General features: G+C 73.5%; 86 protein-coding genes, 3 tRNA genes and 4 pseudogenes. 32 read left to right on the forward strand and 61 right to left on the reverse strand.

Going from position 1 to position 92164, the window contains the following annotated elements; translation table 11 throughout:
* Positions 1-162: 162 nt before the first annotated feature.
* Genes D7I43_RS26840 through D7I43_RS26855 form a run of 4 tightly spaced genes read right to left on the reverse strand, consistent with a single transcriptional unit; the run spans position 163 to position 3620 of the window.
* Positions 163-1407 carry a metallophosphoesterase gene (locus D7I43_RS26840; protein WP_120331367.1) on the reverse strand — a complete coding sequence of 415 codons (1245 nt, stop codon included), beginning with the start codon at positions 1405-1407 and terminating at the stop codon, positions 163-165.
* A gap of 10 nt (positions 1408-1417) precedes the next feature.
* Positions 1418-1693, reverse strand: a complete 276-nt coding sequence (locus D7I43_RS26845) for a MoaD/ThiS family protein (RefSeq protein ID WP_240033180.1) — start codon at positions 1691-1693, stop codon at positions 1418-1420.
* A 2-nt stretch (positions 1694-1695) separates the two neighbouring features.
* On the reverse strand, positions 1696-2709 hold the full coding sequence (gene moaA / locus D7I43_RS26850) for a GTP 3',8-cyclase MoaA (RefSeq protein ID WP_120331369.1): 1014 nt from the start codon (positions 2707-2709) through the stop codon (positions 1696-1698).
* Positions 2706-3620, reverse strand: a complete 915-nt coding sequence (locus tag D7I43_RS26855) for a fructosamine kinase family protein (protein WP_120331370.1) — start codon at positions 3618-3620, stop codon at positions 2706-2708. Before D7I43_RS26855 ends, moaA begins: the two co-directional genes overlap by 4 nt.
* Before the next feature lie 151 nt (positions 3621-3771).
* On the opposite strand from D7I43_RS26855, the gene D7I43_RS26860 reads away from it, so the two are divergent.
* Positions 3772-4815 carry a DUF4192 domain-containing protein gene (locus tag D7I43_RS26860; protein ID WP_120331371.1) on the forward strand — a complete coding sequence of 348 codons (1044 nt, stop codon included), beginning with the start codon at positions 3772-3774 and terminating at the stop codon, positions 4813-4815.
* Positions 4816-4983: 168 nt separating this feature from the next.
* Complete coding sequence (locus tag D7I43_RS26865) at positions 4984-5709, forward strand: GAP family protein (protein WP_120331372.1); 726 nt, start codon at positions 4984-4986, stop codon at positions 5707-5709.
* Between the two features lie 99 nt (positions 5710-5808).
* Here the strand turns inward: D7I43_RS26865 and fdhD are convergent, their stop codons facing one another.
* On the reverse strand, positions 5809-6663 hold the full coding sequence (gene fdhD, locus D7I43_RS26870; protein WP_120331373.1) for a formate dehydrogenase accessory sulfurtransferase FdhD: 855 nt from the start codon (positions 6661-6663) through the stop codon (positions 5809-5811).
* A gap of 52 nt (positions 6664-6715) precedes the next feature.
* On the opposite strand from fdhD, the gene mobA reads away from it, so the two are divergent.
* The 3 genes from mobA (at position 6716) to D7I43_RS26885 (ending at position 8978) form a co-directional block, all read left to right on the forward strand.
* The gene (gene mobA, locus D7I43_RS26875) at positions 6716-7330 is read left to right on the forward strand and encodes a molybdenum cofactor guanylyltransferase (RefSeq protein ID WP_120331374.1); all 615 of its coding nucleotides are present in this window, start codon (positions 6716-6718) and stop codon (positions 7328-7330) included.
* Positions 7327-7590 carry a DUF6457 domain-containing protein gene (locus D7I43_RS26880; protein WP_120331443.1) on the forward strand — a complete coding sequence of 88 codons (264 nt, stop codon included), beginning with the start codon at positions 7327-7329 and terminating at the stop codon, positions 7588-7590. Before mobA ends, D7I43_RS26880 begins: the two co-directional genes overlap by 4 nt.
* A 254-nt stretch (positions 7591-7844) precedes the next feature.
* Positions 7845-8978 (forward strand): T3SS (YopN, CesT) and YbjN peptide-binding chaperone 1, encoded by a 1134-nt coding sequence (locus D7I43_RS26885; RefSeq protein WP_120331375.1) that lies wholly within the window; start codon positions 7845-7847, stop codon positions 8976-8978.
* A gap of 7 nt (positions 8979-8985) precedes the next feature.
* Here D7I43_RS26885 and D7I43_RS26890 read toward each other — a convergent pair whose 3' ends face one another.
* The 3 genes from D7I43_RS26890 to D7I43_RS26900 form a co-directional block, all read right to left on the reverse strand.
* Positions 8986-9942 (reverse strand): zinc-binding dehydrogenase, encoded by a 957-nt coding sequence (locus tag D7I43_RS26890; RefSeq protein WP_120331376.1) that lies wholly within the window; start codon positions 9940-9942, stop codon positions 8986-8988.
* A 128-nt stretch (positions 9943-10070) separates the two neighbouring features.
* Positions 10071-11936: a beta-propeller domain-containing protein gene (locus D7I43_RS26895; RefSeq protein ID WP_120331377.1), complete on the reverse strand. Its 1866-nt coding sequence runs from the start codon at positions 11934-11936 to the stop codon at positions 10071-10073.
* Between the two features lie 57 nt (positions 11937-11993).
* A complete protein-coding gene (locus tag D7I43_RS26900) occupies positions 11994-12452 on the reverse strand; it encodes an Lrp/AsnC family transcriptional regulator (RefSeq protein ID WP_120331378.1) in 459 nt (152 codons plus the stop codon).
* A 59-nt stretch (positions 12453-12511) separates the two neighbouring features.
* On the opposite strand from D7I43_RS26900, the gene ddaH reads away from it, so the two are divergent.
* Positions 12512-13345 carry a dimethylargininase gene (gene ddaH, locus D7I43_RS26905; protein ID WP_338042008.1) on the forward strand — a complete coding sequence of 278 codons (834 nt, stop codon included), beginning with the start codon at positions 12512-12514 and terminating at the stop codon, positions 13343-13345.
* Between the two features lie 69 nt (positions 13346-13414).
* On the opposite strand, the gene D7I43_RS26910 is transcribed toward ddaH, so the two are convergent.
* Positions 13415-14608, reverse strand: a complete 1194-nt coding sequence (locus D7I43_RS26910; protein ID WP_120331380.1) for an ABC transporter substrate-binding protein — start codon at positions 14606-14608, stop codon at positions 13415-13417.
* 45 nt (positions 14609-14653) lie between these two features.
* On the reverse strand, positions 14654-15511 hold the full coding sequence (locus D7I43_RS26915; RefSeq protein WP_120331381.1) for an alpha/beta hydrolase family protein: 858 nt from the start codon (positions 15509-15511) through the stop codon (positions 14654-14656).
* Positions 15512-15595: 84 nt separating this feature from the next.
* On the opposite strand from D7I43_RS26915, the gene D7I43_RS26920 reads away from it, so the two are divergent.
* A complete protein-coding gene (locus tag D7I43_RS26920) occupies positions 15596-16195 on the forward strand; it encodes a bacterial proteasome activator family protein (RefSeq protein WP_120331382.1) in 600 nt (199 codons plus the stop codon).
* An 89-nt stretch (positions 16196-16284) separates the two neighbouring features.
* Here D7I43_RS26920 and D7I43_RS26925 read toward each other — a convergent pair whose 3' ends face one another.
* Complete coding sequence (locus D7I43_RS26925; protein ID WP_120331383.1) at positions 16285-17097, reverse strand: HAD family hydrolase; 813 nt, start codon at positions 17095-17097, stop codon at positions 16285-16287.
* On the reverse strand, positions 17097-17918 hold the full coding sequence (locus D7I43_RS26930) for an HAD family hydrolase (protein WP_120331384.1): 822 nt from the start codon (positions 17916-17918) through the stop codon (positions 17097-17099). The genes D7I43_RS26925 and D7I43_RS26930 overlap by 1 nt, the downstream gene beginning before the upstream one ends.
* Positions 17919-18195: 277 nt before the next feature.
* Here D7I43_RS26930 and D7I43_RS33810 point away from each other — a divergent pair.
* Positions 18196-18522, forward strand: a pseudogene (locus tag D7I43_RS33810) (GNAT family N-acetyltransferase); the annotation flags it as partial.
* 251 nt (positions 18523-18773) lie between these two features.
* On the opposite strand, the gene D7I43_RS26940 reads toward D7I43_RS33810, so the two are convergent.
* Complete coding sequence (locus D7I43_RS26940) at positions 18774-19484, reverse strand: hypothetical protein (RefSeq protein ID WP_120331385.1); 711 nt, start codon at positions 19482-19484, stop codon at positions 18774-18776.
* A gap of 127 nt (positions 19485-19611) precedes the next feature.
* On the opposite strand from D7I43_RS26940, the gene D7I43_RS26945 reads away from it, so the two are divergent.
* The 3 genes from D7I43_RS26945 to D7I43_RS26955 all read left to right on the forward strand — a co-directional run bounded on the left by D7I43_RS26945 (position 19612) and on the right by D7I43_RS26955 (position 21361).
* Positions 19612-20043: an OsmC family protein gene (locus D7I43_RS26945; protein ID WP_120331386.1), complete on the forward strand. Its 432-nt coding sequence runs from the start codon at positions 19612-19614 to the stop codon at positions 20041-20043.
* 124 nt (positions 20044-20167) lie between these two features.
* The gene (locus tag D7I43_RS26950; protein ID WP_120331387.1) at positions 20168-20515 is read left to right on the forward strand and encodes a metallopeptidase family protein; all 348 of its coding nucleotides are present in this window, start codon (positions 20168-20170) and stop codon (positions 20513-20515) included.
* 123 nt (positions 20516-20638) lie between these two features.
* A complete protein-coding gene (locus D7I43_RS26955) occupies positions 20639-21361 on the forward strand; it encodes an AIM24 family protein (protein WP_120331388.1) in 723 nt (240 codons plus the stop codon).
* 180 nt (positions 21362-21541) lie between these two features.
* Here the strand turns inward: D7I43_RS26955 and pheA are convergent, their stop codons facing one another.
* From pheA to D7I43_RS26980, 5 genes are all read right to left on the reverse strand, one after another.
* A complete protein-coding gene (gene pheA, locus D7I43_RS26960) occupies positions 21542-22498 on the reverse strand; it encodes a prephenate dehydratase (protein ID WP_120331444.1) in 957 nt (318 codons plus the stop codon).
* A gap of 10 nt (positions 22499-22508) precedes the next feature.
* Entirely contained in the window at positions 22509-23012 is a 504-nt protein-coding gene (locus D7I43_RS26965; protein ID WP_120331445.1) for a hypothetical protein, read from the reverse strand.
* A gap of 223 nt (positions 23013-23235) precedes the next feature.
* On the reverse strand, positions 23236-23625 hold the full coding sequence (locus D7I43_RS26970) for an ACT domain-containing protein (RefSeq protein WP_120331389.1): 390 nt from the start codon (positions 23623-23625) through the stop codon (positions 23236-23238).
* A 74-nt stretch (positions 23626-23699) separates the two neighbouring features.
* The gene (locus D7I43_RS26975) at positions 23700-24158 is read right to left on the reverse strand and encodes a hypothetical protein (RefSeq protein WP_120331390.1); all 459 of its coding nucleotides are present in this window, start codon (positions 24156-24158) and stop codon (positions 23700-23702) included.
* Between the two features lie 176 nt (positions 24159-24334).
* Positions 24335-25075, reverse strand: coding sequence for a hypothetical protein (locus tag D7I43_RS26980; protein WP_120331391.1), 741 nt, complete (start codon positions 25073-25075; stop codon positions 24335-24337).
* A gap of 163 nt (positions 25076-25238) precedes the next feature.
* Between D7I43_RS26980 and D7I43_RS26985 the strand changes: the two genes are divergently transcribed.
* Positions 25239-26444 (forward strand): arginine deiminase, encoded by a 1206-nt coding sequence (locus tag D7I43_RS26985; RefSeq protein ID WP_120331392.1) that lies wholly within the window; start codon positions 25239-25241, stop codon positions 26442-26444.
* A gap of 129 nt (positions 26445-26573) precedes the next feature.
* Here the strand turns inward: D7I43_RS26985 and D7I43_RS26990 are convergent, their stop codons facing one another.
* The 24 genes and pseudogenes from D7I43_RS26990 to D7I43_RS27105 all read right to left on the reverse strand — a co-directional run bounded on the left by D7I43_RS26990 (position 26574) and on the right by D7I43_RS27105 (position 53086).
* Positions 26574-27458: a DUF5926 family protein gene (locus D7I43_RS26990; protein ID WP_120331393.1), complete on the reverse strand. Its 885-nt coding sequence runs from the start codon at positions 27456-27458 to the stop codon at positions 26574-26576.
* A 104-nt stretch (positions 27459-27562) separates the two neighbouring features.
* Positions 27563-27979 carry an ATP-binding protein gene (locus D7I43_RS26995; RefSeq protein WP_240033181.1) on the reverse strand — a complete coding sequence of 139 codons (417 nt, stop codon included), beginning with the start codon at positions 27977-27979 and terminating at the stop codon, positions 27563-27565.
* 64 nt (positions 27980-28043) lie between these two features.
* On the reverse strand, positions 28044-29501 hold the full coding sequence (locus D7I43_RS27000; RefSeq protein WP_120331395.1) for a sensor histidine kinase: 1458 nt from the start codon (positions 29499-29501) through the stop codon (positions 28044-28046).
* A 196-nt stretch (positions 29502-29697) separates the two neighbouring features.
* Positions 29698-30492, reverse strand: a complete 795-nt coding sequence (locus tag D7I43_RS27005) for a glycerophosphodiester phosphodiesterase (protein WP_120331396.1) — start codon at positions 30490-30492, stop codon at positions 29698-29700.
* Between the two features lie 9 nt (positions 30493-30501).
* Positions 30502-30837 (reverse strand): rhodanese-like domain-containing protein, encoded by a 336-nt coding sequence (locus D7I43_RS27010; RefSeq protein ID WP_120331397.1) that lies wholly within the window; start codon positions 30835-30837, stop codon positions 30502-30504.
* 58 nt (positions 30838-30895) lie between these two features.
* Complete coding sequence (locus D7I43_RS27015) at positions 30896-31834, reverse strand: LCP family protein (protein ID WP_192902286.1); 939 nt, start codon at positions 31832-31834, stop codon at positions 30896-30898.
* A gap of 243 nt (positions 31835-32077) precedes the next feature.
* Positions 32078-33289, reverse strand: a complete 1212-nt coding sequence (locus D7I43_RS27020) for an LCP family protein (RefSeq protein ID WP_120331398.1) — start codon at positions 33287-33289, stop codon at positions 32078-32080.
* A 212-nt stretch (positions 33290-33501) separates the two neighbouring features.
* Positions 33502-34743, reverse strand: a complete 1242-nt coding sequence (locus D7I43_RS27025) for an LCP family protein (RefSeq protein WP_120331399.1) — start codon at positions 34741-34743, stop codon at positions 33502-33504.
* Positions 34744-34846: 103 nt separating this feature from the next.
* Positions 34847-35818, reverse strand: coding sequence for an NAD-dependent epimerase/dehydratase family protein (locus tag D7I43_RS27030; RefSeq protein ID WP_120331400.1), 972 nt, complete (start codon positions 35816-35818; stop codon positions 34847-34849).
* A gap of 139 nt (positions 35819-35957) precedes the next feature.
* On the reverse strand, positions 35958-37631 hold the full coding sequence (locus D7I43_RS27035) for a solute symporter family protein (protein ID WP_120331401.1): 1674 nt from the start codon (positions 37629-37631) through the stop codon (positions 35958-35960).
* The gene (locus D7I43_RS27040; RefSeq protein WP_120331402.1) at positions 37609-37971 is read right to left on the reverse strand and encodes a DUF485 domain-containing protein; all 363 of its coding nucleotides are present in this window, start codon (positions 37969-37971) and stop codon (positions 37609-37611) included. Before D7I43_RS27040 ends, D7I43_RS27035 begins: the two co-directional genes overlap by 23 nt.
* A gap of 162 nt (positions 37972-38133) precedes the next feature.
* Positions 38134-38670 (reverse strand): annotated as a pseudogene (locus D7I43_RS27045) (flavin reductase family protein); the annotation flags it as partial.
* Between the two features lie 51 nt (positions 38671-38721).
* The gene (locus tag D7I43_RS27050; RefSeq protein ID WP_120331403.1) at positions 38722-40416 is read right to left on the reverse strand and encodes an ABC transporter permease; all 1695 of its coding nucleotides are present in this window, start codon (positions 40414-40416) and stop codon (positions 38722-38724) included.
* Positions 40401-41165 carry an ABC transporter ATP-binding protein gene (locus D7I43_RS27055; protein ID WP_120331404.1) on the reverse strand — a complete coding sequence of 255 codons (765 nt, stop codon included), beginning with the start codon at positions 41163-41165 and terminating at the stop codon, positions 40401-40403. The genes D7I43_RS27050 and D7I43_RS27055 overlap by 16 nt, the downstream gene beginning before the upstream one ends.
* A gap of 121 nt (positions 41166-41286) precedes the next feature.
* The gene (locus D7I43_RS27060) at positions 41287-42927 is read right to left on the reverse strand and encodes a sodium/solute symporter (protein WP_120331405.1); all 1641 of its coding nucleotides are present in this window, start codon (positions 42925-42927) and stop codon (positions 41287-41289) included.
* A 1-nt stretch (position 42928) separates the two neighbouring features.
* Positions 42929-43300: a DUF485 domain-containing protein gene (locus D7I43_RS27065; RefSeq protein WP_120331448.1), complete on the reverse strand. Its 372-nt coding sequence runs from the start codon at positions 43298-43300 to the stop codon at positions 42929-42931.
* Between the two features lie 138 nt (positions 43301-43438).
* Entirely contained in the window at positions 43439-45685 is a 2247-nt protein-coding gene (locus D7I43_RS34180; RefSeq protein ID WP_275670859.1) for a DUF4153 domain-containing protein, read from the reverse strand.
* Complete coding sequence (locus tag D7I43_RS27075; protein WP_240033182.1) at positions 45682-46752, reverse strand: HAMP domain-containing sensor histidine kinase; 1071 nt, start codon at positions 46750-46752, stop codon at positions 45682-45684. Before D7I43_RS27075 ends, D7I43_RS34180 begins: the two co-directional genes overlap by 4 nt.
* Positions 46749-47429 carry a response regulator transcription factor gene (locus D7I43_RS27080; protein ID WP_120331406.1) on the reverse strand — a complete coding sequence of 227 codons (681 nt, stop codon included), beginning with the start codon at positions 47427-47429 and terminating at the stop codon, positions 46749-46751. The genes D7I43_RS27075 and D7I43_RS27080 overlap by 4 nt, the downstream gene beginning before the upstream one ends.
* A 163-nt stretch (positions 47430-47592) precedes the next feature.
* On the reverse strand, positions 47593-48261 hold the full coding sequence (locus D7I43_RS27085; protein ID WP_240033183.1) for a DUF5701 family protein: 669 nt from the start codon (positions 48259-48261) through the stop codon (positions 47593-47595).
* Positions 48262-48314: 53 nt separating this feature from the next.
* Positions 48315-49082: a LytR/AlgR family response regulator transcription factor gene (locus D7I43_RS27090; RefSeq protein WP_120331451.1), complete on the reverse strand. Its 768-nt coding sequence runs from the start codon at positions 49080-49082 to the stop codon at positions 48315-48317.
* 35 nt (positions 49083-49117) lie between these two features.
* The gene (locus D7I43_RS27095; RefSeq protein WP_120331408.1) at positions 49118-50344 is read right to left on the reverse strand and encodes a sensor histidine kinase; all 1227 of its coding nucleotides are present in this window, start codon (positions 50342-50344) and stop codon (positions 49118-49120) included.
* 43 nt (positions 50345-50387) lie between these two features.
* Positions 50388-51959 (reverse strand): sugar transferase, encoded by a 1572-nt coding sequence (locus D7I43_RS27100; RefSeq protein ID WP_120331409.1) that lies wholly within the window; start codon positions 51957-51959, stop codon positions 50388-50390.
* A 266-nt stretch (positions 51960-52225) separates the two neighbouring features.
* On the reverse strand, positions 52226-53086 hold the full coding sequence (locus tag D7I43_RS27105; protein WP_120331410.1) for an Fpg/Nei family DNA glycosylase: 861 nt from the start codon (positions 53084-53086) through the stop codon (positions 52226-52228).
* Between the two features lie 24 nt (positions 53087-53110).
* Between D7I43_RS27105 and D7I43_RS27110 the strand changes: the two genes are divergently transcribed.
* Positions 53111-54385: a glycosyltransferase gene (locus D7I43_RS27110; protein ID WP_120331411.1), complete on the forward strand. Its 1275-nt coding sequence runs from the start codon at positions 53111-53113 to the stop codon at positions 54383-54385.
* Between the two features lie 39 nt (positions 54386-54424).
* Here D7I43_RS27110 and D7I43_RS27115 read toward each other — a convergent pair whose 3' ends face one another.
* The 5 genes from D7I43_RS27115 to D7I43_RS27135 form a co-directional block, all read right to left on the reverse strand.
* On the reverse strand, positions 54425-55150 hold the full coding sequence (locus D7I43_RS27115; protein WP_120331412.1) for a CDP-alcohol phosphatidyltransferase family protein: 726 nt from the start codon (positions 55148-55150) through the stop codon (positions 54425-54427).
* Positions 55125-56192, reverse strand: coding sequence for an iron-containing alcohol dehydrogenase family protein (locus D7I43_RS27120; protein WP_120331413.1), 1068 nt, complete (start codon positions 56190-56192; stop codon positions 55125-55127). Before D7I43_RS27120 ends, D7I43_RS27115 begins: the two co-directional genes overlap by 26 nt.
* Positions 56180-56911 carry a phosphocholine cytidylyltransferase family protein gene (locus tag D7I43_RS27125; protein WP_120331414.1) on the reverse strand — a complete coding sequence of 244 codons (732 nt, stop codon included), beginning with the start codon at positions 56909-56911 and terminating at the stop codon, positions 56180-56182. The genes D7I43_RS27120 and D7I43_RS27125 overlap by 13 nt, the downstream gene beginning before the upstream one ends.
* Positions 56912-57004: 93 nt before the next feature.
* Entirely contained in the window at positions 57005-57775 is a 771-nt protein-coding gene (locus tag D7I43_RS27130; RefSeq protein ID WP_120331415.1) for a hypothetical protein, read from the reverse strand.
* The gene (locus tag D7I43_RS27135) at positions 57772-58221 is read right to left on the reverse strand and encodes an NUDIX domain-containing protein (protein ID WP_120331416.1); all 450 of its coding nucleotides are present in this window, start codon (positions 58219-58221) and stop codon (positions 57772-57774) included. The genes D7I43_RS27130 and D7I43_RS27135 overlap by 4 nt, the downstream gene beginning before the upstream one ends.
* A 113-nt stretch (positions 58222-58334) precedes the next feature.
* Between D7I43_RS27135 and D7I43_RS27140 the strand changes: the two genes are divergently transcribed.
* The 3 genes from D7I43_RS27140 (at position 58335) to corA (ending at position 61573) form a co-directional block, all read left to right on the forward strand.
* The gene (locus D7I43_RS27140) at positions 58335-58727 is read left to right on the forward strand and encodes a CBS domain-containing protein (RefSeq protein WP_120331417.1); all 393 of its coding nucleotides are present in this window, start codon (positions 58335-58337) and stop codon (positions 58725-58727) included.
* Positions 58728-58937: 210 nt separating this feature from the next.
* A complete protein-coding gene (locus D7I43_RS27145) occupies positions 58938-60032 on the forward strand; it encodes an aminotransferase-like domain-containing protein (RefSeq protein WP_120331418.1) in 1095 nt (364 codons plus the stop codon).
* 392 nt (positions 60033-60424) lie between these two features.
* Positions 60425-61573 (forward strand): magnesium/cobalt transporter CorA, encoded by a 1149-nt coding sequence (gene corA, locus D7I43_RS27150; RefSeq protein WP_120331419.1) that lies wholly within the window; start codon positions 60425-60427, stop codon positions 61571-61573.
* A gap of 129 nt (positions 61574-61702) precedes the next feature.
* On the opposite strand, the gene D7I43_RS27155 is transcribed toward corA, so the two are convergent.
* Entirely contained in the window at positions 61703-62497 is a 795-nt protein-coding gene (locus D7I43_RS27155) for a hypothetical protein (RefSeq protein WP_120331420.1), read from the reverse strand.
* Positions 62498-62581: 84 nt separating this feature from the next.
* Between D7I43_RS27155 and D7I43_RS27160 the strand changes: the two genes are divergently transcribed.
* Together D7I43_RS27160 and D7I43_RS27165 are read left to right on the forward strand one after the other, a co-directional pair.
* The gene (locus D7I43_RS27160) at positions 62582-63112 is read left to right on the forward strand and encodes a peptidylprolyl isomerase (protein WP_120331421.1); all 531 of its coding nucleotides are present in this window, start codon (positions 62582-62584) and stop codon (positions 63110-63112) included.
* A gap of 55 nt (positions 63113-63167) precedes the next feature.
* Entirely contained in the window at positions 63168-64082 is a 915-nt protein-coding gene (locus tag D7I43_RS27165) for a rhomboid family intramembrane serine protease (RefSeq protein WP_120331452.1), read from the forward strand.
* 44 nt (positions 64083-64126) lie between these two features.
* On the opposite strand, the gene D7I43_RS27170 is transcribed toward D7I43_RS27165, so the two are convergent.
* A complete protein-coding gene (locus tag D7I43_RS27170; RefSeq protein WP_120331422.1) occupies positions 64127-64597 on the reverse strand; it encodes a PH domain-containing protein in 471 nt (156 codons plus the stop codon).
* A gap of 119 nt (positions 64598-64716) precedes the next feature.
* Between D7I43_RS27170 and D7I43_RS27175 the strand changes: the two genes are divergently transcribed.
* The 4 genes from D7I43_RS27175 to D7I43_RS27190 all read left to right on the forward strand — a co-directional run bounded on the left by D7I43_RS27175 (position 64717) and on the right by D7I43_RS27190 (position 69337).
* The gene (locus D7I43_RS27175) at positions 64717-65889 is read left to right on the forward strand and encodes a thiolase family protein (protein ID WP_120331423.1); all 1173 of its coding nucleotides are present in this window, start codon (positions 64717-64719) and stop codon (positions 65887-65889) included.
* Between the two features lie 129 nt (positions 65890-66018).
* Positions 66019-67614: a glycoside hydrolase domain-containing protein gene (locus tag D7I43_RS27180; protein ID WP_147427303.1), complete on the forward strand. Its 1596-nt coding sequence runs from the start codon at positions 66019-66021 to the stop codon at positions 67612-67614.
* A 56-nt stretch (positions 67615-67670) separates the two neighbouring features.
* Positions 67671-68672: a phosphotransferase gene (locus D7I43_RS27185; protein WP_120331425.1), complete on the forward strand. Its 1002-nt coding sequence runs from the start codon at positions 67671-67673 to the stop codon at positions 68670-68672.
* 149 nt (positions 68673-68821) lie between these two features.
* Positions 68822-69337 (forward strand): hypothetical protein, encoded by a 516-nt coding sequence (locus tag D7I43_RS27190; RefSeq protein WP_120331426.1) that lies wholly within the window; start codon positions 68822-68824, stop codon positions 69335-69337.
* 129 nt (positions 69338-69466) lie between these two features.
* Here D7I43_RS27190 and D7I43_RS27195 read toward each other — a convergent pair whose 3' ends face one another.
* The gene (locus tag D7I43_RS27195; RefSeq protein WP_120331427.1) at positions 69467-71065 is read right to left on the reverse strand and encodes a ricin-type beta-trefoil lectin domain protein; all 1599 of its coding nucleotides are present in this window, start codon (positions 71063-71065) and stop codon (positions 69467-69469) included.
* A gap of 234 nt (positions 71066-71299) precedes the next feature.
* On the reverse strand, positions 71300-73579 hold the full coding sequence (locus tag D7I43_RS27200; RefSeq protein ID WP_120331428.1) for a hypothetical protein: 2280 nt from the start codon (positions 73577-73579) through the stop codon (positions 71300-71302).
* A gap of 123 nt (positions 73580-73702) precedes the next feature.
* Here D7I43_RS27200 and D7I43_RS27205 point away from each other — a divergent pair, with 123 nt between their 5' ends.
* A complete protein-coding gene (locus tag D7I43_RS27205) occupies positions 73703-74407 on the forward strand; it encodes a glycosyltransferase family 2 protein (RefSeq protein ID WP_120331429.1) in 705 nt (234 codons plus the stop codon).
* A 108-nt stretch (positions 74408-74515) separates the two neighbouring features.
* Here D7I43_RS27205 and D7I43_RS27210 read toward each other — a convergent pair.
* Together D7I43_RS27210 and D7I43_RS27215 are read right to left on the reverse strand one after the other, a co-directional pair.
* Positions 74516-75337, reverse strand: a pseudogene (locus tag D7I43_RS27210) (transketolase family protein); the annotation flags it as partial.
* A 3-nt stretch (positions 75338-75340) separates the two neighbouring features.
* Positions 75341-76132: a transketolase gene (locus tag D7I43_RS27215; protein ID WP_240033184.1), complete on the reverse strand. Its 792-nt coding sequence runs from the start codon at positions 76130-76132 to the stop codon at positions 75341-75343.
* A 19-nt stretch (positions 76133-76151) separates the two neighbouring features.
* Between D7I43_RS27215 and soxR the strand changes: the two genes are divergently transcribed.
* A complete protein-coding gene (gene soxR, locus D7I43_RS27220) occupies positions 76152-76625 on the forward strand; it encodes a redox-sensitive transcriptional activator SoxR (RefSeq protein WP_120331431.1) in 474 nt (157 codons plus the stop codon).
* On the opposite strand, the gene D7I43_RS27225 is transcribed toward soxR, so the two are convergent.
* Positions 76612-77589, reverse strand: a complete 978-nt coding sequence (locus D7I43_RS27225) for an NAD(P)H-quinone oxidoreductase (protein ID WP_120331432.1) — start codon at positions 77587-77589, stop codon at positions 76612-76614. The genes soxR and D7I43_RS27225 overlap by 14 nt on opposite strands.
* Before the next feature lie 166 nt (positions 77590-77755).
* Here D7I43_RS27225 and D7I43_RS27230 point away from each other — a divergent pair.
* Positions 77756-77842 (forward strand) — tRNA-Ser (locus D7I43_RS27230).
* Positions 77843-77887: 45 nt separating this feature from the next.
* On the opposite strand, the pseudogene D7I43_RS27235 reads toward D7I43_RS27230, so the two are convergent.
* The 3 genes and pseudogenes from D7I43_RS27235 to D7I43_RS32835 form a co-directional block, all read right to left on the reverse strand.
* Positions 77888-78625: pseudogene (locus D7I43_RS27235) on the reverse strand (class I SAM-dependent methyltransferase); the annotation flags it as partial.
* Between the two features lie 363 nt (positions 78626-78988).
* Positions 78989-79375, reverse strand: a complete 387-nt coding sequence (locus tag D7I43_RS27240; protein WP_120331433.1) for an MmcQ/YjbR family DNA-binding protein — start codon at positions 79373-79375, stop codon at positions 78989-78991.
* A gap of 103 nt (positions 79376-79478) precedes the next feature.
* Positions 79479-79634, reverse strand: a complete 156-nt coding sequence (locus tag D7I43_RS32835; protein WP_158610159.1) for a hypothetical protein — start codon at positions 79632-79634, stop codon at positions 79479-79481.
* Positions 79635-79779: 145 nt separating this feature from the next.
* Here D7I43_RS32835 and D7I43_RS27245 point away from each other — a divergent pair, with 145 nt between their 5' ends.
* Positions 79780-80322 (forward strand): YbhB/YbcL family Raf kinase inhibitor-like protein, encoded by a 543-nt coding sequence (locus tag D7I43_RS27245; protein ID WP_120331434.1) that lies wholly within the window; start codon positions 79780-79782, stop codon positions 80320-80322.
* A 137-nt stretch (positions 80323-80459) separates the two neighbouring features.
* Here the strand turns inward: D7I43_RS27245 and D7I43_RS27250 are convergent, their stop codons facing one another.
* Positions 80460-81170: a class I SAM-dependent methyltransferase gene (locus D7I43_RS27250; protein ID WP_120331435.1), complete on the reverse strand. Its 711-nt coding sequence runs from the start codon at positions 81168-81170 to the stop codon at positions 80460-80462.
* A 211-nt stretch (positions 81171-81381) separates the two neighbouring features.
* Between D7I43_RS27250 and D7I43_RS27255 the strand changes: the two genes are divergently transcribed.
* Positions 81382-83202, forward strand: coding sequence for a DUF6311 domain-containing protein (locus D7I43_RS27255; RefSeq protein WP_192902287.1), 1821 nt, complete (start codon positions 81382-81384; stop codon positions 83200-83202).
* Positions 83203-83208: 6 nt separating this feature from the next.
* Here D7I43_RS27255 and D7I43_RS27260 read toward each other — a convergent pair whose 3' ends face one another.
* Positions 83209-83991: an IucA/IucC family C-terminal-domain containing protein gene (locus D7I43_RS27260; RefSeq protein WP_120331454.1), complete on the reverse strand. Its 783-nt coding sequence runs from the start codon at positions 83989-83991 to the stop codon at positions 83209-83211.
* A gap of 322 nt (positions 83992-84313) precedes the next feature.
* On the opposite strand from D7I43_RS27260, the gene D7I43_RS27265 reads away from it, so the two are divergent.
* Positions 84314-85837, forward strand: coding sequence for a peptide deformylase (locus D7I43_RS27265; RefSeq protein ID WP_120331437.1), 1524 nt, complete (start codon positions 84314-84316; stop codon positions 85835-85837).
* A 124-nt stretch (positions 85838-85961) separates the two neighbouring features.
* Here D7I43_RS27265 and D7I43_RS27270 read toward each other — a convergent pair whose 3' ends face one another.
* On the reverse strand, positions 85962-87077 hold the full coding sequence (locus tag D7I43_RS27270) for a globin domain-containing protein (protein WP_120331438.1): 1116 nt from the start codon (positions 87075-87077) through the stop codon (positions 85962-85964).
* Positions 87078-87220: 143 nt separating this feature from the next.
* On the opposite strand from D7I43_RS27270, the gene D7I43_RS27275 reads away from it, so the two are divergent.
* Positions 87221-87991 carry a CPBP family intramembrane glutamic endopeptidase gene (locus D7I43_RS27275; RefSeq protein ID WP_120331439.1) on the forward strand — a complete coding sequence of 257 codons (771 nt, stop codon included), beginning with the start codon at positions 87221-87223 and terminating at the stop codon, positions 87989-87991.
* A 209-nt stretch (positions 87992-88200) separates the two neighbouring features.
* Here D7I43_RS27275 and D7I43_RS27280 read toward each other — a convergent pair whose 3' ends face one another.
* The gene (locus D7I43_RS27280; protein ID WP_120331440.1) at positions 88201-89202 is read right to left on the reverse strand and encodes a hypothetical protein; all 1002 of its coding nucleotides are present in this window, start codon (positions 89200-89202) and stop codon (positions 88201-88203) included.
* Between the two features lie 1094 nt (positions 89203-90296).
* On the opposite strand from D7I43_RS27280, the gene D7I43_RS27290 reads away from it, so the two are divergent.
* From D7I43_RS27290 to D7I43_RS27300, 3 genes are all read left to right on the forward strand, one after another.
* Positions 90297-90387: transfer RNA gene (locus tag D7I43_RS27290), tRNA-Ser, on the forward strand.
* Between the two features lie 35 nt (positions 90388-90422).
* Positions 90423-90495: transfer RNA gene (locus tag D7I43_RS27295), tRNA-Arg, on the forward strand.
* A gap of 572 nt (positions 90496-91067) precedes the next feature.
* Positions 91068-91823 (forward strand): hypothetical protein, encoded by a 756-nt coding sequence (locus D7I43_RS27300; RefSeq protein ID WP_147427304.1) that lies wholly within the window; start codon positions 91068-91070, stop codon positions 91821-91823.
* The last annotated feature ends 341 nt before the right edge of the window (positions 91824-92164 follow it).

A 92164-nucleotide genomic window follows, 5' to 3' on the forward strand; every position in this document is an offset into this window, starting at 1 on the left:
GCCCTGAACCCCACAGATGCTCCAACACCTGCCGATGCCCGAACGTCAACACACCCGGCCTCGCCACCAGCACCCCCAACCCAACCAAGATCAGTTGCACTGAAGCCTAGAAACCACCCGGCGTGTCGTGGCGATAACTTCATGATCAACCGAGCGGTGGGATCAGGGTGCGCGGAGTTCTACCAGGGTTACCTGGGGTGGGGCGCCTACGCGGACCGGTGGGCCCCAGAAACCAGCGCCGTTGGTGACGTACACCTTCGTGCCGTCCACTTCGCCCAGTCCGGAGACGATGGGCTGCTCCAGCCGCACCGCGAGGTTGAACGGCACGATCTGGCCACCGTGGGTGTGCCCGGACAGTTGCAGGTCCACCCCGTACTTCGCGGCCTCCACGGCGGCCACCGGCTGGTGCGCGAGGAGCACCACCGGGCGGGACGGGTCGCGGTCGCCGAGCGCCGCGGCGTAGTCCGGGCCGGCGGCCAGGCCCGTTCCCTGCCCGGAGACGTCGTTCACCCCCGCCAGGTCCAGGACGCCACCGCGCGCGGCGATCTCCACCCGCTTGTTCTGGAGTACGCGCAGCCCCAGCCGGTCCACTTCCTCTACCCACTCCTCGACCCCGGAGTAGTACTCGTGGTTGCCGGTGACGAAGAAGCTGCCGTAGCGGGAGCGCAGGCCGCGCAGCGGGGACGCCGCCTCGCCGAGTTCCGCCACCGTGCCGTCGACCAGGTCGCCGACGACCGCCACGATGTCGGCGTCGAGCCGGTTGATCGCGGCCACGATCCGCTCGGTGTGCGCCCGGCCGAGTAGCGGCCCCAGGTGGATGTCCGAGACGGTGGCGATGCGCAGACCGTCCATGCTCCGTGGCAGCTTGGCCAGCGGGATGCGCACCCGGTCCAGTTGCGGCGGGCCGAGGGCGGTGCGGACGCCGTACCCGGTGACGCCGACCGCCGTGAGCCCGGCGAAGATGGCGGCCCCCCGGGCGAGCAGCAACCGGCGCGACGGGTCGTGGTCGTCGGGCGCGACGGCGTCGACGGCCGGCGGGTCGGCGGGGCCGGCGGCGCCCACGAGCACCGGCTCGGGGGCGGCGGCGGTCGGTTCGGCGGTGACCGCTCGGCGGCGCAGCACCAGCCGGGCCACCAGCATCGGCACCTCGAGCACCACCAGCAGCACGAGCAGGTAGAACATCAGCGCGAGCCAGAGGTAGCCCGGCCAGGCCAGCCAGTGCAGCCCGCCCCGGGTGCCGGCCAGCGTGGCGGGTACCAGCAGCGCGAGCACCAGCGCGGTGACGCCGCCGACCCGCCTCCACAACCCCGGCCGGGTCGTGTCCCGGACCAGCCGCTTCCACAGGTACAGGTGGATGAGGCCGGTGATCAGGGCGAGAGCGCCCACGAACCCCAGCACCGACAGCACGTGCCCTCCCTCAGCCGCCGGCGAAGGGAGGCAGGACGTCGATCGTCGTCCCGGCCGGCAGCGGTGTGTGGCGATCATGGCAGGTCACGCCGTCCACCAGGAAACTCGCCACCTTCAGCACGGATGCGAGCCGCTCACCGTGGGATTCGGCCAGGTCAGCGGCGATGTCATCGAGGGATCGTCCGGCCGGCACGGTCTCCTCGCTGCGGCCGGCGGCGGCGCGCGCCCCGGCGAAGTAGCGGATGGTGAGCGTCGCCGTCGTGGTCGGCGGCGTCGGGTCGATCACTGTCACCCTCCGATGGCGGACATGGGCCGCGCAGGTTGCAGGAAGGACGGGTCGTCGATGCCGTGGCCGGCCCGCTTGCCCCACATGGCCGCCCGCCATCGGTCGGCCAGCTCGTCGTCGTCCATCCCGGCACGCAGCGCGCCCCGCAGGTCGGACTCCTCGGTGGCGAAGAGGCAGGCGCGGACCTGACCGTCGGCGGTGAGCCGGGTGCGGTCGCAGTCGCCGCAGAACGGGCGGGTCACGCTCGCGATCACCCCGACCCGGGCCGGCCCCCCGTCGACCAGCCAGGTCTCCGCGGGCGCCGACCCGCGCTCGGCGCGGTCGGCACGCAGGTCGAACTCGCGGCGCAGCGACGCGAGGATCTCGTCGGCGGTCACCATGGCCGTCCGGTCCCAGCCGTGCTGCGCGTCCAGCGGCATCTGCTCGATGAACCGCAGCTCGTAGCCGTGTGCCAGGGCGAAGCGGAGCAGGGCCGGGGCCTCGTCGTCGTTGATCCCGCGCATCAGCACGCTGTTGACCTTCACGGGCGCGAGGCCGGCCGACGCGGCACCGGCCAGGCCGGCCAGGACGGCGTCGAGCCGGGGACGGCGGGTCAGCTCGGTGAACCGGGCCGGGTCCAGGGTGTCCAGCGAGACGTTCACCCGGTCCAGTCCGGCGGCGCGCAGCGCCGGGGCGTGCCGGTCGAGGCCGATGCCGTTGGTGGTCAGCGAGATGGTGGGGCGCGGGTCGAGGGCGGCCACCTCGGTCACGATGCGGACCAGGCCGGGACGGATGAGCGGCTCGCCGCCGGTGAACCGGACCTCGGTGACGCCCAGCCGCTGCACGGCGACACGGATCAGCCGCACGATCTCGTCGTCGGTGAGCAGCTCCGGCCCGGCCAGCCAGGGCAGCCCCTCCGCCGGCATGCAGTACGTGCACCGGAGGTTGCACTTGTCGGTCAGGGAGACGCGCAGGTCCCGCGCGACCCTGCCGTACCGGTCGACGAGGGCGCCGCCGGGCGGATGGGCGAGGCTCACCGCTCGACCGTAGCGCGATCGAGCCCGGCAAGGGCGGATCGTGCGGCCCGCGTGACCGCGTCCCGGTACGCGGCGCCGAAGAGCGCGGTGTGCACGAGCAGCAGGTGCAACTGGTGCAGCGGCACACGTTCCCGCCAGCCGTCGGCGAGTGGCCAGACCTCCTGGTACGCGGAGAGGATCCGGTCCAGGTGCGGCGCCCCACCGAACAGCGCGAGCTGCGCGAGGTCGGTCTCCCGGTGCCCGCCGTGCGCGGCGGGGTCGACCAGCCAGGCCCGGTCGTCGGCCCCCCACAGCACGTTGCCGGGCCACAGGTCCCCGTGGACGCGCGCCGGGGGTTCGTCGCCACCGAACTCGCCGATCCGGTCGACGACCTGCTCCACCAGGGCCGCGTCGGCCGGGGTCAGCGCCCCGCTGTCGACGGACCGCCGAAGGTACGGGGTGAGCCGCCGCGCGGCGAACCACCGCGACCAGGGGCCCTCGTCGGGAGTGTTGTCCTGCGGCAGCGCCCCGATGAAGCCCGGCCAGGGCGCGCCGAAGGTCGACGCCCCGGCACGGTGGAGGGCGGCCAGTTCCCGGCCGAGGCGCTCGGCTGCCGCCGGGTCCGGCTCACCGGGTTGCACCCATTCGAGGGCGAGCAGGTCGGGCAGCGCGACGATCACCTCGGGCACGGGCACGGCGTCCGCCTCGCGGAGCCAGCGCAGTCCGGCGGCCTCGGCCGCGAAGAAGCCGTCGGGCACCGGGCGGGCGGCCCGCTCGGGCCAGGTCTTCGCGAAGACCGAGTGGCCGTCGTCGAGCGTGAGCCGGGAGGCGGCGCAGATGTCGCCGCCCGAGACCGGCGTCTCCCGGATCCGTTGGTGGGTGAGGAAGGTCGGCAGCTGGGTCGGATGCGCCCGCAGGTACGCGAGGTCCATCTGCGCACGGTAACCCGGCGCGGCCGGCCTGTCGTCACGTACGCGGTCGTGGTCCCAGCTGACCTGGGCGAATACGCTGCGTGACTGTGGATGACGGGTGTGTCGTCCACAGGGGCGGCGCGGCGGGGACACCCGGTCGCAGGCTGCCCGCATGACCTCGACCGACGTTCACCGCCTCGCCGTACGCTCTCCCGCCGACCTGCTCGCCGCCGTGCCGTACCTGCTCGGCTTCCATCCCGCCGACAGCGTGGTCGTCGTGGCGATGCGTGGTCGGCGGGTCGTGTTCGCCGCCCGGGCCGACCTGCCCGACCCGGCCGAGGCCCCGGCGGACCGGGCCCGGCATCTCGTCGGCGTGGTCCGCCGGCAGCGCGTGGACGCCGCCACCGTGGTCGGCTACGGGCCCGCGCACCGGGTGACGCCTGCCGTGGACGCGGTCCGGGACGCGCTCGACGAGGGCGGGCTCGTGCTGCTCGACGCGCTGCGCGTGACCGACGGCCGCTGGTGGTCGTACCTGTGCGGCGAGGCCCGTTGCTGCCCACCGGAGGGCCGGCCGTACGACCCGGGCAGCAGCCAGGTCACCGCGTCGGCCGTGTTCGCCGGGCAGGTCGCGCTCCCCGACCGGGCCGCGCTCGCGGCACAGGTGGCGCCGGTGAGCGGTCCCGCCCGGGCGGCGATGCGCGAGGCCGTCGCGAAGGCCGAACGGCGGCTCACGCGCCTCGTCGAGGAGGCGCCCGCCGAGGATCTGCTGGGCGCACGCTCCGTACGGGCCGCCGGAGTGGCCGCCGTACGCGACGCGCTGCGCCAGCACCGCCGGGGCGAACGCCTCGGCGACGACGAGGTGGCCTGGTTGACGCTGCTCCTGACCCAGATTCCCGTACGCGACCACGCCTGGGAACGCACCGACGGGCGCGACGGCGACATCGCCTTCTGGGGCGACGTGCTGCGCCGCGCCGAGCCGGAACTGATCGCCGCCCCGGCGAGCCTGCTGGCCTTCGCCGCCTGGCGGGCGGGCCAGGGCGCGCTGGCCGCGGTCGCACTGGAACGGGCGTTGGCCCGCCACCCGGACTACTCGCTGGCGGTGCTCCTGGACGACCTGCTGCGCCGGGGCGTACCACCCTCGGACCTGGACGGCTGGCCGACGGCCGGGCTGCCCGGTGTGGTGCGGCGACGCGGGCGGCGAGGCTCCCGCCGGTGACGGGACGGGCGCGCAGGCACCGCCGTGGCGTGCCCCACCGCTGGCACGCCGGTGACCGCGGCCGGTCCGTCGAACGATGTACGACCCGTTCGTTCCCGTGGCCGACTCGGCCGGGTCACACGGCCCGGAGAATCGGTACGTGCCCGTTCTCCCCTCGACGACGATCCGATGAGCGTCGGCCTGCTCCTGACGCTCGCCGGTCTGGCGCTGATCGACAGCACCAGCATCGGTACGCTCTTCATCCCGGTCTGGCTGCTGCTCACGCCGGGCCGGGTCCGGGTGGGCCGGATCCTGACCTACCTCGGCACGATCGCCGGCTTCTACCTCGGGGTCGGGCTGCTGCTCGTCTGGGGTGGCACGCGACTGGCCGACACCCTGGGCGGTGCGCTGGACCACCGGCCGGTGCTCTGGGCGCAGCTCGCGCTCGGGGTCGGGCTCTTCGTGCTGAGCTTCCGCTACGACGGCAAGCGGCAGCGCCGCTCGGGGGGTGTGCTGCGTTGGCGTGACCGCGTCACCTCCGGTGACTCCTCGGCCCGCTGGCTGGTCGGGCTGGCGCTGCTCGCCGCGCTGGCCGAGGTGGCGACCATGCTGCCGTACCTCGGTGCGGTGACCCTCCTGTCGACGACCGACCTCTCCGGTCCGGTCGTGGTGGCCGTGCTGGCCGGCTACTGCGTCGTCATGGTGGTGCCCGCGCTGCTGCTGCTGGGTGCCCGGCTGGCCTTCCCCGCACCCATCGAGCGGCTGCTCGGGCGGCTCAACACGTGGATCGAGAAGAAGGCGGGCAGCGCGCTGGGCTGGGTCCTCGGCATCGCCGGCTTCCTGATCGCCCGCGACGCCGCGTTCCGCCTCGGCCTGCTGAGCGGGGAGATCGACATCAACCTGCTCAACCGCTGACCGCCGCGGCCACCGCCGGCCCGCCGGACCAACCGGGCCCCTCCGGGATCAACGGGCCACGGTCTGGGATCAACCGGCCGCTCCTCTTGAGAGCCGGCGTCAGCTCACGAGCACCCGCTGCGGCCCGGCGTAGACGTTCATCGTCCGGCCCCGCAGGAAGCCGACCAGGGTCATTCCGGCCTCCTCGGCCAGGTCGGTGGCGAGGGTGCTCGGCGCGGAGACGGCCGCGAGCAGCGGCACCCCGGCCATCCACGCCTTCTGGGTCAGCTCGAAGCTCGCCCGGCCGGAGACCATCAGCACGTGCCCGGCCAGGGGCAGCCGCCGCTCCCGCACGGCCCAGCCGATCACCTTGTCGACGGCGTTGTGCCGGCCCACGTCCTCGCGGAGCACGACCAGCGACCCGTCGGCCGTGAAGAGTCCCGCCGCGTGCAGCCCGCCGGTCCGCTCGAAGCCGCGCTGCGCGGCCCGCAGCCGGTCCGGCAGCTCGGCCAGCACCTTCGCCGGCACGGTGACCGGGTCGCCGGCGACCGGGAAGAGCGACCGGGTCCGGACGGCGTCGATGCTCGCCTTGCCGCACACGCCGCAGGAGCTGGTGGTGTAGAAGTTGCGGGCCGGGTCGGTCGCCGGCTCCGGCACGCCGGGCGCGAGCACCACGTCCACCACGTTGTACGTGTTGGGGGTCTCCGCCCCGGCACACAACTGGGCGGTGTGCACGTCGTCGGTCGACCGGATCAGCCCCTCGGTCATCAGGAAGCCGATCGCCAGGTCGAGGTCGTCGCCCGGCGTACGCATGGTCACGGCGAGCGGCCTGCGCCGGCCCGGCCCCGCGGGCCCGACCCTGATCTCCAGCGGCTCCTCCACCGCGAGCGTGTCCGGCCGCCGGACGGAGGTGCGGCCGTCCGCCGCGTCGAGGTCGATCCGGAGTACGCCCCGTCGGTCAGCTGCGCGTCCCATCCCGCCATCCTGCACCGCCCGGCCGGGCGCCCGCACGGCTACCGTGGGCCGCGTGGGGGCGTACGCGGCGGTGGTGCTCGCGGGTGGCGCGGCCCGCCGGATGGGCGGGGTGGACAAGCCCGCGCTGCCGGTCGGCGGCCGGTCGATGCGTGACCGGGTGCTGTCCGCGATCGCCGACGCCTCGCCGCGGATCCTGGTCGGCCCGGCCGACACGCCGCCGCCCGGCGTACGGGTGACGCGCGAGCGGCCACCCGGGGGCGGGCCGGTGGCGGCCACCGCGGCCGGGCTCGCGCTCCTCGATGCCGGCACGTCCGTCGTCGCCCTGCTCGCCGCCGACCTGCCACTGCTCACCCGGGACGCGGTCGCGCTCCTGCTGCGCGCACTGGCCGACCCGGCGGGCGGGCGCGTCGAGGCCGACGGCGCCTGCTACGTCGACGCCGACGGCCGGCGGCAGATGCTCTGCGGGGTGTGGCGGGTGCCGGCACTGCGGGGTGCGCTGGACCGGCTCGCCGCGGAGCGGGGTGGCAGCCTCGCCGGGGCCCCGGTCCGTGCCCTGCTGGCCGGGCTCGCCGTACGCGAGGTGGCCTGGGCCGGTGACGGCCCCCCACCGTGGTTCGACTGCGACACTGACGAGGACATACGCCGGGCGGAGGAGTGGGCACGATGACGGTGATGGACGACTGGGTCACGGCGGCCTGTGCCGAGTTGGGTCTCGATCCCGGCCAGGTGCCGGTGCCGGCCGTGCTGGGCCTCGCGAAGGACGTCGCCCACCAGGTCCTGCGCCCGGGCGCGCCGGTGTCCGCGTACCTCCTCGGGCTGGCCGTGGGGCGCGGGGCCGACCCGGCCGACGCGGCCGAGCGGCTGCGCGCGTTGGCCGCCGGCTGGCCGGTCGAACTCGGCGCGGACCGCGCCGACGCCCCCTCCTGACCCGCCGGCACCGCCGAGCCTCCGGCTCCGCCCGCGCCCGCGACGCATGGCGGACGCCCGCGACGCGCTGCCGGCGTCCGCGGCGCACCGCCGGCGTCCGCGACGCCCCACCCGGCACCCGCCTCGACCAGGACTTTCGTCGTTCCCGAACGCCGGTGCGGCCCACCGCCGCGGGGCCGATGTCCGATCACGGTCGGGCCTGATTCGACCTCCGGGCCCCGTGGGTAGGGTGACCGTGACGGACGGAGGCGATCATGACGGCAGACCACCCCTCGACGCCGCCCGGTGAACCGCCCGGCACCGCACCCGGGCAGCCGGGCACCCCGGCGCAGGCGGAGCACCCCGAGTCGATCCTGCTCGACGAGCCGAGCACGGCCGACCTGCGCGCGAAGGTGACCCAGGCGTGGCAGGAGTTCGCGCGGTCGCTCGCCGAACGGCTGCCGGCGCTCCCCGAGGGCGCGCACGTCGAGCTGACCCTCGATCCCACCGCCTCCGGAACGGGTGACGCCGTCTACTCGATCGGTGTCGACGTGGGCGCGGAGGGCCGGCTCTCCGCGCGGGCGGTCGGCAACGCCAGCCTGCCGGACGGCTACCGGCTGGACCGGATGGCGGTGGCGGACATGATCGCGCTCGGCTGGTCGCCGCCCGGTGTCGTCGAGGGCTCCGGCGAGTACTTCGGGCTGGAGGGCACGACGGCCGACGCCAACCGGATCGCCGCGCTGCTCTCCCGCACGCTGCGCGACGTCTACGGCGCCCCGCACCCCGCGTTCCTCGTCTACCTGATCCACGACGCGGAGGGGGAGCCACTGCCGGGGGCGCCGCTGGGGACGGCGCGCAGCGAGTTCGGGCCGGGCCGCGTGGCCGAGGCCGACCTGGACGAGGCGCTGGTCGAGGCCGTCGCCGCCCAGACGGAGCAGAACGACGTGCTGGCGCTGGAGGAGCGCGTCCGGACGGTCGTCTCCACCATGCTGAAGTCCGACTCCGACCGCCTCCAGGTGGACTCGGACGGCGACATCAACATCCGGGCCGGCTCGGCCATGGTGTTCGTCCGGGTCCGGGACAATCCGCCCCTGGTCGACGTCTTCTCCCCGGTGCTCACCGAGGTCCGGCCCACCGAGCGGCTCTACGTGAAGCTCTCCGAGCTGACCAACCGGATGCCCATCGGCCGCCTCTACTGCGCCGACGACACGGTGTGGGCGTCCATCCCGGTGTTCGGCAGGAACTTCCAGCCCACCCACCTCATGCTGGCCGTGCAGGTGATGACCGGCCTCGCCGACGAGCTGGACGACCGGCTGCACGGCGAGTTCGGCGGCAAGCGGTTCTTCGGCGAGGGCGACAAGGCGGTCCGCCGCGACGAGGGGGAGCACCGCACCGGCATGTACCTCTGAGGTCCCGTCAGCGGACGTCCAGCAGCGTCTTGCCCACCGTGGCCCGCGACTCGATGGCCGCGTGCGCGTCGGCGGCCCGCTCCAGCGGGAACCGCTGGCCGATCACCGGCCGCAGCCGCCCGGCCGCGGCCTCCGCCAGCGCCCGTTCGGCGTACGCCCGCAGCCGCGCCGGCGGCACGTCCGGCCGCACCAGGCGTACGCCCCGCTCGGCGGCGTCCTCGGCGGGCACCCCGGCCCACTCGCCGCTGGCCAGGCCGAAGCTGACCATGCGGCCGCCCGGCCCGAGCAGCGTGAACGCGGTCCGGCCGACCTCGCCCCCCACCCCGTCGAACACGACGTCGACCCCGTCCGTGGCGGCGCGGACCTGGTCGGCCCAGTCGGGCCGGAGGTAGTCCACCGCCACCTCCGCGCCGAACGCGGGCAGCAGTGACACCTTGCGCCGCCCGCCGGCGAGCCCCACGACGCGCGCGCCCGTGGCGGCGGCGAGCTGGACCAGCAGGCTTCCCACCCCGCCCGCGGCCGCCTCCACGAGGACCCGCTCGCCGGGCCGCAGGTCGACCGTGTCGACGAGCATGGCGGCCGTACGCCCGTCGGCGAGCAGCGCCACCGCCGCGTCGAGGGACAGCCCGTCGGGCACCTCGATGGGCAGCGCGGCGTCCACGGCGACCCGCTCGGCGTACGCGCCGGAGCCACCGGTGCCGCTCACCACGCGGCGGCCGATCGAGGCCGGGTCGACGCCGGCGCCGACCGCGGCGATCACGCCGCCCACGCCGTTGCCGGGGATCAGCGGCGGTGTGCCGCCGAAGGGACCGGGCCGGCCGGCGCGGAACTGCGTCTCCACGAACGTGATGTTGACGTGCGCCACGTCGATGAGCACCTGGCCCGGCCCGGGCACCGGATCCGGCGCCGGACCGACCGCGAGCACCTCCGGCCCGCCGAACTCCCGCAACCACACCGCTCGCACGACACTCTCCCCGCCCGCTCCGTCCGGTTCCCGGTGACCAGTCGACACCGTGAACCTGACTTCAGGTCAAGGGCGGGTGGGGCCCGGATCCCCGACAATCCGGGCCCCACCCGCCGGGGGAGGGAGATTCAGGTCGAGGGCAGCCAGTCGAGGCTCCGTCCCGTACGCGGGTCGCTGGCGCGCAGACCGGCCGCCGAGACCGTCCACAGCGTGTCGCCGACGAGCAACGACCGGTCCACGCCGCGCCCGCTGCCGTCCGGGTGGGTCACCCGTCCGATCTCGCTGATGCCGTCGCCGGTGACCCGCAGGAGCCGTACGCCGTCGTCGACGGGCAGCGCGACCAGGCCGGTCCCCGGGTGGTACAGGAAGGCGTGCGGATCGAACTCCACCGCCGACCAGGCGCCGGGCACGTGGTACCGGTCGAGCCGCGCCGGTCGGGTCGGGTCGCGCACGTCGAAGAGGGAGACCTGGAGGCCCTGCGTCCGGCCCCGCGCGTCGGCCTCCTGGCCCACGCCGAGCAGCCGCCCGTCCGGCAGCGGGTGCAGGTAGGCCGAGTAGCCGGTGATCTTCAGCTCGCCCGTGACCCGGGGCGCGGCCGGATCGGTCAGGTCCAGCGTGTAGAGCGGGTCCGTCTGGCGGAAGGTCACCACGTGGCCGGTGCCGCCGAGGAAGCGCACCGAGTGGATCCGCTCGCCCCGGCCCAGGCCCGTGACGGCGCCGACCCGCTCCAGCGTGCCGCCCTGCCGGCGCAGCACGTACACCGCCGACTCCGAGGAGCCTGGGCGTCCCGCGCGGGCGTCGACGGTCGTCGCGACGCGCAGGTCACCCCGCCACTCGGACAGCGCGTACTGGTTGACGAGCCATCCGGGCACCGCCCCGCTGGCGAGGTAGCGCGGGCGCCCGGGGCCGGCCGTGTCGAACTGGTGGAGGACCGTGCTCACCTCCGACCGCTGCCGGCCCCACCAGCTCGGGCGTGACCGCTCCACGGTCCGGTCACCGGCCAGCCAGAGGCTCGTCGCCGTGCCGTACACCACGTCGGCGTCGGCCGCGACGCTCACCGGGTCGCCGTCGCCCAGCCGGTCGGCCGTGAGGTCGAAACTGAGCACGGTCAGCAGGGAGGTGCCGGTGGCGTCGGCCGGACGGCTCAGCCGGTCGCAGCCCACACGGGCGGCGTGCCGCTGCCCGCCGCCGGTCCACTCGTACGCGGGCAGCCAGGCGTCCAGACCGGTCTCCGCGATCACGGCCCGGTTGGCGGCGATCCGTTCGGCGTCGCTGGCGTCCCGTCGGAACGGGAAGTCGAGCCGGGGATGGGAGCGGACCACGACCCGGGCCGTGTCGCCGGTCTGCCGGGCGTCGAGCAGGACACCGTCGATCGAGTAGGTGGCGAGCACGGTGGGCGTCGCCGCCGCGAGGTCCACCAGGGTGAGCAGGGTGGCCCCGCCCGTGGCCGTGTCGTCGGCCGGCCGGAACGTCATCCGGGCCGGCCCGCCGAGCACCAGCGCCCGGTCACCGAGCAACAGCAGGTTGCGCTCCCGGTGGGGGTCGGGCAGTGGGCCCGCCCCGAGATCGAGACGTCCGGTCGTGCGCCGGGTCGCCGGGTCGATCACGCGCAGCACGCCGTCACCGATCGTCACGATGCGGCGGCCGTCGGTCTTGACCAGGTCCGGCTCGTCCGCCCCGATCTCGTGGACGTTCGTGGTCGAGTGTTCCGGAGCGGACTCTGCGGCGTACCGGTCGCCGCCGCCCGCCTTCGCCACGGCCGGGACGATTTCGTCCCCGCCGAGACCCCACGGCCCGACCGCCGCGCCGGCGGCCGCGCGCAGGTCGGCCAGCGCCTCGGCGCAGGAGTCGTAGGCGACCAGCCGCATCGGGCCGGCGGGTGCGGTGGGTGTGGTGGGCGTGGTCGCCCCGGCGGTGGGCGGGATGCCGCTGCCGGCGAGCAGCGTGAGCGCGGCCAGCGTGCCGACCGCGGCGATCGGGACTCCCCGTGTCATGGCCGGTTCGACGGGACATCGTCGGCCGTGGTTCCCGGCTGGTGCGAACGATCCGGATCAACCGGCGGAGGGGCCGACGCCGGGTGACTCGACCAGCCGGGACAGCACGATGGTGCTGCGGGTGGACGTCACGAACGGCTCGGCCCGCAGCCGTTCGAGCGCCGCCTCCAGGTGGGCGATGTCGGCGGCGCGCAGGTGCACCAGCGCGTCGGCCTCCCCGGAGACGGTGTACGCGCCGACCACCTCGGGGTGCCGTCGGGCCGCCGCGCCGATCTGCGCGGGCGTCGTCCGGCCGGCGCAGAACAGCTCGACGAAGGCCTCGGTGGTCCACCCGACGGCGGCCGGGTCGACGACGGCCGTGAACCCCCGGATGACCCCCGCGGCGCGCAGCCGGTCGACCCGTCGCTTGACGGCCGGGGCGGAGAGTGACACCCGGTTGCCGATGTCGGCGTACGACGCCCGGGCGTCGGCGACGAGCAACGCAATGATCCGCTGGTCAACGGCGTCGATCTGCAACGTTCCGCCTCTGGGAAGCAATGGTTGTGGCTGTTACCAAAGTTGGAGGATACCTACCCTTGGTGACCGTGAACCACCAGCGAGTGCCGCGAAAGCGGACATATCTCATGTGCTCCCCCGAGCACTTCGCGGTCGAGTACGCGATTAACCCGTGGATGGACCTGACCACCCCGGTCGACCGCGAACTGGCTGTGAAGCAGTGGGACCGGCTGCGGGAGACCCTCGTGGGCCTCGGCCACGAGGTGCACCTGCTCGCGCCCGAGCCGGGCCTGCCCGACATGGTGTACGCCGCCAACGGCGCGTTCGTGGTGGACGGGACGGTCTACGGCGCCCGGTTCAAGCACGAGCAGCGGGCCGCCGAGGCCGCCGCGCACCGGGCGTTCTACGAGGCGCAGGGCTGGCGGTTCATCGCGCCGAACGAGACCAACGAGGGCGAGGGCGACTTCGCGTACGTCCCGGAGGCGCACGGCGGGCTGATCCTCGCCGGCCACGGGTTCCGGACGGAGCTTCCGGCGCACGCCGAGGCGCAGGAGGCCCTCGGTCGGCCCGTGGTGTCGCTGCGGCTCGTCGACCCCCGCTTCTACCACCTCGACGTGGCGCTCGCCGCCGTCGACGACGCCAACATCGTCTACTTCCCGGGCGCGTTCTCGACGGCCAGCCAGCGGGTCCTCGCGCAGCTCTTCCCGGACGCCGTGGTCGCGGACGACGCCGATGCCATCGCCTTCGGGCTCAACCTGGTGAGCGACGGCCGCAACGTGGTGCTCAACAGCGAGGCGGTCGGGCTCGCCGAGAAGCTCGAGGCGGCGGGCTACCACCCGGTCCCGGTCGAGCTGACCGAACTGAAGAAGGGCGGCGGCAGCGTGAAGTGCTGCATCGCCGAGCTGCGGCACTGACCGCCGCGACGGGCACGTCGCACCGGGGCCGTCCTCCCGCGCGGGGGGACGGCCCCGGTGTCTCCGGGCTCAGCCGAGCGTGGCCAGCTCGGTGATCAGGACGTTGGACAGCACCTGGCCGTCGTTCTGCACCCGGCGCAGGTACCACTTCTGCTGCGGCGTACGCGGCTGGTTGAACTGCCAGATGCCGCGCGGGCTGTCGATCTGCCCGAGCTTGCCGAGAGCGAGGTTGACCTGCTGCGGGTTCGGGTTTTCGCCGGCCAGGTCGATGGCCTGGTCGAGCACCTGCGCCGCGTCGTAGGAGGCCATGGCGTACGTGGTGGGCGAGGTGTTGTGCTTCTTCCGGTACGCCGAGGCGAACACCCGGTTCGCCGTGTTGCTGAGGTCGGCCGAGTAGTTGAGGGCGGTCTCGATGTTGGCGGCGTCGCCCTTCATGTTCTCCAGCGCCGTGCCCTCGGTGAGGAAACCGGGTGCGTACACCGGTCCCTTGTAGCCCTCGTTGCGGAGCTGGCGGATGAACTCGACGCCGGCCTCGGCCGTGTAGAAGCAGAGCACGGCGGTGGGCTTGCGGTTGAGCGCCCGCCGGATGTCCTGCACGTACGCCGTCTTGCCGGGGTTGGCGGCGGCGGTGGTCTTGATGACCGCGCCCGCGATGCGGGGGTCGGAGGCGCCGAACTCCTGCCGGAAGCCGCGTACCACGTCGTCGCCGCCGACGCTGTCCGGGACGATGATCGCCAGCTTGTCGCCGGGGCGGAGCTTCTCCTTGAGGTAGCCCGCGAGCGCCTTCCCCGCCTCGTCGAGCACGTACGACGTACGCCAGATGTAGACCACGCTGGCGAGCGTGCTCGGCGACGCGTTCGAGCCGATGAGGGGCACCCGGGCCTGCTCCACGGTGTCGCGGATGCCGAGCATGACGGCGGAGTTGACCACGCCGGTCAGGGCGAGGACGCCCTGCTGCAGCAGCTTGTCGACCGCGGCCTTGCCGGAGTTGACGGTCTCGCCCTCGTCGGCGGTGAGCAGCGTGACCGGGTGCCCGCCGAGCCGCTGGTCGTGCAGGTCGAGGAAGAGCTGGAAGCCGTTGGTGATCTCGTCGCCGATGGCCTTGAGGCCGCCCGCCTGCGGTGCGATCAGGCCGATCTTGATGGGGCTCTTGGTGTCGGTCGACCCGCCGTCGGCGGCGTCGTCGCCGCACGCCGTGAGGAGTCCGGTGGTACCGAGCGCGGCCAGGATTTGGAGCGCCCGTCTGCGGTTCATCTGCGACACCGAGTCCTTCCAACAGGGGTGGGGGCCGGTCGCCCCTCCGGCGTTCTACCTGCTCCGCGACGCTGCGTCAATCCGCCGATGATCTTCGTGCAGGGATCGCAACGCGTCCACCACGGCCGGCCAGGCGGCCGACTCGGGGTCGATTAGCCCGAAATGCTCGCATTCTTGTCGCTCAACGAGGGTCATATCGGAACCGGCGGCACGGGCTGCCGCCACGAATCCCCGGCTCATCGCCACCGGCACCTGCCGGTCACGCTCCCCGTGGACGACTACTGTCCGTGGCCGAATCGGTACCAACGCCCGCGGATCGGCCGCCGCGTACCGGTCCGGCACCTCGTCCGGGCCGCCGCCGAGCAGCGCCGCGACCGCGCCCGAGTCCAGGTCCCGCCGGTACGCCTCCCCGAGGTCGGCCACCGGGGCGAGGGCGAGCACGCCACCGACCGCCGCCGGGGCCGTGGCGGCCACGTAGAGCGCGAGGTGGCCGCCCGCCGAGTGGCCGACGAGGATCGGCGGGGCGTCGGGGACCCGGCCCGGCATCGCCGACGCGGCCAGCCGGGGCAGTGCGGTCACGCCCGCGAGGACGTCGGTGAGGGTGTTCGGCCAGCCGCCGCCCGGCTGCCCGGTACGCCGGTACTCCACCTGCGCCACGGGGTACCCGAGCGCGGCCAGGGCCGCGGCCATCGGGCCGGTGTGCCGCCGGTCGTACTCGGACCGCCAGAAGCCGCCGTGCACCACGACGACGAGCGGGCGGGCTGGCCCGTCCCCACCCGGCTCGCTCACGGCCGGCTCGCTCACGGCCGGCTCGCGGAGGTCGGCGACGTGATCGGGATGGTCGCCGTACGCCACCGTGTGGTCGGGCTCCGGTGCGGGCCGGGTCAGGACGGCGCGCGGATTGGCGGACATGGCGTGACGGTAGCGCGACCGCCGGACGGCGCCGGGGTGAGGGAGTCGGTCCCGGCGAGCGTCGGGACCGGGCGCTGGGTAAAGATGGTTCCCATGACCGAAGCGCGCTCCGCTGGACAGAACGACGAGCCGGGCCACGAGGGCACCGGTCACTCCGGCACGGTGGTGGTGGTCGGCCCGGACGGCCGGCCCGTCGGCACCGTGCAGACCGACGACGGGCAGGGGGAGGACCCGACCCGCCTCGTCGAGCAGCCCGCGAAGGTGATGCGGATCGGCAGCATGATCAAGCAGTTGCTGGAGGAGGTCAAGGCCGCACCGCTGGACGACGCCAGCCGGCACCGGATGCGGGAGATCCACGAGCGGTCGATCGTCGAGCTCAAGGAGGGTCTCGCCCCCGAGCTGCGCGAGGAACTGGAGCGCATCTCGCTGCCCTTCACCGAGGAGGGCGCGCCGAGCGAGAGCGAGCTGCGCATCGCGCACGCCCAGCTGGTCGGCTGGCTGGAGGGTCTCTTCCACGGCATCCAGGCGGCGCTGGTCGCCCAGCAGATGGCCGCCCGGGTGCAGCTCGAGCAGATGCGATCCGGACGGGCGCTGCCCAGCGGCCCCGGCGGGATGGCGCCCGGGATGCCGGGCATGGGGCAGTCGCAGGGCGGCGAGGGGCACAGCACCGGCCAGTACCTCTGATCCCGCCGGCCGCGTGCGACGGCGCGGCCGACCGGGTAGCGGCCCTCGGGGAACCGCGCCGGCCGTGGGCGTCCCGCCCCGGCCGGCGCTCACCCCACGCCGAAGACCTTCTCCAGGTGGGCCGCCACGCCGTCCTCGTCGTTGGCGGGCGCGACCTCGTGCGCGATCTCCAGGACGGCCCGGTGCGCGTTCGCCACCGCGACGGCCCGGCCGGCCCACGTGAGCATCGGCACGTCGTTCGGCATGTCGCCGAAGGCCAGCACGTCGGCCGCGTCGATGCCGAGCCGCCCGCAGTACCAGGCCAGCCCCGCCGCCTTCGTCACCCCGGCCGCGGAGATCTCGACGAGCCCCGAGTACGACGAGTGGGTCGCCTCCGCCAGCCCTTCCAGGGCCGCCGCCACCAGCTCCACGAACGCGTCCGGGTCCTGTTCGCCGGCGCGAGCCAGCAGCTTCACCGCGGGCGCCTCCAGCAGCTCCTCGGGCGACTCCACGGCGCGGATCGCGTCGTGGTCGGCGTCCCAGCGCATCGGGTAGTGCGCCTCGTGCCGCATCTGCCGGCTGTCGGTCACCTCGACGGCGAAGCTCACCCCGGGCACCTCGGCCCGCAGCCGCCGCGCCACCTCCGCGAGCAGCTCGGGGGCCAGCGGATCGGCCCGCAGCACCTCGTCACCGACCGGGTCGTACACGACGGCGCCGTTCGCGCAGATCGCGGGCAGCGGCTCGGCCAGCTGCTCGTACACCAGCTTCATCCAGCGGATCGGGCGTCCCGTGACCAGCACGACCGGCGTGCCCCGCGCGCTGATCCGGGCCAGCACCTCGGCGGTGCGCGGGCTGACGGTCCGGTCGTCCCGGAGCAGCGTCCCGTCGATGTCGGTGGCGACCAGTCGAGGTGTCTCTCCCATCACCGGGAGAGTAGTCGGTCCAGGTAGACCGCCACCCCGTCGTCGTCGTTGCGCAGGGTCACCTCGTCGGCGGCCGCCCGCACGGCCGGGTGCGCGTTGGAGACGGCCACCCGGGACCAGCCCGCCCACGCGAACATCGGCAGGTCGTTCGGCATGTCACCGAAGACCAGCACGTCGCCCGGGTCGACGCCGAGGGTCTGCGCCACGACGGCCAGCCCGGTGGCCTTGTCGACCCCGGGCGGGCAGATCTCCACGAACCCGAGCCCCGCCTGGGTGAGCGTGGCCACCTCCGGCGGCACGATCCGGCGGGCCACGTCGAGCAGTTCGTCGACGTGGTGGTCCGCCGTGCGCGCGAACGCCTTGATCACGTCGCTGGAGAGGCACTCCGCCCGGGTACGCGGCTCGAACCGGTCCTGGTAGGGCCAGCTCGGGTCGCGGTCACCCCAGAGCGGGGCGTCGTGCTCGTCGGACGCCTCCACCATCACGGTCAGGGGGCCGACCTCGGCCTCCAGGTCGGCGAGGATCCGGGCGAGCACCTCGGCGGGGAGCCGCTCGTCCCGGAGCACCACCGGGCCGGCCGGATCGCTCTGGTCGACCACGCGCCCGCCGCCGGCCATCACCAGGAAATCGGCCGCGCGGATGTCGTTGCGGGTCAGCTCGGTCAGCCGGGGGCCGCGGCCGGTGGCGCCCACCACCGGAATCCCGGCGGCCCGCACCCGGTCGAGCACCTCGTGGGTGTACGCCGACACGGTGTCGTCGCTGCGGACGAGCGTCCCGTCGAGGTCGGTGGCGATCAGCTTGGGCAGTCCCGGGCGGGTCATCGTTCCTCCTTCGCCCGCCGCCGTCGCAACCAGCCGTTTCAGTGGTCGATCGTCGACCCGGAGTGACGGCGGGCAGCAACCGTACCTCGCCCGACCGGTCACAACCATGGCTTCCAGGCGAATCGGATGCCAACCCGCGGCGGACCCTGGTTGTCGGCGTTCCCGCCCGGCCCGTCGTCGTACGGTGAGGGGTGTGGTGCGCGACTGGCCGGCGGCGGAGCCCATCGAGACCGAGCGGCTCGTGCTGGAGCCGCTGCGGGTCGAGCACGCGGACGAGATGGCCCCGCTCCTGCGCGACGAGCGCCTGCACGAGTTCATCGGCGGCCGGCCGGCAACGCTTCAGGAACTGCGGTACCGGTACGCCCGCCAGGCCGCCGGGCACTCGCCGGACGGCGCCGAGGGCTGGCTGAACTGGATCGTGCGGCACCGGGAGACCGGCGACGCGGTGGGCACCGTACAGGCCACGATCCGGCTCGACGGCGCCCGTACGGTGGCCGAGCTGGCCTGGGTCGTCGTCGCGCCGCAGCAGGGCCGCGGCTACGCCGCCGAGGCCGCCACCGCCATGGTCGGCTGGCTCGACCGGCACGGCATCGCAGCGCTGATCGCCCACGTGCACCCCGACCACCGCGCGTCGGCGCGGGTGGCCGAGCGGCTCGGCCTGCGCGCCACCGACGCGCTGGTCGACGGCGAGGGGTGCGCTGGGTCGGTCCGTGAATGCGGAGCCCTGCCGGCGGCGGGTCCGCGGGGCGGGAGCCGTGCCGGCGGCCGGTACGTGAGCCAGGAGCGAACCGGCGGCCGGGCGGCCGGCACGGAGCCTCGCCGCGTCCGTCGCCCCGACGGCGCGGCGGCCGGGACTCAGATCGGCGGTTCCGGGCGGGCGAACGGCACGGTCGGCTGGACGGTCAGGTCGGCCGGCGCCGGCGGCACGTCGTCGGGCTCCTCCCGCACCGCCCGGCGCCGCCGCGGGAGCACGGGCCCGGACGGCTCGGTCCCGTCCGGCACGGCGGCGTACGGCGCGAGCCGCAGCGCCGCGCCGAGCAGCGCGCAGGCCACGAAGGCCATCACGAGGCCCCGGCCGTACTCGATGCGGAAGCCGTCCTGAGGGGAGTAGAGGATCCCGCGCCGCACCGGGTCGTCCAGTTGGACCGCGGCGACGGCGAGCACCGCGAGCAGCGACCCGGCCAGGGCGAATCCGGCGACCCGGGCGTTGGGCCGGACACCCGGTGTGCCCCGCAGCGCGAGAGCCACGGCGCAGACCAGGGCGAGCAGCCCCACCAGGTAGCCGATCCCGAGGCCGCCGATCTCGGCGACCCCGGCCGGTACCTCGAGCGGCTGGTCGTCGCGGCCACTGTCGGGCAGGGTCATCACCACCCATTCGCCGAACAGCGAACCGACGCCGGCCACCGCTCCCAGCCCCGCGAGCAGCGGTGGCAGCAGCCCGTCCCGGCCGAGCGCGGCGAGCGGATGCCGGCGCTCCGGCGCCCCGGACTCGACCTCGCCCCACTCGATGACGGCCGTGCCGTCGGAGCGGTCGTCCTGACGCGGGATGGGAAGCTCTCGGGACATCGCCATCCTTCCGCCGGTCACGGGCCTGGTCGAATGATGGCACAGGGGACGGCGGTGACGGGGATCGCAGCGCGGGCGTCGCGGGAGCCCGTCGCAGGTGGTGTCGCTTTCCGATAGCGTCGGCACCATGCCTATCCGTACCGCTTCCGCACGTTGGCAGGGCAACCTCACCGAGGGGTCCGGCACGCTCCGCACCGGCAAGGGCGGGCTCGAGGGGAACTACTCGTTCAAGTCGCGCTTCGAGGAGGGGGAGGGCACCAACCCCGAGGAGCTGATCGGCGCCGCGCACGCCGGCTGCTTCTCGATGGCCTTCTCGAAGGCGCTCGCCGACGCCGGTGCGACGCCCACCTCCGTGGAGACCACCGCCAAGGTCCACTTCGACAAGACCGACGCCGGGTTCAGCGTGACCCGGATCGACCTGGAGACCGTCGGGCAGGTGCCGGGCCTCGACGAGGGCGAGTTCCAGAAGCTCGCCGAGGCGGCCAAGGCGAACTGCCCGATCTCCCGCCTGCTCTCGCCGGGCGCCGAGATCACCCTCACCGCCCGCCTCGCCTCCTGACCCCCGTCGACCGCACGCTCACGGAGAGGGCCCCCGTCCGGGCGACGGCCGCTCTCTCCGTGGGCGGGTAGGGATCTTGGTGGGGCCGCGTACGGGCGGCGTCGGGCAGAATGGCGTGGTGCCGATGGAGATGAGCCGCGAGCGCTTCGAGGAGCTGGTCGCCGACGCTCTCGACGAGGTGCCCGAGGAACTGCTCGGCCTCATGAACAACGTGGTGATCCTCGTCGAGGACGACCCGCCGCCGGGCGAGGACGACCTGCTCGGCCTCTACGAGGGGCACGCCCTGACCGAGCGGGGCTGGGACTACTCCGGGGTGCTGCCGGACCGGATCTTCATCTACCGCCACCCCATCCTGCGCATCTGCGACACCGAGGACGACGTCGTCGACGAGGTCGCGATCACCGTGGTGCACGAGATCGCCCACCACTTCGGCATCGACGACGAGCGGCTGCACGAGCTGGGCTGGGCCTGACCCGCCGGTCGTCCGCCCCGACGCCACCGATCCGCGCCGGCGGCCACGCCGCGTGACCGATGCCCACCGTTGTCACGGTCACCTACCGTCGTCGTGGCAGGCATCGTGACTCAGGAGGCACCCATGCGCAGCTCGCTGTTCTCGGCCGAGAACCTGGAGCAGGAGTCCGCGCAGCCCGGCATGCGGCTGCAGAACTCCAAGATGTTGAAGATCGAGCTCAACGGCGAGGCGATGGCCCGGGTCGGGTCGATGGTCGCCTACCAGGGGAACGTGCAGTTCCAGGCGCTGGGCTCCGGCGGCCTGGGCAAGTTCCTCAAGCAGAAGCTCACCGGCGAGGGCGTGCCGCTCATGCGGGTCAGCGGTCAGGGCGACGTCTTCCTCGCCGAGCTGGCCAAGGACGTCCACATCATCGACCTGGAGCCGGGCGACGCGCTCTCGATCAACGGCTCCAGCGTGCTGGCCTTCGACTCCACCCTCCAGTACGACATCAAGATGGTCGGCGGCGCTGGCATGGCCTCCTCGTCCGGCCTGTTCAACTGCGTGTTCACCGGCTACGGCCGGATCGCGATCACCACGAAGGGCACCCCGGTCGTGCTCAATGTCGACCAGCCGACGTACGTCGACCCGCAGGCGGCGGTGTGCTGGTCGGCGAACCTCCAGACCGGCTACCACCGGGCCGAGCAGCTCGGCCTCGGCACGCTGCTCGGTCGGCGCACCGGCGAGGCGTTCACCATGAGCTTCGCCGGGCAGGGGTTCGTGGTGGTGCAGCCGTCGGAGGAGCCGCCGGTCATGGGCAGCGGCGCGCAGGAGCAGCAGGGCGGCCTGCTCGGCGGCCTGCTGAGCTGAACGCTCCCCGGCGCCCCGGCCGGCTGCCTGCCGGCCGGGCCCGGGCGCCGGCGGCCCAGCTCCGCGTCCCGGTTCGGGTCGTGGGCGTCGCTCGGGCCACGTCGTCTTGCGTCCCGGTCCGGTCGGGTGGTCGTGCGTCCCGGTCGGGGCACTCGGTCGTGCGTCGCGGTCGGGCGGCGGTCAGCTGAGTTCGCCGGCACGCAGTCGGGCCAGCCAGGCCGCCGCGTCGGCGTAGTCGGCGTCCGAGAGGCCGGGCGGCGGCGGGACGGGCCGCTCGCCCGCCGCCTCCGCCCAGCGGTGGCGGGGGTACGAGCCGAGGAAGCGTACGTCGGCGCAGACCCGGCGCAGCCCCTGCAACGCCTCGCCGAGCCGGACGTCCGCCACGTGCCCCGTGCAGTCGAGGAAGAAGACGTAGCGGCCCAGCGCCTCGCCGGTGGGCCGGGACTCGATGCGGGTCAGGTTGACCCCGCGTACGGCCAGCTCCATGAGCACCGCCAGCAGCGCGCCCACCCGGTCGTGGGCGATGTAGACGGCCAGCGAGGTCACGTCGTCCCCGGTCGGTGGCGGGGGCGGGCCGGGACGGGAGAGCAGCGCGAACCGCGTCACCGCGTCCGGATGGTCGGCGATCTTGTCGGCGAGCACCGCCAGCCGGTGCCGCGTCGCGCCGATGGGCGCGCAGATGGCGGCGTCGTACTCGCCGGCGGCGGCACCCGCGGCGGCGGCGCCGTTGGAGAGGACGTCGACCACGACGGCGTCGGGCAGGTGGACCCGGAGCCAGTTCCGGCACTGGGTGGACGCCTGCGGGTGCGCGGCCACCGTACGGACCGCGGCCAGCTCGGTGCCGGACCGCGCGCCGAGCACGAACTCCACGGGCAGGATCACCTCGCGGGTGATCACCAGGGGCTCGCCCTCGGCCAACTCGTCCAGCGTCACCCCGACCGCCCCGCCGATCGAGTTCTCCAGCGGCACCAGGGCCGCGTCGGCGTCGCCGGCCCGGACGTTCTCCAGCGCCTCCCCGACGCTGCGGGCGGGCGTACGGCTGCCGCGTTCGGCGGCGGGGATCGTGCGCAGCGCCTGCTCGGCGAAGGTGCCCTCGGGCCCGAGGTAGACGAAGCGCGTCGGCGGCGTACCCGGCATGCCGACCAGCCTACGCACCCGGTACGCCCACCGTGCCGCCGTCGCAGGCCAAGGTCCGGATGCCGGGCGGGGCGAGCACCCGCACCTCGGCGGTGCAGACGTCGGTGCCGGCCGTCACCAGCTCCGGGGCGGTCGGCCGGCCCCGGGTGACCACCAGGAGTTCCTCGTAGCCGGTCACCTGGAGCACCGTGTACTGCCAGTCCGCGGCGCACTGCGGCCCGGTGCGGACCTGGACGCGGACGTCGTCGGGGAGCACCCCGGCGGGGCCACGCAGCAGCCGGACGATCCGCTCGCCGGTCGGCCCGCTCCGGCAGGGTGTCGCCACCAGACCGGCGTCGGTCGGCGTGGCCGACGCCTCCGGGAAACCCGACGGGAGACCGGTGGCCGGCGGGACCGCCGGGGTGGGCACCGAGGTCGGCGGCGGCGGTGCGGTCGGTGAGGCGGCCGACGCCGGCTGGCGAAGGTCGGGTGGGGCCCCGCAGCCGGCCAGTGCCAGCGCGGCCACGACGGCCACCGCCGGACGGCGCCACCGGTGGGGCGCCCGCGGCGTGCCGGCCGCACCCGGGGCACCGGGCGGCGTCGGGTGTGCGCCGGGCGGCGTCGACGGCCGGCCGGCGGAGCGGCGGAGCACGGTACGGCGGGGCGGGGTGGGCGGCACGGCCGATCCTGAGGGGGCGGGGACGGTGGGCCGGGGGTGGCCGTGCCCATCGTAGGAGGATCCGCAGCGCGGGTGAAGGTCAGCCGAGCACGCGGTGCCCGGCGCGCTCGAGCGCGGCGGTCGCCTCGCCGAGCCGTACGCTCGGGACCAGCAGGTAGTCGGTGTCGAACGTGGAGAACGCCACCGCGCTCACGCGGGCCGCCGTGAGCGGGTCGACCAGGGCGGCCAGGGTGCCGGTGACGGCCACGCCGTCCGGGCCGGCCACCCGCAGGCAGCGCCACGCCGTCTCCACCACGGCGTGCTCGGGGGCCCGGTCCATCGGACAGATCACCGAGATGCCGTCAGCGGTCCAGCTCACCGTCACCACGTCGGCGGCGCCGAGCCCGCTCGACAACGCGGGCGGCAGGGCGGAGCCGGCGGCCATCCGGCACACGGCGTACTCCCCCGGCAGCAGCGCGATATCGAGCATGAGGGCACCCTACGGCCTCGGCCCGACCCCTCCCGGCTTCGCCGCGTGCGGCGAACGCCACACATCGCCGCAGGTCAGACGCCGGAGAAGAACGTCAGCGAGCCGGCCACGACGCCGTCGGTGAGCACCGGTGTGGAGATCGCGTCCACCGTCGAGTCCGGGGCTCCCTCGGTCGCCGCCTGTACGCGGAGCAGGCCCCGGGCGAGCCGGCCGGAGGAGAGCGCCAGCAGGGGCGGGATCTTGTCGATCTCCTGCTCGGTCAGCTCGCCGCGGTTGGCGGTGAAGTCGAGCAGGCGCAGCCCGCCGTCGAGCAGGGGCAACCCGATCACCGTCCGCGGCTCGCCGAGGCAGAGCAGCTCGCACCCCGCGGCCGAGATCGCCACCACCCGGGTCTCGGCATCGATGAGCAGGCAGGGCTCGTCGGCCTCCGACACCGTCGAGGACCAGCGGCCCACGTTGTCGAACTCCGGCTCTGTCGAGGCCCGCGCCGCCGGCACGAACACTTCCGAGAGCGAGAGTTCGACGTGGGCCACCGAGCCTCCTATGTACACCGACGGACTGTCCACGCTAGCCGGTTGTCCAGACGGTCGGCGACCGCACCGCGACCGCCGGACCACCGCTGCGCGAGCGGCTACCGGACCGGACGGCCGGCGACGGCGCGGACCTGTGGCGCCGGCGGCGGCCGGCCCACGTGACGTCCCCGATGACGTTACCGGCGGTTGGCCGGCTTGTCAGCGGCCGTTCGGCCGTCCTCGTACCACCGGTAGTCGGCGGCCGGACGGTAGGTGCCGTTCAGCCAGGTGTTCGGATGCTGTGCCACCCGGGACAGCTTCTCGGCGGTCGCCGGGCTGATCCGGTTTCCGCCGGCGACGAGCAGGCGGTCCAGCTCCCGGTGCGTGGCCATGAGGCAGTCCTTGGGCAGGCCGTAGACGCTGATGACGCCGGAGCCGACGAACGTCAGCACCGGCGTCACCGGGATCGGCAGGCCCACGGCGTCCGACAACGCCTTGCTGGCCCGCTTGGCGTCGCGGCGCGCCTCGGTCACGTACGGCGGGCGCTTGCCGTTGATCTGGACGACGTCGCCGGCCACGAGCACCCGGGCCCGGCCGTGGTCGACGATGGTGACCGCGAAGAGACCGCTCGGCCCGATGGCGAGGAACCCGGCGCGTTCCTCGTGCGGCCGGTCCAGCAGGAGGTCGGCCGGGTCGGTGCGGGGCCACTCGATGACGTGCCACGCCGGCCCGAGGTGGTCGAGCTGGCCGAGGGCCCGCGCGCCGGCCGCCTCCAGTCGTCGTGCGCCGCGCTCCGCCCGCCGACGGCGGGCCCACTCGAGAGGGGTCGGACGGACCGGCTCGAGGGCCCCCGGCGACTCCACGCGGGGGTGTGGCACCGCCACACGCGGCAGGCCGCGGCTGGTCGGTACGGCTCGGCGGGCGGGGAAGACAGTCATCGCGACCTCCGGCAAAAGGTCCCTCGAAGTTATGTCCCCACTACCCTACGTTGCCAGTCGGGGTGGTCGGCAAGGTGGAGCGCCGGAGTGACTGTGGATGAATGCCATATTCATCCACACTTCTTTTCCCGGATGCCGCCAAACCCTGCCCTACGCTGCCAGGGTGACCCACTATGTGGACAGCGAAGTCGGCCGGCTCGGGACGGTGCTCCTGCACCGTCCCGGCCCGGAACTCGCCCGCCTGACCCCTCGCAACAACGACTCCCTCCTCTTCGACGCCATCCCGTGGGTGGGACGCGCGCAGGAGGAGCACGACGCCTTCGCCGCGGCGCTGCGCGAGCGTGGGGTGGAGGTGCTCTACCTGGCCGACCTGCTCGCCGAGACGCTGGGCGTCGCCGACGCCCGGGCCGAGCTGACCGAGCAGGTGCTCAGCTCGCCCCGGCTGGGGGACACGCTGCGCGCGCGGGTCGCCGACCACCTCGCGTACCTCGACCCGGCCGCGCTCGCCGACGTGCTCATCGCCGGCCTCGCCCACGAGGAGCTGCGCATCAGCCCGGAACGCCCGGGCGGGCTCGTCTACACGCTGATGGACCGGCACGACTTCGTCATCGACCCGCTGCCCAACCTGCTCTTCACCCGGGACTCGTCACTGTGGATCCGGGACCGGGTCGGTGTCACCAGCCTCGCCATGCAGGCGCGGCGGCGGGAGAGCACGCTGACCAACGCCATCTACCGTCACCACCCGCGCTTCGCCGGCACCGAGTTCGTCTACCACCCGGGACTGGAGCACCTGGAGGGCGGCGACGTCCTGCTGCTGGCGCCCGGTGTGATCGCGGTGGGGGTGGGCGAGCGGACCACGCCCGCCGGCGCCGAGCGGCTCGGGCGGCAGGTCTTCGCCGCCGGGCTGGCGCACACCATCCTCGTGGTGCCGATCGCGCAGGAGCGGGCCACCATGCACCTGGACACGGTCTGCACGATGGTCGATGTCGACGCCGTCCTCATGTACCCGAACGTCGCCGACACGCTGTCGGCGTACACCGTGATCGCCGGCGCGGACGGCGGCGACCCCCGGGTGGACGGGCCGGCCCCCTTCCTGCGGGCCGCCGCGGACGCCATGGACCTCGACCAGCTCCGCGTCATCGACACCGGCCTCGACCCGGTCACCGCCGAGCGCGAGCAGTGGGACGACGGCAACAACACCCTCGCCATCGCGCCGCGGCTCTGCGTGGGGTACGAGCGCAACGTCGAGACCAACGCGCAGCTGGAACGGGCGGGCATCGAGGTGATCCCGATCGCCGGCTCGGAACTCGGCTCCGGCCGGGGCGGCCCCCGCTGCATGTCCTGCCCCCTGGTACGCGAGCCGCTCTGACCCCCTCTTCCCCCGCGATCTTGCACTTTGTGCCCCGACAAAAGCCACAGAGTGGCACGAACCGAGGGCCCAAAGTGCAAGATCGCGGGAAGAGGCCGGGGCGCGGGGGCGAGGGGGGGTAGGGGCGTGTCAGCGCAGGGTTAGTTGGCGGCCTAGCAGGCCCTGGCGGGAGCGGCGTGCGGCGGCGTCCAGGGGTGCGGTGTCGGCGAGCGCCTCGGCGTACCGCTTGGCGAACTCGGCCACCGGGGCCTCCCACTCGCCGGCGGGCGTGTGCTCGGGCAGGTCCCACACCGGCACGAGGCGCCCGTGCGCGCGGAACATGCCAGCGAAGCGGGTGTCGTCGCCCAGGGTCAGGGTGCCGGCGGCGCCGAGGCGGGCCAGCGCGTCGAGCGCGGTGTCCTCGTCCTCCGGGAGCACCCAGCGCACGTGCGCCTTCTCCGGCACCTGGCACCAGTACGCGGCCTTCGCGGCGGTGAGCCGCACCGTCGGGTAGATGGCGGCGTTCGCCCGCTCCAGGGACGCCTGCACGTTCGGGTCGTCGGTGGCGCCCGGGTCGAGCCAGAACTCGAACCCGTCGTGCATGGTGATCTCCAGCGGCCCGTCGACGAGGACGTCCTGCAGCCGGGGCCCGGGCCCGGGCAGCGGCGGCACCGCGACGGGGCTGCCCGGCTCGGTCCGCAGCGCGCAGAGCAGCGCCTCGGCGAGATCCCGGGAGACGTCGCCGGACTGGATGTGCCGCTGGAGCCCGATGAGCACGCGGCCGTCCGGCTTCGTCATGGCGGGGGCGGCCATCGGCAGCACCGTGGCGAGGGTCACCGGACGCTCGCCGAACTCCTCCACGAGGGCGGGGGCGAGCCGCAGCGGCGCGGACGCGGCCGGGACGAGTTCCCGCAACGCGATCCACTCGGGCTCGTCGGCGAGCCCCTCGAACGGGCGCGGGACGAAGATGTCGCGCACCTTCTCCCGCTTGGGGGTGGTCTCGGCGGCCCGCTGGCTCTTTCGACGCTTGCTCACGGCGAGACAGCCTAGAGGCCCGGGCCGACGTGTGTGGGGAGGACCCGGGCGGGGGCCTCCCGTTTCACCGGTGCGATGGGCAGCTCGGCGTGGGCCACGCGGGGTCAGCCGGCGACGGCGAGATCGGGGCGGACGGACCCGGCGGGCTCGAAGTCGGCCCAGACGCTCTGCCCGAGCCCGTCCCGCTCGACGCCCCACCGGTCGGCCAGCCCGGCGACGATGTGCAGCCCCCGGCCGTCGGCCGCGTCGAGGCTGGGCGCCCGCATCCGCGGCTCCTCGGCGGCGCCGCCGTCGGTGACCCGGAGCTGGACGCGGGGCGCGTCGGCCGGGCCGCTCAGCCGCCACGCCACCCGGACCACCCCGCCGGGCAGCGGGCGGGCGTGCCGGACGGCGTTGCCCACGAGCTCGGCCAGGACCGCGACCAGGTCGGCGAGGAGGGTCGGCGGCACCAGATCGGTCAGTTCGGCGGCCAGCCGGTGCCGAGCCAGCCGCGCTCCACTGGCGTGGTGGGGAACCACCACGCACCAGGCTCGTTCACCCGTTCCCGTCGCCACCGTCGCCCCTTCACGCCCCCACCACGGCCCGTCACCCGCGCGGTAGCCGCACCTCTGCGACCGTACCGCCACCGGTCCTCGGACGGAGGGATACCCATCCATTCTGCTGTTCAACGATCCGGCGGACGAGATAGAGACCGAGTCCGGCGCCCGGGTAGCCCCGGCGGTCACCGGACTCGCCCTGCCAGAACCGGTCGAAGGCCCGCTCGACGTGCTCGGGCCGGATGCCAATGCCCCGGTCGCTCACGCGGAACGACACCATCTGCGTGTCCGACCCGGCGCTGACCTCGATGGGTGTGCCCGCCGTCGAGTACTTGCCCGCGTTGGTGACCAGCTCGGTGAGCACGGTGGCCAGGCTCGGCCGGTGACCGAGGGCCTTGGGCAGGTCGACGGGCAGGTCGACGGTGACCCGGCGGCGCAGTTCCGCCGGAAGGTCGGCGACGGCGGCGCGCAGGGTGTCGCCGAGGTCGAAGGGGGTCGGTGGCTCGTCCCCCGGGCCCGACTCGGCCGCCGAGGAGAGCAGTCGGTCGACCAGCCGGGCCAGCTCGTTCGCCCGCTGGCCGATGATCCGGGCCGCCTGGCGCCGGTCCGCGTCGGTCAGCGACTCCCAGTGGTCGGTGAGGGTGTCCGCGTACCCCTTGATCACCGTGACCGGCGTGCGCAGCTCGTGGCTGGTCACCGCGACGAAGAGGTCCCGCTCGTGGTCGCGGCGCTGCTGGTCGGTGATGTCCCGGAAGGTCACCACCCGCAGGGAACCGGGACCGGGCAGCTCGCCGGAGGTGATCCGCAGCCAGCGGCCGTCGGGCAGCCGGTGGTCGAGCACCTGCCCGGGAGGGGGGATGGGGAACGGCAGCGGCCGGCTGAGCGCCTGGGCCGCGGCCTGACCGGTCACCTGGGCCGCCGCCGGGTTCCACAGCCGCACCCGACCGTCGCGGTCGACCACGGCGAGCCCGTCGGCGAGCGCCGCGACGACCGGGCCGTCGCCGTGCACCGGCAACCCGGTCTGGTCGCCGTACATGTGGGCGATGCAGGAGGCGAGGTACGCGACGACGCCGTGCTGCTCGGCGTCCGGCTCGTCCTCGCCGTCGGAGTAGAAGGCGTGCAGGCTGCCGACCGGGTGCCCGCCGATCTCCGCGCGGGAGACGACCATCCGGCGCAGGCCCCGTTCGACCAGTTCGCCGGACAGCCTGCCGTTGAGCTGGTCGAGGCGGACCTGCTGCACGCGGGGACCGCTGAGCAGGTAGACGGTGGCCGGGTCGTCGGGGGCGAACGGCCGGCCGAGGGTCCACTCGGCCGTGCCGGTCGCGGAGATCACCCGACCCCCGGTGGGGCCGAACTCGACGAACGCCATGGCGGTCGCGCCGAGCGCCGGCTGGGCGACCCGGAGCAGCTGGGTGAGGACGGGAAGCCCGGCGTCACCGGAGTTGATCATTTCGATCACCACGGTGTGGCCGGCGATGAGAGCGGCGAAGTCGATGCGCTCCGGCATGTCCGAAAGTGTGCCCCGCCGACCGGATTTTGGGCACCCCCGCGCGTCCCGCGGCCCTCGCCCGACCGGATCCGCGTGGCGGGCAGGCCCGGGCGGGCGTCCCGCGGTCGCGGCCCGATCCGACCGGCACCCGCACGGCAGGCAGGCCCGGACGCGCGTCCCGCGGCCGCCCGACCGGCCCCGTACCCGCGCCGGGTCAGCGTCCGAGGCGGGCGAGCGTCTGGGCGGGGCGGTCGGTGATGATCCCGTCGACCCCGGCGGTGAGGACGAGGTCGAGGTCCTCCGGTTCGTTGACCGTCCAGACGTACACCTCGTTGCCGGCCGCGCGCAGGGCCGGCAGCAGCTGCGGGCGGGCCCGGACCAGACCGATCCCCGGCCCGGCGATCCGGGTGCCGAAGGGCAGCCGGCCCAGGCGCAGCCAGCGCGGCAGCACCTCCAGCAGCAGCACGGTGGGCAGCGTCGGTGCCAGTTCCCGGATCCGGCGCACGGCCAGCGGGGAGAACGACATGACGGTCACCTGGACCGGGTCGTCCGGTCGCGGCTCGGCCAGGCCGTACCGGCGCAGCATCCGGACCAGGCGCCGTTCGACGTCGGCGCCGTACCGGGACGGGTGCTTGGTCTCGACCAGCAGCCGGACCGGCCGGCCGGCGTCCAGCACGGCGTCGAGCAGGCGTTCGAGGGTGAGCAGCCGGGTGTGCGACTCGTCCGGCGGTTCGTCCCCGTCCGCGGGGGCGCACCCCGGGTGCCAGGAGCCGAAGTCGAGCATCTCCAGCTCGGCGAGCGTACGGGCGCTCACGAGGCCGCGCCCGTTGCTGGTGCGGTCCAGCCGGCGGTCGTGCACGCAGACGAGATGCCCGTCGCGGGTCAGCCGGACGTCGCACTCCAGCCCGTCGGCTCCCTCCGCGAGGGCGCGCAGGTACGCCGCGAGGGTGTGCTCGGGGAGGTCGTACGAGGCGCCGCGGTGCGCGAACACCAGGGGTTGGTCGCCCATGGCGGCGTCCTAGAGCACCCGGCCGGGCTGCCCGTCCTCGCCGACCACGGGTCGCCCGGCGGCGGCCCACTCGCCCATGCCGCCCTCGACGTTGCGCACCTGCTCCCAGCCGTTGCGCACGAGGTAGGCGACGACCTGGGCGGAGCGACCGCCGGAGCGGCAGATGACGGCGACGTCCCGGTCGGTGGGCACCTCGGCCAGCCGGGCCGGCAGCTCCATCATCGGAAGGTGGTGTGCGCCGGGCGCGTGGCCGGCCGCCCACTCGTCGTCCTCGCGCACGTCGAGCAGGTACGTGTCGTCCGCGACCTCGGTCACGGACATGGTGGGAACCTGGGGTCCGAACACGGCTACCAAGCCTAGATCCTCGTCGTGCCGATCGCCGGGGACCCGGCCGTCGGCGCCGTCACAACCGGACGACCCAGCGCGGGTTCGCCTGCGCCCAGTCCGGCATCCGGGTGCCGCGGACGGCGTCGAAGAGCCCGTTGCCGCCGTTGTCCAGCACCACGTACGACACCTCGTCGATGACCTGCGGATACGAGGGCACCTGCACGCCCTTGAGGGCGTCGGGTGGCAGCCCGCGGAGGGCGAAGAGCAGGTCCTCCAGGGCCACCCCGTTGGTGTCCACGGTCAGCGAGTCGCCGACCGCCCGGATCACCTGGTCGAGCTTGACCGGGTTCGTCCGCAGCCGGGTCTCGCCGGCGCGGTCCAGCATCGCCCGGAGCAGTTGCTGCTGGTGGCGTTGGCGGTCGTAGTCGCCGCCGGGCAGGTCGTAGCGCTGTCGGACGTAATCCAGCGCCTCGGCGCCGTTCATCTGTCGGCAGCCGGGGCTGAAGACGCGGTTGGTGTGGATCGACCGGACCTCGCGGTCGACGCACATGCGTACCCCGCCGAGCAGGTCCACCACCTGCCGGATGCCGGAGAAGTCGACCAGCGCGGCGCCGTCGAAGCGGAGCCCGGTCAGCCGGGCCAGCGTGGCCGACAGCAGTTGGGCGCCCGACTCGCCGCCGCCGCCGTGCTCGTACGCCGCGTTGATCTTGTCCTGGCCGCCGGCGTAGCCGTTGGCGGCCGGGATGGCGACGAGCAGGTCGCGGGGGATGGAGACCAGGTACGCCTGCCGTAGCCCGGCCGGCACGTGCACGATGAGGATGGTGTCGGCGCGCTGCTCCGGGTTGGTGTCCCCGGGCCGCCGGTCGGTGCCGATGAGCAGGTAGTTCAGTGGACCGGACAGGTCGGTCCGCGCGTTCCGCGCGTCCGGGGCGAGCAGTTGCTCCTTGAGCACGGTGCGGTCGTACCGGTCGGTCAGCGCCTGGAGCCCGAACACGGCGAGCCCGGCGAGCAGCACCAGCGCGAGGCCCGTTCCGAGCAGGACGCGCGGCCAGCGGGCGCGACGCGGCCGGACGGTCCCGGCGTCCGCCCCGGTCCGCTCCCCGTCGTCCTGGCCCGACCTGGACGTGGCCCCTCCCCGTCGCCAGTACGTGAGTGCTGCTCACGTCAGGCTACGGGCGGGGCCGTGCCGGCTGGCCCGGTTCGCGGACTTTCCCGGCGGCCGATCACGCGGCGCCGGCCGCTGGTCGCCGGAAGGAGGTCACTGCCGGTTGGAGACGACCTCGGGGTGGTAGAAGACGTACTCGGCCAGCTTGTCCTGCTTGACCGCCTTGAACATCTCCAGCGTCTCGGCGCTGAGCACCTCCCGGCCGGCGCCGTTGCCGTTGAAGGTGCCGTTGTTCGTCTTGAGCATGGTGAGCTCGTTCGCGGTGATGCCGCGCAGGGTGAAGATGAAGTCCGCGATCGGCACGCCGCTCGTGTCCAGGACCAGCGCCTTGCCGGCGGCCTTGATGAGCTGCTGGATCTTGATGGGGTTGGTGAGCGTGCCCTGCTCGGTGGCCTTGCGGGCCATCGCCTTGATCAGCTGCTGCTGGTTCTGCTGCCGGTCGTAGTCGCCGTTCTTGAGGGTCTTGCGCTGACGGGAGTAGTCGAGCGCGGCCCAGCCCTCCATCTCCTGGCAGCCCTTCTTGTGCACCACCGGGGTCATGGGCTTGCCGGTCTTCTTGGCGTCCGCGTTCCACATCGGCTTGCCGTCGACGTACGACATGTGGATCGACTTGACTTCCTGCTTCACGCAGATCCGCACGGTGCCGAGGGCCTCGATGATGTTCTTGAAGCCGCCGAAGTTGATGATCGCGGCGCCGTCGAAGCTGACCCCGGTGAGCTGCTTGATGGTCCTCGCCATCAACTGGGCGCCACCCTCCCAGCCGCCACCGTTGCGGGCGCCGATCTGGAACGCGGCGTTGATCTTCTCGGTGCCGCCCGCCCAGTTGCCCTTCTCCCACTGCGGGATGTGCGCCTCGGTGTCGCGGGGGATGGAGATCAGGTACGCCTGGTCGTGGCTGGCCGGGATGTGCAGGACGATGATCGAGTCCGACCGGACGTCGTCCGCCGCCCACCGCTCCCGCGCGTCCACGCCGAGCAGCAGCATGTCGATCGCGCCGTCCAGGCTCGCGCCGCCCTCGGCGTCGGTCTTGCCCGCGTCGCCCAGCAGGTTCCGCTGGGCGATGTTGCCGGTCGCCTGGCTGATCAGCGCCTTGCTGCCGACGATCGCGACGCCGCTCGTCAGCATCAGCACCGCGCCGAAGACCACCGTGAGCCGGGCCCAGAGCGGGTCCTTGCGACGCGGCCGCTTCCTCGGGGGGGTCGCGTCGGCACCCCGCCGCGGTTGGGTGGGGATGGTGGGGCCACCGCCCATGGGCGATCGGTGGTCATCCAGCGACGGAGGGCGACGGCTGGTCTGAACCGGCATGCGTGCTCCAGCTCGCGTTGTCAGGGGGCGGGATCACTGTACGGACACTTTGCGATCCTGGCGAGTTCGTCAGGCGGCAAATAGCCGTGCACCCGGGGGCACGGGCATTCTGACCGATCGCCCGGATCGATGGCGACCGGTGATGGGCGGCCTTTCACGAACTGGAAACTTCTTCACCGCCGCCCGGGACGTCACGCCCGGAGAGTGACCGTTCAGCCGCCGTCGGTGCCCTTCTGCGGCTGGTTGGCCTTCACCCAGTCGGCCATCGTGTCGGCCGACATCGCGCGGTACATCGCCAGCGCCTTCTCCCGGTCGGAAACCACCACCGACTCTCCGTCGACCATGTCGCTGCCGGAGTTCGGGCTGGTCACGAACGTCAGGTTCTCACCTCGCAGGTTGCGGAACTGCACCGCCATGTCGACCAACGAGAAGTCCTTGTCCACGGTGACGGCATCGGTCACGGACTGGAGGGAGGCGTTCAGCTTCTTCGGGTTGCTGAGCGTGCCGGTGCTCGCCGCCTTGTCCAGCAGGGCGCGCAGGAACTCCTGCTGGTGCCGCATCCGCGCGAAGTCGCCGTCCGGGAACTGCTTGCGCTGCCGGATCCAGTCCAGCGCCTCCGCGCCGTTCATGTGGTTCATGCCCTTGGTGAACGTGCGGTACGGCTTGTGGATCGACGTGACGGTCCGCTCGACGTTCAGGTCCACCCCGCCGAGCGCGTCGGTGACCTGCTTGAAGCCGGCGAAGTCGATGGCCACCACGTGGTCGAGCCGGACGTCGGTGAAGCACTCGACGGTGCGTACCGCGAGCGGCAGGCCGCCGAACGCGAACGCCGCGTTGATCTTCGCCCGCTGGCCCGAGCCGCAGTCGGCGTTCGCGCTCTCCGGGATCGGCACGTACAGGTCGCGCGGGATGGAGACCAGGTAGGCCTCCCGGTGGTCGGACGGGATGTGCATCACGATGATCGTGTCGGCCCGCCACTTGCCGGCCTGGTCGACCGGGGCGTCCGGGTCGCGGGAGTCGCTGCCCACCAGCAGGATGTTGAGCGCACCCTCCACGGGCTTCGCCGGCCGGCCCTCGGTGATCTCGGCGAACGGGTCGGTGCGGGCCAGGTCGTCGTCGAGGTTGCGCACGTAGAGCCAGGCGCCGAGCCCGCCGAGCAGCGCGAGCACCAGCACTGCCACCCCGGCCACCAGGCCGATGCGCCCCCACCGGGGCCGCGGGCCCCGCCGGCGGGGCCGGTCGCCGCCACCGGGCCCGTACGGACCGCCCGGCCCGCCGGGTCCGCCCGGGCCACCAGGCCCGCCGCCCTGCGGCTCCTCCTCGTCGTACGACGGCTTCCAGCGTGCGTCCGACGGCCGGGCGCGCCCGGAGACGCCGCGCGCGGTGCCGGGCACCGATGCGCGCCCGGCGCTGCGGTGCAGGTGCGGGAGCGGGGCGGACCAGGTGGCTGACATGTAACTCAGGGTACGTAGCGTCGGCCAGAGTCGCCCTCAGGCGACACCCAGGTTCCGACGGGCGTGCCGCGACGGAGAGCCGCCAGAGCCGCGACGGGGGCCGTCAGAGCCGGCTGCGGAAGTAGTCGATGGTGCGCCGGAGGCCATCCTCGGGCGCAACGACCGGTTCGTAGCCGAGGAGTTCGCGGGCGAGCGTCAGGTCGGGGCGGCGCATCTCCGGGTCGTCCGCGCTGCGCGTGACGTACGTCACCTCGGAGGTGCTGCCGGCGAGCGACACGATGGTCTCGGCGAGTTGCCGCATGCTCATCTCGTGTTCGGTCCCGCAGTTGATCGGGCCGGTCTCGGTCGAGTCGAGCAGCAGCAGGATGCCCCGGACCAGATCCTCGACGTAGCAGATCGAGCGCGTCTGCTCGCCGGTGCCGTGCACGGTGATCGGATCGCCGCGCAGCGCCTGGGAGATGAAGGTGGGGATGGCGCGCCCGTCGTCCGGCCGCATCCGCGGGCCGTACGTGTTGAAGATCCGGACGATCGCGGCGTCCAGGCCCCGGCTGCGGTGGTACGCCATGGTCGCCGCCTCGGAGAACCGCTTGGCCTCGTCGTAGACGCTGCGGATCCCGATCGGGTTGACGTTGCCCCAGTAGGTCTCGCGCTGCGGGTGCTCCTTCGGGTCCCCGTACGCCTCGGAGGTGGAGGCCATCAGGAACCGGGCGCCGTCGGCGAGCGCGCGGTCCAGCAGGTGCAGGGTGGCCACCGAGCCGACCCGCAGGATCTCCACGGGCAGCTTCTCGAAGTCGGTCGGGCTGGCCGGGGAGGCCATGTGCAGGATCGCGTCGAACCGCTCGACGAGCGCCGGGTGCGGCGGCAGCCCGTCGGAGACGTCGCCCTCGACGAGGGTGAAGGTCGGGGTGTCCAGCAGGTGCGCGAGGTTCTCCTTCGACCCGGTGACGAAGTTGTCCAGCGCGACCACGGAGCAGCCCCGCGCGATCAGGGCGTCCACCAGGTGTGACGGCACGAAGCCGGCGCCGCCCGTGACGAGGACGCGGTGACCTTGGCCGAAGCGGGGAGCAACCTTCATACCGGTCAGCCTACCCAGCGTCACCGTCGTCCGGGTCGGGGGCGGGGCGGCGCGCCGGCCGTCACCACGGCCGCGAAGGTCCCCTCCCGCGCCGGAGGGGACCTTCGGGTCGGACGGTCCGTGCCGCCCCGCCGTCGCCCTAGTGGGCGCCGGCGCCGGTGAGGGCGCGCACCTCCAGTTCCGCGTACTTCTCCTCGTCACGCTCCTTCGAGATGACCGTGCCGATCCAGCCGCAGAGGAAGCCGAACGGGATCGAGATGAGACCCGGGTTCGACAGCGGGAACCACTGCCAGTCGTGGTCGGGGAACATGGCGGTCGGCGCGCCGGAGACCACCGGCGAGAAGAACACCAGGACCACGGCCGCGAGCAGGCCGCCGTAGATGGCCCAGACCGCGCCCGAGGTGTTGAACCTCTTCCAGAACAGGCTGTAGAGGATCGCCGGCAGGTTGCCCGACGCGGCCACCGCGAACGCGAGCGCCACCAGGAACGCCACGTTCAGGTTCTGCGCGAAGATCGAGAGCGCGATGGAGATCGCGCCGATCACCAGTGCCGAGATCCGCGCGACGTTCACCTCCTGGCGCTCCGAGGCCGTCCCGTCCTTGAGGACGTTGGCGTAGAAGTCGTGCGCGAGGCTCGACGACGAGGCAAGGGTCAAGCCGGCGACCACAGCCAGGATGGTGGCGAACGCGACCGCGGCGATGACCGCGAGCAGGGTGGCCCCGCCCAGGTCGCCTCCGAGGAAGTCCACGCCGAGCACCTGCGCCAGTTGCGGTGCCGCGGTGTTGCCGGCGCGGTCCTGTGCGGTGATCGCCTCGCCGCCCACCAGGGCCGCCGCGCCGAAGCCGAGCGCCAGGGTGAGCAGGTAGAAGGTGCCGATGATGCCGATCGCCCAGAGCACGCTCTTGCGGGCCGCCTTCGCGGTCGGGACGGTGTAGAAGCGGATCAGGATGTGCGGCAGGCCGGCCGTGCCGAGCACCAGGGCGATGCCGAGCGAGAGCAGGTCCATCTTGTTGTAGAAGGTCTGCGTCGCGTTGCCGGCCACCTCGACGCCGTAGCGCAATCCGGGTTCGAGGAAGTTGCTGCCCTTGCCGGAGGACGCCGCCGCGTCCCCGAGCAGCGAGGAGAGGTTGAACTTGTACTTGGCCAGCACGAGCAGCGTCATGATCACGGCGCCACCCATGAGCAGGAACGCCTTGACGATCTGCACGTAGGTCGTGCCCTTCATGCCGCCGACCGTGACGTAGATGATCATCAGGGCGCCGACCAGGATGATGGTGGCGATCTTCGCGGCGTCGGCGTCCATGCCGAGGAACGTCGTACCGGGGCGGATGCCGAGCAGGAGCGCGACCAGGGCGCCCGCGCCGACCATCTGGGCCAGCAGGTAGAAGATCGACACGGTGATGGTCGAGACGGCCGCCGCCGTACGCACCGGACGCTGGCGCATCCGGAACGCCAGCACGTCCGCCATCGTGTACCGGCCCGAGTTGCGCAGCAGTTCGGCCACGAGCAGCAGGGCCACCAGCCAGGCGACCAGGAAGCCGATCGAGTAGAGGAAGCCGTCGTAGCCGTAGAGGGCGATGAGGCCGGCGATGCCGAGGAACGACGCTGCCGACATGTAGTCGCCGCCGATGGCCATGCCGTTCTGGAAACCGGAGAACGACCGGCCGCCCGCGTAGAAGTCGGTGGCCGTCTTCGTCTGCCGGCTGGCCCACACCGTGATGGCCAGCGTGATCGCCACGAAGATCAGGAAGAGCGTGATGGTGAGGTTCCGTGCGGTGGTGTCGCCCGCCTCAGCCGCGAGGACCGTCCTCATGCGTCACCTCCCCGATCTCGGCGCGGATCCGGTCGGCGACCGGGTCGATCTTCCGCTCGGCGTGGCGGGAGTACAGCCAGGCGATGAGGAACGTGGAAACGAACTGGAGCAGCCCGAACACGAGGGCCACGTTGATGTTGCCGACGAGCTTCGTGCCCATGAAGTCCCGGGCGTACGCGGACAGGATCACGTAGAGCGCGTACCACAGGAAGAACGCGACGGTCATCGGAAAGACGAAGCCGCGCAGGGCGCGACGCAACCCGGCGAACTCGTCCGACCGTTGTACGGCGAGGTACCGGTCCGGCGTGGACGCGGCCGGCGCGGGTGTGTCCGTGGACATCTGTGGATCACCACCTTCACAGGCGTCGGGGATTTGCGCGCACGGTAGAAAGCGCGCTCCCCGGCGGGGAAGGCCGAGATCGGCGTCGGTCGGCGGTTGCGCCGAACGGCGGGTTGGCTGCGCCGAGTGACTCAGGTCACTCCGTTGAGCGGTCGGTGGTGATCAGTTCAGCTCGCGGTAGCGGCCCCGGTGGTGCAGCAGCGGCTCGGCCTCCTCGGCCAGTTCGACCGTCTCGATCGTCGCCTCGACGAGCAGCGCCCAGCCGTACTCCCGGGCGGTGTCGAGGCGGCAACCGGCCCACCCGCCGGCGTCGGCCGGCACCGGGCCGTAGGGCGTGTCGGTCCACTCCCCGGTGGCGAAGAGCCCGCCGGGGGACGGGAACAGGCCCGCGAACCGGTCCGCGAGCCGGCGGTGCGCCGGGGTCAGCGGCGCCACCGCGAAGCGGCCGGCGGACTCGGCAGCCGCCCACAGGTCCGACTCGGCGTCGATGAGCCCGAGCAGGCGGTCCGGCTCGCCCTCGGCGACGAGCGTCGAGGACACGGTGAGTCCGGCCGGGCCGGGCGCCGTCCAGAGCGTCACGGGCGACGCCAGCCGACCCCGCAGCCGGCGCGCGGGGGAGCGCTGGCCGGCCGGCACGGCGAACGGGTCGGTGTGGTGGATCTCGGCGCCCGGCTGATGATTCACGTGAAACATCATGCCGCCCGGACGGTGCCCGGTGCGCACCGATCCGCACCCCTGGGCGGACGCGCGTCAGCGCCGCGGGGTGACGGCGGCCAGCAGTTCCGGCTGGCGGCGGTCCAGCACGTCCCCGGCCAGGTACGCGCCGAGCAGGGCGGCACCCACGCCGTACGCGACGCCGACCGGCAGGGCGAGCCAGAGCCAGATGTCGCCGAGCAGGGCGGCGGCGACCACCATCGGCACCGCGGCGGCGCCCGTGCCGAGCATGGCCAGGAGGGTGAGGAAGCTCTTGGCCACCCCGGCGCCGGTGTTCAGCGCGAACGGGTTGCTCGTCTCGGGCAGCGCGTACGCCCCGAGCACGGAGACGAAGCTGTTCACCGCGAGCCCGGCGCCGTACGTGGCGATGAGGCTGCCGGCGATCACCCCGAGCCAGGCGGGCCGACCCAGCACCACGGTGATCACCACGGCGACCACCGCCAGCATCGGCACCACGTAGATCGAGAACGCCGTCATCCGTGCCCGCAGCTCCTGCTGCCCCGGAACCGCGGCCACGACGTGCGCCGCGTACGCGCTGCCGTCGAACCCGAACTGGTTGGCCAGCGTCACCGCGGCGAGCACGCCGACGAAGACCATCGAGAGGCTGACCAGCAGCGGCGACGACGCGCTCCCGGCCGGCGCGAAGCCCTGCTCCGCGTCCATCGCGAAACCCGCGCCGCCCAGGTTGACCAGGACGGGCACGAAGAGGCCGACGACCGCGACGGTGATCAGGTTCGCCCGCCGCCGCGCGTCCCGCCACCAGTAGCGGGCGTCCCGGGCCACCATCGCGCCGAACCGGTCCCGCGCCGCCCAGCCGGCCGCGCGCGGGAAGAGCTGGGCCACGGCGCCGCCGGTCGGGCCGGCCTTCGCCGGAGCCCGCCCGGTGCTCGCCGCGCCGGTCATCGCCGACTCCAGCGACCGGGACCACCACACCAGCAGCACCACCAGCGTGAGAGCGGTGATCAGCAGCTTGACCGGAGCCGCCCAGGCCCGGCCCTCGGCCACGTCGATGCCGACCGTCCACGGCGCGCCCAGCGGAGTCCAGCCGACCACCTCGGCCACCCCGGTGAGCCGGCTCCAGTCCGTCTCCTGCACCGCCGAGATGCCGATCAGCTGGAGTGGGCCGAGCAGCGCGGCGGCGACCGCGAGCAGCACGGCCGCGAGGTCACGGACCCGGCGCGAGCGCAGCATGGAGGCGAACGCGCTGGTGACCGCCCGGGCGGCGGCGACGCAGAGCAGAAGACCGGCGAGGATCCCGACCACCTCCACGACGGCCGCCACCCAGCCGCCCAGAACGGCGGCGGTGAGCACCAGTCCGCAGAGCGCCAGCAGCACCGCGACCGCCGGCACGCTCACCGCGGCGGCGGCGAGCAGCCCGGTGACCAGCGTCCGGCGCGGCAGCGGCAGCAGGGCGAAGCGGGCCGGGTCGAGGGTCTCGTCCACGCCGAAGAAGACCAGCGGCAGCAGCAGCCAGCCGAGCACCATGAGCCCACCGCCGAACGCGGCGACCATCGAGGCGTACCGGCCCTCGTCGGCCAGGCCGGGAGCGGCGAACAGGAAGAAACCGGTGGCGGCCAGCCAGAGCCCGACCACCACACCGACCACGAAGAGCGCGATCCGCCAGCCCTGGCCGCGGAAGTTGTTGCCCATCACCCGCAGCTTCAGGCGGACGAAGTGCCGCGCCGAGACCCGTCGGGCCGGCGCGGCCGGCGCGGTCAGTTCGACAGCCACGCCAACTCCTCGCCGGTCGCCGTCCGCCCGCCGACCACCTCGACGAAGACCTCCTCGAGCGAACGCTTCCCGCGTACCTCCTCGATGGTGCCAGCGCGCTTGATCGCACCCTCGGCGAGGATCGCCACGTGCGAGCAGAGCCGCTCGACGACCTCCATGACGTGGCTGGAGAAGACCACCGTCCCGCCACTTCCCACGTACCGCTGGAGGATGTCCCGGATCAGCGCCGCGGAGACCGGGTCGACCGCCTCGAACGGCTCGTCGAGCACGAGCAGCCGCGGGCCGTGCAGCAGCGCGCAGGCGAGACCGATCTTCTTCTTCATGCCGGCGGAGTAGTCGACCACGAGGGTGCGGCCGGCGTCGCCGAGCGCCAGCACGTCGAGCAGTTCGGCCGCCCGCTGGTCGACAACGGCCGGGTCCATGCCGCGCAGCAGGCCGTTGTACGCCAGCAGTTCGGCGCCGTTGAGCCGGTCGAAGAGGCGTACGCCGTCGGGCATGACACCGAGCAGGTGCTTCGCCTGGACCGGATCGCGCCACACGTCGTGGCCGAGCACGCGCGCCACGCCGGCGTCCGGGCGGAGCAGCCCGACCGCCATGGACAGCGTGGTGGTCTTGCCGGCGCCGTTCGGCCCGAGCAGGCCGTAGAAGGAGCCGGCCGGCACGTCCAGGTCGACGCCGGCCACCGCGACCTTGCCGTCGAACGCCTTGGCCAGGCCACGAAGGGACATCGCCGGATGCGCACCAGTCATGGACCCGACCGTATCCGGCCGGCACCGCACTGTGGTCCGGCCCCAGGATGACCCCCGGTCATCCGCGAGACGTACGGCCGCGCCGGGTAATGAGGGGCCCTGCTCGACCCCGGTCCCGTCCCTACAGACGCAGCGCGTCGGGCGCGTGCAGGCGGAGCATCGTGGCGCCGATGTCGGCCGGCACCCGGCGGCGGGAGGCGATCGACACCAGCACGGTCACCGTGAAGGCCAGCGGCACCGTCCACGCGGCCGGCTGTGCGAACAGCACCGCCGGCCAGCCGGTGAGCGGCGGGCCGACCACGGTCACGAGCACCGCCGCGACGGCGGCCCCGCCGCCGACCAGCACGCCGGCCGCGGCGCCGAGGTCCGTCAGGCCGCGCCACCAGATGCCGAGCACGAGCAGCGGGCAGAAGCTGGACGCGGCGACGGCGAAGGCGAGCCCGACCACCTGCGAGACGTCCAGCCCGGAGACGTTCAGCGCGAGGACCGCCGGCACCGCTCCGGCGATCACCGTGGCCAGCCGGAACCCGCGCACCGACCCGCGGCCGAGCACGTCCGTCGAGATCACCCCGGCCACGCTGGTGAGCAGGCCCGACGAGGTGGAGAGGAACGCCGCGAACGCCCCGGCCGCGACGAGCGCGGCGAGCAGCCGGCCGGTCGTCCCGCTCCCGAGGGCCGCCTCCGGGAGCAGCACCACGACCGCGTCGGTCTGGCCGGTGACGAGCAGTTGCGGGGTGTAGATCCGGCCGAGCACCCCGTAGATGGTGGGGAGGAGGTAGAAGACGCCGACCAGCGCCAGCACGACGAGGGTCGTACGTCTGGCCGCCGCGCCGTTCGGGTTCGTGTAGAAGCGCACGAGCACGTGCGGCAGCCCCATGGTGCCGAGGAACGTGGCGAGGATCAGCGAGTACGTGGCGAACAGCCCCCGGTCGTCGTCGCCGGCCGTGCTCGGCAGCAGCCAGTCGGACGCGTCGGTGGCCACCCCGCTCACCTCCGGCACCGGGTCGCCCGGCGCGAAGGACAGCGTCTCCCCGGCGCGTACCTCACGGACCTCGCCGTCGGGGAAGGTGAGCGTCGCGGGGTGCTCGACCACGACGGCGGTCGCCGTCCGGAAGATCGGCCCGTCCGGCGGGGTCACGGCGGGACGCGCGTCGGCCTGCCACTGGAGGGCCAGGAAGACCGCCGGTACGGCGAGCGCGGTGAGTTTCAGCCAGTACTGGAACGCCTGGACGAACGTGATGGCCCGCATACCGCCCAGCGCCACGTTCGCCGTGACCACCACGGCCACCAGCACGGCGCCCACCGGGTACGCCGACCCGGTGACCGTCGAGAGGGTCAGCCCGGCGCCCTGCAACTGCGGCACCAGGTACAGCCACCCGATGAAGATCACGAATGCGGTCGCCAGGATGCGCAGCCGCCGCGAGCCGAGCCGCAGCTCGCAGAAGTCGGGCAGGGTGAACGCGCCGGAGCGGCGCAGCGGCGCGGCCACGAAGAGCAGCAGCGCGAGGTAGCCGGCGGCGAAACCGACCGGGTACCAGAGCACGTCGACGCCGTACTTGAGGATCAGCCCGGCGATGCCGAGGAACGACGCGGCCGACAGGTACTCCCCGCCGATCGCGGCCGCGTTCCAGGTGGGGCTGACCACCCGGGAGGCCACGAGGAAGTCCGAGGTGGTCCGGGCCAGCCGCAGGCCGTAGAAGCCGATGCCGACGGTGAGCAGGGTGACCGCGACGATGGCCGGGATGACGAGGGCGTTACCCACCTCAGCGCTCCGGCCGCTGGACCAGGTCGGTGAAGTCCTGCTCGTTGCGCTCGGCCAGCCGCACGTACGACCAGCCGACGCCGATGAGGAACGGGAAGCTGACCACGCCGAGCAGCAGCCAGGGCAGCTTCACCCCGAGGACGGTGACCTCGCTGACCGAGGGGGCGATGGCGAACAGCCAGGGCAGCCCGCCGAGCGCGATCATCACGACGAGTGAGAGCCGCAGCGCCAGGGCGAGCTGGGCCCGGACGAGCCCCCGGACGAGCGCCTCACCGACGCGGGTCTGCTGGGCCAGTTCCGTCCGCGTACGGTCGGCCCGGTCCTCGCGGCGCGACACCTCGGCCAGCACGATCCGCGCCCGCGGCTGCGGCACCGGCGGCCGCCCGCCGTGCTCGGGACGCGCCGGTCCGGGCGCCCCGGGCCGCTCGGCGGCTCCGGGCACCGGCCTGTGATCGTCGGCGGCCACCCCGGCAGTCTCGCCGGATCGATGGGAATGTCAAGGGTGCGGCGGTCACCAACGGGGGACGATCAGGCACGAGGCGTCCGGTGGCCGTACCGGCTGGTCGGCCAGCAGCCGCCGGGCCCGCGCCCGGCCCAGGTTGGCCGAGCGGAGGTCGTCCTCGCCGAGCTCGACGGCGATGTCCCGCAGCGCGCAGGAACGCAGCGGCTCCGGGAGCCGGGCCAGTGCCGGTGCCGCGTCGGCCGAGAGCGAGGCCAGGTAGCGCACGTCGAGCCGTCCGGTCTGCCGGTACCGGTCGACGTTGCGGTCGGCGATCAGGTGGTCCGGGTTGACCGCGGCCAGCCCGAGCAGCGCCAGCACGGCGGTGCCCAGCACGAGCTGCGGCAGCCACCGTGCCCGCAACCGGACCGTGGCGACCCCGACGAGCACGAAGAGCAGCCCGAGCCAGATCTCGACGGCGGCCACCACCAGCCGCAGCCGGGTCGCGCCGTACGCCTCGGCGTAGACGTGCATCCGGTAGAGCGCGGACGCCACCACGACGAGGCTGAGCAGGGTGAGCGTGCCGAGCAGGGCACGGATCAACAGCCGGTCCCCCCGGGTGGCTCGGGGAGCCCAGCGGGCCGCCCCGGCGATCACCAGCAGGGTCAGCCCGGCGATCACGAGCAACTGCCAGAAGCCGCTGCGGGCGTACTCGGCGTAGGTGAGGCCGGCGGTGCGCAGCACGTGCGCCGAGCCACCGAAGAGCACGGTGAGCTGGACCAGCACGAAGGCGGCGAACAGGGCGTCGAGGACGACGAGGGGCGCCGCCCACTCCAGCCGCCGGACCGGCCGCGCTGGCGCCGGGCGCACCTCCAGGTCGGGGGGCCGGGCCAGCAGGTACGCGGCGCCGAGCAGCACCGCGCCGGCGAGCGCGAAGCGCAGCACCCAGGGGACCACCCCGGACGGCGAGACGTCCGGCAGCAGGTCCGCCACCAGGCTGGCGAAGATGGCGTCGGCGGACGCGAAGAGCAGGCCGAAGAGCACGAGCAGGGCGACCGACACGGCGAGGGTAGCCAGCCCGCGGCCGATCCCGCCCGGGCGGGCACGGTGCAGTCCCCGCGCCGCCCACGGCAGCGCCCGGAGCGCCGCCGAGGGCGGGAACACCACGGACAGCAGCATCCCCAGCGGCGTACGGGCACCGGTGAGCGCGAGCGTTCCGGTCATGATCGCGGCGAGCAGGCAGAGGGCGAAGAGCCAACCGGCGGCCCGCATCGTCCCGACGCCGACCAGGGCGACGGTGGCGGCGGCCCAGACCAGCCGGGCCGCCCGACCCGGTGCCCCCGTGGCACCGGGGCGGGCAGCCGCCTCATCGGGCTCCGTTGCCGGTTCGTCGCCCCCGGGCGACCGGTCCCGCGCGAGCGCGGCCGGCCCGGCGGGCGGCCGGTCCTCGGCCGGGACCGCGGGGCCCGACGGCTGGTCCCGGGTGGATCCCGAAGGTCGCCGGTCGGGAGCCGGCGCGGTGGAGCCGGCCGGTGGCGGGCCCTCGACGGAAGCGGCGGATGGCAGCGCCTGGGCGGCCTCGGCGGTCGGCGGCTCTTGGGCGGCCTCGGCGGTCGGCCGCTCGGCGGCGGCCTCGGCGGTTGGCGGCTCGGCGGCGGAGTCGGTGGGTCCGGTGGTGGCCGGTCCGGGAGCGGGCGGACGCTCCTCCCGGAGCGGTTCGGTGAATGTGGTGGGTCCGCTCCGGCCCGGCCCGGCCGGCCGTGGATCCGCCGCCGGCCCGGGCGGTGCCGTGGCCGGGGCCGAGGCGGTGCGGGCGCGGGTCGTGGCGGTGGCGGCGAGTGCGCCGACGGCGGCCAGGGTGGCGATCGTCCAGCCCAGCCCCGGCCCGTCGAGGGGAACGGTGGAGGCGGCGACGGCGGCTGCGGCGCCGACCGCGCCGAGCAGCACCGGGTGGGGTGCGCGGTCGAGAGCGGGCCAGCGGCGCGCCAGCGCCGAGGGCGGTGCCGGCGGCGCGGGCGGCCAGGCCGCGGGCCGCCCGTACGGGTCGAGCGGCGGCCAGCCGGGACGGCCCGGCCAGGCCGGTGGGTGGGCGACGGGAGCCGGGCCGGCGGCCGTGACCCCGGCATGGAACGAGCCGGCGGCCATGACCCCGGCATGGAACGAGCCGGTGGCGGTGGCTCCGGCATGGACCGGGCGGGCGGTGGCTCCGGCGTGGACCGGGCCCGGGGGTGGCGGAGCCGGCGGGCCGTCGGTCGGTCCGGACGGGTCGGTCCCGCCCGCTGACCTGTCGGCCGGCGTCGGGTCGGGCGGGGTGGTCATGCGGCCTCTCCTCGGATCGTTCCTGGGGCGGGTAGCGACACCTGGATGCGGCAGCCGGTGCCGGTGGCGGGGTCGAGCACCTGGATGCGACCGCCGTGCAGCTCCACCACCCACCGGGCGATCGCCAGGCCGAGCCCCGTCCCGCCGCCGGCGGCCCGGTCGCCGCGGGTGAACCGTTCGAAGACCCGGGAACGCTCGGCCGGCGGGATGCCCTCACCCTCGTCGCTCACCTCGAAGCGGATCTCGCCCGGACCCGCCTCCGCGGACACCCGCACGATGCCCCCGGCGGGGCTGTGCCGGGCGGCGTTGTCCAGCAGGTTCGCGAAGAGCTGGTGCAACCGCCACGGGTCGCCGTGGACGCTCAGCGGCTCCGGCAGGTCGGGCGGACGGAAGGTGACGTCCCGGCCCGCGCCGGCGGCCGTCGCCGTGGCGTTCTCGACCACCTCGTCGAGGAAGTCGGCCACGTCGATCCGTACGCGGCGCAGCGGCACGACGCCCGCGTCCAGGCGCGAGAGGTCGAGCAGGTCGGCCACGAGGTGACCGAGCCGTTCGGTCTGCGCGAGCGCGGCCCGCAGGGCGGCGGGTTCCGGCTCGGCGACCCCGTCGACCATGTTCTCCAGCGCGCCCTGGAGCGCGGTGATGGGCGTACGCAGCTCGTGCGAGACGTTGGCTATCAGCTCGCGGCGGCGCTGGTCGGCGGCGTGCAGGTCCTCGGCCATCTTGTTGAACGCCTCGGCCAGCTGGCCGACCTCGTCCCGGGAGGTGGCGCGGACCCGCCGGGTGTAGTCGCCCCGGGCCATCGCCCCGGCGGCGGCCGTCATCTCCCGCAGCGGCGAGGTCATGCCGTGCGCCAGCACCTGCGAGGTGACCAGCGCGAGGCAGATGGCCGTCGCCGCCGTGCGGGGCGGGAGCCAGCCGATGCCGTACCAGAAGTAGCCGACCCCGGCGGCGCCCGAGGCGACGAGCAGGACGCCGAGCTTCACCTTGATCGAACGGACCGGGTCGAGCGGGCGGGGCAGCAGATCCAGGGCCTGGCGCACCCGCACCCGCAGGGTGCCACTGGTCACGCCGGGACCTCCAGCGCGTACCCGACACCGTGGACCGTGCGGATCAGGTCCGCGCCGAGCTTGCGGCGCAGGGCCTTGACGTGGCTGTCGACGGTACGGGTGCCGGAGCCCTCGGCCCAGCCCCAGACCTCGGCGAGGAGGCGTTCCCGGGGCAGGACGGTCCGGGGCCGGCCGGCGAGGTACACGAGCAGGTCGAACTCGGTCGGCGTCAGGTGCACCTCGGCGTCGCCCCGGCGGACGCGCCGTTCCGACTGGCGGATCTCGACCTCGCCGAGCCGCAGGGTGGGTGGGGCGGTGTTTCCGGCGGCCCGCTCCACGCGGCGCAGCAGCACGTGCACCCGGGCGGCCAGCTCGCGCATCGAGAAGGGCTTCGTGAGGTAGTCGTCCGCCCCGACGGCGAGCCCGACCAGCAGGTCGGTCTCGTCGTCGCGGGCGGTGAGCATCAGCACGGGCACCGGCCGTTCGGCCTGGATCCGCCGACACACCTCCAGGCCGTCGAAGCCGGGGAGCATCACGTCCAGGACGACGAGGTCGGGTTGCCGCGCCTCGAAGGTGGCGACGCCGCCCGGGCCGTCCCCGGCGACGTCCACGGTGAATCCCTCGGCGCGGAGCCGGGCGGCGACGGCGTCGGCGATGGTCCGCTCGTCCTCGACGACCAGGATCCGGCGTTCCCTCATGGGTCACGACTGTAGGGAGCCGGCGTGGAGATCGGTGGGGTGCGTTGTGAATAACCTGTGGAGAACGCGTCACCCCTGTGGATAACCCGGTGGAAACGCCGGGCGGAGGGCGAGCCGGCGGTACCGGCCCACCCTCCGCGCGCGCCCACGGGGTCCGTGGGGATCAGCTCAGGCCGATCCGCTCCGGGCGCGCGGACGCCGAGCCGAGCCAGGTGTGCGGGTTGCCGTACCAGCACCAGCCGAGCTTCGGCGCGCCCTGGCTGATCCAGAGCGCCGGCACCCGCTTGTCGCCGCAGCGGGAGCCGACCAGCGAGAAGCACTTGTTCTTCGCGAGCGCCTCGGGGTGGAGCGTGACGAAGGCGAGCCCCTCGTCGATGGTGATCGGCAGCCGGTCCTGACCGGTGATGACCTCCATGGCGGCCGACGGGGCGAGGTTCAGGGTCTCCTCACCGCGGTCGACGTCGAAGAGCAGGTACGCGGGCCCCTCGGGCACCTCCAGTTCCTTGATCGGGTCGAAGCGGGCCAGGTCGCCCTCGGCGTAGTGCCGGTCGAGGAAGCCCTGCTTGCGCTTGCCCGCCAGCGTGGTGAGCGCGAGCCGGTCCTCGACCGGCACGAGGTCACGGGTGATGACCAGCAGGAACGGCACCCGCGCCTCGGTCGGGGCGGGGAGCCCGGCCGCGCCGGTGACGGCCACGGCGCGCAGCGGGTGGACGAGGGTCCGGAAGTCGTCCTCGGTCATCCCGGCCAGCTTCGGGTAGCCCAGCTCCACCAGGCGCGCCACCTGGCGGTCGAACTCGGTCGCGGCATCGTACGGGGCGTCGGTCACTGTCACGGCGGCTCCTTCGATATCGTACGGCCTACCGTACAGCGTACGACCAAGCGCTCCTATTCCCGCCGGTTCCAGTCCTGTTTCGCGGCGCGCACCAGCTTGTCCTTCAGCTCCCGGGTGTGCCGCCGGCTCACCGGCAGCTCCGTGCCGTCGATGACCACCACGTAGCCCGAGTTGACCAGCCGCAGTTCGGCGATCAGCTTCAGCTGCACGAGGTAGGACCGGTGGATCCGGACGAAGCCCGCGTCCGCCCAGCGTTCCGCCAGCGTGGCCAGCGAGACCCGGACGAGGTGTGAACCGTCCGCCGTGTGCAGCCGCGCGTAGTCGCCCTGCGCCTCGACCCAGCGGACCGCCGAGCGGGGCAGCATCCGGGTGGTGCCGGCCAGCTCGATGGGGATGGTCGGGTCCTCCTCGGCCCGGGCCAGCGCCGCCGGGTGCGACGGCACCACCCGCGACCCGATCACCCGGCGCAGCGACTCGGCGAGCCGGTCGGCGCGGACGGGCTTGCGCACGTAGTCCGTGGCGCCCAGGTCGAACGCGTCGACCGCGCCGTCGTCGTACGCCGTCACGAACACGATCGCCGGCGGGCGGGCGAACCGGCGCAGCACCCGCGCCAACTCCATCCCGTCCAGGCCGGGCATCCGGATGTCCAGGAAGACCACGTCGACGTCGCCGTCACGCAGCAGCCGCAGCGCCTCGGTGGCGTCCCCGGCGGTGTGCAGCCGGGCCACGCGCGGGTCGGCCCGCAGGTGGTACGCCAACTCGTCCAGCGCCGGCGGCTCGTCGTCGACCGCCAGCACCCTCAGGAAACCGGACGCGTTCACGGCGTTCACCCCCGTCGGTCGCCCGCTGCGTTCGTTCACGAACCCGCCCGTACGCCCGGGTGGAACTTCGGCACCCGCATGCTCACCTTCGTGTCCGAGCCGAGGCCGGTCTCCACGACCAGGCCGAAGCCGTCCCCGAAGACCGACCGGAGCCGCTCGTCGACGTTGGAGAGGCCGACGTGCTGCCCGGAGTCCTCCCCTGGGTCGCCGGCGCTGCGCGCCAGCTCGGCGATGCCGGCCGTCAGCGTCGTCGGATCCATCCCCACCCCGTCGTCCTCCACCGTGATGTGGCACTCGGCGCCGGCGTCCCGCGCCTCGATGCTCACCATGCCCGTGCCCGGCTTGCGGGACAACCCGTGGCGGACCGCGTTCTCGACCAACGGCTGGAGGCAGAGGAACGGCAGCGTCACCGGCAGCACCTCGGGGGCGATCTGCAGGCGCACCTGGAGGCGGTCGCCGAACCGGGCGCGCTCGATCGTCAGGTAGCGGTCGATGGACCGCAGCTCCTCGGCGAGCGTCGTGAACTCGCCGTGCGCCCGGAACGAGTACCGGGTGAACTCGGCGAACTCCAGGATCAGCTCGCGGGCCCGCTCCGGGTCGGTCCGCACGAACGAGCCGATCGCGGTCAGCGCGTTGTAGATGAAGTGGGGGCTGATCTGGGCCCGCAGGGCGCGGATCTCGGCGCGCGCCAGTCGTTCGCGGGACGAGTCCAGCTCGGCCAGGGCGAGCTGGTTGCCGGCCCAGTGCGCGGTCTCCAGGGTCGCCTGCACGAGACCCGGGGCCGGCGGGCCGTCGGCGATCGCGACCAGGGCGCCCGCCACCCGCCCGTCCGCACCGGTGAGCGGGGCGACCACCGCGCCCCGGACCGGGCAGTCGACCCGGTCGCACCACAGCTCCGGCTCGCCCAGCACCGTGGAGCGCCCGGCCGCCACCGCCCGCCGGGCCGCGGCCAGCAGCTGCTCGCCGTGGTGGGTGCCGCGTCCGTCGAGCGCGAGCAACCTCTCCCGGTCGGTGAGCGCCAGGCCGGGCGCGCCCACGAGGGCCCGCAGATGGCGTACGGCCTTCGCCGCGCCCGCCTCGCTCAGCCCCGCCCGCAGCGGCTCGGCGGCCAGCCCGGCGGTGTGCAGCACCTCGTACGTGGCCCGCTGGGTGGCGGTGGCGATGCCCCGGCGGGCGCGTAGCCGGCCGACCGCGTACAGGGCCGCGGCGAGCGCGCTGACGAGGGAGACGACACCGAGAACCGCCGAGAGGTTGCCACCCACGCCTGGAATCCTGGCGGTTGGCGGGCGGCGGCGCCAGACGCCGTCAGTACGCGCCCTTGCGGGCGAGTACCACGCCGACCGTCCGCCAGAGGATGCTGAGGTCGTACGCGAGGGACCAGTTGTCGACGTAGTAGAGGTCCAGGCGGACCGCCTCGTCCCAGGAGAGGTCGGAGCGGCCGGAGACCTGCCAGAGCCCCGTCATGCCGGGGCGCACCAGCAGCCGCCGGCGCACGTCCCCGAGGAAGTCGCCGTCGTCCGCCGGCAGCGGACGGGGCCCGACCAGCGACATCTCCCCGCGCAGCACGTTGATCAGCTGCGGCAGCTCGTCGAGCGAGGAGGCCCGCAGGAAGCGGCCCACGGGGAAGACCCGCGGATCCTGCTTGATCTTGAACAGCATGCCGTCGGTCTCGTTCTGGTCGACCAGGCTGGCCAGCCGTTCCTCGGCGTCGACGTACATGGTGCGGAACTTCCACACCCGGAACGTGCGCCCCTCGTGCCCCACCCGCGGCTGGCGGAAGAACACCGGCCCCGGGTCGGAGATCTTGATGGCGATCGCGATGGCCACGAAGACGGGGATCAGCAGCAGCAGCCCGAGGGCCGCGGCGACCCGGTCCATGAGGTTCTTGGCCAGCAGCGCCGGACCCGACAGCGTCGGCTCCTCGACGTGCAGCAGCGGCAGGCCCTCGATGGGGCGGATGTGCACCCGGGGACCGGCGATGTCGGTGAGCTGCGGCGCCACCACGAGGTCGACGCCGGAGCCCTCCAGCTGCCAGGCCAGCCGGCGCAGCTCGCCCGGTTCGGCGCTCGCCGAGCCGCACACCGCGATGGTGTCCCCGCCGACCTCCCGCACGAGGGCGAGCACGTCGCGTCCGGCGTACACGGGCACGGGCGTCCGGATGCCGCGGGACGCCGCGTAGCCGTCGGTGAGGTGGATGGCGACCGGGACCAGCCCGGCCGCGGGGTTGCGGGTGACCGCCGTGTAGACCTCCAGGCACTCGGGCAGGGTGCCGACCAGCACCATCCGGTGGCCGCCCTGGCCGATGTTGCGGCGGATCACGTGCAGCACGAAGCGGGCGAGGATGCGGCCGAGCAGGATCAGCAGCAGCGCACCGAGCAGCGCGGTGCCGACCGTGTAACGGGACAGGTCGGTCTTGGTGGCGAACGCCAGGAAGGAGACCGTCGCCGCGACCGCGACGCCGGCCCGGATCACCCGCTTGAACTCGTCCGGGCCGAGCCCGAGGTAGCGCCGGTCGTACGCCCGGTTGCCCCAGAGGATGACCACCCAGCCCAGCGGGAGCAGCACGAACGCCACCGTGAAGAACCAGGTGGGGTCGTTCTTGGCGTTGTAGAAGCCGGCGCGGGCCTGGTCGAAGGTGTGGATCGCCGTGAAGCTCGCGAACACGGCCGCCGCGAAGTCGAGGAACAGCAGGATGGCCGTGTAGGGACGATGCCAGCGGGAGACCCGCCGGCGGGCCCGGGCCCATGCCGACCGGGGTACGCCGTTGTGCGACGGCGGAGTCGGCGGCTGGATCTCGAAGCTGTCGACGTGCCGCACGAGTCTGCTCCGGCCTGTGTTGGTTACCGGGCGCTGGAGGCTTGCCGTCACCTCACCCATGTCCTCCCGCATGACGCGCGCCGCTCACTCGCCGTGAGGGGCACGGGTCGCCCACCGTCCCAGTCTCCCACGTGGGCCCGATCGGCCGCCGGACCCGAAGGACATTTCGCGCCCGGTGGTGCCGGCGGGATCTGGCCGGCTCCACTGCTCATCAGAAGCCGGGGACCGGGCCACTATACCGATGGATGACCCCGTTGGTAGAACCGCCGAGCGGGACACTGGCGCATCCCCGGCCGATTCCGCTCCGTAACCGGCAGTGTCGTTACTCACCGTACGAGCCGGGACAGCCGACGGTCAGCGAGCGGCTTGCCTCCGGTCTGACAGGTCGGGCAGTACTGGAGGCTCGAGTCGGCGAACGAGACCTCCCGGACCGTGTCCCCGCACACCGGGCAGGGCAGCCCGGTGCGGGCGTGCACCCGCAGGCCCGAGCGCTTCTCGGCCTTCAGCTCCGCCGCCCGCTGGCCGAGCGACCGGGTCACGGCGTCACCGAGCACCTGCCGGGTGGCGGCGTGGAGGGCGGCCAGCTGCTCGTCGGTCAGCCGGTCGGTGAGCGCGAACGGGGAGAGCCGGGCCGCGTGGAGGATCTCGTCGGAGTACGCGTTGCCCACCCCGGCCAGCACCGCCTGGTCGGTGAGCACCCCCTTCACCTGGCCGCGCCGGCTGCGTATCCGCTCGGTGAAGGTGGGCAGGTCGGCCGTCAGCGCGTCGGGGCCGAGCTTGGCCACCCCCGGCACGGCGGCCGGGTCGGTCACCAGGTACGCGGCGAGCTTCTTCTGGGTGCCGGCCTCGGTGAGGTCGAAGCCCGAGCCGTCGTCGAGGCGTACCCGCAGCGCGATCGGGCCCTTCCCGGGGCGCAGCGGCGCCCCGCCGGGGAACGCCTCCCGGTAGTGCAGCCAGCCCGCCCGGGCCAGGTGGACCACGAGGTGCAGGTCGCCGTCGAGGACCACGTCCAGGAACTTGCCGTGCCGGCGCGCGTCCACCACCGATCGCCCCGTCGCCGCGCTCGGCGGCGGGTCGTACGTCTTCAGGGCGCTGATCGCGGCGACCTCCAGCCGGTCGACCCGACGGCCCACCGCCCGCTGGCGCAGGTAGCCCGCGAGCGCCTCAACCTCCGGTAGTTCGGGCATCAGCCAACGGTAGCCTTCTTTCCCGTGAGAATCGTGGTGGCGCACAACCGGTACCGGGAAGCCCAGCCGTCCGGGGAGAACACGATCGTCGACGCGGAGATCGCCCAGCTGACCGCGGCCGGCGTCGAGGTGCTGCCGTTCCTGCGCAGCTCGGACGAGATCCCCACGATGCCGCGTACGGCCAAGGCCCTGCTGCCCGTCTCACCCATCTACGCGCCGCGGGCGCAGCAGCAGCTGAGCCGGTTGATCGAGGAGCACCGGCCGGACGTGCTGCACCTGCACAACCCGTACCCCCTGCTCTCGCCCTGGGTGGTGCGCACCGCACACCGGCACGGCGTGCCGGTGGTGCAGACGGTGCACAACTACCGGCAGGTCTGCTCCTCCGGGCTCTACTTCCGGGACGGGGTGATCTGCCAGGACTGCCGGGGACGGGCGCTGGGCGTGCCGGCCATCGTGCACCGCTGCTACCGGGGTTCCCGGGCCCAGAGCGCCCTCATGGCCACCACCCTGGCGGTGCACCGGCCGACCTGGCGCTCGGTGGACCGGTTCGTGGCGCTCACCTCGGCGGTGGCCGACCACCTGCGGGACTACGGGATCCCCGACGAGCGGATCGTCGTGAAGCCGAACGGCATCCCGGACCCGGGCCGGCCCGCCCCGCTGGGCGACGGGTTCCTCTTCCTCGGCCGGCTCTCCCCCGAGAAGGGCCTGGACCTGCTGCTGGACGCCTGGCGGCGGCACCCCGACGGCGCCCTCGGGCCGCTGCGGATCGCCGGCGACGGCGAGCTGCGTCCGCTGGCCGAGGCGGCCGCCGAGGAGCGCGGCGACGTCACGTTCCTCGGCCCGCTCGACCGGGCCGGCGTCCGCGCCGCCCTCGAGGCGAGCGCCGTGGTGCTGGCCACCTCCACGTGGCACGACGTGCTGCCCACCGTGATCATCGAGGCGCTGGCCAGCGGCCGCCCGGTGCTCGGCACGGCGCTCGGCGGCATCCCGTACCTGGTCGGGGCCGACACTCCCCGGGAGCCCGCGGGCACCGGCCCGGCGCGGGTCGCCTCCGCCGTACCCGGCGACGGGAGGGCCACCCTGCCGACGGGGGCGGTGACGGGCGAGGCGGGCTGGGTGGTGCCGCCGGAGCCGGCCGCCCTGGCCGCCGCCCTGCCGCTCGCGCGGGCGGGCGCCGCGACGCTGTCGGCGGCGGCCCGCGCCCGCTACGAGCGGACCTTCCACCCCGACGTGGTCACCGGGCAGCTCGTCGACGTGTACGCCGGCCTGATGAGCGCCAGGACCCCGGCCACGCCCTGACCGGCCCACATCCGGCGGCGGGAGCCGGGTCGGTGCGGGTCAGCGGAGGGAGGCGCGGGCGCTGAACGCGATGCTCGCCAGCAGGAAGCCGCCGTTGACGACGGTGAACGCCACCACGACCCAGAGCGCCAGGGCGGGGGCGAGCAGCAGCACCAGGGCGGCCACGAAGATCACCGCGCCGTAGTCGCGGACCAGCTTCACGATGCGTACGGGCAGCGAGGTCGACGTGACCATGCTCGCCGCGTTCGGGCCGGCCTGCATCACCGAGGTGACCAGGTTGACCATCCACGTGCCGGCGAACGCCGCCACGAGCCAGGGCGGGGTCGACGGGTGCTGCGCCACGGCGGTCGCGCCGAGCGCCGCCACCAGGGCGATCTGGGCCGCCACGTCACAGAGCACGTCGACCCGGGCGCCCGCCGGGCTGCCCTGCCCGGTCACCCGGGCGAGCTGGCCGTCCGCGCAGTCCAGGGCGTACGCCACCTGCCAGCCGACCAGCGCGAGCAGCCCGACCACCCAGGCCGGGACGTCGCCGTCGGCCACCCGGCCGGCCAGCGCCACCACCGTGACCGACGTGGCGAGCCCCAGCACGAGGTTCGTGATCGTCAGAGCGGTCGGGCGCAGCCCCAGGCGGTGCGCGGCGACCGCGAACGCGGCGCCGAGCCATTGGCTGATCGATTCGCTGAACAGGCCGCCGCCCCGGTTCGTGCGGTGGAAGTCGGCGACGGTGGGACGGGACGGCTCAGCCGAGGTGGTCGCGGATCGCACCGGCGTAGTCTGCCAGCCGCGCCCGAACGTCGGAAGGCGACATCGCCAGGTGTTCGAGGATGGTGTATCGGTCCGGCCGGGTACGCGGGGCGAAGATCACCGCGTCGACGAACTGGTCGTCGGTCAGCCCGACCTCGGCCGGCGTGACCGGCAGGCGGTGCCGGGTCAGGCAGGACGCCATCTGCCCGAGTCGCTGCGTGTCGCCGCGCAGGAAGGTGCAGAAGAGCGCGCCCAGGCCGGCCAGCTCGCCGTGCGACGCCGTGCCGGGGAACAGCGCGTCGACGGCGTGCATGATCTCGTGGCAGCCGCCGCTGGACGGGCGGCTGGTGCCGCAGACGGCCATGGCCAGGCCGCTGGCGATCAGCGCCTCGGCGAGCACCGTCACGAAGGCGTCGTCGCCCATGTCGCCGGGGTGGCTGAGCACCGACTCGGCGGCCATCCGGGCCAGCGAGGCGGCGAGCCCGTCGACCGGCTCGCCGCGCACCTGCCGGGCCAGCTCCCAGTCGGCCAGCGCGCTGATGTTGCTCACCACGTCGCCGATGCCGGCCCGGTTGTGCCGCTCCGAGCCGCTCTCCACGAAGTCCAGGTCGACGATCACCGCGATCGGGATGTGCACCCCGTAGGAGCCCTTGATCCCGTCGGTGATGAGGCTGGCCACCGGGGAGGCGATCCCGTCGTTGGCCAGGCTCGTGGCGACCGAGACCATCGGCAGGCCGCGACGGGTGGCCGCGTACTTGGCCACGTCGATGGTCTTGCCGCCGCCGATGCCGACCACCGCGTCGTACGAGCGGGCGCGCAGCTTGCCGCCCAGGTCGTCGGCGGCCTCCAGGGTGCCGCCCGCGGCCGTGAACACGTCGGCCGAGCCGAGCGAGGGCTTGATCAACTCGGCGATCCGCTCCCCCTGGCCGGGGCCGACCACCACGGCGACGTCGCCCCCGGAGGAGATGCGCCCGTCGGCCAGGATCGCCGCCAGGTCGGCCACCGCGCCCCGCCGCACGTCGATGTGCAGCGGGGTCAGGACGCTCCGGGCTAGTAGCGGCACGCGATCTCCCGGGCCCGCGCCAGGTCGGCGTGGTTGTCGACCTCCACCCAGGAGACGTCGCCGATCGGCGCCGCCCGCACCTCGCCGCCCCGGTCAGCGAACTCCTGGTAGCCGTCCTCGTAGTAGAGGTTGGGGTCGCGCCGCCAGGTCGTCTCCAGCGCGTCGGCGAGGGCGTCGGCCACCTGCGGCTCGATGAGCGTCGCGCCGATGTACTCCCCGTACGCCTCACCGGGGTCCATCATCTTCGTGATCCGGGTGAGCTGGCCGGCCGCGTCGAAGGTGGTCTTCATCTCCTCCTCGGCGAGCGGCTTGAGGGTGTCCACGGCCAGCAGGATGCCCGGCCCCCGCTCGGCCAGGAGGGTCTTCTCCACGCTCACCGGGTGCACGGTGTCGCCGTTGACCAGGAGCACGCCCTCGGCGAAGTACTCCCGGGCCAGCCAGAGCGAGTAGGCGTTGTTCCACTCCTCGGCCTTGTCGTTGTGCACGAGGGTCAGCCTGACGCCGTACCGCTTCTCCAGGTCGGCCTGCCGCTCCCGCACCGCGTCGGCCGCGTAGCCGACGACGATCACGATGTCGGTGAGCCCGACCTCGGCGAGGTTCCGCAACGCGATGTCGAGGATGGTGACGTCACCGTCCACCGGCACGAGCGCCTTGGGCAGGGTGTCGGTGTACGGGCGCAGCCGGCGTCCCGCCCCGGCCGCGAGCACCATCCCGATCATGCCGGCATCCTCCCTCGTACGACTCCGGTCACCGGTGGAGGATAGCGCCGGTGGCCGGGGTGCCTCCGGTCAACCGGGGTTCACCCCCGCCGCTCAGCCCGGCAGCGCGGCGAGGTCGGCGAGCATCGTCAACCGCTCGTCGGCGGTCAGCACCGTGTACGGGCCCGCCGCCCGGCGGTCCGTCTCCTGCTCGATGGCCAGCCGCTCCGGGCCGGGCGGCAGGGCCGTCACGCTCTGCGTGGTGTGCCCGGCGGCGGCCCACGCCGCGGCGTACGCGTCGTCCCGGTGGTAGCGGAGCGTGCCGAGCCGGTTGAGCAGCAGCAGCGCGGGCGGTGTGCCGTCCGGCTCGTACGGCGGCGCCATCGCGGTGAACGCCGCCCCCGCCGATCCGGGCTGCTCCGCCCCGAGCACGAGCGCGTACGCGAGCATCCGCCCGAGCGCCTCGACGAGCCGGAGCACCCGCTGCTCGTGCCCGGCCCACAGCTCCGCGGTCACCTCGGCGTGCAACTGCCACAGCTCGCCGAGGAACGCGAGCCCCCGCTCGGTGGCGGCCACCCCGCCGTCCGGCCGGCGGTGCAGCATCCCGTACGCCACCTGCTTGTCCAGCGCCCGCCGGCACTCGGCCGGGTCCCGGTACCGGGTGGCCGCCGCGAACCCGGGGCCGTCGACCACGCCACCGGGCTCCGCCAGGCGGGTGCGGAACTCCACCAGGAAGCCCGTCGCCGCCGGCCCGCCGTACCGCTGGCTCACCTCGGCGCCGCCCCGCTCCCGGCCGGCGCGCATGCCGGCGTCGAAGGCCCGGTCGACCGCCGGGGCCACCAGCCCGGCGAACCGGTGCGGCGCCAGCTCGACGGTGTGGTTCACCGACCTGCCGCACGCAGGGCGGCGAAGGCCTCCTCCGCGATCCGGCGGATCAGGCCGTCGTTGACGTCCCGGTGCTCGTCGAGCAGGGCCAGATCCTCCTCGGCGAGCCAGCGGTACTCCGTGTGCTTGCCCGCCTCCAGCCGGGGCCGGTCCAGGTCGCCCTCGACCTGCACGAGCCAGTCGCTCTCGACGCGCTCCAGGCCGTCGTCGCCCACGTAGCGGTACTCGCCGACGGGCGCGAGCAGCCGCGAGAGCGTCCAGCCGGTCTCCTCGGTCACCTCGCGCCGCAGCGCGGCCTCCACGTCCTCGCCGGGTTCGAGGTGGCCACCGACCACGTCCCAGCAGTTGGGGAAGAGGCGCCGGTCGGGGGACCGGCGTTGGAAGAAGAGGCGGCCCTCGTCGTCGACGATGAGGGCGCCGGCGCAGCGCAGGGGCTCGGTGGACACGCCCCGACCCTAGCGAGCCGCACGGCGTGTCGGCGACGCCGGTCTTGTTCCCGTAACATCGACGGCTCACCATGTCCGTACCGGATGCCACCGTCCCACAGGGGTGATGCGTGATGCAGGTACGGGAAGCGATGTCGAGCCAGGTCCTCGTGGTCGGCCCGGAGCACACGCTCCGCCAGGCGGCCCAGATGATGTCCGCCCGCGGGGTCGGATCGGCGGTGGTGATCGACCCGGACTCCGAGGGCGTCGGCATCATGACCGAGCGGGACGTGCTCAACGCCATCGGCGCGGGGCTGGACTGCGACGTCGAGCGCACGGGCGCCCACCTGACGTGGGACGTCGTCTACGCCGGCCCGGACTGGACGCTGGAGGAGGCCGCCGCGGCCATGGCCCGGGGCGGGTTCCGGCACCTCGTGGTGCTCGACGGCCGCGAGGTGGCCGGCGTCATCTCGGTGCGGGACATCATGCGGGTCTGGGCGGCGAGCCGGATGGTGCCGGCGTCCTGACCGCAACCGGCGCGCCCGGGGACGGCACTCCGGGGCGAGGCCCGGCCCACGGAACGCGCCGGCCGGCGGGCGCAGCACGACCCGCTCGCCCTTCCGGTCCGACTTGCCGCACCGCGGGTTCGGCCGAGGTCACCCGACCCGGTGGCTCAGGATGCGGACATCGCCGTGCCGTCGGCGTACGCCCGATGGCCGCCCGTACGCTCAACAGCCATGACCGCCGAGCAGCTGATCTCCTTCGCCCGTGGTGCGCCCTCGCTGGACATCGTCGATGTCGAGGGGCTCAAGGCCGCCGCCGTCCGCGCGTTCGACGCCGACCCCGCCGGGGTCACGGCGTACGGCACCTCCGTCGGCTACCCGCCCCTGCGCAGGTGGATCGCCGAGAAGCACGGGGTGGCGCCGGAGCAGGTGCTCATCACGAACGGTTCGCTCCAGGCCGACGCCTTCCTCTTCGACCACCTGGTCCGCCCGGGCGACGCGGTGGTGGTGGAGCGGCCCACGTACGACCGGACCCTGCTCAACCTCAAGCGGATGGGCAGCGAGCTGCACGGCGTCACCATCCAGCCGGACGGCCTGGACACCGCCGAGCTGCGCAAGCTGCTGGAGTCGGGGGTGCGCCCCCGGCTGGCGCACATCATCCCGAACTACCAGAACCCGGCCGGTGTGACGCTCTCGCTGGAGAAGCGGCGGGAGCTGCTCGACCTGGCCGCCGAGTACGAGTTCACGATCTTCGAGGACGACCCGTACGCGGACATCCGGTTCCGGGGCGAGCCGCTGCCGTCGATGCTCTCGCTGGACACGCGTGACGTCGTGGTCCACGCCTCCAGCTTCACGAAGACGGTCTGCCCCGGCGTCCGGGTCGGCTACCTGGTCGGGCCGGCCGACCTGATCGCGGACATCGCGAAGAAGGCGACGAGCCTCTACATCTCGCCGGGCATGGTCTCCGAGGCGATCGTGCACCAGTTCTGCGTGTCCGGTGAGATCGACCGCTCGATCGAGACCGTGCGGGCCGCGCTCGGTGAGCGCGCCCGCGTCCTGGCCGAGTCACTTCGCCGGCACCTGCCGCAGGTTCGCTTCGTGGAGCCCGACGGCGGCTACTTCCTCTGGGTGGAGTTCCCCGAGGACGTCCTGGTGGACCGGCTCGCCCCGGCGGCGGCCGAGCGCGGCGTGGCCGTGGTGAAGGGCAGCGACTTCATGGTCGACGGCGGGCAGCACGCCCTGCGGCTCGCCTTCTCCGCGGTGACCGCCGACCGGATCGACGAGGGTGTACGCCGGCTCGCAGAAGCGGTGGAAGCGGTTCGCGGGTGAGTTTCTGTCGGATTCCCGACAGAATGGCGTTGCCGGCCGCCCCGGGACTCCCGCCCGGGGGGCCGGCGGGCCCACAATGCTGCGAGCGTCACTCACGACGTGTAGCCGAGGGCGTCCTCCGATCCTCGTCGCCGGTCGAGCCGGCAACGAGCGGGCCCGACCCTCGTCGCCCCGGTCGGAAGTGGCGTGACCAGCACAACCCCCGCCCCCACAGGGCGCCGGGTGGGCCGCGTCGTCCCCTCACCCCCCGATGCGACCCGGCCCGCCCGGCCCCGCTTCACGTACCGAGCCGTCACAGGCGGTGACGGACCGATCGGGCGTACCCTGCAATCCGGCCATCGAGGCCGACCGGCGCGACTCGCCGGGCGGCGGAGCGTGGAGAGGGGGGCACGATGACGGATCGGGAGCAACGAGGCCGGATCTCCTCGCCGAACGGGGGGCGGCTGCCGCGACCGCGAGCCTGGGCGGCTCCGGTGCGGGCGATGACACGCATCCTGAGCACCGACGGCGCACCGCGCGTCCCCGAGCCCTCCCGCCCCGGTCGGGACGCGGTGGTCGACTGCGCGCTCTACGTCGACGGCAGGCGGCAGCCGGGCGACTGGACGTACGCCGAGGCGCTGGCCGCCGCCCGCCGGGAGGAGCACGCCTTCGTCTGGCTGGGGCTCCACCAGCCGGAACTGGAGCAGATGACCGCCATCGCGGCCACGTACGGGCTGCACGAGCTGGCCGTCGAGGACGCGGTGAAGGCGGCGCAGCGCCCGAAGCTGGAGCAGTTCGGCGACGTCAGCTTCCTCGTGCTGCGGACGGCCCGGTACTGCGAACACGGCGAGCTGACCGAGTCGTCCGAGGTGGTGGAGACCGGGCAGGTGATGCTCTTCATCGGCCCGAACTTCCTCATCAGCGTCCGGCACGGCGACGCGTGCCGGCTCGCGCCGGTCCGGGCCGACCTGGAGACCAAGCAGGAGCTGCTGCTCCACGGGCCGTGGGCGGTCGCGTACGCCATCACCGACCGGGTCGTGGACCTCTACCTGGAGGTCGCCGACCAGCTCGAGGACGACCTGGACCTGCTCGAGGCGCAGGTCTTCGACCGGAACGGCAGCGGCCGGATCCAGAAGATCTACCAGATGAAGCGCGAGCTGGTGGAGTTCAAGCGGGCCGTGGTGCCGCTGCAACGCCCCCTGCTGCGGCTGACGTCGGACGTCAATCGGGACGTGCCGAAGGAGATCCGGCGCTACTTCCGCGACGTGCAGGACCACCTCAGCCGCACGGTCGAGCAGGTGAACTCGTACGACGACCTGCTCAACTCGATCCTCCAGGCGCGGCTCGCCCAGGTCACGGTCGACCAGAACAACGACATGCGCAAGATCGCGGCGTGGGCGGCCATCGCGGCGGTCTGGACGGCCATCGCCGGCATCTACGGCATGAACTTCCGGTACATGCCGGAGCTGGAGTGGAAGTACAGCTACCCGTTCATCTGGGCCGTCATGGTGGCCTGCTCGTACATGCTGTACCGCTGGTTCCGCCGCAACGGCTGGCTCTGACCGCGAGCCGCGACCCGGCGCCCCACCCCGCACGGCCGGCGCCCCGTCGCACGCCGCGTCCCGGACGCGGAGGCGCCGGCGTAGCGGGATGTCCCCCGCCTCGCCGGCGCTCCTCCACCGCGTCCGCGGTCAGCGACGCCCGTTGGTGCGGGCGGTGTCCTTGCCCATCGCCTTCGTGAGGTCGTCGGCCGGCCGGCCGGAGACGTCCGTGGCGCCCTCGGCCACCGAGGGAACCTTGTCGGTCGGCTGGACCTTCGCGCGGGTGCCCGTCGAGGTGGTGGAGGCGCTGTCGCCACCGGCCACCGCCGAGCTGCCCGCCCCGGTCGGGCCACCGCCCACAGCGGACGTACGGGAGGTCGTCGCGTCGGCCATCTTCGCGCCGGCCGGCGTCGACCGGGTCTGCACCTCGATCGTGTCGACCTCGTCCCGCATCGGCTCCAGCGTGCGGGTGGGGTCGTACTCCGCCCACTCCTGCTGTTCCCGGCGGCGCCGCGCGGCCATCATCCCGGCCACGCCGGCGATCGCGCCGGCGGCCAGCAGGCCCGTCATCATCCGGCCGCGGCGGCGCGGCTGCTTCTTCTTCCCGGTCATCCGCATGTTCCTCGACTTCGCCTTCCTGGTCATCGAACCCGCCTGCACGGCGCCGTCGCGGGCGGCCGCGGCGAGCGGTGCGAGCGAGGTGAGCGTGGTCCCCCAGCCGGTCGCGGCGCGGTCACGCAGTCTCGCCGCCGTCGGTCCGACGTGGTCCCGGGCCGCCTGGACGCGCGGTCCGACCGTCGCGCCAGCGCCCTTGGCGGCGTACGTGGCTGCCTGCATCAGGTGACTGATGCCCTGGTTCAGCTCGGCCCTCGCGAGTTGCCTCTGGGACTTCCGCCGCCCCATTCCAAACACGGTCCCACCTCCTGGGAGTTGTTCCTCCGTCATCCTCCACCTTCGGATGCCTCCGTGATGCCAGATCGGGCACATGGGAGGATCCGCATGGAACTGACCAACGAGTGAGGAGTACCCGTGGCCGAGTCCATCTACGCCACCCTGCACACCAACGCCGGGCCGATCCGGCTGGAGCTCTTCCCGAACCACGCCCCGAAGACCGTCCGCAACTTCGTCGAGCTGGCGGAGGGGACGCGCGAATACATCGACCCGCGCACCGGCCAGCCGGGCAAGGGTCCGTACTACGACGGCACCATCTCCCACCGGGTGATCGCCGGCTTCATGATCCAGATGGGGGACCCGACCGGCACCGGCCGTGGCGGCCCCGGCTACAAGTTCGCCGACGAGTTCCACCCGGAGCTGCGCTTCGACCGGCCGTACCTGCTGGCGATGGCGAACGCCGGGCCGGGCACCAACGGCTCGCAGTTCTTCATCACCGTCGCCCCGACGCCGCACCTGAACAACCGGCACACGATCTTCGGGCAGGTGGCCGACGAGCAGTCGGCGAAGGTGGTCGACTCGATCGCCAACACCCCGACCGGCCCGAGCGACCGTCCGCTGCAGGACGTCGTGATCGAGCGGGTCGAGATCGAGCGGAACGCTGCCTGAGGCGCGCGCGAGGTACCTTTGCTCGCATGACTGAGCGCTCCGGAGGGTGGACACGGTGAGCGAGTCGCCGCCGACCACCCCGGTCTGCTACCGACACCCCGGCCGGGAGACGTACGTCCGGTGCACCCGCTGCGACCGGCCGATCTGCCCGGACTGCATGCGCGCGGCGTCGGTGGGCCACCAGTGCCCGGAGTGCGTCAACGAGGGGCGCCGTAGCGTCCGGCCGGCGCGTACCGCCTTCGGGGGCGGTGCCGCCGGCCGGCACGGCTACGTCACCAAGGCGCTGATCGCGGTCAACGTCCTGCTGATGCTCCTCTCCATCGCCTCCGACCGGGGCGGTGACGCGGCCGTGGGCGGGCGCGGCTTCGGCGGACTGCTCGGCGGCAGCACGCCGCTGACCGACTGGGGCGCCGTGCTCGGGCTCGCCGTCTTCCCCGACGGCACGGTGGGCGGCGTCGCCGACGGCGAGTGGTACCGGCTCGTCACCGCGATGTTCCTGCACTACGGCGTCCTGCACCTGCTGCTGAACATGTGGGCGCTCTGGGTGCTCGGCCGGTCGTTGGAGGCCACCCTCGGGCCGCTGCGCTTCCTGGCCCTCTACCTGATCGCCGGTTTCGGCGGGAACGTCGCGGCCTACCTGTTCAGCGCCCAGAACGCGGCCACCGCCGGCGCGTCCACGGCCGTCTTCGGTCTGTTCGCCGGGATCTTCGTCATCATGCGGCGGCTCGGGCGGGACACCTCGGCGATCCTGCCGATCCTCGTCATCAACCTGATCTTCACGTTCACCGTGCCGAGCATCTCGATCGCCGGGCACCTGGGCGGCCTGGTGGTCGGCGGCCTGATGGCCCTCGTGCTCGCGTACGCGCCCCGCTCCCGCCGCACGCTGGTGCAGTTCGCGGGCGGCGCGATCATCGTGTTGATCCTTTTGGCGCTGGCCCTGTTCCGGACGGCCCAGCTCCTGGCGGGCTGAGACCCGGGCCGCGATCCGGAGGTCCCGGCCGGCTGACCCGCGGCTCAGGGGTGGTCCGGCCGTCGCGGCGGTCGCGTCGACTCCGGCACGGCGGCCGTCCGCGCCACGCGCAGCAGCCGGGCCACCTCCCCGGGCTCGGCGCCGAGGTCGTACCGGCTGAACAGGTGCAGCGAGTGCCCGGCGTCGATCTCGAGGGTCTCGGTGGAGAGGCCCAGCCGGGACCGGCGGTCCACGGTGATCGCCTCGATCGCCGGCCAGGGAAGGTGCCGCCGCCCGGCGAACCCCTGGATCACGGTGACCCCCGCGTCGTCGGCCGCCAGGCGGACGGGTGCCAGCAGGTCGCGGGCTCCCCACACGACGAGTGCGGCGGACGCCACGCAGGCGAGCGCCAGACGGACCACGTCGCCGTCGGCGAACAGCAGGCCGAGCGAGACCAGCAGGACCGCGCCGGCGATCTTCGCGGCGGGCAGGTTCGCGGGCACCCGCCACTCCCGTACCGGGAACGTCTCCTCCACCCGCCCAGCATGCCAGCGGACGGGGGCCGGTGGTGTCGTCCGACGGCGCGCCGCGGGGTGGGGCGTCCCGCCAGTCGAGGACGTAGGATCGGGGCAGCCCAGGTTACCGGGGAGTAGACATGAGTGACGCGGTTATCGTCGGCGCCGTACGCACCCCCGTGGGGCGGCGTAAGGGCAGCCTCGCCGGGGTGCACCCGGTCGACCTGTCGGCCCACGTGCTGCGCGCGCTGGCCGAGCGCACCGGCATCGACCCCGCGCAGGTCGACGACGTGTTCTGGGGCTGCGTCTCCCAGGTGGGCGAGCAGTCGTGGAACATCGCCCGCAACGGCGTGCTGGCCGCCGGCTGGCCGGAGTCGGTGCCCGGCACCACCCTGGACCGGCAGTGCGGATCGAGCCAGCAGGCCCTGCACTTCGCCGCCGCGACGGTGCTCTCCGGGCAGGCCGACCTCGTGGTCGCCGGCGGGGTCGAGTCGATGACCCGGGTGCCGATGGGCTCCAGCGTGGCCGGCGGAACGCCGTTCAGCGACGCGGTGCGGCAGCGCTACCGCGGCGTCGAGGGCGTCGCCGAGGACTCCCCGCTCCCCTTCAACCAGGGCGTCGGCGCCGAGCTGATCGCCCAGCGGTGGCGCTTCTCGCGTACGCAGCTCGACGAGTTCGCCCTGGCCAGCCACGAGAAGGCGGCCGCCGCCCAGGACGCCGGCGCGTTCGACCCGGAGCTGGCCCCCGTGGCGCTGGCCGACGGCGGCAAGTTCGCCGCCGACGAGGGCATCCGCCGGGACACCTCGCTGGAGAAGCTGGGGGGGCTGGCCACACCGTTCCGGGAGGACGGCGTGGTGACGGCCGGGTCCGCGTCCCAGATCTCCGACGGCGCGGCCGCTCTCGCGGTCACGACGAGTGAGTGGGCCAGCCGGCACGGGCTGCGCCCGCTGGCCCGGATCCACACCGCGGTCGTCGCCGCCGACGACCCGGTCACCATGCTCACCGCGCCGATCCCGGCCACCGCGAAGGCGCTGCGCCGCGCGGGCCTGGGCATCGAGGAGATCGGGGTGTACGAGGTGAACGAGGCGTTCGCCCCGGTACCCCTGGCGTGGCTGGCCGAGACGGAGGCGGACCCGGAGCGGCTCAACCCGCGGGGCGGGGCGATCGCCCTCGGCCACCCGCTCGGCGCCTCCGGAGCGCGGATCATGACGACGATGCTCCAGCACATGCGGGACAACGGGATCCGTTACGGGCTCCAGACCATGTGCGAGGGCGGCGGCATGGCCAACGCCACGATCGTCGAATTGCTCTGACGTTTCCCCGCATCCCCGGCGTCCGACCTCGACAACGAGGGTCGGGTGTGGTCAGAATCAGCGGACCGTGGCGAGCGGGTGACGAGACATGTCCGCCCGCCGCTCCCATCCGCGGCAGATCGGGGAGACGTGAACTCGGCCTCTTTGCCACGTACGCTGCGTCGCGCAACGCGCCGCCTTCTGGCCGGCACGGCCGCCTGCGCGCTCGGCGCCGGCCTCGTGGTCACCGCAGCCACCGGCCCGGCCCTGGCCGCCGTCGGCCCGCAGCCCGGCACCTACACCGGGCTGGGCTTCGACGCGTGCACCGCGCCAACGAGCGCTCAGATGCAGGCGTGGCAGGAGTCTCCCTACCGGGCGATCGTCATCTACTTCGGCGGAGTCAACCGTGGCTGCGCCCAGCCCGCGCTGACGGCCGAATGGGTGGCGACCCAGACCGCGGCCGGCTGGCACCTCGTACCCATGTACGTCGGTCTCCAGGCGCCCTGCCTCGACACCAGCGAGCAGCGGATCGATCCGGCACAGGCCGCGGCGCAGGGCCGCGCCCAGGCCCAGGACGCCGTGAACCAGGCGGTGAGCCTCGGCCTGCCGCGGGAGTCCGTGCTCTTCTACGACATGGAGGACTACGACGGGGGTGACACGGCCTGCACGGCGGCGGTCACGACGTTCATGAGCGCGTGGACCGCCCAGCTGCACGACCTGGGCTACCTCTCCGGCTTCTACAGCAGCATGGCTCGCGGTGTGGCCGACCAGGTCGCCGCCTACGGGACGGCCGGTTACGTGCGCCCGGACTACCTCGACTTCGCCCGCTGGGATGGCGTGGCCACGGTGACGGACCCGGGCATCCCGGCGGGTTACTGGTGGCCGAAGCGGCGGATCAAGCAGCACGTGGGACCGCACAACGAGACCTGGGGAGGCGTCACGATAAACATCGATGGCGACTACCTGGACGTCGCCCCGCTGCCGACGACGCCGTTCGGCGACTTCACCGGCAACGGGTGGTCCGACGTCGGCTACCGGGAACCCTCCACCAGCCGGCTGCACATCTACGGCGGCAACGGGACGACGCTGAGTGGGCGGGTGACGCTCGGTACCGGCTGGAACAACATGGACACGATCATCCGGGCCGGGAACTTCGACCGTGCCGGTGGCGAGGACGTCATCGCCCGCGAGCCCGCCACCGGCTACCTGTGGTTCTACCCGGGCAACGGCTCCGGCGTCACCGGCCGGTTCAACCTCGGTGCCGGCTGGAACGGCTTCCGGGAGATCACCCACGTCGGGGACTACAACCGTGACGGCTACCAGGACCTGGTGGCGGTGGAGACGGCCACGGGCTCGCTCTACCTCTACCCCGGTCGGGGCAGCGGCGCGTTCAGCACCCGGATCCGGCTCGGCGGTGGATGGAACACCGTCGACGAGCTGAGTGGCGGGGGCGACTTCAACGGTGACGGCTACGCCGACGTGGTCGCCCGGGAGAAGAGCAGCGGGCGTCTCTACCTCTACCCGGGCACGGCCGGCGGGTTCGTCACCCGTACGCAGGTCGGGGCGGGCTGGGACACGATGCGGGACCTCGCCCAGGTCGGCGACTTCGACCGGGACGGTTGGCCCGACCTGGTCGCCGTGCAGAAGTCGACGGGTTACCTCTACCGGTACCGCTGGCTTGGCAACAGTTTCGCCACGGCGATCCGGATCGGCACCGGATTCGGCCCCATGACGCCGATCATCTGAGCGTCGCGCGGAAAACGCCTGGCCCGACCGGCGGGGGCGTTCCTAGCCTGCCTTCCGTGACGACCTCCGCGAACAGTCGCCCGGCCTGGTTCGACGCTCGCTGGCGAGCCGAGGCCCACGCCTGGATCCGGGAGTCGCTCGCCCGGGCCGGCCGCCGGGTCAGCGCCCCGGTGGAGCCGCGGCTCCGGCCGTGGTCGCTGGTGTGGCGGGTGCCCACCGACGCCGGGGCGGTGTGGTTCAAGGCGAACAACCCCGGCACGGTCCACGAGGCCGGGCTGTTGAGGGCGCTGGCCGACCTCACGCCGGGCCGGGTGCTGGAACCGATCGCCGTCGACGCCGAGAGGGGCTGGTCGCTGCTGCCGGACGGCGGCGTGTCGCTGCGCGACCTGCTCGCCCGCGACAACGACCTCGGGCACTGGGAGCGGGTGCTCCGCGAGTACGCCGCGCTCCAGCGGGCCGTCGCGCCCCGGGTCGAGCGGCTGCTCGCCCTCGGTGTCCCCGACCACCGGCCCGAGCGGCTGCCCGCGTTGCTGTCCGATCTGCTCGACGACCGGGAGTCGCTGCGGATCGGCGCGGACGGCGGAGTGAGCACGGAGGTGTACGACCGGCTGCGGGCCGAGCTGCCGGCGTACGCCGACCGGTGCCGGCGGCTCGCCGAGATCGGTGTCCCCGCCACGATCCAGCACGACGACCTGCACGACGGCAACATCTTCGCCACGCCCGCCGGCGACTACCGCTTCTTCGACTGGGGCGACGCGTCGGTGGCGCACCCGTTCGGCACCCTGCTCGTGACCCTCCGTTCGATCCGGTACGCGTCCGAGCGGGAACCGGGCGATCCCGCCCTGACCCGGCTGCGCGACGCCTACCTGGAGCCGTGGACGGACGCGTACGACAGGGCCACGCTCGTGGAGGCGGCCCGCCTGGCCGTGAACGTCACCACGGTGAGCCGGGCGCTCTCCTGGCGTCGGTCGCTCGACACGGCCGGCCCAGCCCGGGCCGAGTACGCCGAGGCGGTGCCGGGCTGGCTCGCCGAGTTGCTGACGCCGGACGAAGTCTGAGCGGGCTCACGACAGCGGGAATCCCGCGTCCGCATGTCCCACCGGGCTCGGGGCCGGATGTCGGACAGGCGGTGCGACCCTGGCCCGTGGAACTTCTGCAAATTGCGCGTGACCCATGTCACTGCCGCACGCGTGTCGTTGGGCAGAGCATGGACGTCTTCTCCCGAACGTTCCTTCCGGCCGCCGCCGAGGCCGGCCTGGCGCTGCAGACCGTCAGCCGGCACATGCCCGTCTTCCGCCGCTGCGTCGGCTCGGGCGACGCCACCATCCTGGTGACCCGGTGCAGCCGTCCCGACCGTCCGGTCGGCGGCGAGTACCTGCTCCTGCTCACCCACCGACGACTCGTCGTCACCCAGCAGACCCGGGTGCTGCACCGGCTCCGCCTGCACCTCAACACCGAACTGCGGGAACTCAGCAACGTCACGTGGAGCCCCGACCCGCGTACGCACTCCGTCGAGCTGGCCGCCACGGCGATCGACGGGGTCCGCGAGCGGTTCCTCATCCGTACCGGGCACCCGAAGCAGGTGTGGCAGCTCGACACGCTGCTCAACCACGCCTTCCGTACCCGCCTGCGGGCCGCACGGGAGCGGATCGTGGCGACCATCGGTGAGCCCACGGCAACCGCCCGCCCCACCACGTCCCCCCACCCCACCCCCGTCCGCTAACCCCCCGAGCCCGCGCGCGCCCCCGCCCACTCCCCGCGATCTTGCAGTTTGTGCCCCTGGTTCGTGGTGGTGTGTGGCTTTTGTCGGGGCGGAAAGTGCAAGATCGCGGGGGTGGAGGGGCGGTCAGGGTCAGTACACCCGGGAGCCGATGAAGTCGTCGTGGCCGTAGCCGACCGGGTTCGGGAAGTTGCGGGACTCGAAGGACCACTTCTGGCGGCTGCTCGTCGAGCAGGTGGCCAGCCGCAGCCGCGGCGTGCCGAGCAGCGGGTTGTCGAAGGCCAGGCAGAGGTTGCTGTTGCCGGCCGGCTTGATCTGGCTGCCCACGAACACGAACTTCTGGTTCGCCCCGCCGTGGCAGTCGTAGATGTTCACGGCCGTCCCCGAGGTCAGTGACCCGTTGGCGACGTCGAGGCACCGGTCGTGGGAGAGCTCAGAGTGCAGCGACTGCCGGGTCGCGTCGTACCAGAAGCCCTGGTTGCGTCCGCCGTGGCAGCCGTACGACTGCTGCGGCGTGCCGTTGCGCGAGTCGTACCCCTTGCCGTCCAGGCAGGTGCCGGTGGCCTGGTTGCGCAGCTGGCGGAACTCGAGCAGCCCGTCGTAGAGCACGCCCGTGCCGGTGCTGGCCGGGTCGACGCAGGTGGCCCGCTGCTGCCCCGAGTTCCAGAACTGGGTGATGCACTGGGCGAACATGCCGTGCCCGCGGTAGTTCGGGTGGAACGACTGGCGGGCCGCGTTCTCGTCCCAGATGCCGAGTTCGATGTAGAGGCCGCGTACCGACGTGCTGTCGGTGCAGACCTCGTGGCCGTGGAAGAGGCGGCTGGCGTCCAGGTAGCGGGTGCCGGTGTTGGCGGCGGCCGCGCGCAGCGCCGACTCGAAGAGCGGCACCGCCTTGTTCCGGGCGAACGCGGCGTCGGCCAGGTAGAGCAGGCAGCTGCCCGCGTACCAGCCGGGGAAGTCCGGGTTGTCCTCGACGTCGGGGCTGCCCGGGCTCGGGTACGACATGAGCACCAGCTCGTAGTCCGAGCGCAGGTAGCCGGCGCCGGTCATGGTGTTGCGGATGTCCGTGAGCGCCGCCTCGACGGCCTGGCGGCTGCCGTCCGTGCGGACCGTCCACTCGTCGGTGTAGGTGGGGTAGCACGGGCCCTGGAACAGCACGCGGCGCAGGGCGCAGTCCGTGGCCACCGGGCCGAACTGGATGGTCCCGTCACCGTTCGCGCCGACCACCACCCAGATCAGCCTGATGTGCGTGTTCCGCGCCTTGATCGCCAGGTGGTCGCCCTGGTTCAGCTCGTTGTGCTGGGTGGGCCCGCCCCGGATGAGGTTCCACGGGGTGGCACCCGAGCAGGCGATGTTGTACCTCTCGTCCGCGGCGATGCCGGTGCGGAACACCGCCTGGTCGTACGAGCGGTCGCACCAGTTCCCGGGCTCGTGGGTGCCGGGGACGTAGTTGCCCACCCCCTCACCCGAGATCTCGCTGTCGCCCATGGTGATGAGCGCCGTGCGGCGCTGCTCGATGGGCCGGATGTCCGGTGTGCCGTAGAGGGCGGTGGCCTCGGCGGCGCGGATGGCCTCGAGGTTCGCCGGGAGGGGCTGGATGGCCGGCCGGTCGGCGGCGACGGCGGGGGCGGCCGGGCCGGCGAACATCGGCAGGGCGAGAGCGGCGGCGACGGCCGCGACGGCGATGCGCCGCCGGGTGGTCCGTTCGCGCCTGGCGGAGGTGACAGGCATCGACGCACTCCTTTCCGCTCAATCGCAGGATGTCGATTGAGTTACCAGACGGTAACGTGCGGATCGGCACATGTGAATGCGTCTCGTAATCCTTGCGCGGACTGCCGAACGGTGCCCTTCGGGCGATCCGGACGCCGCCCCCCGGGCGGGCACCCCTGATCGGCCCGCTCACTCCGGACGGTCCGCCCGGACGGTCCGCCCGGACGGTCCGCCCGGACGGTCCGCCCGGACGGGTCAGCCGGGCGGAGGCAGGGCGTAGCCGACGTACGTCCGGTACTCGACCCGCCAGCCGGGCGGCACGAGCCGGACACACGCCGTCCGGGGCCCGGTGCAGACGATGGCGTCCACCGAGGACGGCTCGGCCGGCGGCCGGTCGGGAAGCACCGACCGGAGCGCCAGCAGTTCGGGTGGCCGCCCGTCGGCGTCGCGCAGCAGCAGCCACCAGGGGTACTCCCAGTTGTCGTTCTGCTCCACGAGGCCGATCCGGCGGGCGCCGCTGTCGCGTACCGCCGCGGCCGCCCACCGGAACTCGTCGGCCCACTGTGGCCGGCGCAGGAACCGGGTCTCCCACTCCGACGCGGTGAAGACCGATCCCGCACCGACCAGCCGGCGCGGGAAGCCGTACGACACCGCGAGCACGCCGGCCAGCGCGGAGGTGGCCAGGACGACCGTGGCCGCCAGCGCGGCGATCGACCGCCGGCCCGCGACCGGTGTGGCGGGTACGGCGAGCGTGGGCGTGCTCGCACGGCGGCGGAACAGCGCGTCGAGCCAGAGCCCGGCCAGGGGTACGGCGAGCGTCAGCACGTACAGCAGCAGCCGGTTGCCCCACGGCTGCCACTTGATCATCGCGGTGTGCAGCACCACGACGAGCACCACGAGCGCCGCGTACGCCCGCAGCGCCCCCACGTCCGGCGGGGCGAGCCGCCGCGGTCGGGCCAGCGCGACAGCCGTTCCCAGCAGCGCGAGCGCCCCGGTGAGCGGGAACGCCACGCGGTCCTCGTCCGGGTACCAGGACGGCTCCGGGAAGATCTCCCGTCCGAACGTGATCTCCCGGTCCTGCGGGTCGACGCCGATCGCCTCGGCGCCCCGGATGATCGCCTCGGCGGCGGCGTGGCGTAGCGGCGCGAACGGGGTGTCGAACGCGGTGTGCCCGATCCGGGCCGCGTTGACCAGGACCGACAGCGGGTCGTGCCGCTCCATGGGGATCGACTCCCGCAGCCGGGGTGGCCCGAGGGGATGCCCGAACTCCGCCGTGACCCGCGCCACGAAGGGACCGACCACGGCCGCCGCCACCACCACGACCAGCACCGCGCCGCCGAGCGTCCGGGCGATCCGGGGCCCCGCCCCGCCCGCGCCGGGTTCGCCGCGCGCGCCGCCTCGGCCGTCTGCCCCGCCCGGGCCGCCCGCGCCGGCCGCACCCCTCTCGCCCGCCGCGTCGCTGCCGTCTGCCGTCACGGAACCGGCGCGGGCGAGCCGGAGCTGGGCCAGTCCCCAGAGCACCAGCAGCGGGCCGACCGCGATGAGCCCGTTGGTCTTGGTCACGGCGGTCAGCCCGGCGGCCGCCCCGAGCCCGAGCAGCGTGCCCAGCCCGGTACGCCGCCGCAGCTCGTCGAGCACCAGCGTCGCGGCGCAGCCGACCCAGGCGGCGACCACCAGGTCGGTCTGGGTGCTGGTCGCCTGCAACGCCACCATGGGCGTGGTCGCCAGGACGAACGCGGTCAGGAGCTGAGCCCGACGGCCACCGCCGAGCTGCGCGACGATCCGGGCGGCCACCAGCAGGCAGCCCACGCCGGCCGCCCACTGCACCAGGTTGTGCAGCCGGTCACCGCCGGTGAGCAGCCGCAGGTGCAGCAGCAGGTACTCGGCGCCCGGCGGGATGGTCACCTGCCGGTGGATGGCGGTCGCCCAGAAGTCGAGGTCCGCCTGGGCCACCCAGCGCTCGACCTTGGGCAGGTGGTAGGTCTGCGAGTCGAAGTTGTTGGGCTCGGCGAGGAGCGCGACGACCAGTTCCGCCAGGAGCAGTCCGGCCGTCGTGCCGGCGAGCAGCCGTTCGCCCCGGCTGGCCGTACGCCAGCGCTCGGCCAGCCGGGTCCGCCAGCCGGAGGCGTGCCGCCGCGATGCGGGCGTCCCCGATGTCGCGGCCGAAGCGGCCGGCACCGGCCCGGCGTGGGTCTCCCCGGCGAGGCGGGGGGCGGCGGCGACCAGAGCCCCCCGTGGCGCGGCGGAGACCGTCTCCTCCTCCCGGACCGCGTCCCGTCGGCGGCGCCGGGCGGCGGCTGCCGCCGCGACGGCGAGGAAGAGCAGCCAGGCGGCGGCGAAGGCGACCGGGGTCAGCGCACGCAGCGCGCCGAGCACCTCCACGGTGAGGACGGCGAAACTCCCGGTGAGCAGTGCCGCTCGCACCGCGGCCAGTCGCACTGGTGCCACCGTCTCCTTCGCCGGCCGGGTGGCGTGGACGAGCAGGAGCGCCGCGGCGACAGGTGCCACGATGAGCAGGGAGCCGGCTGCCGACATGGCCGGAAGTAAACACCATAGGTCTGGCACGCCACGCCGGACGTCCGGGGATGGAAGGCAGCACAGCGCTGACCAGCCAGGCTACGCTAGGCCCGTCAGGTCGTTCCCACCATGGAGATTTCCGTGAAGCTCTCGATCCTCATGCCCGTCTACAACGAGGAAGAGCGCATCGCGGATGCCCTCAAGCAGGCATTGGCGGTCGACTATCCGTGTGAGATCGAGCTGATCGTGGTCGACGACGGCAGCCGGGACGGCACGGGTGAGATCCTGGGCCGCACCGACGACCAGCGGGTTCGCGTCATCACCCACCAGCGGAACGCGGGCAAGGGCGCGGCCATCAAGACGGCCGTCGACAACGCCGAGGGTGAGTACATGGTCATCCTCGACGCCGACCTCGAGTACGACCCGCAGGACATCCCGAAGCTCCTCGACCCGGTGCTCGACGGCCGCGCCACCGTCGTCTACGGCAACCGCACCTTCGGCAGCCACAGCGCGTACAGCTTCTGGTATGTGATCGGCAACAAGGGCGTCACGATGGCGGCGAACATCCTGTTCAACTCCTACATCGGCGACCTCGAGACCTGCTTCAAGCTGATGCCGGTATCGCTCTACCGCTCGCTGAACATCCGTTCCCGTGGCTTCGGCATGGAGGCCGAGGTGACCGGCAAGCTGCTGCGCCGGCGCATCCGCCCCTACGAGGTGCCGATCAGCTACCGGGCCCGGGGGCGCGAGGAGGGCAAGAAGATCACCTGGCGGGACGGCGTCGAGGCGCTCTGGATCCTCGGCCGGGAGCGCACCCGCCGCCGTCCGGTCGACGCGGACCGCTGAGGTCCGCCCCTCGCCAGGTTGTTCTGCCGCTCAGCGCGCCGGTTGCAGCGCCGCCTCCAGGAAGCGGGTGACCGACCGGCGCAGGCCGGCCGCGTCCAGCCCGTGTCACCGGGTGTGGTCCTCCGCGGAGCCGTACCGGCGTAGGTCGGCGTGCCCCACTCCGAGGGCCAGCAGCCGGTGCGGGCGGTCCGCCAGCGCGTCCGACACCACCCGGCTCGACGTACCCGCCAGGTAGGGCTCGACCAGGATCACCTCGGTGCCCGCCAGCTCCCGCAGACCCGCCGTGTCGAACGGCCGCGGCCGGTTGGTGTACGCCACGGTCACGCCCAGGTCGGCGACCGCGTCCAGGGCGGCGTCCAGCACCGGGCCGACCGCCACGAGCAGCGGCGCTCCCGGCCCGGCGTCGCGGACCACGGTGAGGGCGCCGTCCGTGCCGTGCGGCCGGTCGTTGTGCAGGATCGAGAGCCGCAGGTACGCCGAACCGTCCCCGGCCACCGCGTCGCGCAGCAGCGCCGACACCTCACCGGGATGCCCGGGTACGTGCACGGCCCAGCCGTGCAGCGTGTCGATGAGTGAGACGTCGGCCGGGGAGAGGTGGGTACGGCCGGCCGCCGCCCGGTCGTACGAGGCGCCGACGCTCACCAGCACCGCGGTGGCGGCCTGGTGGTCCAGGTCGAGTTTGATCTGCTCGTACGCCCGCTCCACGAGGAAGGGCGCGTAGCTGTGCACGACCGGCCGCAGCCCGGTGAGCGCCAGCCCACCCGCGACGCCCATCATGAGCTGCTCCCGGATGCCGACGTTCAGCACCCGCTCGGGATGCCGGGCGGCGGCCGGCGCGAAGGCGGCCGCGGAGATGTCGGCGAGCACGAGGGCGGTCCGGGGGTCCTCGGCCAGCAGGTCGGTCATGGTGTCGACGAAGGTCTGTCGCACGGGTCACTCCCCTCCGACGACCGCGACGACGACGTGCGGTCGGTGGTTGTCGTGCCCGGTCAGGGCGTGGTGCAGGGCGTCGTGGTCGCGCCCGTCGACGGTCGCCGCGGTCCAGCCGTTCGCCGTGAACCGGGTGGCCGCCCCGCCCGGCCAGCCGTGGGTGGCCGAGTGGTTGTCGACGACCACGGCGGTCAGGCTGGCCAGGCCGGTGGCCCCGGCGTACGCGATCGCCTCGTGGTTGGAGCCCTCGTCCAGTTCCGCGTCGCCGAGCAGCACGTACACCCGGGGGGTGAGCAGGCCCTGCGCGCGCAGCCCGAGCGCGGTGCCGACGCCGAGGCCGAGCCCGTGGCCGAGTGACCCGGAACCGATCTCCACGCCGGGCACCAGGGTCCGGTCGGGGTGGTCGCCGAGCCGGCTGTCCGGCCCGCCCTGATCGTCCAGCCAGTCCGGGGGGATGAAGCCCTTCGCGGCGAGCACGGCGTAGTAGCCGGCCACCGCGTGCCCCTTGGAGAGCAGGAACCGGTCCCGGTCCGGGTCGTCGGTCGTCTCCGGCGTGATCCGCAGGATCCGGTCGTAGAGCACCCAGAGCACGTCGATCGTCGAGTACACGTTGGCGCCGAACTCCCGGCCGGCGCGCAGCCGCTCCAGCGGCCCGGCGACCGGGCCGGGTACGGCGGGCGGGCCGGGCACGGTCGGCAGTGCCGGCGCCGGTCCGGGGGGCGTGGCCCCGCCCGTCGGGCGGGGCGTGTTGGCAGTTGTCATGGTCATGCCGCTAGCCTGCAAGTTGAAGCGCACTTCAACTCAAGGCGACAGGATGCACGAGTCCCTCACAATCGGTCAGCTCTCGGCCCGCAGCGGCGTGGCACCCTCCGCGCTGCGCTACTACGAGCGGCTCGGTCTGATCCGCGCCGAGCGCACCGGCGGCAACCAGCGCCGGTACGCCCGCTCCGAGCTGCGCCGGGTGGCGTTCATCCGGATCTCGCAGCAGGTCGGCATCTCGCTGGAGGAGATCCGGGCGGCGCTGGACTCGCTGCCCGCGTCCCGGACCCCGAGCGCGTCGGACTGGGCCCGCCTGTCGAGCGTCTGGCGGGAACGCCTCAACGAGCGGATCCGGCTGATGACCAAGCTCCGCGACGACCTGGACAGCTGCATCGGCTGCGGCTGCCTGTCGTTGCAGCGCTGCGCCCTCTACAACCCCGGCGACCGGCTGGCCGGCGAGGGGCCGGGCGCCCGGCTGGTCCTGCCCGCGCAGGCCGTGGAGCCGGAGGCCGGCGTCACCCCGTCGTGAGCAGCACCTTGCCGAGGTGGTCGCTGTTCTCCACCCTCCGGTGCGCCTCGGCGGCCTCCGCCATCGGCATCCGGCGGTCCACGACCGGCCGGATCCGGCCGGCCTCGACGAGCGGCCACACCTCGTCGCGTACGCCCCGGACGATCGCCGCCTTCTCCGCCGCCGGCCGGGCCCGCAGCGTCGTGGCCCCGATCGTGGCCCGCTTGGCCATGAGGGCGTTGAGGTCCAGCTCGCCCTTGCGCCCGCCCTGGAGGCCGATGACCATGAGCCGGCCGCCGGTCGCGAGCGCGGCCACGTTCTGCCGCAGGTAGCTCGCACCCATGATGTCCAGGACGACGTCCGCCCCCCGGCCGTCGGTGACCCGGCGCACCTCCTCGACGAAGTCCTGCCCGGCGTAGTCGATCGTGTGCGCGGCCCCCAGCTCGCGCAGACGCTCGTGCTTCGCCGTGCGGGCGGTCACCAGCACGGTGGCGCCGAGCGCCACGCCGAGCTGGATCGCGAACGTGCCGATCCCGCTGCCGCCGCCGTGTACCAGCAGCGTCTCGCCGGCACGCAGCCCGGCCAGCCGCACCACGTTGGACCAGACCGTGCAGGCCACCTCGGGCAGCGCCGCGGCGTCGACCAGGTCGACGCCGGCCGGCACCGGCAGCACCTGGCCGGCCGGAACGGCCACCCGCTCGGCGTACCCGCCGCCGGCCAGCAGCGCGCAGACCTCCTGGCCCACCCGCCAGTCGGTCACGTCCGGACCGACGGCACTGATCACACCGGAGCACTCCAACCCGAGGTACGCGGGCGCGCCCGGCGGCGGCGGGTAGTGCCCCTGCCGTTGCAGCAGGTCCGCCCGGTTGACGGCGCTCGCCCGCACGTCCACGACCACCTCGCCCGGGCCGGGTTCGGGATCGGGCACCTCGGCCCAGACGAGTGCCTCGGGTCCACCGGGTGACGGAACGGTGATCGCGCGCATGGTCCAGTCTTACCCGATCGGCGCGGGCGCCCACCCGCGGGTCGTGGGTCTGCGTCGGGTCGGAAACGCCTCCGCCGGGCGTCCGCCGGCGCTGCCGCCCCCGCTCGTCCGGCCGCCCGGCATGGCAGACTAGGCACGGCCGCGTACCTTCGCGGAACGCGGCCCGGGAGGGTTCGCCTAGTGGCCGATGGCGCTGGTCTTGAAAACCGGTAAGGGCGCAAGCTCTTCGTGGGTTCGAATCCCACACCCTCCGCTCCCCACGGGCAGCGCGAACGCCCCCTGACCGGCGGTGCCAGGTTCAGGCGACGAGCAGGCGAAGGCCCAACTCCGCCGCGTCGAGGTCGACGAGGTCGCGGTTGCGTTCCGCCCACCGGCCCGAGGCGAGGTCGTCACGGAGGTCGCGTACCGCCCGCTGCTCGGCGTCCGCCCCGACCCTGGACCAGACCGACACCCCGCGGCGGACGTTCTCGTCCAGGTACGCCTCGGGCCGGCGCCAGTGGGCCTCGAAGAAGCCGTCCACGCAGTCCCACGGGACGAGCACCGGCTCCACGCGGGCGCCGATCGCGCCGGCCAGGTCGGTCAGCGACGGCCGGCCGACCCGGAGGTCACCGACCTCGGGGAGGTAGTCGCGTGTGAGCCAGAAGCGGTGGAGCCATCCGGCGTCGCTGGTGTCGTGCGTGAACACCACCACCCGGCGGGCGACCCGCCGCATCTCGCGCAGGCCCGCGATGGGGTCCGGCCAGTGGTGGATGGTGGCGAAGGCCATAGCCGCGTCGAAGGACTGGTCCGCGAACGGAAGGTGCTCCGCGTCGGCGGCCACGCACGGCGCGGCAGCGGCGGGGCGCTGTGCCCGCATGAGCGCCGACGGTTCCACGGCGGTGACGTCCCGGTCGGCGGGCTCGTAGGAGCCGGTGCCGGCGCCGACGTTCAGCACCGTACGCGCGTCGCCGAGCGCCGCCCACACCTGTGCGGCGATCCGCGGCTCGGTGCGCCGCGTCGCGGTGTAGGTGGCTCCGATGGTGTCGTACAACTGGGTGCTGGACATGCCGCCGCCTCCCTGGCCGTCACCGTCCCCGCGCCGCGTGCGGGGCCTGACGCCGCTGCCAGAGTAGGTCACGGTCGCGGCTTGCGTGGCCCGGCCGGCCACGATGGACGGGTGGGCCCGACGCGCCCTAGCGGCGCCGTCCGCGGCTCGCGGCGAACCAGACGACGCCGCCGATCAGCGCCAGCGACGTGACGAGGCAGCAGAGCGTGGCGATGTGCCACGGCTTGATCGCACCCATGCCGCGGCACTGTACGCACCCCGCGCCACCCCGGCCGACGGCGCGGGTCGCAGGGGCGGTGGGGAACGTCTCCGCTCAGCGCTCTTCGGCGGGCCGACGTCGAACGCCGTCTCCGCTCAGCGCGGTTCGGCGGCTGGAGCGTCGTCGAGGTCGCCGACGAGCGAGTCGGGGGCGCGCATGCGCCACGCGTCGGTGACGAGTTCCTCCAGGCGGTACACGTCCACCTGCGCCAGACGGAGCATGACCAGGGGCAACCCGTCGTACGCGGGCGTGGTGAAGAAGCGCTCGGGCTCGCCGAGCAGGAGCGCCTGCTTCTCCGCCTCGTCGCCGACGTACAGCACCGCGATGTCGGTTCGGATCACGCGCGGTCGGCCCGGTTGGCGTTCGGGGTACGACCAGACGAACCCCTTGCCGCCCACGCGGAAGTCGAAGCCCTCGCTGTCGATCTCCTCCACGTGGGGCAGTGCCAGCGCCAGCCGGCGGACGTCCTCTGCGTCAGCCATCGACGCCGCTCCCAGGGATCCGGTGTCGGTCCGACGGCGTCGAAGGGGGAAGGCGGCTCGGCATGCCGTCATTCTCACCCGTCCACGGCCGCGCGCCAGCGCCCTAGTCCCGCCGTTCCGCCGAGCCGCGCTCCTGGCGGATCCTCTCCTCGGCCAGCCGCTCGACCGCGCGGCGGCGTTCCTCGGCGATCGCCCGCTCGTCCGGCCGCTGCCGGAGCGCGGTCACGATCGCCGCGAGGAAGTCACGCCAGACGGCCAAGAGTTCTCTCCCGGGATCGTTGCCTGTGGTCAACGGTAGTGAGACGAACGGTTCATCCGCACCTGTCGCTTCCGGTCGATCCTGACGGGCCGGCAGGGTAAGAAGAGCGGAGAACTCCGCGCGCACATCGGAAGGACGCGTCTCGATGACCTTGGAACGACCGATCGCCCCGGACCCGTACGAGCTGCTGCCGACCGTCCCGTCGTTCACGCTGACCAGCGACGACGTGCAGAACGGCGAGCCGATGGACGTACGGCACGCCCACCCGAGCGTCGGCGGCGAGAACCTGTCGCCGCAGCTCACCTGGTCCGACTTCCCCGAGGGCACCCGGAGCTTCACGGTGACCTGCTACGACCCGGACGCCCCCACGGGCAGCGGGTTCTGGCACTGGGTGCTGGTGAACGTCCCGGCGAGCGTCACCCAGCTGCCGCGGGGCGCGGGCGGCGCCGGCGGTGCGGATCTCGGCGGGGCGTTCCCGGTCCGCAACGACTACGGCGAGCAGGGTTACGGGGGCGCCGCGCCGCCGGCCGGTGACCGGCCGCACCGGTACGTCTTCGCGGTGCACGCCCTGGACGTGGACCGCCTCGACCTCACCCCGGACGCGAGCCCGGCCTACGTGGGCTTCAACCTGACGTTCCACACCCTGGCCCGGGCGGTCATCCGCCCGACGTACCAGGTCACGCAGTGAGCTGATCCGCCCGCCATCCCGCGCCGGGAGCCGGTCCCGGCGCGGGGTCGCGGGCGGAAACCGTGCCCGGGTCAGGTGGAGGCCGGTGCGAGACCGTCGCCGGCGGCATTCGGGCGCCCGGGCGGGACCGTCCGGTGTCAGGCGGGGACGCGGGCGACGGCGAAGACGGACTGGCCGAACGGCGGCCGGACGACCTGCTCGGCGGCCTTGGTCACCGGGAGCACGAGGGTGTCGTAGAGCTTGACCATCGGGCCCTCCTTCGGCATGAGCCGGAAGACCTTGGTGGCCATGAAGTAGCCGAACAGTCCGAGCGCGTTCGCGTAGTGGATCTTCTCCACGGTCAGCCCGGCCTCGGTCATCGCCGCTGCGAGGGTCTTCTTCGTGTAGCGGCGTACGTGGCCCGTGGCGATGTCGGCCGGGCTCATCGCGAACTGGAACGCCGGCACGATGATGATCACCGCGCCGCCGGGCCGGACGAGGTCCCGCATGCTGCGCAGGGCGCTCACGTGGTCCTCGATGTGCTCCAGCACGTTGTAGGAGACGGCGGCGCTGTAGTCGCCCCGCTCCGAGTGCGGGAGCAGCATCTCGCGTACGTCGATGGTCGGCCGGTCGGCGAGGCGCTCCTTGAGCCGGATCAGGCGGTCCGGGTCCGCCTCCGTGGCGGTGAACCGGGGCAGGCGGTCGGCCCACTCGAGCGCGTAGTCGCCCAGTCCGCTGCCGATCTCGATCGGGTTGTCGCCCAGGTACGGCACCGCCAGCTCGACGAACCAGCGGCGGTGGTTGACCGCCGTCGCGAGGCCCTCCAGCACCTCGGACTGGACGCGCTGATCACCAGTGATTTCTGCCATGCGTCGATTCCTCACGGTATGAACTCGACCCGCGCCTGGGACCGACAGAGTGAATCATCCCCGCGGAGGGCAGGAAAATCGGGGCGACCCGATGGCCGAAATGCAGTCGGGGGTGGCACGCGATCGGCGGTCGGCGAACCCGGCACATAGTACGGCAATACCCAGAAACGTGTCACGTGCACGCCATACGCTGACTACGCTCCGAATTGTTATGACTACTCCTGATTCGGGCGTCCCGGAGGACGGCCCCACGGCCGCTGCGCCGGGTGTCGTGCGGGGTGATCGCCCCGGGAGGGGTCGCCGGATCGACCTCCTGGCCGTGCTCAGCTTCGTGGCGCTCGGCTTCTGGGTCACCGCCCGGCTGTGGCTCGACCCGCGCAACGGGGTTCGGGACAACCGGAACGATCAGGCGCAGTTCGAGTGGATGATGGCGCACGGTGCACGAGTGGTGACGCATTTGGCGTATCCATTCCACTCGGACCAGATGAATGTGCCCGAAGGCGTCAATTTGATGGCGAATACGTCAGTATTATCCGTTTCGATACCGCTGACGCCGGTCACCTTGGCCTTCGGTCCCCGTGCCTCGTTCCTGCTGTTCCTCACGGTCGGGATGATTGCCACGGCCACCGCCTGGTATTTCCTTTTCTCCCGGGTCCTCGTCGGCTCACGTGGCCCGGCCTGGCTGGGTGCGGCGTTCTGCGCGTTCGCGCCGGCGATGATCTCCCACGCGAACGCGCACCCCAACATCGTCTCCCAGTTCGTGGTCCCCCTGATCATCTGGCGGACGCTGCGGCTGGGTGACAGCGGCCGCTGGCTGCGCAACGGCGTACTGCTCGCCCTGGTGATCGTCTGGCAGGCGTTCCTCAACCTGGAGATCCTGCTGATGACCGCGATCGGGCTCGGCGTCGTGGTCGCCGTGCTGGCCGCCGGCCGGCCCGACCTCCGGCGGCGGGCCGGGACCTTCCTCGCCGGGCTCGGTGTGGCCGCCGCCGTGGCCGCGGCGCTGCTGGCGTACCCGCTCTACGTCCAGTTCTTCGGACCCGGCGCGTACGAGGGCCTGCCGCGCCTCATCCGCGGCTACTCCAGTGACCTCGCCTCCTTCGTGGCGTACTCGCGGGAGTCACTGGCCGGCAGCCCCCGCACCTCGGAAGGGCTGGCGAAGAACCCCACCGAGGAGAACAGCTTCTTCGGCTGGGCGCTGGTGATACTCGTGCTCGCCCTCGTCTGGTGGCTGCGACGCAACCTCGTCGTGGTCAGCCTCGCCGTGCTCGGGCTGCTCTTCGCGGTGCTCTCGCTCGGCCGCGAGGTGATCTTCGACGGTCGCGAGACCGGCGTCCCGAGCCTCTGGGCGCCCCTCGAGGACCTGCCGATCCTGCACTCCGTGGTGCCCACGCGGTGGGCGCTGGCCATCACACCGATCATCGGCCTGCTGCTCGCGCTCGGCGTCGAGCGCATCCGCCGGCTCGCCGTGGCGCACCCAGCGGCACGACCGCAGATCCGCTACGCCACCGTGACCGTGCTCGCCATGGCCCTGGTGCCCATCCTGCCGACCCCGCTGCCGGCGACCCACCTCAACCCCGTGCCCGGATTCGTGACGTCCGGGGCCTGGCGGCCGTACGTGGCCGGCGGGCGGAGCGTCGTGACCCTGCCCCTTCCGGACACCAACTACACCGAGCCGCTGCGCTGGGCGGCGGCCACCGGGCTGGACATGCCCCTGGCCCGCGGGTACTTCCTGGGCCCCGACACGCGTCCCCACGCGGAGGAGCACGGCGCCGCCCTCTTCACCGCCCCGCCCCGGCCCACGAGCAGCTTCTTCAGCGTGGTCCGGCGTGCCGGCGCGGTGCCGCCGATCACACCCCAGTCCCGGGTGAACGCGGTCGACGACCTGCGGTACTGGCGGGCCGGTGTGGTGATCCTCGGGCCGCACCGCAACGCCGACGCGCTGCGCCGGGCGATGACCGAGCTGACCGGGATCGAGCCGGTGTTCACCGGCGGCGTCTGGGTCTGGGACGTGCGTCCCCTGACGAAGTGAACCGCGTCAGGCCTGGCGTACGCAGCAGCCCTGGCAGATCTTCGGGCGGGGCAGGGTGAACGCGAGGCAGCAGGTGCGCCGCTGGACGGTCGGCTCGCCGGTCGGCCCGGGCACCAGCTCCACGAGGTCGCGCAGGTCGAGGGCGCCGAGCAGCGTGTCGATGGTCTCGGCGGAGGAACCGGGCAGCCCGTCCGCGGCGCGCAGGATGCCGTTCGAGATACCGGAGGCCACCGAGCCGAGGAGGGTGCGCGTGCCGATCCGCACCTCCGACTGGATCGCCCGGATCATCGGCGCCAGGTGGGCGTCCAGGAGCGAGGCGCGGAACACGTCCAGCAGCTCGGCCTCGCCGGACACGACCCGCACCTCGGGCGAGGGCGCGAGGGCCAGCGGGTCGCTGGGCAGCACCGCGACGGTGGTCGAGCGCCGCAGGCCGAGCGTGACGAGGGGGCGGTGGTCCTCGAAGTGGATCAGCACGTCGGACGGGTCCAGCAGGGGCACCCGCCGGGCCGAGGCCCAACCGAGCACCACGGGCAGCGCCGTCCAGTAGCTGTAGGACTTCCATGCCAGGGCCGCACAGGCGTGCGGGGTGCCGCCCCACCGCAGGCTGGCGGCGTGCAGGAGTTCGGGGAGCCGGCTGCCGTCGATCAGGGTCGTCGCCGGGGCCCAGCCGAACTCGTCGGCGACCAGGAGGCCGGTCGCGAGGCCCGGCACGTCGTCGGTGCCGAACATGGCGCGCAGGGCTGCCGTGACCGGCGCCAGCGGCGTGGCGGCGACATCCCGCCCCGGCATCACCGCTGTCACTCGATCATCCCCCGTCGCGCGCCTGGTCCCTGTGAGCTAAGGCTAGCCTAACCACAGTCCGTCGGTGTGAGGAAGGGCCGTCCCCGGCCGATCCGGAGGTCTGGGTCACCCTCGGCACCGCGCGAAGCGACGCCGATCGCTCGGGCGTACTACCCCCGGCCGGCCCGGAGAAACTCCGGCGCAACGGGCGAGCGGGCAGCAGCATCGACGTCCATCGGTGAAATGTCAAGAAGACTGTCGGCAAGGTGGCAGTTCCGTGTGCGCTCGGCCACGGAACGTGAAACTGATACTCCCGGCCACGAGGAAGCCGATGACGACCTCACCCCTCGACCGTGCTGCCGACTCCTTCGCCGCCGAACTCGCGCGGCAGCGGACCGCGCGAGGGCTGTCCAAGAAACAGCTGGCCGTGCTGATGGGCTTCGACCCGTCGTACGTCAGCCACGTCGAGGGGCGGCGGCACCGCCCGACCGAGGACTTCGCCCGGCGGGCCGAGGCCGTCCTGGAGGCCGGCGGCGTCATCTGGCAGCGCTTCCGGGAGTACGACGAGGTGCGGCACACCCGCGCCGGGCTGCCGCAGCGGGAGCTGTCCCCACCCGGGCAGTGGCTGCCCCCGGGCACCGGCCTCGTGGTCGAACGGGAACTCGCCACGCTCACCCACACCGACGAGGGCTACCTGTGCGTGATCCGGCGGGAGCTGTACAACGCGGGAACGGAGCCCGTCACCCGCTACCTGGTCCGGGTAGCGGTCGACCGCTACCCGAACGATCCGGGCCGCTCCAACCGGCACCACCGGGAGCATCCGCTCACCTTCGCCGAGTTGCAGCTGCGGGCGTACCGGGACGACGGCGGCGAACGCGAGCCGATGCACTGGCGGGCCAAGCACGACCGGGACGCCTTCAAGGAGATCTGGCTGCTCTTCGAGAACGGCGAGCGGCGCTTCCCGCTCTACCCGGGGGACCGCGCCACCATCGAGTACGCCTACCGAGTCGGCGCGGAGAAGTGGGGGCCCTGGTTCCAGCGGGCGGTCCGGGTGCCCACCCGGCACCTGGCCGTACGCCTCGACCTGCCGGCCGTGCTCGACCCACAGGTCTGGGGCGCGGAGACCTCGCTGTCAGCGGAGGAGGGCCCGCTGCGTACGCCGGTGCAGCGGCACGACGAGGGTGACCGCGCGATCTTCGAGTGGCAGACCGACGACCCCCCGCTCAACGCCCGCTACCGGATGCAGTGGCGGTTCCGCGCCCGCCCGGAGCCGGACCACGACGCCCCGCCGGAGGGCCGGGTCCGCCCCAGCGACCGGATGCGTGCCGCCGGGGTCGTGCAGCGCGGCGACGACCTGCTGCGCCAGCCCGCCCGGCCGTTCGACCTCCCCGCCGAGGAGGGGACGGCCCGGAAGGTGGTCGACCGTCTCTGCGCCACGCTGGCCCGCCTCGACGAACTGCACCCGTTCAGCAAGGGGGTCGGCATCGCGGCGCCGCAGCTCGGCATCGGACGCGCGGCGGCCGTCGTCCGCCCGCCCGACCGGAACGCCGAACCGGTCGTGCTGCTCAACCCGCGCGTGGTCGATGTGTCCCCGGACACCGACGAGCAGTACGAGGGCTGCCTCTCCTTCTTCGACCACCGCGGTCTCGTGCCCCGGCCGCTGCGGGTCGACGTCGAGCACGCCCAGTGGGACGGCAGCCGGATCATCACGTCGTTCGAGTACGGCATGGCCCGGCTCGTCGCGCACGAGATCGACCACCTGGAGGGGAGGCTCTACGTGGACCGGATGACCCCCGGCGTGCCGCTGGTCCCCGTCGAGGAGTACCGGGAGACCGGCCGCCCCTGGCGTTACTGACCACCCGGCTGCTCGCCCTCGGCTACGAGGCCGCCGCGGGCGAACCCGTCCCCCCGGGGGCGGGGGGCCGGGGCGCGTGCCCCAGGGGGCAGGGGCACGCGCCCCGGATGGGGGGAGAAAAGCCTCAGAGATCGCCGAAGGTGTCGTACCGGATGCGCGGCGGCGGGACGTCGTCGGCCGCGAGCACCCGCAGGGTCGACCGCACCATGGGCGCCGAACCGGACACGTAGCAGTCGTGCGCCGTCCACGGGCCGTAGCGGCCGAGCACGTCCGCGATGTCGCCCTGCTCACCGTCGAAGTCCGGGTCCTCGCTGCACGCCGGGGTCACCGACAGCCACGGGTGCGCGGCCACCAGTTCGCGCAGGCCGGCCAGCCCGTACAGGTCGGCCTCCCGGCGGGCACCGTAGAAGACGTGCACCCACCGGGTGCGGTTGTACGTGGCCAGCTCCTCCACGAGCGCCTTGATCGGCGCGAGCCCGACCCCGCCGGCCACGCAGAGGATGTCCCGCTCCGAGGTGCGGTCCAGCGTCATCGAGCCCATCGGCGCCGCCAGCCGCAGCAGGTCGCCCGGCTTCACCCGGCGGACCAGCGCCCCCGAGACCCAGCCGGCGCCGGCGGACCGGACGTGGAACTCCAGCACGTTCTCCTCGTTCGGGGCGTTCGCCACCGAGTACGTCCGCCACACCCGCGGGTGGTGCCGCGGCACCTCCACGCTCACGTACTGGCCGGCCTTCCACGACATCGGGTGCTGGAGGGCGCGGACGGTCAGCACGGCCGTGTCGGCGCCGTGCCGCTCGTGGGTCAGCACCTCCGCGTGCCAGTACGGCGGGTTGTCGTCCGCCGCCGCCCCGGCCAGCATCTTCTCCGAGATCGCCGCGTACGCGTCCCGCCAGGCCTGGTCGTACTCCAGGTTCCAGCCGTCGCCGGCCGTGGTGCGCAGCGCGTCCAGCAGCGCGACGCCCATGGTCGCGTAGTGCTCCGCCTCGACCTGGTACTTCCGGTGGTCGCGGCCCAGCGCCCGCAGGAACTCGTCGAAGCTCTCCGGGTCGCCCACCGTGTGGATGGCCGTGATGATCGCCTCGAGCAGCCGGTCGCCCTGCCCGCTCATCTGCACCGGGAAGAGCTGCCGCAGGTCCGGGTCGAGCAGGAACAGGCGGGCGTAGAAGTACTCGCTGAGCCGCTCCCGGTGCTCTTCCACCAGGGTCCAGCTCTCCTTCAGCAGCCGCGCGACGTCCTCCATGGGCCCGCTCCCTCTCCTGACGGTGAATGGGGCGAAGACAGGATCTCCACGGAGCGTGTCCGCCGGTCGCACAGAATGTGCGATCGGCTCACGAGGGGTGTTCGGCGGTGCCGGCGGGCGCTCCCGTCGGGCAGAGTGGTGCGGTGACCCTTGAGCTCACCCGCCCGGTGTCGCGCCGGACACTGGGTACCGAGACGTTGCTGGTCCTCGGCCTCTCCCTCGGCCAGTCGGCCGTCTACGCGGTCGTCTCGATCATCGCGAAGCTGACCGCCGAGGGGCCGCTGTCCAAGCAGACCGCGGCACTGAACACCTCCGCGTCCACGAGGCCGTACCTCGATCTGACGTACCAGCTTCTCGGGATCGTCTTCGCGCTGCTGCCCGTGCTGCTCGCCGTACACCTGCTGGGGCGCGACCCCGGTGACCCGGCGCGGACGCTCGGCCTCGACGCCCGGCGGCCCGGGTCGGACCTCGCGCGCGGCGCGGGCCTGGCGGCGTTGATCGGGCTGCCCGGGCTGGCGCTGTTCTGGGTGGCGGCCCAGCTCGGCGTCAACGCGACCCTGGTGCCGGCCTCCCTGCCCGACATCTGGTGGGCCGTGCCCGTGCTCATCCTCGCCGCCGTGCAGAACGCCGTGCTGGAGGAGGTGATCGTGGTCGGCTACCTGGTGACCCGGTTGCGCCAGCTCCAGTGGCGGCTCGGCGCGGTCGTCGCGGCGAGCGCGCTGCTCCGCGGCTCCTACCACCTCTACCAGGGGTTCGGGGCGTTCGTCGGCAACGCCGTGATGGGCGTGGTGTTCAGCCTCTTCTACCTGCGCACGCGGCGGGTGATGCCGCTGGTCGTCGCGCACACGCTGCTCGACGTGGTGGCCTTCGTGGGGTACGCGCTGCTGCCCAAGTCGTGGTTCGACTGGCTCTGACCAGGCGCGCGGGCGGTTGGCGTGTGGGGCGGTTGGCGTGTGCCGGCGGTTGGCGTGTGCCGGCGCCTTCGAGAGTGCGTCGGCGGCCGAATCTGTGCCGGCGCCTTCAGTGTGCCGCGGCCGTCGAGGTGTGTGTGCCGGACCCTCGGAGCTGACGACGTGAACGAATCAGGCGCGCCCGCCCGCCCACGGCAACAGCCGGACCTGCGTCAGGCCCCCCGCGGCGGCCGGTAGGCGGTGATCGCGCGGGCCGCCAGCCGTACGGCCGCCGCCGCGTCACCGGCCGCCGCGGCGAGCACCGCGGCGCCCGGCAGCAGCCGCGACGCCAGCCGCAGCGCCAGCCAGCCGCCGGCCTGGGCGGCGAGCGGCGCGGCCAACCGCCACGCCGCCTCCGCCGCGCGCGGCCACGGCGCCTCTCGCGGCCCGTCCAACGCCCGCGCCGCCTCCAGAGCGGTACGCGCACTCGACCCGTCCGGGTGCACCTGCGTCAACACCAGCAGCTCGGCGGCCCGATCGGGATGAGCCGGGTCGCGTCCGTACGCCGCGGCCAGGTGCAGCACCAGGTTGGCCTGCGTCCAGAGCACCGCCGCCAGTTCGGCGAGCGGCGCGAGGACACCGGCCAGGGCCGCCGTGGCCCCACCCGCCCCGGCCAGCCGTACGAACCGCCGGGTGGCGAGCCGGGCAAGGCCGTCCGGCGTGGCATCGGGGTACGCCATGCGCAGCCGCTCGGCCCACGCGCCGGCCCCCGGACCGAGCGCCTCCACGGCGGCCAGGGCCAGCAGCTCCGGGGCGAAACCGGGATGGTCCAGCACCCGGGCGGTGATCGCCCGCAGGTCGTACGCCGGAGGGGCCGGGGGCGGCTCGGTGGCCGGCTTCCCGGCGGTGGCCGGGGTGGCGGTCGCCGTCCGGTCCGTGGCCGTGGTGGTGGCCTGCGTCGCGGTGGCCTCGGTGGTCGCCTTCGTCGCGGTGGCCTTGGTGGTCGGCGCGCCGGCCGTCTTCCGGGCGGGGGTCTTGGTGGTGGGTGTCGCGGCGGTGGCTTTGCGGGCGGGGGTCTTGGTGGTCGTCGCGGTCGCCTTCCGGGCAGGGGTCTTGGTGGTGGCCGTCGCGGTCGCCTTCCGGGCGGCGGCTTTCCGAGCGCCCGCCTTCGGCGCGGCGGTCTCCTCCGCGACTTCCGCCTGACGCGGTGTGGCTGCCTCCGCCGGCGGTTTCACCTGGGGCGTGACTGCCTCGGCCGGCGGTTTCGCCTCGCGGGTGGCCGCCGTGGCGTTTGCCGGTGGTGCCGTCCCCTCCGCGGCTGTCGAGGACACCGGCTCCGAGTCCGCCGGGGCGTTCGTCCCCGCCGAAGGGGCCGCCGGCCGGACGGGTCCCGTCTCGGAGCGGGGCGTCGCTGTGGGGGCCGTCGTCGACGCGGGCGTGGCCTGGCCAGGAGCGGCGGCGTCGGCAACCCCGGCCGGGGGCGCGGTCCCGCCAGGGGTCACGGATGTGCCAGCGGACGCAGCGCGGGGCGAGGCTTTTCGGGTGGACGCCTGCGGCGATGACCTGCGGACGGACGTCCGCTTCGTGGTGGAAGCCGCTTTTCTGCCCGCCTTGGCGGGGCCGGTTGGGATCTCCGCCGACGGCTGCTCCTGTGGCGCTGGCGGATCCTGCGCGAGCTGGTCCGGTGCCGTCTGGTCCTGCGTGGGCTCGTCCGGTGCCGCCTGATCCTGCGCGGCCTGGCCCTGTGGCGGTTGGTCCTGTGCGGGCTGGTCCTGTACCGGTTCCTCCTCTGCGACCTGATGCTGTGCCGGTTGGACCTGGGCCTGGCGGTCGGGTGCTGGCCGGGCCGCCGCCGGCTGCTCGGGCGCAGGCCGTTCCGCCGGCTCGTCCGTCGCGCCGGCTGGGTCCTCGGCTCGCGCTGTCGGTCGTCGGGCCGACTGCCGAGGCACCGCCCGGTCGGGCTCGGGCGGCTGGAAGAGCACGGTGGCAGCGCCCTTGACCCGCCGGGTGGGGCGGGCCTTCTCGTCGGCCGTCTTCGCCGCGCTCTCTCCGGCCGGGGGTGGCGCGGGTTCCGATGCGGTTTGCGGCACGGATGGCGGCCTGAAGGTGGGCCTCGGGGAACGCCGGCGAGCCCCGTCAGCAGGCTCGCGGCGGGTCGGCTCGCTCGGGGGCTGCTCCTGCATATCGATGGAGAGTAGTCCTGATGACGCCCGCGCACAGCGCTCACGTGCGGCGGGCCGGAGGTCGTTCAGCGCCGCTCGCGAAGTCGCTTTGCCCCCGGTGGGTGCTGCCCTGTATCCTCGGGCGCGGTGGCCTGCCGGGTCGCCAGGGAGACTTCGCCTAGTCTGGTCTATGGCGCCGCACTGCTAATGCGGTTGGGGTCTTAAAGCCCCTCCCGGGTTCGAATCCCGGAGTCTCCGCGCGAAAGTCGGTCGTGTAGGCTGGCTGAGCACCAGCGCCCGTAGCTCAACGGATAGAGCATCTGACTACGGATCAGAAGGTTAGGGGTTCGAGTCCCTTCGGGCGCGCAAGATCATAAGGGCCTGACCTGCGGAAACGCAGGTCGGGCCCTTTGCTTGTCCGTCCCTTGTGGACGTGTGGCTGCTCGGTGGCTGCTCGTCCGACGAGCGTGCCCTACGTCCCGCCGTTTCCAGGGGAGTCCAGGTGGGTCCGGCTGGGTCTGAGCGGCGGTAAGGCTGAGAGCGGTCGAGCTGATAGACGAAGCTCGATTGCGACGTCGGTGGGGCGGGTTGGTCGCGAATTGCCATGACCAAATGGAGAAGGCGCGCGGCCGTGAGCGCTCGTGCCGCACGGTGGTCGCCCGTGCGCTGCCGTCAGCTGCGGCTGGGACATCGCCCTGGGCCCCCTCCGCGCCACCGTCGGCCAGCGGCCCCGCTCGGATCGACCACGCCCCGATGGGCTATGTTGGGAGGAGCGGTGGCTCTGCGCCACCCGTTTCTCCTGTCGCCCGTGGCCCACGCTCCTGCGCGACACCGAGGGACAAGGGCCGAAAGCTCGTCGCAGACGATGATCACCGATGGCGGATGTCGTACCCCCTCGGTGGTGGCGTGGGCACCACGAGGGAGAGACGGACATCGTCATGAGCAAGAACCCGCAGGCCAAGAGACTCGCCAAGGGCTTCAACATCTCGTACTCCGAGGCGCTGGGCGTCGTCCGCGACGAGTCGGAGCTCGCCGAGGAGATGGCCGACCACGAGAACATCTCGATTCGGGCCGCGATGGTGAAGCTGGCGGCGGACTACCCGATGGTGAAGGCGAGAGCCGTCCAGGAGGGCGTTTCGTTCCGGACCGCTCTCGACCGGGTTCGGGACGAGCAAGCCCGGCAGCGCCGGTTAAGCAACGCGGCGGCCTCGTTCCCCTCCGTGGAGGATCTGCTGCGCAAGGCACTGGTCGGTGCCTGCGACGACCTAACCGACCAGCCCGTTCACCGCGACGGCGACGACAACTACGAGATCCACGGCCTGGACTTCGACGACGTTCACCTGCCTGACTACGTCGAAGAGCTCGAAGTCGACGTGGCCACCCCGGACCTGGACACGATGGTCTGGGACGAGGCGGAGGAGTACGAGGGCGATACCCACGTGGGCACGGTCAAGGTGCACGCGGAAGTGAGCCTCTACGGATTCATGTACCGGGCTGACACCTACGCTCACGAGGAGGAGATCACGGTGATCGTGCCGGACTGGAACGAGCGGACCTCCCAGGTGTCGCTCCGCCGGCAGGTGATCCTAGAGTTCAACGCGACCGTCATCCCGGGGGCCGAGTCGGTCGAGCTGGAGTTCGTCTCCGCCACCACCGACGAGTTCCCGCCCGACCCGCACAGCATCGTCGGGTGACTGACCCGCGAGCGGCGCCGCCTCTGCCCCCGCCGGAAGGCCGGTGGAGGCGGCGCCTCGCCTGTCGGCCCGCGATGACCCGCTGTAACGCCTGCCCGCCAGCCGACGGTCACGATGGTAGGCCCCGGCGAGCTGGGTGATCAGAACATGCGTGCCAACCCGAGGGATAGCGCGGTGCGCGATGTCGGCACCGACAGTTAGGCTATCCGGCGTTAGAGGTCCTAACAAAGTCGTACGACGTGTCGGTACGTGATGATGCAGGTGGCCAGGGCAAGGAAGGCTTCGTGGATGTCGTCGCGGCGTTCCCAGCGGATCCGTAGCCGTTTCATGCCGTGGTACCA

It is taken from the genome of Micromonospora globbae, from assembly GCF_003610785.1.
In the GTDB taxonomy this organism is placed as follows: domain Bacteria; phylum Actinomycetota; class Actinomycetes; order Mycobacteriales; family Micromonosporaceae; genus Micromonospora; species Micromonospora globbae.

Excerpts from the sequence above, each read along its gene's own strand:
- D7I43_RS26950 (WP_120331387.1), top strand. The coding sequence starts at position 20,168 with ATGGAGATGAGCCGCGAGCGCTTCGAGGAGCTGGTCGCCGACGCTCTC.
- soxR (WP_120331431.1), top strand. The coding sequence starts at position 76,152 with ATGCACGAGTCCCTCACAATCGGTCAGCTCTCGGCCCGCAGCGGCGTG.
- D7I43_RS27200 (WP_120331428.1), bottom strand. The coding sequence starts at position 73,579 with ATGTCGGCAGCCGGCTCCCTGCTCATCGTGGCACCTGTCGCCGCGGCG.
- D7I43_RS27100 (WP_120331409.1), bottom strand. The coding sequence starts at position 51,959 with ATGGGTGAGGTGACGGCAAGCCTCCAGCGCCCGGTAACCAACACAGGC.
- D7I43_RS26970 (WP_120331389.1), bottom strand. The coding sequence starts at position 23,625 with ATGCTCGATATCGCGCTGCTGCCGGGGGAGTACGCCGTGTGCCGGATG.
- D7I43_RS26915 (WP_120331381.1), bottom strand. The coding sequence starts at position 15,511 with ATGTCCGCCAATCCGCGCGCCGTCCTGACCCGGCCCGCACCGGAGCCC.
- D7I43_RS27175 (WP_120331423.1), top strand. The coding sequence starts at position 64,717 with ATGAGTGACGCGGTTATCGTCGGCGCCGTACGCACCCCCGTGGGGCGG.
- D7I43_RS34180 (WP_275670859.1), bottom strand. The coding sequence starts at position 45,685 with ATGACCACCCCGCCCGACCCGACGCCGGCCGACAGGTCAGCGGGCGGG.
- D7I43_RS26885 (WP_120331375.1), top strand. The coding sequence starts at position 7,845 with ATGACGGCAGACCACCCCTCGACGCCGCCCGGTGAACCGCCCGGCACC.
- corA (WP_120331419.1), top strand. The coding sequence starts at position 60,425 with ATGACGGATCGGGAGCAACGAGGCCGGATCTCCTCGCCGAACGGGGGG.
- D7I43_RS27255 (WP_192902287.1), top strand. The coding sequence starts at position 81,382 with ATGACTACTCCTGATTCGGGCGTCCCGGAGGACGGCCCCACGGCCGCT.
- D7I43_RS27225 (WP_120331432.1), bottom strand. The coding sequence starts at position 77,589 with ATGCGCGCGATCACCGTTCCGTCACCCGGTGGACCCGAGGCACTCGTC.
- D7I43_RS27055 (WP_120331404.1), bottom strand. The coding sequence starts at position 41,165 with ATGACTGGTGCGCATCCGGCGATGTCCCTTCGTGGCCTGGCCAAGGCG.
- D7I43_RS27005 (WP_120331396.1), bottom strand. The coding sequence starts at position 30,492 with ATGGGCGACCAACCCCTGGTGTTCGCGCACCGCGGCGCCTCGTACGAC.
- D7I43_RS26980 (WP_120331391.1), bottom strand. The coding sequence starts at position 25,075 with ATGACTGTCTTCCCCGCCCGCCGAGCCGTACCGACCAGCCGCGGCCTG.
- pheA (WP_120331444.1), bottom strand. The coding sequence starts at position 22,498 with ATGCCGGGTACGCCGCCGACGCGCTTCGTCTACCTCGGGCCCGAGGGC.
- D7I43_RS26860 (WP_120331371.1), top strand. The coding sequence starts at position 3,772 with ATGACCTCGACCGACGTTCACCGCCTCGCCGTACGCTCTCCCGCCGAC.
- D7I43_RS27265 (WP_120331437.1), top strand. The coding sequence starts at position 84,314 with ATGACGACCTCACCCCTCGACCGTGCTGCCGACTCCTTCGCCGCCGAA.
- D7I43_RS27030 (WP_120331400.1), bottom strand. The coding sequence starts at position 35,818 with ATGAAGGTTGCTCCCCGCTTCGGCCAAGGTCACCGCGTCCTCGTCACG.
- D7I43_RS27105 (WP_120331410.1), bottom strand. The coding sequence starts at position 53,086 with ATGCCCGAACTACCGGAGGTTGAGGCGCTCGCGGGCTACCTGCGCCAG.
- D7I43_RS27025 (WP_120331399.1), bottom strand. The coding sequence starts at position 34,743 with ATGTCAGCCACCTGGTCCGCCCCGCTCCCGCACCTGCACCGCAGCGCC.
- D7I43_RS26855 (WP_120331370.1), bottom strand. The coding sequence starts at position 3,620 with ATGGACCTCGCGTACCTGCGGGCGCATCCGACCCAGCTGCCGACCTTC.
- D7I43_RS27125 (WP_120331414.1), bottom strand. The coding sequence starts at position 56,911 with ATGATCGGGATGGTGCTCGCGGCCGGGGCGGGACGCCGGCTGCGCCCG.
- D7I43_RS27240 (WP_120331433.1), bottom strand. The coding sequence starts at position 79,375 with ATGGCTGACGCAGAGGACGTCCGCCGGCTGGCGCTGGCACTGCCCCAC.
- D7I43_RS27000 (WP_120331395.1), bottom strand. The coding sequence starts at position 29,501 with ATGCCGGAGCGCATCGACTTCGCCGCTCTCATCGCCGGCCACACCGTG.
- D7I43_RS27140 (WP_120331417.1), top strand. The coding sequence starts at position 58,335 with ATGCAGGTACGGGAAGCGATGTCGAGCCAGGTCCTCGTGGTCGGCCCG.
- D7I43_RS26955 (WP_120331388.1), top strand. The coding sequence starts at position 20,639 with ATGCGCAGCTCGCTGTTCTCGGCCGAGAACCTGGAGCAGGAGTCCGCG.
- D7I43_RS27195 (WP_120331427.1), bottom strand. The coding sequence starts at position 71,065 with ATGCCTGTCACCTCCGCCAGGCGCGAACGGACCACCCGGCGGCGCATC.
- D7I43_RS27155 (WP_120331420.1), bottom strand. The coding sequence starts at position 62,497 with ATGACGGAGGAACAACTCCCAGGAGGTGGGACCGTGTTTGGAATGGGG.
- D7I43_RS27035 (WP_120331401.1), bottom strand. The coding sequence starts at position 37,631 with ATGAGGACGGTCCTCGCGGCTGAGGCGGGCGACACCACCGCACGGAAC.
- D7I43_RS27260 (WP_120331454.1), bottom strand. The coding sequence starts at position 83,991 with ATGCCGGGGCGGGATGTCGCCGCCACGCCGCTGGCGCCGGTCACGGCA.
- D7I43_RS26920 (WP_120331382.1), top strand. The coding sequence starts at position 15,596 with ATGGTTCCCATGACCGAAGCGCGCTCCGCTGGACAGAACGACGAGCCG.
- D7I43_RS26865 (WP_120331372.1), top strand. The coding sequence starts at position 4,984 with ATGAGCGTCGGCCTGCTCCTGACGCTCGCCGGTCTGGCGCTGATCGAC.
- D7I43_RS26940 (WP_120331385.1), bottom strand. The coding sequence starts at position 19,484 with ATGTCCCGAGAGCTTCCCATCCCGCGTCAGGACGACCGCTCCGACGGC.
- D7I43_RS26945 (WP_120331386.1), top strand. The coding sequence starts at position 19,612 with ATGCCTATCCGTACCGCTTCCGCACGTTGGCAGGGCAACCTCACCGAG.
- D7I43_RS26880 (WP_120331443.1), top strand. The coding sequence starts at position 7,327 with ATGACGGTGATGGACGACTGGGTCACGGCGGCCTGTGCCGAGTTGGGT.
- D7I43_RS27040 (WP_120331402.1), bottom strand. The coding sequence starts at position 37,971 with ATGTCCACGGACACACCCGCGCCGGCCGCGTCCACGCCGGACCGGTAC.
- D7I43_RS26895 (WP_120331377.1), bottom strand. The coding sequence starts at position 11,936 with ATGACACGGGGAGTCCCGATCGCCGCGGTCGGCACGCTGGCCGCGCTC.
- D7I43_RS26925 (WP_120331383.1), bottom strand. The coding sequence starts at position 17,097 with ATGGGAGAGACACCTCGACTGGTCGCCACCGACATCGACGGGACGCTG.
- fdhD (WP_120331373.1), bottom strand. The coding sequence starts at position 6,663 with ATGGGACGCGCAGCTGACCGACGGGGCGTACTCCGGATCGACCTCGAC.
- D7I43_RS27270 (WP_120331438.1), bottom strand. The coding sequence starts at position 87,077 with ATGGAGGACGTCGCGCGGCTGCTGAAGGAGAGCTGGACCCTGGTGGAA.
- D7I43_RS27145 (WP_120331418.1), top strand. The coding sequence starts at position 58,938 with ATGACCGCCGAGCAGCTGATCTCCTTCGCCCGTGGTGCGCCCTCGCTG.
- D7I43_RS27250 (WP_120331435.1), bottom strand. The coding sequence starts at position 81,170 with ATGGCAGAAATCACTGGTGATCAGCGCGTCCAGTCCGAGGTGCTGGAG.
- D7I43_RS27080 (WP_120331406.1), bottom strand. The coding sequence starts at position 47,429 with ATGAGGGAACGCCGGATCCTGGTCGTCGAGGACGAGCGGACCATCGCC.
- D7I43_RS27300 (WP_147427304.1), top strand. The coding sequence starts at position 91,068 with ATGAGCAAGAACCCGCAGGCCAAGAGACTCGCCAAGGGCTTCAACATC.
- D7I43_RS26930 (WP_120331384.1), bottom strand. The coding sequence starts at position 17,918 with ATGACCCGCCCGGGACTGCCCAAGCTGATCGCCACCGACCTCGACGGG.
- D7I43_RS27020 (WP_120331398.1), bottom strand. The coding sequence starts at position 33,289 with ATGCCGGTTCAGACCAGCCGTCGCCCTCCGTCGCTGGATGACCACCGA.
- D7I43_RS27190 (WP_120331426.1), top strand. The coding sequence starts at position 68,822 with ATGGACGTCTTCTCCCGAACGTTCCTTCCGGCCGCCGCCGAGGCCGGC.
- D7I43_RS27245 (WP_120331434.1), top strand. The coding sequence starts at position 79,780 with ATGACCTTGGAACGACCGATCGCCCCGGACCCGTACGAGCTGCTGCCG.